At 33.2% G+C, this 98,047-nt stretch carries 94 protein-coding genes and 1 rRNA gene (1 of these 95 running past the window's edge); 46 read left to right on the plus strand and 49 right to left on the minus strand.

Annotation, left to right across the window (positions count from 1 at the left end):
- Together N4A45_11385 and fabG are read right to left on the minus strand one after the other, a co-directional pair.
- Positions 1-61, minus strand: the 5' end (the start) of a protein-coding gene (locus N4A45_11385) for a four helix bundle protein (protein MCT4665824.1). It extends 302 nt beyond the left edge of the window; the window shows 61 of its 363 coding nt (coding positions 1-61); its start codon is at positions 59-61; its stop codon lies beyond the left edge, outside the window.
- A 71-nt stretch (positions 62-132) separates the two neighbouring features.
- On the minus strand, positions 133-876 hold the full coding sequence (gene fabG, locus N4A45_11390) for a 3-oxoacyl-[acyl-carrier-protein] reductase (protein MCT4665825.1): 744 nt from the start codon (positions 874-876) through the stop codon (positions 133-135).
- Between the two features lie 152 nt (positions 877-1,028).
- Between fabG and N4A45_11395 the strand changes: the two genes are divergently transcribed.
- The 8 genes from N4A45_11395 to recJ all read left to right on the plus strand — a co-directional run bounded on the left by N4A45_11395 (position 1,029) and on the right by recJ (position 9,266).
- Entirely contained in the window at positions 1,029-2,627 is a 1,599-nt protein-coding gene (locus tag N4A45_11395; protein ID MCT4665826.1) for an ABC transporter substrate-binding protein, read from the plus strand.
- 59 nt (positions 2,628-2,686) lie between these two features.
- Positions 2,687-3,154: a MarR family transcriptional regulator gene (locus tag N4A45_11400; GenBank protein MCT4665827.1), complete on the plus strand. Its 468-nt coding sequence runs from the start codon at positions 2,687-2,689 to the stop codon at positions 3,152-3,154.
- Positions 3,151-3,723 carry a hypothetical protein gene (locus N4A45_11405; protein ID MCT4665828.1) on the plus strand — a complete coding sequence of 191 codons (573 nt, stop codon included), beginning with the start codon at positions 3,151-3,153 and terminating at the stop codon, positions 3,721-3,723. The genes N4A45_11400 and N4A45_11405 overlap by 4 nt, the downstream gene beginning before the upstream one ends.
- An 87-nt stretch (positions 3,724-3,810) precedes the next feature.
- Positions 3,811-4,530 (plus strand): glycosyltransferase, encoded by a 720-nt coding sequence (locus N4A45_11410; protein ID MCT4665829.1) that lies wholly within the window; start codon positions 3,811-3,813, stop codon positions 4,528-4,530.
- Between the two features lie 12 nt (positions 4,531-4,542).
- On the plus strand, positions 4,543-6,045 hold the full coding sequence (locus N4A45_11415) for a glycosyltransferase family 39 protein (GenBank protein ID MCT4665830.1): 1,503 nt from the start codon (positions 4,543-4,545) through the stop codon (positions 6,043-6,045).
- Positions 6,046-6,137: 92 nt separating this feature from the next.
- Positions 6,138-6,425, plus strand: a complete 288-nt coding sequence (gatC, locus tag N4A45_11420) for an Asp-tRNA(Asn)/Glu-tRNA(Gln) amidotransferase subunit GatC (GenBank protein ID MCT4665831.1) — start codon at positions 6,138-6,140, stop codon at positions 6,423-6,425.
- Positions 6,426-7,499 carry a bifunctional 3-deoxy-7-phosphoheptulonate synthase/chorismate mutase type II gene (locus N4A45_11425; protein ID MCT4665832.1) on the plus strand — a complete coding sequence of 358 codons (1,074 nt, stop codon included), beginning with the start codon at positions 6,426-6,428 and terminating at the stop codon, positions 7,497-7,499.
- A 78-nt stretch (positions 7,500-7,577) separates the two neighbouring features.
- Positions 7,578-9,266, plus strand: a complete 1,689-nt coding sequence (gene recJ, locus N4A45_11430) for a single-stranded-DNA-specific exonuclease RecJ (protein MCT4665833.1) — start codon at positions 7,578-7,580, stop codon at positions 9,264-9,266.
- Positions 9,267-9,389: 123 nt separating this feature from the next.
- Here the strand turns inward: recJ and cdd are convergent, their stop codons facing one another.
- Both cdd and pruA read right to left on the minus strand, forming a co-directional pair.
- Positions 9,390-9,878 carry a cytidine deaminase gene (cdd, locus tag N4A45_11435; protein MCT4665834.1) on the minus strand — a complete coding sequence of 163 codons (489 nt, stop codon included), beginning with the start codon at positions 9,876-9,878 and terminating at the stop codon, positions 9,390-9,392.
- Positions 9,879-9,994: 116 nt separating this feature from the next.
- Complete coding sequence (pruA, locus tag N4A45_11440; protein ID MCT4665835.1) at positions 9,995-11,614, minus strand: L-glutamate gamma-semialdehyde dehydrogenase; 1,620 nt, start codon at positions 11,612-11,614, stop codon at positions 9,995-9,997.
- A 236-nt stretch (positions 11,615-11,850) separates the two neighbouring features.
- Here pruA and N4A45_11445 point away from each other — a divergent pair, with 236 nt between their 5' ends.
- The 7 genes from N4A45_11445 (at position 11,851) to N4A45_11475 (ending at position 18,725) form a co-directional block, all read left to right on the plus strand.
- On the plus strand, positions 11,851-12,303 hold the full coding sequence (locus N4A45_11445; GenBank protein MCT4665836.1) for a DUF1569 domain-containing protein: 453 nt from the start codon (positions 11,851-11,853) through the stop codon (positions 12,301-12,303).
- Entirely contained in the window at positions 12,300-12,746 is a 447-nt protein-coding gene (gene msrB, locus N4A45_11450) for a peptide-methionine (R)-S-oxide reductase MsrB (GenBank protein MCT4665837.1), read from the plus strand. Before N4A45_11445 ends, msrB begins: the two co-directional genes overlap by 4 nt.
- A gap of 4 nt (positions 12,747-12,750) precedes the next feature.
- Positions 12,751-14,010, plus strand: a complete 1,260-nt coding sequence (locus tag N4A45_11455; protein ID MCT4665838.1) for a PrsW family intramembrane metalloprotease — start codon at positions 12,751-12,753, stop codon at positions 14,008-14,010.
- Positions 14,011-14,046: 36 nt separating this feature from the next.
- Complete coding sequence (locus tag N4A45_11460) at positions 14,047-14,265, plus strand: YgjV family protein (protein ID MCT4665839.1); 219 nt, start codon at positions 14,047-14,049, stop codon at positions 14,263-14,265.
- A gap of 186 nt (positions 14,266-14,451) precedes the next feature.
- The gene (locus N4A45_11465) at positions 14,452-14,748 is read left to right on the plus strand and encodes a hypothetical protein (protein ID MCT4665840.1); all 297 of its coding nucleotides are present in this window, start codon (positions 14,452-14,454) and stop codon (positions 14,746-14,748) included.
- A 40-nt stretch (positions 14,749-14,788) separates the two neighbouring features.
- Entirely contained in the window at positions 14,789-17,332 is a 2,544-nt protein-coding gene (locus N4A45_11470) for an ATP-dependent Clp protease ATP-binding subunit (GenBank protein ID MCT4665841.1), read from the plus strand.
- Between the two features lie 223 nt (positions 17,333-17,555).
- Positions 17,556-18,725, plus strand: a complete 1,170-nt coding sequence (locus N4A45_11475; GenBank protein MCT4665842.1) for a T9SS type A sorting domain-containing protein — start codon at positions 17,556-17,558, stop codon at positions 18,723-18,725.
- A gap of 82 nt (positions 18,726-18,807) precedes the next feature.
- Here N4A45_11475 and N4A45_11480 read toward each other — a convergent pair whose 3' ends face one another.
- The gene (locus N4A45_11480; protein MCT4665843.1) at positions 18,808-19,242 is read right to left on the minus strand and encodes a hypothetical protein; all 435 of its coding nucleotides are present in this window, start codon (positions 19,240-19,242) and stop codon (positions 18,808-18,810) included.
- A gap of 66 nt (positions 19,243-19,308) precedes the next feature.
- Between N4A45_11480 and rfbC the strand changes: the two genes are divergently transcribed.
- Genes rfbC through cdaA form a run of 3 tightly spaced genes read left to right on the plus strand, consistent with a single transcriptional unit; the run spans position 19,309 to position 21,471 of the window.
- The gene (gene rfbC, locus N4A45_11485; protein ID MCT4665844.1) at positions 19,309-19,851 is read left to right on the plus strand and encodes a dTDP-4-dehydrorhamnose 3,5-epimerase; all 543 of its coding nucleotides are present in this window, start codon (positions 19,309-19,311) and stop codon (positions 19,849-19,851) included.
- 7 nt (positions 19,852-19,858) lie between these two features.
- On the plus strand, positions 19,859-20,704 hold the full coding sequence (folP, locus tag N4A45_11490; GenBank protein MCT4665845.1) for a dihydropteroate synthase: 846 nt from the start codon (positions 19,859-19,861) through the stop codon (positions 20,702-20,704).
- Positions 20,701-21,471 carry a diadenylate cyclase CdaA gene (gene cdaA / locus N4A45_11495; protein MCT4665846.1) on the plus strand — a complete coding sequence of 257 codons (771 nt, stop codon included), beginning with the start codon at positions 20,701-20,703 and terminating at the stop codon, positions 21,469-21,471. The genes folP and cdaA overlap by 4 nt, the downstream gene beginning before the upstream one ends.
- A 434-nt stretch (positions 21,472-21,905) precedes the next feature.
- Here the strand turns inward: cdaA and N4A45_11500 are convergent, their stop codons facing one another.
- Positions 21,906-24,635: a response regulator gene (locus N4A45_11500; GenBank protein MCT4665847.1), complete on the minus strand. Its 2,730-nt coding sequence runs from the start codon at positions 24,633-24,635 to the stop codon at positions 21,906-21,908.
- Positions 24,636-24,913: 278 nt separating this feature from the next.
- On the opposite strand from N4A45_11500, the gene N4A45_11505 reads away from it, so the two are divergent.
- Positions 24,914-26,533 (plus strand): hypothetical protein, encoded by a 1,620-nt coding sequence (locus N4A45_11505; protein MCT4665848.1) that lies wholly within the window; start codon positions 24,914-24,916, stop codon positions 26,531-26,533.
- Positions 26,534-26,648: 115 nt separating this feature from the next.
- On the opposite strand, the gene N4A45_11510 is transcribed toward N4A45_11505, so the two are convergent.
- The 18 genes from N4A45_11510 to N4A45_11595 all read right to left on the minus strand — a co-directional run bounded on the left by N4A45_11510 (position 26,649) and on the right by N4A45_11595 (position 45,866).
- Positions 26,649-27,338: a TIGR00730 family Rossman fold protein gene (locus tag N4A45_11510; GenBank protein ID MCT4665849.1), complete on the minus strand. Its 690-nt coding sequence runs from the start codon at positions 27,336-27,338 to the stop codon at positions 26,649-26,651.
- Positions 27,335-29,251: a polysaccharide biosynthesis protein gene (locus tag N4A45_11515; protein ID MCT4665850.1), complete on the minus strand. Its 1,917-nt coding sequence runs from the start codon at positions 29,249-29,251 to the stop codon at positions 27,335-27,337. The genes N4A45_11510 and N4A45_11515 overlap by 4 nt, the downstream gene beginning before the upstream one ends.
- A gap of 167 nt (positions 29,252-29,418) precedes the next feature.
- A complete protein-coding gene (locus N4A45_11520; GenBank protein MCT4665851.1) occupies positions 29,419-30,240 on the minus strand; it encodes an HpcH/HpaI aldolase/citrate lyase family protein in 822 nt (273 codons plus the stop codon).
- Between the two features lie 4 nt (positions 30,241-30,244).
- Positions 30,245-31,162, minus strand: a complete 918-nt coding sequence (locus N4A45_11525) for a branched-chain amino acid transaminase (protein ID MCT4665852.1) — start codon at positions 31,160-31,162, stop codon at positions 30,245-30,247.
- Between the two features lie 4 nt (positions 31,163-31,166).
- Positions 31,167-32,402, minus strand: a complete 1,236-nt coding sequence (locus N4A45_11530) for an alanine racemase (protein MCT4665853.1) — start codon at positions 32,400-32,402, stop codon at positions 31,167-31,169.
- On the minus strand, positions 32,392-33,039 hold the full coding sequence (locus N4A45_11535; GenBank protein MCT4665854.1) for a sugar transferase: 648 nt from the start codon (positions 33,037-33,039) through the stop codon (positions 32,392-32,394). Before N4A45_11535 ends, N4A45_11530 begins: the two co-directional genes overlap by 11 nt.
- 2 nt (positions 33,040-33,041) lie before the next feature.
- On the minus strand, positions 33,042-34,286 hold the full coding sequence (locus N4A45_11540; protein MCT4665855.1) for a glycosyltransferase family 4 protein: 1,245 nt from the start codon (positions 34,284-34,286) through the stop codon (positions 33,042-33,044).
- 7 nt (positions 34,287-34,293) lie between these two features.
- A complete protein-coding gene (locus N4A45_11545) occupies positions 34,294-35,418 on the minus strand; it encodes a glycosyltransferase (protein ID MCT4665856.1) in 1,125 nt (374 codons plus the stop codon).
- Entirely contained in the window at positions 35,411-36,190 is a 780-nt protein-coding gene (locus N4A45_11550) for an AglZ/HisF2 family acetamidino modification protein (protein ID MCT4665857.1), read from the minus strand. The genes N4A45_11545 and N4A45_11550 overlap by 8 nt, the downstream gene beginning before the upstream one ends.
- Before the next feature lie 3 nt (positions 36,191-36,193).
- Positions 36,194-36,826, minus strand: a complete 633-nt coding sequence (gene hisH, locus N4A45_11555) for an imidazole glycerol phosphate synthase subunit HisH (GenBank protein ID MCT4665858.1) — start codon at positions 36,824-36,826, stop codon at positions 36,194-36,196.
- Between the two features lie 4 nt (positions 36,827-36,830).
- The gene (locus N4A45_11560; protein MCT4665859.1) at positions 36,831-37,961 is read right to left on the minus strand and encodes an N-acetyl sugar amidotransferase; all 1,131 of its coding nucleotides are present in this window, start codon (positions 37,959-37,961) and stop codon (positions 36,831-36,833) included.
- Positions 37,962-37,963: 2 nt separating this feature from the next.
- Positions 37,964-39,046, minus strand: a complete 1,083-nt coding sequence (locus N4A45_11565) for an oligosaccharide repeat unit polymerase (protein MCT4665860.1) — start codon at positions 39,044-39,046, stop codon at positions 37,964-37,966.
- Between the two features lie 173 nt (positions 39,047-39,219).
- Positions 39,220-40,473, minus strand: a complete 1,254-nt coding sequence (locus tag N4A45_11570) for an oligosaccharide flippase family protein (protein ID MCT4665861.1) — start codon at positions 40,471-40,473, stop codon at positions 39,220-39,222.
- A gap of 61 nt (positions 40,474-40,534) precedes the next feature.
- Positions 40,535-41,473, minus strand: coding sequence for a Gfo/Idh/MocA family oxidoreductase (locus N4A45_11575; GenBank protein ID MCT4665862.1), 939 nt, complete (start codon positions 41,471-41,473; stop codon positions 40,535-40,537).
- 2 nt (positions 41,474-41,475) lie between these two features.
- Positions 41,476-42,573, minus strand: coding sequence for a DegT/DnrJ/EryC1/StrS family aminotransferase (locus tag N4A45_11580; GenBank protein MCT4665863.1), 1,098 nt, complete (start codon positions 42,571-42,573; stop codon positions 41,476-41,478).
- Positions 42,574-42,577: 4 nt separating this feature from the next.
- Positions 42,578-43,153: an acetyltransferase gene (locus N4A45_11585; GenBank protein ID MCT4665864.1), complete on the minus strand. Its 576-nt coding sequence runs from the start codon at positions 43,151-43,153 to the stop codon at positions 42,578-42,580.
- 94 nt (positions 43,154-43,247) lie between these two features.
- The gene (locus N4A45_11590; protein MCT4665865.1) at positions 43,248-44,570 is read right to left on the minus strand and encodes a UDP-glucose/GDP-mannose dehydrogenase family protein; all 1,323 of its coding nucleotides are present in this window, start codon (positions 44,568-44,570) and stop codon (positions 43,248-43,250) included.
- A 6-nt stretch (positions 44,571-44,576) separates the two neighbouring features.
- Positions 44,577-45,866, minus strand: a complete 1,290-nt coding sequence (locus tag N4A45_11595) for a nucleotide sugar dehydrogenase (protein MCT4665866.1) — start codon at positions 45,864-45,866, stop codon at positions 44,577-44,579.
- 230 nt (positions 45,867-46,096) lie between these two features.
- On the opposite strand from N4A45_11595, the gene N4A45_11600 reads away from it, so the two are divergent.
- The 3 genes from N4A45_11600 (at position 46,097) to N4A45_11610 (ending at position 50,248) form a co-directional block, all read left to right on the plus strand.
- Entirely contained in the window at positions 46,097-47,182 is a 1,086-nt protein-coding gene (locus tag N4A45_11600; protein ID MCT4665867.1) for a cytochrome-c peroxidase, read from the plus strand.
- Positions 47,183-47,384: 202 nt separating this feature from the next.
- Positions 47,385-48,203 (plus strand): alpha/beta hydrolase, encoded by an 819-nt coding sequence (locus N4A45_11605; protein ID MCT4665868.1) that lies wholly within the window; start codon positions 47,385-47,387, stop codon positions 48,201-48,203.
- A gap of 11 nt (positions 48,204-48,214) precedes the next feature.
- Positions 48,215-50,248, plus strand: a complete 2,034-nt coding sequence (locus tag N4A45_11610) for a hypothetical protein (GenBank protein ID MCT4665869.1) — start codon at positions 48,215-48,217, stop codon at positions 50,246-50,248.
- Here the strand turns inward: N4A45_11610 and gap are convergent.
- Positions 50,243-51,235: a type I glyceraldehyde-3-phosphate dehydrogenase gene (gene gap, locus N4A45_11615; protein ID MCT4665870.1), complete on the minus strand. Its 993-nt coding sequence runs from the start codon at positions 51,233-51,235 to the stop codon at positions 50,243-50,245. The genes N4A45_11610 and gap overlap by 6 nt on opposite strands.
- A 3-nt stretch (positions 51,236-51,238) precedes the next feature.
- Positions 51,239-52,126 carry a lipoyl synthase gene (gene lipA, locus N4A45_11620; GenBank protein ID MCT4665871.1) on the minus strand — a complete coding sequence of 296 codons (888 nt, stop codon included), beginning with the start codon at positions 52,124-52,126 and terminating at the stop codon, positions 51,239-51,241.
- Positions 52,127-52,465: 339 nt separating this feature from the next.
- Between lipA and N4A45_11625 the strand changes: the two genes are divergently transcribed.
- From N4A45_11625 to N4A45_11715, 19 genes are all read left to right on the plus strand, one after another.
- Positions 52,466-53,536 carry a cytochrome-c peroxidase gene (locus tag N4A45_11625; GenBank protein MCT4665872.1) on the plus strand — a complete coding sequence of 357 codons (1,071 nt, stop codon included), beginning with the start codon at positions 52,466-52,468 and terminating at the stop codon, positions 53,534-53,536.
- Between the two features lie 150 nt (positions 53,537-53,686).
- A complete protein-coding gene (gene gatB / locus N4A45_11630; protein MCT4665873.1) occupies positions 53,687-55,141 on the plus strand; it encodes an Asp-tRNA(Asn)/Glu-tRNA(Gln) amidotransferase subunit GatB in 1,455 nt (484 codons plus the stop codon).
- 3 nt (positions 55,142-55,144) lie between these two features.
- On the plus strand, positions 55,145-56,260 hold the full coding sequence (locus tag N4A45_11635; protein MCT4665874.1) for an AhpC/TSA family protein: 1,116 nt from the start codon (positions 55,145-55,147) through the stop codon (positions 56,258-56,260).
- A 9-nt stretch (positions 56,261-56,269) separates the two neighbouring features.
- Complete coding sequence (locus tag N4A45_11640) at positions 56,270-57,049, plus strand: UDP-2,3-diacylglucosamine diphosphatase (GenBank protein MCT4665875.1); 780 nt, start codon at positions 56,270-56,272, stop codon at positions 57,047-57,049.
- A 428-nt stretch (positions 57,050-57,477) separates the two neighbouring features.
- Positions 57,478-58,227, plus strand: a complete 750-nt coding sequence (locus N4A45_11645) for an alpha/beta hydrolase (GenBank protein ID MCT4665876.1) — start codon at positions 57,478-57,480, stop codon at positions 58,225-58,227.
- Between the two features lie 10 nt (positions 58,228-58,237).
- Positions 58,238-58,933, plus strand: coding sequence for a helix-turn-helix transcriptional regulator (locus N4A45_11650; protein MCT4665877.1), 696 nt, complete (start codon positions 58,238-58,240; stop codon positions 58,931-58,933).
- 149 nt (positions 58,934-59,082) lie between these two features.
- Positions 59,083-61,929, plus strand: a complete 2,847-nt coding sequence (gene uvrA / locus N4A45_11655) for an excinuclease ABC subunit UvrA (protein MCT4665878.1) — start codon at positions 59,083-59,085, stop codon at positions 61,927-61,929.
- A gap of 4 nt (positions 61,930-61,933) precedes the next feature.
- Positions 61,934-62,929, plus strand: a complete 996-nt coding sequence (locus N4A45_11660; protein MCT4665879.1) for a bifunctional oligoribonuclease/PAP phosphatase NrnA — start codon at positions 61,934-61,936, stop codon at positions 62,927-62,929.
- Positions 62,922-63,401 carry an RNA methyltransferase gene (locus tag N4A45_11665; GenBank protein MCT4665880.1) on the plus strand — a complete coding sequence of 160 codons (480 nt, stop codon included), beginning with the start codon at positions 62,922-62,924 and terminating at the stop codon, positions 63,399-63,401. Before N4A45_11660 ends, N4A45_11665 begins: the two co-directional genes overlap by 8 nt.
- A 91-nt stretch (positions 63,402-63,492) precedes the next feature.
- The gene (locus N4A45_11670) at positions 63,493-64,194 is read left to right on the plus strand and encodes a DUF547 domain-containing protein (GenBank protein ID MCT4665881.1); all 702 of its coding nucleotides are present in this window, start codon (positions 63,493-63,495) and stop codon (positions 64,192-64,194) included.
- Positions 64,195-64,701 carry a rhodanese-like domain-containing protein gene (locus N4A45_11675; protein MCT4665882.1) on the plus strand — a complete coding sequence of 169 codons (507 nt, stop codon included), beginning with the start codon at positions 64,195-64,197 and terminating at the stop codon, positions 64,699-64,701. It begins immediately after the preceding gene.
- Positions 64,694-65,356 (plus strand): TIGR04282 family arsenosugar biosynthesis glycosyltransferase, encoded by a 663-nt coding sequence (locus N4A45_11680; GenBank protein ID MCT4665883.1) that lies wholly within the window; start codon positions 64,694-64,696, stop codon positions 65,354-65,356. Before N4A45_11675 ends, N4A45_11680 begins: the two co-directional genes overlap by 8 nt.
- Positions 65,292-66,107 carry a purine-nucleoside phosphorylase gene (locus tag N4A45_11685; protein ID MCT4665884.1) on the plus strand — a complete coding sequence of 272 codons (816 nt, stop codon included), beginning with the start codon at positions 65,292-65,294 and terminating at the stop codon, positions 66,105-66,107. Before N4A45_11680 ends, N4A45_11685 begins: the two co-directional genes overlap by 65 nt.
- A 456-nt stretch (positions 66,108-66,563) precedes the next feature.
- Positions 66,564-67,079 (plus strand): hypothetical protein, encoded by a 516-nt coding sequence (locus tag N4A45_11690; GenBank protein MCT4665885.1) that lies wholly within the window; start codon positions 66,564-66,566, stop codon positions 67,077-67,079.
- 100 nt (positions 67,080-67,179) lie between these two features.
- Complete coding sequence (locus N4A45_11695) at positions 67,180-67,575, plus strand: hypothetical protein (GenBank protein MCT4665886.1); 396 nt, start codon at positions 67,180-67,182, stop codon at positions 67,573-67,575.
- A 282-nt stretch (positions 67,576-67,857) separates the two neighbouring features.
- Positions 67,858-68,085 (plus strand): hypothetical protein, encoded by a 228-nt coding sequence (locus tag N4A45_11700; protein MCT4665887.1) that lies wholly within the window; start codon positions 67,858-67,860, stop codon positions 68,083-68,085.
- Positions 68,086-68,127: 42 nt separating this feature from the next.
- On the plus strand, positions 68,128-68,418 hold the full coding sequence (locus tag N4A45_11705) for a hypothetical protein (GenBank protein ID MCT4665888.1): 291 nt from the start codon (positions 68,128-68,130) through the stop codon (positions 68,416-68,418).
- A gap of 23 nt (positions 68,419-68,441) precedes the next feature.
- Entirely contained in the window at positions 68,442-68,642 is a 201-nt protein-coding gene (locus tag N4A45_11710; protein ID MCT4665889.1) for a hypothetical protein, read from the plus strand.
- A 236-nt stretch (positions 68,643-68,878) separates the two neighbouring features.
- Complete coding sequence (locus tag N4A45_11715) at positions 68,879-69,307, plus strand: hypothetical protein (GenBank protein MCT4665890.1); 429 nt, start codon at positions 68,879-68,881, stop codon at positions 69,305-69,307.
- Between the two features lie 213 nt (positions 69,308-69,520).
- Here the strand turns inward: N4A45_11715 and N4A45_11720 are convergent, their stop codons facing one another.
- The 15 genes from N4A45_11720 to N4A45_11790 form a co-directional block, all read right to left on the minus strand.
- A complete protein-coding gene (locus tag N4A45_11720) occupies positions 69,521-70,555 on the minus strand; it encodes a hypothetical protein (protein ID MCT4665891.1) in 1,035 nt (344 codons plus the stop codon).
- Positions 70,556-70,633: 78 nt separating this feature from the next.
- On the minus strand, positions 70,634-71,074 hold the full coding sequence (locus tag N4A45_11725; GenBank protein ID MCT4665892.1) for a hypothetical protein: 441 nt from the start codon (positions 71,072-71,074) through the stop codon (positions 70,634-70,636).
- A 26-nt stretch (positions 71,075-71,100) separates the two neighbouring features.
- Positions 71,101-72,294 carry an N-acetyl-alpha-D-glucosaminyl L-malate synthase BshA gene (bshA, locus tag N4A45_11730; GenBank protein ID MCT4665893.1) on the minus strand — a complete coding sequence of 398 codons (1,194 nt, stop codon included), beginning with the start codon at positions 72,292-72,294 and terminating at the stop codon, positions 71,101-71,103.
- The gene (locus N4A45_11735; protein ID MCT4665894.1) at positions 72,287-72,862 is read right to left on the minus strand and encodes a hypothetical protein; all 576 of its coding nucleotides are present in this window, start codon (positions 72,860-72,862) and stop codon (positions 72,287-72,289) included. Before N4A45_11735 ends, bshA begins: the two co-directional genes overlap by 8 nt.
- Positions 72,859-75,825 (minus strand): serine hydrolase, encoded by a 2,967-nt coding sequence (locus tag N4A45_11740; protein MCT4665895.1) that lies wholly within the window; start codon positions 75,823-75,825, stop codon positions 72,859-72,861. Before N4A45_11740 ends, N4A45_11735 begins: the two co-directional genes overlap by 4 nt.
- 3 nt (positions 75,826-75,828) lie before the next feature.
- On the minus strand, positions 75,829-76,401 hold the full coding sequence (locus N4A45_11745; protein ID MCT4665896.1) for a non-canonical purine NTP diphosphatase: 573 nt from the start codon (positions 76,399-76,401) through the stop codon (positions 75,829-75,831).
- Between the two features lie 734 nt (positions 76,402-77,135).
- Positions 77,136-77,774 (minus strand): hypothetical protein, encoded by a 639-nt coding sequence (locus N4A45_11750; protein MCT4665897.1) that lies wholly within the window; start codon positions 77,772-77,774, stop codon positions 77,136-77,138.
- A 39-nt stretch (positions 77,775-77,813) separates the two neighbouring features.
- Positions 77,814-78,845 (minus strand): beta-lactamase family protein, encoded by a 1,032-nt coding sequence (locus N4A45_11755; GenBank protein MCT4665898.1) that lies wholly within the window; start codon positions 78,843-78,845, stop codon positions 77,814-77,816.
- A 318-nt stretch (positions 78,846-79,163) separates the two neighbouring features.
- Positions 79,164-80,036 (minus strand): tetratricopeptide repeat protein, encoded by an 873-nt coding sequence (locus N4A45_11760; GenBank protein ID MCT4665899.1) that lies wholly within the window; start codon positions 80,034-80,036, stop codon positions 79,164-79,166.
- 44 nt (positions 80,037-80,080) lie between these two features.
- Complete coding sequence (locus N4A45_11765; protein ID MCT4665900.1) at positions 80,081-80,452, minus strand: hypothetical protein; 372 nt, start codon at positions 80,450-80,452, stop codon at positions 80,081-80,083.
- Between the two features lie 148 nt (positions 80,453-80,600).
- On the minus strand, positions 80,601-82,286 hold the full coding sequence (locus N4A45_11770) for a CotH kinase family protein (protein ID MCT4665901.1): 1,686 nt from the start codon (positions 82,284-82,286) through the stop codon (positions 80,601-80,603).
- 273 nt (positions 82,287-82,559) lie between these two features.
- Positions 82,560-82,820: a 50S ribosomal protein L27 gene (rpmA, locus tag N4A45_11775; GenBank protein MCT4665902.1), complete on the minus strand. Its 261-nt coding sequence runs from the start codon at positions 82,818-82,820 to the stop codon at positions 82,560-82,562.
- 26 nt (positions 82,821-82,846) lie between these two features.
- A complete protein-coding gene (gene rplU, locus N4A45_11780) occupies positions 82,847-83,155 on the minus strand; it encodes a 50S ribosomal protein L21 (protein ID MCT4665903.1) in 309 nt (102 codons plus the stop codon).
- 76 nt (positions 83,156-83,231) lie between these two features.
- Positions 83,232-84,110, minus strand: coding sequence for a hypothetical protein (locus N4A45_11785; GenBank protein MCT4665904.1), 879 nt, complete (start codon positions 84,108-84,110; stop codon positions 83,232-83,234).
- A 13-nt stretch (positions 84,111-84,123) separates the two neighbouring features.
- Positions 84,124-84,735: a PorT family protein gene (locus tag N4A45_11790; protein MCT4665905.1), complete on the minus strand. Its 612-nt coding sequence runs from the start codon at positions 84,733-84,735 to the stop codon at positions 84,124-84,126.
- 133 nt (positions 84,736-84,868) lie between these two features.
- Between N4A45_11790 and N4A45_11795 the strand changes: the two genes are divergently transcribed.
- Positions 84,869-85,258, plus strand: coding sequence for a MaoC/PaaZ C-terminal domain-containing protein (locus tag N4A45_11795; GenBank protein ID MCT4665906.1), 390 nt, complete (start codon positions 84,869-84,871; stop codon positions 85,256-85,258).
- Entirely contained in the window at positions 85,255-85,971 is a 717-nt protein-coding gene (locus N4A45_11800) for an SDR family oxidoreductase (GenBank protein ID MCT4665907.1), read from the plus strand. Before N4A45_11795 ends, N4A45_11800 begins: the two co-directional genes overlap by 4 nt.
- Here N4A45_11800 and N4A45_11805 read toward each other — a convergent pair.
- Genes N4A45_11805 through N4A45_11820 form a run of 4 tightly spaced genes read right to left on the minus strand, consistent with a single transcriptional unit; the run spans position 85,968 to position 91,604 of the window.
- Complete coding sequence (locus tag N4A45_11805) at positions 85,968-86,894, minus strand: hypothetical protein (protein MCT4665908.1); 927 nt, start codon at positions 86,892-86,894, stop codon at positions 85,968-85,970. The two genes, N4A45_11800 and N4A45_11805, sit on opposite strands and share 4 nt — an antisense overlap.
- A 12-nt stretch (positions 86,895-86,906) precedes the next feature.
- Positions 86,907-88,334, minus strand: coding sequence for an MBOAT family protein (locus N4A45_11810; protein MCT4665909.1), 1,428 nt, complete (start codon positions 88,332-88,334; stop codon positions 86,907-86,909).
- Positions 88,335-88,356: 22 nt separating this feature from the next.
- Positions 88,357-89,484, minus strand: coding sequence for a PorP/SprF family type IX secretion system membrane protein (locus tag N4A45_11815; GenBank protein MCT4665910.1), 1,128 nt, complete (start codon positions 89,482-89,484; stop codon positions 88,357-88,359).
- Positions 89,485-89,486: 2 nt separating this feature from the next.
- Positions 89,487-91,604, minus strand: coding sequence for a gliding motility-associated C-terminal domain-containing protein (locus N4A45_11820; GenBank protein MCT4665911.1), 2,118 nt, complete (start codon positions 91,602-91,604; stop codon positions 89,487-89,489).
- Between the two features lie 151 nt (positions 91,605-91,755).
- On the opposite strand from N4A45_11820, the gene N4A45_11825 reads away from it, so the two are divergent.
- A complete protein-coding gene (locus N4A45_11825; protein MCT4665912.1) occupies positions 91,756-92,382 on the plus strand; it encodes a hypothetical protein in 627 nt (208 codons plus the stop codon).
- 101 nt (positions 92,383-92,483) lie between these two features.
- Here N4A45_11825 and dnaA read toward each other — a convergent pair whose 3' ends face one another.
- From dnaA to N4A45_11845, 4 genes are all read right to left on the minus strand, one after another.
- Entirely contained in the window at positions 92,484-93,884 is a 1,401-nt protein-coding gene (gene dnaA / locus N4A45_11830; protein ID MCT4665913.1) for a chromosomal replication initiator protein DnaA, read from the minus strand.
- A 249-nt stretch (positions 93,885-94,133) separates the two neighbouring features.
- On the minus strand, positions 94,134-95,054 hold the full coding sequence (locus N4A45_11835; GenBank protein MCT4665914.1) for a metallophosphoesterase: 921 nt from the start codon (positions 95,052-95,054) through the stop codon (positions 94,134-94,136).
- Positions 95,044-95,799 (minus strand): 5'-nucleotidase C-terminal domain-containing protein, encoded by a 756-nt coding sequence (locus N4A45_11840; protein ID MCT4665915.1) that lies wholly within the window; start codon positions 95,797-95,799, stop codon positions 95,044-95,046. Before N4A45_11840 ends, N4A45_11835 begins: the two co-directional genes overlap by 11 nt.
- A 272-nt stretch (positions 95,800-96,071) precedes the next feature.
- Positions 96,072-96,575 carry a hypothetical protein gene (locus N4A45_11845; GenBank protein MCT4665916.1) on the minus strand — a complete coding sequence of 168 codons (504 nt, stop codon included), beginning with the start codon at positions 96,573-96,575 and terminating at the stop codon, positions 96,072-96,074.
- Positions 96,576-97,037: 462 nt separating this feature from the next.
- Here N4A45_11845 and N4A45_11850 point away from each other — a divergent pair, with 462 nt between their 5' ends.
- Positions 97,038-97,475, plus strand: a complete 438-nt coding sequence (locus N4A45_11850) for a 6-carboxytetrahydropterin synthase (GenBank protein ID MCT4665917.1) — start codon at positions 97,038-97,040, stop codon at positions 97,473-97,475.
- 445 nt (positions 97,476-97,920) lie between these two features.
- Positions 97,921-98,047: ribosomal RNA gene (locus N4A45_11855) — 16S ribosomal RNA — on the plus strand; the annotation flags it as partial.

Consider the following 98,047-nt stretch of genomic DNA (forward strand, 5'->3'; position numbering starts at 1 on the left):
CTGTTATTTGTAAGGCATAACGATAGGTCCTGTCTTTTAAATCTCCATTTCTATTATCCATAATTTTTAAATCCGTTTAATTTGAGAGAAAGGTTTTATCCAATAATAAAGCCAAAAGCTCAAGATTACTTTTTAGGTAAGCATTCCACCACAAGTATTGATTACTTGTCCTGTAACATAAGCAGACATATCTGAAGCTAAAAAGACGGCAACATTTGCAACATCTTCAGGTTGTCCAGCTCTTTTTAAAGGAATAGAATTTGTCCATCCTTTTACTACATCTTCAGGGAGTTTATCGGTCATTTCTGTGGCAATAAATCCTGGAGCAATTACATTACAACGGATATTTCTTGCTCCTAGCTCAAGTGCGATAGATTTTGAGAAACCTATAGCTCCAGCTTTTGAAGCGGCATAGTTTGCTTGTCCTGCATTTCCTTTTACACCTACTACCGAGGAAATATTAACAATAGAACCTTTTCTTTGTTTAAGCATGGTTCTTTGAACGGCTTTTGTAAGGTTGAATAAAGATTTCAAATTCACTTCCATGACTTTATCATAATCTTCTTCGCTCATACGCATCAAAAGGTTATCTTTTGTAATTCCTGCGTTATTCACAAGGATATCAATAGAACCACCTAATTTTTCTAGAGCAACTTCTACTAGGTCATGTGCTTGTTGAAAATCAGAAGCATCTGATTTGATAGCATAGGCATCTACTCCCATACCTCTTAATTCTTGCTCAAGAGCTTTGGCAGAATCTTCTGATGAAACATAAGTGAAAACTATATTGGCACCGTTTTCGGCGAACTTTTGTGCAATACCTTTACCAATACCACGAGTGGCTCCAGTAATAATTGCTGTTTTTCCGTTTAGCATTTTATTTTTCTTTTAGCGAATTTATAAAGTTGCAAAATTAAATTAAAAAAACAAAGTATTGGCTTTAGAAATCTCAAAATAAGGATAAGAAAGCTTTGTTGCATAAATTTCTTTTAGGAGCTTTATATTTGTTTTTTTATAATTTTAAGTAGATGATTATCAAGAAGTATTTTTCTAAACTAATGATTTTATTGGTTCTACTCCTAGTTTTGTCTTGTCAAAATAGTGGAGAACAAAAGGATAAAATGATTTTTCGGTACAATGAAGTATCAAATATTCTCACACTAGATCCTGCTTTTGCTAAAAATCAAGCGCATATTTGGGTATGCAATATGCTTTATAGTAATTTGGTAGAACTTGATGATTCCTTGAGGGTCGTTCCATCCGTTGCTAAAAAATGGGAAATAGATTCCAGTGGCTTATATTATACATTTTACCTTAGAGAAGACGTGCAATTTTACCATCCCGAAATAGGGAAAATAGAACTTGAAGCAGAAGATTTTGAGTTTTCGATAAAGCGTTTGATGGACAAAAAGACTGCTGCTCCTGGGAAATGGATAACTAAGGATATTGAATCAGTTGTGGCACTGGCAAAAAATGAATTACAGATTAAACTAAAGAGTCCTAATTCAGTATTTTTATCTTTAATGACCATGAAATATGCTGCAGCAATTTCAAAACAACATTATAAAAAAGTTGGAGAGACTTATTGGGAAAAACCTTTAGGCTCTGGTCCGTTTCATTATCAACTTTGGGAAGACAAAGTAAAGATGGTGTTGAGAAAAAACCCAATATATTTCGAAAAAGACAAACAAGGAAATTCTTTACCCTATTTAGATGCTGTATCTATTTCTTTTATCCCAGATAAATTAACCGCATTTTTAGAATTTATAAAAGGAAATATCGATTTCATTTCGGGGATCGATGCTTCTTATAAGGATGAAATTCTTGATAAAGATGGGGAACTTCAAGAAAAGTATAGAAAAAAAATACGACTTCAAAAAAACAGTTATCTGAATACAGAATATTTAGGAATCTTAGTCGATTCCAATGCTGTTTATCCATACAATAATCGAGCTTTTAGGAAAGCCCTAAACTTTGCATTTGATAGAAGATTAATGATGAAGTTTATCAGAAATGACATTGGGTATCCCGCAGAAAATGGTTTTATTCCAAAGGGATTGTTGGGTTTTTCTGATGAAAAAGTCTTTTTTTACAACAAAGATAGTGTCGAGCATTTTTTGAGCCAAGCAGAATATGCTAAAAAAGGAAGTCCTGTGATCGAAATTCATACCAATAACTCCTATTTAGATCTTTGTGAATACATACAAAATAGCTGGGGAAATCATGGTATAAGAACTGAAATTAAGGTACATCCGCCATCTACTCTAAGACAGAAGATTTCTAAACAGCAAGCACCTATATTTAGAGCCAGTTGGATTGCCGATTATCCCGACGCAGAAAATTATCTCTCGTTATTTTTTAGCGAAAACTGGGCTCCAAACGGACCGAACTATACGCACTTCTATAACAAAAAATTTGATTATATTTACAAAAAATTAGTAAAAACTTCAAATACTCTTAAAAAAATAGATAATTATAGGGAATCACAAGCTGTGGTTTTAGAGCATGCACCATTAATTCCGCTGTATTATGACGAGGTATATTTGTTTACCAATCGGAACACTAAAGGCCTTTCAATTAACCCAATGAATAATACTTCCCTAAAATTAGTTATTAAATCACGGTGATATCATATACTGAAAAGTTTATTACCTTTGAAAGTAAATACATCTAAAACTATACTGATATGAAAGGAGAAATTAACACAATTGAGAACATTTTGGGTTCAAAAGATCCCTATGCACTTGATATCTCTACGGCACTAAATGTGGTGTACACGGCGGAGTCTATTAAGTATTCTGAGGAATATTTTTTTAAACAATTCAAATTGTCTGCTCAGCAATATAATGTTTTAAGAATACTGAAAGGATCTTTGGGTACTCCACTAAGTCTTTTGGAGCTCCAAAGCCGTATGATTCGAAAAATGAGTAATACCACAAGACTTGTTGATAAACTTATCGAAAAAGGATATGTTCATCGAAAACTTTGTGAAGATAACAGAAGAAAGGTGGAAATTACCATCACAAAAAAAGGAATGGATATTTTGGAGAATGTTACACCAGGGCATTTGTCTCTTATTGAAGAAAGTTTGCGTAACTTGAGCGAACAAGAAAAACAAAGTTTAATCCAACTTCTAGAAAAAATACGTCAATGATAAAAAAAATACTTCTCGTTTTAGCCGTAATTTTTGGGCTCAATCCTCTATTTGCACAAAATGAATCTCAAGAATTTTTAGTAGATACAAAAAAAAGTAGCACATTCTGGTCTGCCACAAAAGGCAAAAAGAAAGTCCATGGAGAAATAGCGATTAAAGACGGAAGTATTCTGAGTCTAAAGGATGAAAAAATACAAAGGGCTCATATTATTATTGATGTTACAAAACTGACGATCTCAAACCTAAAGGGAGAGGAGTTAGATGCGTATAATGCTTTTGTCCATAGTAATTTCTTTTTATTCACAGAAAAATTTTCTGAAATCCAAGTTTTTGTTGAAAAGTCAACACCAAAGACAGAAGATTTAATTGCAATAATTGCGTTTCAAGGAGCAAAAGCACAATACCCTTTGAAAATCAAAAATAAAAAAGTAAAAGACGAAAATTATTGGGTACTTGATTTTAAGATCAAGCACCCTTTTTTAAAGGATGATCTAGCGCCTGAAATAAAGGAAATAATGCTAGATGAAGACCTCTTATTTACTTTGAAAATTTTTCCAAAGAAGCAATAGCTATTTTTTTTGAGAATTCTCATCTTATTTTATAAGAGATTATAAAAGGTATATTGTATATTTGACGACGCTTAAGTCTATTGAAATATGTCAAATTTGTATATAATTATTCCTTGTTATAATGAGGAGAAGAGACTTCATCAAAATGAAGTAGAAAAACTACTTAATTTAATTCCAGAAAGTAAAATCATTTTTGCTAATGATGGGAGTACAGACCAAACCGTTTCTGTACTTCAAAGTATCCAAAAAATAGCACCTGATAGAATTGAGATTTACGATTTTACACAAAATGAAGGAAAAGCAAAAGTTGTGTATAAATCGATCCATAAAGCATTAGAAAATCCAGAAGTAGATTATATTGCTTATCTAGATGCTGATTTTTCTACCAATGCTAAGAATTTCAAATTGATATACGATGGACTTATGAGTTCTCGCAAAAAATTTGCTTTGGGTTCTAGAGTAAAACTACTAGGAAGACGTATTGATAGAAAAGTATCAAGGCATTATATTGGACGTTTTATTGTTACTTTTTTAGGATTCAAACACGCTTTGCCTGTTTATGATACCCAATGCGGAGCAAAAATATTTCATAGATCCATTTTTGAACAAGCTTTAACAGCACCTTTCAAATGCTCGTGGCTTTTCGACTATGAATTTCTCATAAGACTAAAAAAACAGGATTTACTTAAAGAAGGAATAGAAATTCCTATCCATGAGTGGATTGATGTAGCTGGTTCTAAACTAGGTTATAAATCAGCAATAAAAATTCTAAGGGAAATTTTGACTATTTATTCAATTCCAAAATAACAATCATATCTGATGATTTCGGTATTCAACTCTACGATATCCAAAATGGGACTGAAGCCTATTTTGACCCTATTATTCATTGTTTTTTTCTTGCATTTATGGCTATTTGAAGTGTATATGCCTTGTTGGTATGACATGTCTTTGTTCCATAGTGTGACAGACTCTTTACTCAACGGAAATGGTTTTGATGTTTGGATAAATCCACTATTTAATAGTGAACGAGACATGCTTATGCATGGTCCCGTCTTCTATTTGATACAGGCTTTTATCTTGACCATTTTTGGAAATACACATTTTAGTTTTCTTATTTTAGGTTTTGTGGTTTATTTACTAATTGCCCGATTTTTATGGAAATTTAATGAACCAAAAATCGCATTAATAGCACTATTGTTAATCTCCATGGATGCCGTTTTTGGTAAAAGTATTCACAACGGAAGAATGGATATTTTAGCGGGATTATTTGCCTTTATATCTTATATTTTGGCAGTGGACTTTAAGGGAGAAACAAAGAAAATTACCCTAATTGGACTGTCTGCCACACTTGGATTTCTTACTACTCCACGTGTTGCCGTAGTTTTAATACCCATTGTGTTATACGTTGTTTATGTGCAATTTTTTCAAGCAAAAACCACCAATAAAATCCAAAATATTGCTTGGTTAATCTCTATTCCGTTGGTTTTAGTAAGCGTTTGGGTTTTTGCAGGTTTTGGTGGCTTTGAAGGATTTATTAAATACTTTTTTAAAGACAAAACTTATCATCACAATATCGAAGGAAGTTTGATGAGTAAGTTTGTTGGAGGGAATTGGTTGGTTGTAAAATCACAGATTTATATTAGTTATTCTCTACTGTTGATGACACTTTATGCCGTGATTTTTAAAAGGGAATGGTTTAAGGAAATATGGTTTTCACTTGCTGTTGCAGTCTTTTTAGTTTTCCATTTTATGGTAAAAGATGTGGGTGTTTACACCATGTTGTACCTTCCGATAGCTTATAGTTTTGTCATTCGAATTGCCTTTAGATTTAAGCCTGTTTTTAGAAATATATACTTACTTGGATTTATTGCCTTTGGGATGATGTTGTTTTTTACAAAATCATCATTTTTAGTTCTTTCAAAAGATTATAACCATCCCAAGAACCTAAAAGAATTTATCGTTCAACACACACAAGAAGGAGATAAAATATTAGGTTCAAATGTGAGTTATCTTTCTGCTTTTGAGACAAAAAGAGATTTTAGGCTATGGACTTTTATGGAAGTGCCTATGCTCGAAAATATTGAACATATCTTTAAAGATAAAGATGTGGACTATGTTCTTTTTACCACTTTTGATATCCGAAAAACAAAAAAATATACTTTCCCTGTGAAGCTTGAACCCGTTGCTACTTTAGATCTTAGACCAGCAAAGTATATTGAGGTAAAGAAAAAGCTTTCTAAAACGCCTTTGGCTGGTAATTTCCTGAATGACGAATTTGATATCCAAGGGATGACACTTTATAAAGTAGTGTATCCAGAGTAGTTTTTAAAAAATCCTAAAGACAACTTTCAATAGATTATTTTGCTTAGGATAAATATCTATGTGTAACTTTGGACATTATTATCAGATAAAAGATGAAAGTAGATCATAATACCATAGCTCATTTAGAGCGACTTGCAAAGCTCAAATTTTCGGAAGAAGAAAAGGGTAAAATGCTTCAAGATTTTGAGAAAATTGTCGGATTCGTTGATCAGCTCAATGAATTAGATACTACAGGGATTGATCCTCAAGTGTATGTGAATGAGGAGTTTGATCATTACAGGAAAGATGAGGCAGAAATACTAGTATCTAAAGAAGAAGCACTTAAAAATGCTGCAAAAAAAGACTCTTTCTATATTCGTGTACCAAAGGTTTTAAAATAAATGCTTCAATCACTTTTTGATAAAAAAAACAACCACCGTTGTACCGATTTTATTTGGTCTGGACCTTGTAGTGCCGAGAGTTATGAGCAGGTTTTTGAAACGGCTTCGCAGCTCAAACAAAAAGGAATAGAAACCATTAGGGCAGGAATTTGGAAACCCAGAACAAGACCCAATAGTTTTGAAGGAATTGGTTATCCAGCGTTGGATTGGATGGCGGATATCAAAAACAAATTGTCGGTAGAAATAACGACAGAAGTGGCAAGTGCAAAACATGTAGAAGCTTGCTTAAAATCTGGTTTTGATGCTCTTTGGATAGGAGCAAGAACCACCGTAAATCCTTTTTTGGTTCAAGAAATTGCAGAAAGCCTTAGAGGAGTAGATATCCCCGTTTTTATCAAAAATCCAATTCATGCAGAAATAGGACTTTGGATAGGAGCCATAGAGCGTTTTGAGCAAATGAATATTTCTAAAATTGGAAATATTTTTCGTGGTTTCCACACCATGAACTCAGCCCCATATCGTAATCAGCCCGTCTGGAAACTTGCTTTAGAAGTGAAAAGACAATTCCCAGGAATTCCGATGATTTGTGATCCTAGCCATATTGCAGGAAAGAGAAATTTACTTAAAGGAATTTCGCAAACAGCCATCGATCTCAATTTTGATGGACTCATGCTGGAGTCTCATATTAATCCAGATAGTGCATTAAGTGACTCTTTACAACAACTTACCCCAGCCAATCTTTTCACAATGCTCGAAGAATTGGTTCAGAAAAAAGATCATTTCATCAACCCAGAAATTGTTCAAGAATTTCAAAAAGTACGAGTAGATATAGATCAGCTTGATAAAAAACTTTTAGAAATTATTGAAAATAGAGCCGAGCTTATTGATAAAATCGGGGATTGGAAAGACGCTAATCAAGTACAAATTTTTCAGTTAGAACGATACCAACAGATCTTGGAGTCTAGAAAAAAGTACGCAAAGGATCTTCAATATCTTCCTCAAGATTTTGTACAAGAACTCTTTGAGTTAATTCATAAATTTTCTATTGCTCAGCAATTGGGGAAAAACCAATAATTTAATCCTATTTCCATTCATTTTTCCATAAATTAGTAGGAATCAATAGTAGCATATTGAGCAAAAATATTTTATAGAATGAAAAAATGGGTTCTTGACCGAAAAAATCCTGAGAAAATAACAAACCTTTCCAAGGAACTAAATATATCACCAGCAATAGCTCAACTTTTGCTCAATAGAGGTATTGATTCAATTGAAAAAGCTCATGAATTTTTTAAGCCTCAAAAAAAAGGAATTCATAATCCTTGGCTTATGAAGGACATGGATATTGCTGTTGAGCGTGTTTTATACCACAAAGAACAAAATAACCCCATAATGGTTTATGGAGATTATGATGTGGACGGAACAACCTCCGTAGCCTTGATGTATTCATTTTTGAAGAGTATTCAGGTTGATGCTCAGTTCTATATACCCGATAGATATACCGAAGGTTATGGAGTTTCAGAAAAAGGAATTGAGAAAGCAGTTAATGAGGGCGTAAAACTCATTATATCTTTGGATTGTGGAGTGAAAGCCATTCGGTTAATAGAAAAGGCGAGAAATTCTGGTATTGATTTTATTGTTTGTGACCATCACCGTCCAGGGGCAGAATTACCTCCAGCAAATGCTGTTTTAGATCCTAAAAGAGCTGATTGTAATTATCCTTTTAAAGAACTTTCTGGTTGTGGAGTGGGATTCAAATTAGCTCAAGCAATTGTTGATAAACTTCAAATTTCTGAGGAAATTTTAAATCAGTATTTAGATCTTGTTGCTATTTCAATAGGAGCAGACTTAGTTTCAATAACTGGAGAAAACAGAATATTAGCCACTCTTGGACTTCAAGAGATTAATAAGAGAACAAGAGTAGGTATCCAACCCTTAATAGACAAATTAGAAGAAGTTACAATAGAAAATGTCGTTTTTCAGATCGCTCCAAAAATAAACGCAGCAGGTAGAATTCAACATGCTCATTCTGCAGTAAATATGCTCATTGAAAAAGATGTGCAAAATGCCCAAGATTTATGTGAGAAAATCATTCAGTTTAATGAGACAAGAAGAGATTTTGATGAAGAAATTACTGAATATGCTTGGAAAGAAACGCAAGATAATCAAGAAAAATATCATTATACTAATGTCGTTTCTGGTGCAGAATGGCATAAAGGTGTCATCGGAATTGTTGCATCAAGACTCATAGAAAAGCATTACCGCCCTACAATTGTTTTTACAGAAAAGGAGGGAAAACTTACTGGCTCGGCTCGTTCAATTCCTGGTTTTGATCTTTATGAAGCGTTACAGGCTTGTTCTGATAATATCGAACAGTTTGGTGGTCATTATTTTGCTGCAGGACTTACGATTAAAAAAGAGAATCTTGAAGATTTTAAAAATCAGTTTGAAAAATACGCTAGCAGGATACTTTCAGAAGAAGATTTAATAGAGAAAGTGCATTTGGAAAGTGAACTTAACTTCGATGATATTTCTGACAATTTTTTCAATCAATTAGCGATGTTCGAACCTCATGGTCCAGATAATTTACCTCCTATTTTCGGAGCAAAAAATGTAATTGATACAGGCTGGTCTCGAAAAGTAGGGAAAGAATCCCAGCACATTTCTTTTGCCATAAAACAAAGAGAAAGTAAAAATGCTTTTAAAGGCATTGGTTTCGGAATTGGCGAATCTTTTGCCCAAATGGCACGAACAAATCAATTTGCCATTGCATATTCTATCAAGAAAAACAAATGGAGAGACCGAGAAGAAATTCAGCTAAATATTAAGGATATTAAGTTTTAGAGAATAGTCTTTTGAGGCTATCTGGTCTTATTATGTAAAGAAAATCGCATTTTCTTTACATAGTTGATTTCTTATGTAAAGATTTTTCATTTTTGTATACATAGACTATTGGAAAGTTGGATGCTATTCCTTCAATCCCTTTTCATAAAATCCAAAAGGAAGGATATCGGCTATGGAATTCATAACATATACTTCAGAACTATCAGATTGAAGAATGATTTGGATGTCTGATTCTTGTTTCTGTTCATATTCAAACATTACTTGTCTGCAAGCACCGCAAGGAGATAGAATTCCGAGTGTTTCGAATTTATTGGAACCACCTACAATGGCAACTGAAACAATTTTTGAATCAGAAAATGTAGCTCCATAATGAAAAAAGGCCACTCTTTCTGCACAAAGCCCAGATGGATAGGCGGCGTTCTCTTGGTTAGATCCCAGAACTATTTCCCCATTTTCAAGAAGTAAAGCTGCACCAACTTTAAAATTAGAATAAGGAGCATACGCTTTTGCTTGGGCTTCACGAGCTTTAGCAAGAAGTTTTTGTTTTGCAGTGTCTAATGCTTCTTTATTAGGAAATTCAGAATATTCGAGTTGGAACTGATGTTTTTTCATATTGATTGAAGTAGATGTTTATAATATTTTTAGGTAAAATTCAGAAGATAAATCGATAGAAAAGCCCCCTTTTTTCTATAAAAGGAGGCTTTACAATAAAATACACTTATAATTTTTTATCCTAAGAATGGATATTTAAAATCTGTAGGCGGTACAAATGTTTCCTTGATAGTTCTTGGAGAAACCCATCTAAGAAGATTTAAGATAGATCCCGCTTTATCATTTGTTCCAGATGCACGAGCACCTCCAAATGGTTGTTGAGATACAACAGCTCCTGTTGGTTTATCATTAATATAGAAATTACCAGCAGAGTTTTGAAGCCTTTTACTAGCAGATTCTATGATATAACGATCATTTGAATAGATGGCTCCAGTAAGTGCGTACTCTGAAGTGCTGTCAACAAGATCTAAAGCTGCATCAAAATCATCATAAAGATAAATAGTCATTACAGGTCCAAAAAGCTCTGTAGACATGGTTTCAAACTGAGGGTTGGTAGTTAGTACAACTGTAGGTTCTATAAAGTAACCTTCAGATTTATCATAGTTTCCACCTAAGATAATTTCCGCATCATCAGCAGCCTTTACTTTATCTATATAAGAAGCTAATTTATTGAAAGAACCCTCGTGAATTACTGCATTAATGAAGTTTGAGAAATCTCTTGGCGTTCCCATTTTCATTTCAGCATGTTGTTTACTCATAATTGCTTGAACATCGTTCCAAAGACTCTTAGGAATATAAGAACGTGAAGCAGCAGAACATTTTTGACCTTGGAACTCAAAAGCACCTCTCATGATTGCTGTGGCAACTTCTGCTGCATCAGCAGATTCATGAGCAATAATAAAGTCTTTTCCTCCTGTTTCTCCCACAATTCTTGGGTAGGTATCATAGTTATGGATATTGTTTCCAATTTGTTTCCACAATTCTTTAAATACAAAAGTAGAACCTGTAAAGTGAAGTCCTGATAGTGATTTATGTGCAAAAACTTCATTTGAAATTTCCACAGGATCACCATAAACTACATTGATTACTCCATCTGGTACTCCAGCAGCTTTGAAAAGCTCTACAATCACTTGTGCAGAATATACCTGACTATCTGAAGGTTTCCATACTACAACATTCCCCATCATGGCAGGTGCAGCACATAGGTTTGCAGCAATAGAGGTGAAGTTAAATGGAGTAATTGCATAAATAAACCCTTCTAAAGCACGGTGTTCAAGACGATTCCATATTCCTGGTGCAGATTCTGGCTGTTCTTGATACACTTGCATCATATAGTAAGCATTGAATCTAAAGAAATCAATCATTTCACAAGCAGCATCAATTTCGGCTTGGTGTGCATTTTTAGATTGAGCGAGCATCGTTGCAGCATTCATCTTCATACGGAAAGGACCCGCAAGAAGTTCAGCAGCCTTCAAGAAAATAGAAGCACGGTGCTCCCATGAAGTATTCGCCCATTTTTCTCTAGCCTCTAGAGCATTTTCTATGGCTTTTTTGGTGTGGTCAGCTCCTCCAATGTGATAATGACCCAAGACATGTTTATGCTCATGTGGAGGGTTCATTTCGGCAAGATTTCCTGTGCGGATCTCCTCACCACCAATATACATAGGAATATCGGCTTTTTGATTGTACATTCTATCGTACTCAGCCATTAAGGCTTCTCTTTCCGGAGTTCCCGGAGCATATGATTTCACAGGTTCACAACTAGGATGTGGTACCTTAAAAAAAGCGTTTGACATAGTATTATTTTTTAAAAATAAATGAGTAAGCTAAGGTACAAAATCTGTTTTGATTTTAATGTGTGAAAATTTAGATTAAAAACAAGTGTGGAAAGCCTTTATTTCTTTGTGTTTTTTTGTTTAGAAAGATTTGATTAATAGAATTTATTCTGTTTTTAAGCTCAAAAATGATTATTTCAATACATTTTTTTTTGCTTTGGAGTATATTAGTAAATTGTAACACAAAAATATAGGGGATGAAAAATGTTTTTAAGAAAAATGACGTAGCACTTTTTTTCGAAAGAATTGATAAAATTACACCAGAAAGTCAACCAAAATGGGGAAAGATGTCTGCTGATCAAATGTTGGCTCACTGTAATGTAACTTATGAATACATTTTTGAAGATAAATATAAAAAGCCAAGAGGGTTCAAAAGGTTTTTGTTAAAAGCCTTTGTGAAAAATGCGGTGGTAAATGAAAAAAAATATCCAAAAAATAGTAGAACAGCACCAGATTTTATTATTTCTGATGAAAGAAACTTTCAGCTAGAAAAAGACCGACTTAAAAATTATATGAATCGTGTTTTGGAACTAGGAGAAGATCATTTTGAAGGAAAAGAATCTCATTCTTTTGGGGTGCTCAGTAAAAATGAATGGAATAATATGTTAGCAAAACATTTAGAGCATCATTTAGAACAATTCGGAGTATGATTTTTTGGAAAAACATCATGCATTGGGTGAAGGAAGGAAATCCAAAACCAGACACCGTTGTAGAAAAAACCGAAGAGCAATGGCAATCATTACTCACACCTGAAGTATTTGCTATCACTAGAAAAAAAGGAACAGAAAGAGCCTTTTCTTCTGATGTTTGCCACAGATTTGATCCAGGGGTTTATCAGTGTGTTTGTTGTAAAACACCACTTTTTGATGCCCAAGAAAAATACGATAGCGGATCAGGTTGGCCAGCCTTTTCTCAACCACTAAAAGAAAATTTGGTTGCCTATTCTGGAGACTATACTTACGGAATGGTACGAGTAGAGATTTTATGTAATACTTGCCAAGCTCATTTAGGGCATGTATTTCCAGATGGACCACCACCTTCTGAGTTGAGATATTGTGTAAATGCAATATCATTAGAAAAAATAGAAAAATAACTTTGTGAACATCTTACTAGGTTTTATTGCCTTTTTTATCGCTTGGATATGGGTAGATTACTATCGTTTGATAGATATCTACGAAAAGGACAAACTCAAATATTTCATTATCGTTTTTGTGTTGGGAGCATTATCTGTTCCACTCACGTTTTTTATTGGAGATTTTGTGGAACTTTTCTGGGAAATAGAACTCAATCAAACAGATTTTGTAAATGTATTTCTCTATAGTTTCTTCAACGTGAGTTTGATAGAAGAAATAGCTAAACTCTTACCAATAATTGTTTTTTATTGGGTTTTTAGGAAGCAAGTAAACGAGCCCATAGATATTATAGCATATAGTTGTACTGGGGCTTTGGGATTTGCAACACTCGAGAATTTTTTCTATTATCTGCAATATGGAGAAAGTATTGTGTTGCTTAGAGCCATCATGAGTACTTTAGGGCATATGATGTTTACGGGTTTTATTGCTTACGGATGGGTTCTTTGGCAGTTCAAAATGAGTAGGAAACCAATTCAAGATTGGCTCAAGTTTTTTGTTTTTGCTATTGCGTCTCATGGAGTTTATGATCTCTTTTTGTTTTATCAGCTTGATGAATTTTCATTGACAATCATAACCAATATCTACTATCTTTTTGCAATTAATTGGTTCGCTAAAATAATTAACAACTCCCTAAATAACTCACCATTTTTTGAAGAAAATATTTCTTTTGATTCTCAAAAAGTCTTCAAGAGATTATTACAATATTATGCGTTTGTTTTGGCGTTTCAATTTGCTTTATCTGCTCATCAAAATGGAATAGAAAAGGCCGTAGTGATCACTTTTTCCACACTGTTCTATTCTGTTTTTTATATTCTTGTGGCTTCCTATCGTTTGTCGAGGTTTTTCTTAGTGAAAGGAAAAACTTTAGCACTCAAATGGGAACTACCTTTTAAACCAAAAACAGATAAATCATCGGGCAAATTGTATTTAGAAATGAACACCATAAAGAATAGAGAACTGATACTTCAAAATTATATAAAAGAGCATATAAGAGTGAAGAATTTGCATTTTAGTTCCTCGGTGAATCCCGATTTTTCTCAATGGATTTCTATTAAGATTTCGCATCGTTTTCATAATGATGAACAAAGCTTTTTTTATAAAATAGAAGGAGCGGATGAAGAATTAGCTCTAGATTATTATATACAAATAAAACAAGAAGGAGAGTATTTATTAGAAAACGGATTGCTTGTCGTAGGTTTGTTTCATAAAACAGAGAACAAATGAAATTTAAAACTTTTCTAAAGCTTAAAAAATAAAATAATGACTGATTATTTAGGGTATTTTGCCATGACCATTTTAGTGCTATCATTCACTTTTAAAGATATGAATAAACTACGCCTTTGGAATGCAGTAGCTTGTTTTTTGTTTTTAATTTATGCTATTTTGATAGACTCAATTCCTATTTTGCTATCCAATCTTTTTATTTTCTTGCTAAATGTTTTTCATTTAATAAAAAACAGAAAGAAAAAACTTCACTAAGTTAAAAAGAACACAATGGTGATTTAGACTATTCAAACAATTTAACAAAATAAAAAGGGAGAAATTACCATTGAAACAATAGATTGCTTAATTTGGTAACGTATTACAGTTGTTAGTGCTATTTTAAGTTATAGTAAAACAAAGTTTTGTAATATTAAACTAACAAATAATTGAAAATTACCCCTTATGTTCTCTATTTTCAAATCTCGAAAAATCAGGCAATTTAATCTTCCTACTCAGCATTATGACGAAAGGAAAGAGCGTTTGGATCGACTAAAAGAAAAGTATGACCATGAAGATGCTCCAGAAATTTCGGAAGAAAGAAGTAGAAAAAAGGACTTCCGAAGAGAATGGGAGAATAGAAGCTATAGAGAGCATGCAGCGGAAAACTTTAAGGAACTCGGAAACAGTAGGTCGAATATTCGCCTAGGTGTCATCTTGGCAATTTTAATGTTTTTGGCATGGTTTTTCTTGATTAGATGATAGTTATTTATTGGTTTTGTAATTTTAAAATATTCTCGTTATGCAAGACAATTTTTCACAGACACTCAAAAAAGTTATTGCTTACTCAAAAGAAGAAGCAATGCGACTCGGACATAATTATATTGGAACTGAACACTTTATTTTAGGGATATTTAAAGAAGGAACTTCAGATTTTATTTCCCTTTTATACGATAGAGATATCCAAATCCACGAAGTATTGGAAAGAATGGAAAATCTCAATGAACTAGGAAGTAGCGAAAAAAATCCTATAACCTCCATTCCATTAACAAAAATGGCAGAAAAGGCATTGAAAATGACTTTTCTAGAAGCCAAAGATTTGCGAATGACTCAGGTACATCCGATACACCTTTTTCTTTCTATTTTAAGAAACTCTGACGACCCTGTAGGGCTTATTTTTAATAAGAACTTTCAAGTAGGTTATGATGAATTTAAGGAAGAATATTACGAAGCTTTTGTAAACGATGTACAAGGAAACGACCCTCAGGGGAGTTTTGGAGAAGGGGGACAAGCAGGTGGTGATCCTTTTAGCGGAAATAATAAAAAAAATCCGAAACAAAAGGAAAGTAAAACACCCGTTCTCAATAGTTTTGGACGCGATTTAACCCTCATGGCAGAAGAAGGGAAACTTGACCCTGTTGTAGGGCGAACGAAAGAAATTGAACGTGTTTCTCAAATTTTAAGTCGTAGAAAGAAAAACAATCCACTTCTTATTGGAGAACCAGGAGTTGGAAAATCGGCAATTGCTGAAGGTTTAGCCATTCGCATTGTGCAGAAAAAAGTTTCACGTGTACTTTTTGGAAAACGAGTAGTAAGCCTTGATTTAGCCTCATTAGTGGCAGGTACAAAATACAGAGGTCAGTTTGAAGAGCGAATGAAAGCGCTGATGACAGAGCTGGAAAGAAACGACGATGTGATTCTTTTTATTGACGAAATACACACCATTGTGGGAGCAGGTGGAGCCACAGGATCTTTGGATGCTTCAAATATGTTTAAACCCGCACTCGCAAGAGGTGAAATACAATGTATTGGTGCAACAACTTTGGATGAATACCGCCAGCATATCGAGAAAGATGGAGCTTTAGAGCGTAGATTTCAGAAAGTTATTGTGAATCCTACAACAAAAGAAGAAACCATCCAGATTTTAAATAATATCAAAGATAGATACCAAGATCATCATAAAGTAAAATATACCGATGAAGCTTTGGAAGCCTGTGTGAACCTTACAGATCGTTATATCTCTGATAGACATTTACCAGATAAAGCAATTGATGCACTTGATGAAGTGGGATCTAGAGTGCATATTTCTAACCTCAATATTCCAAAGGATATTTTGGATCTTGAAAAGGATTTAGAAACGCTCGAAGAACAAAAACAAGCCTATATAGATAATCAAAACTTTGAAGAAGCTGCGTCTGTTAGAGATATCATCAGATTAAAAACAGAAGAAGTTCAGCAAAAGCAAGAAGCTTGGGAAAAAGATCTGGAAGAAAACTACCGAGAAGTAGATGCAGAAGCTGTAGCTGAAGTAGTTTCTATGATGAGCGGAATTCCTGTACAACGTGTGGCTACCAAAGAAAATGAAAAGCTTAGAGGTTTAACCACACAAATACAAGATCAAATTATTGGTCAAAATGAAGCCGTTGAAAAAGTGGTAAAAGCGATTCAAAGAAATCGTGTAGGTCTTAAAGATCCTAATAAACCAATCGGCTCTTTTATCTTCTTAGGAAATACGGGAGTAGGAAAAACTCAATTGGCAAAGATTATTTCTAAAATGATTTTTGACTCTGAAGAAGCCTTAATCCGAATAGATATGAGTGAGTATATGGAAAAATTTGCCGTATCTCGTTTAGTAGGAGCACCTCCAGGTTATGTAGGTTATGAAGAAGGAGGACAGCTGACCGAAAAAGTTAGAAGAAAACCTTATTCTGTAGTGCTTCTTGATGAAATAGAAAAAGCACATCCAGATGTGTTTAATCTGTTATTACAGGCTCTAGATGACGGTCACATGACTGACAGTCTTGGAAGAAAAATAGATTTTAAGAACACCATTATCATCATGACTTCAAATGTGGGAACACGTAGACTCAAAGAGTTTGGAAAAGGAGTTGGATTTGGAAAAGATGGAGGGAAAAATGCTGATTTCGGAGACTATGAGAAAAGCATTATTCAAGGTGCTTTAAAGAAAGCATTTGCTCCAGAATTTCTTAATCGTATAGATGATGTCATCCTTTTTAATAACCTAGAGAAAGAAGATATTAAAAAGATCATAAAGATAGAACTAGAAAAGCTTCAAGTACGTACCAAAAACATAGGAATTACTCTAGATTTTAGTGAAGAAGCATTAGATTATATCACAGAGAAGGGATTTGATCCTGCTTATGGAGCGCGGCCATTAAAAAGAGCCATACAGAAATATGTAGAAGATCCGTTGGCTGAGGAGCTTTTGAATCACCCTCTAGGTGAAGGTCAAGAAATTGTGATGAAAGTAGATTTAGAAAATGATGAATTAGCTTTTAAAAACACCAACGAAACCCCATCAGATAAGGTAGATGAAAATGCCTAAAACTGTAATTATTAAACTGATAAATGCTATTTTGATTCATTTCGAAATAGCATTTTTTATATCAACTTTTGTCTTTTAAAAACTAGCTAAGGAGAAAAATATGAGAGTATTTAAATGGTAATCAGTTATAAGTATTATATTTGGTTGAAAATTATGTATAATTAAATATCAATGTCTATTATTTTTAATAAGTAAGACTTTGATAATTCTAACACAAAAAACAATGAAAAAATTTTTATGTTCTGCATCATTATTGATTGCAGCATCAGCTTCCGCTCAGTTTACCCACACTTTGGATAGTGTCCGAACAAATATAACGGTGGATATTAATGGATCACAAACAAACGTTATTAATGTAAATCATTTTACTTATCAAGGTAACCAAGTAGAAGATATGCAACTATTAGTTACGCAAGGACAAGCACAGGTGCGAGAAATAGAAGGTGTTTTTGTATATGCCAATAATGAAACCACAGTTTATTATATGGAAAATATTCCAAATTCTACGGTTAAGGATACCACAGCTTCTTTTAGAAATGTCTATGATCAAAACAATCGATTAACGGAGCATCATCTTCAAGTAGGACAAGCAGGAGCGGACCTTATAAACACCCAAAAATTTGTTTATGATTACAATGCACAAGGTTTAGTAAGTAAGATAACAACATATACTACTTATTTTAATCCTCCACAGGCATTACAAACGACCAATTTTCACTACGGAAGTGGGGGAAGGATAGATTCTATAATTGAAGAAAATAGTATTTTACAGAATGCAGAGAAAAAAATAGAATACGACTATGATAATGCAGGAGCTTTAACTACTCAAAGGTTTTATAATATAGGCTCACTCAGTACTTGGGATTTATCTGAAGAAATTAGTTACACATATCAAGGGAATGAAATTAATAGACTGTTTAAGATTTTTACGAATGGTGTTCAAACCCAGTCAAAAAAAGAAAAATATCAAACAAATAATTTTCTTATGAGCAATGTGCTTTCAGCAATTAACTTGTTCGATCCGTATAACTATAGACTGTTTTTACCTGAAAAGGCAATTTCAACTTTAGAAACGAAAGTTGATAAAAATAATAATGGAAATTGGACAGATGAGGGACAAGCATTTTATTATTATAATCAAAATTTCTCAGTTGATAAAAATGCCATAAAAATTGCGGATATTTATTTTCAAACGAATTCAAAAACTCTGCAAATTGAGAATTTAGAAAATTCCAGTAATCTTTCAATCCACAATATCGCAGGTCAAACTCTAGCTATTTATGGTAGTATTAATAATCATAAGGAAATAGATCTTTCCATGATGCCAGCGGGAGTTTATATGGTACACTTACAAAATAAAAATGGTCAACAGATTTTAAAGATAAAAATTTAATCTTTGTAATTCTGAAATCAAAAAAAAGCCTCAAATTCTAATGAATTTGAGGCTTTTTTTTGATCTAAAAGTATATGGGTTTCTAAAATCCCAGTTTTCTATTAGTTTCTTTGTCATCTGTAGTCATGATGTTGATTCCAAGATTTTTACCAATCAAATCATGAAGTTGTTTTTCGCTATCAGAAAAACGACCATCTGTAACAGCTATATCTCTAAGGTCTGATAAAATATCTTTACGAGTATTGAGATCCAAATCTTGAACTTTTCCCAATCCTTCTGATACTTGCATCAATAGTTGGTATTTTTCTTCATCTGTTTTAAGCGAGTTATACCAGTTGGTACTTTCCATCATGATTTTATTAAAAACATGAATATTATTAAAATCAACTTTAAACCATTTTGCTGCCTTTTTTTGTATTTCTGCACCTTCTTCTTCGGTTACTTTTCGGTCAGTAAGATGTGCATAACCTAAATAAAGCACAAATAAATAATGGTAAACTGATACTTCTTGTTGCATAATTCTTATTTTTGGTTGTCCAAATATACTATTTCGTCTTGGATAAAACGAAAGACTTACAAACGTATGACAATCAAGAATTGCACCATAGCTGGCTTAAAGATTATAGAACCCAAAGTATTTGAGGATTCTAGAGGATATTTCTTTGAATCTTTTAGTAAGCACAAACTAGCAGAGGCTGGAATAAAAGAAGAATTTTTACAAGATAATCAGTCGCTTTCACAAAAAGGAGTTTTGAGAGGTTTACATTTTCAGAAGCCTCCATTTGCTCAAAGTAAACTAGTGAGAGTAATAAAAGGAAGTGTCTTGGATGTAGCAGTAGATTTGCGAAAAAAATCGCCAACTTATGGAGCTCATTTTAAGATTGTACTATCCGAGGAGAATAAGACACAGCTCTATATACCCAAAGGTTTTGCTCATGGTTTTCTTACCTTAGAACCTGATACTATATTTTCTTATAAATGTGGAGATTATTACCACAAAGAATCAGAAGATGCACTTTTTTGGAATGATCCTATACTCGGAATAGACTGGGGAATAGAAGATCCTTTAGTTTCTGAAAAAGACCAAATAGTCTCCTCTTTTAAAGATTTTGTTTCACCATTTTAGGTCACTTATGATAGAGAAAATATCCGACTTGAGTATCAATTGTCAAGGACAATTATTGAGTTTTGAACAAGCCAAAGTAATGGGGATTTTAAATATTACCCCAGATTCTTTCTATGAAGCAAGTAGAGCAACACAAATAAAGGATATTCTTTGTCATATAGAAAAAATGGTAAACGAAGGGGTGGATATTGTAGATATCGGAGCCATGTCCTCTCGTCCAGGAGCAAAAATTATTTCGGCACAGGAAGAAATATCGAGAATTCAAGAACCTTTAGAGGCTATCTTTAAAGAATTTCCGAAGCTTATTTGCAGTATTGATACCGTGTATCCAGAAACGGCAACTTTTGCCGTAGAAAATGGAGTTTCGATCATTAATGATATTTCGGGAGATCAATGGAACCAAGGGATGTTTGACGTGATTGCTAAACTGCAAGTGCCATATATCCTTATGCACAGTAAGGGGAGGCCACAGGATATGCAGAATCAAACAGATTATGCTCATTTAATGGATGAGCTGATTTATTTTTTCTCAGAAAAAATCAATAAATTACAGGCTCTTGGAGTCAATGATATTTTGATTGATCCTGGTTTTGGGTTTGCCAAAACTTTAGATCAAAACTTTGAATTACTCAAGAAATTAGAAGTTTTTTCGATGTTTGATTTGCCAATTTTAGTAGGACTTTCAAGAAAATCTATGTTGTATAATTTTCTTGATATTGAGGCTAAAGAAGCCTTGAATGCTACCAGTGTAGCACATTTTCAAGCATTGATAAACGGAGCGAATATTCTAAGGGCTCATGATGTGAAAGAGGCCAAAGAATGTATTTTACTTTATGATAAAATGAACAAGTGAATTTTTTAGATTTCGACATATTAGATATCATAGATATATTTTTGGTAAGCTTACTCATTTATCAGCTTTATAAATTAGTAAGAAATACTGTTGCTATAAAAATTCTGATAGGAATAGGCGCCATTTATATCCTATGGAAAGTCGTCGAAATTCTTAAAATGGATTTGTTGTCTGAGATTTTAGGCCAATTTATTGGAGTAGGAGTTATTGCTATCATTATTGTGTTCCAACAAGAAATACGACGGTTTCTACTCATTTTAGGAAACAAATCCTTTAGTGGTAGAAGACGTTTTTTTAATAAAATTCAAAACCTTCAAAAGGAAAATCAAAAGCAAAATATTAATAAAATTGTAGATGCTTCATTCAATATGTCTAGAACCAAAACAGGAGGGCTTATTGTACTTCAAGGGGGTTCCGATTTATCGGATATTATTGAAAGCGGAAAAAAAATAGATGCAGTGATTTCTAGGGAACTTATTGAAACCATTTTCTATAAAAACAATCCGCTACATGATGGTGCCATGATCATTCATAACGGGAAAATAGTGGCAGCTTCCTGTATTCTTCCCATGAGTGAAAGGCTTGATATAAAATCTAGCTACGGAACACGCCACCGTGCAGCATTGGGAATTAGCGAAACTACGGATGCCATCACTCTTGTGATTTCTGAAGAAACAGGACTTATTAGTCTTACCGAAAAGGGACAGTTTATTACAGATTTATCAGAGATTGAGATTAAGCAAAGATTGTTGGCTAGTTTAGAGTAGTCTTTTGAATTAGGTTGAGGTTTTCAAAATATTGATATTTAATGTTTAAATTTATTGTTATAAATGAATCATTATGAGGTTTTGTAAGAAATTATAGATCAAAATGTAATTTTTCTACAATCTCATCACTCAATGCTTGTAGAAGGTTCTATTTTTATAAAACAAAGCTGAAATTTATTTATTAGCACTACTTGCTTCATTTTGAATCCTCAATCTTGTGAAAAGGGAAGTATTAAAGGAAACAAGAAATTCAATATGAAAAAGTATGCTTTGACCATGATGGAAATCAGGAAGGATCAGATAATGATTAAATGATTTTAAATTCCCTTAACAACCAATTTTATAAAATGTAGGTTGTTAAGGGTTTGTTTATTAGTTCTATAAGCTTGTAAAGTAATTGTTGGAAATTCATAAACTTAACTAGGGAGTGTCTTTCAATCAATAATGTCATTTTCTTTATCAAAACGATCTTTATCTGATGGGTAAAAACCGAATTTCGATTTGAAAACCTTCGCAAAATAATGAGAACTAGGGATTCCGACTTTATTACGCACTTCATAAATTTTGAAATTTCCGCTTTTCAATAATGCGTATGCATTTCTCATTCTAATCTCTTGAATAAGCTTATTAGGAGTTAATCCACTTTCTTTTTTGATGAGTCTTCTTAGTTGACTTTCACTATAGAACATTTCAACAGCTAAATCTTTTACCGTGAATTCATGATTGCTGATGTTTTTTTGAATGATTCTGATGGTTCTGTCGAGAATGGAATCATCATTTGAAGGTTCCAAATTTGAAAGGTTAAAACTTAAGCTTTTTGCTCTTGAATTCGTGAAATTTTTAATAACATTTTCTATTCGGATTAACAATTCCCGTTTATCAAAAGGTTTAGTCATATAGTCTTGAACTCCAAATTTGTATGCTTGTATCCTTAACTCCATATTTGTAGAACCAGAAACAATAATAAGTGGAGTTTGAATTCTATTTGACACCACATATTTTTGTACCTCCATTCCTGAATTGTCAGGTAATTTTAGATCACAAAGAATACAATCAAATTCATTTTTCTGAATTTGGAGTATTGCCTCTTCTACTGTGGTACAGATGTTTAATTGATAATTATACATAATTAATTGATAAAATTCAATCAGATCAATATTGTCTTCAATAATTAGAATTTTATTCTTTGTAGCTTTATTCACTATTTTTGGAGTATCATTCTGTAGATTATTAAAGATCATATTGTGATTCTCGTTTTTGTGTTGGCTTGTTTCTAGAGGTAGTTCAATGATACATTCAACACCTTCTTGTGTGTTATAAATATCTATTTTCCCATCAATCTCAAGAATTATTTTTCTAGTCAAATATAGACCCAACCCTTGTGAGGTATCACTTGTTTTAGCACCTTTAAAATTCTTTTGGAATACTTTTTTTAAGTCTTCTTTAGCTATATTTTTTCCATGATTTTTAACAATAAACTGAGTTTTTTCCTTAGAGACATTGATGTTTACTAAAATTTGATTTTCATTAAAACTATGCTTAATTGCATTGGAAATAATATTAGAAAGTACAATGTTTAATTTTTGCGGAGTGAAATTTATTTGAGTGAAATCTGAGCAATTACTGGTGAAAATTATTTCAATATTTTTTGAGGATAAAGCAGTTTGGTAGCCATTAATAATTCTCTTGAAAAAATCATTGATTGGTATGAATTCAAATTTTTCTGAATGCTCCTTAAATCCGTCTTTGGAATAGGAAATTAAGTTATCAATATTTTCTTTTAGTCTTTCTACTGATTTTTTTGTTATTTGATTACTGCTTTTTGAATTTTGATTATTGAAAGAATTTGTTATTAATGTAATCGGTGTTTTTATTTCATGTGTTAGAACTTCCAAAAACTCATTTTTTAATACATTTTTCTTCGTTTCTTTTGCAAGTTTGACCTGTATTTCTTCAAATTCCTTCTTTTGAACTTTGTGCCATCGGACGATAATTACAACAAGTGAAATAAGTATTAATGTTGCGATAAGTAATGTATATTTATTGGTTTTCGATTGAGCTTTCTTATTATTTATTTTTTCTTTTTCATAATTGATGATTTTATTACTTAAGGCATCTTCTTTATTTTTTTCTAAGAGTTTCGTGTACTTGGAAAGATAGTATAAGGCAGAATCGGAATTTAAATCTAAATGAATATAATACTGAAGTCTATAACTGTAGATTGGATTTTCAAATAAAGGTAATTTATTATAAACTTCACGATATTTTGAGTATAAGTTGAGGGCTTCTTTATCAGCACCTGTGTCAAAATAATACGTTAAAAGTAGTAGGAAAAATTGCTCTTTAAATTTGGGGTGTATTTTTTGATTTTCAAGAATAAATTTTATTTCTGTTGGAGCATGATGTTTTAATGAATCATTAGAGAGTAAGTGATTCATTTTTATTAAATTACTTTTATGAAAGAAATAGGCTCCAGATGGGAGATCGACATAGAACAAAGAAGAATCTAATGAACTTATTTTCTCTATTAGATCATTAGCTAGCATGCTTTTATTGACAAAAAAATGGTAATGATGAAGTTTTTTTAACTGAGTTTTGTGCGCGGCTCTTAATTGTTCTTGCTTAAGAAAATTTTCTTTGGCTGAAACAGTATCTTGTTGTGAAATAAAATACATTGTTAAGTTATTGATTGCCACATATTCCTTAATTGGACTGTTTAATTCTTGAGCATATTTTATTACTTTTTGAAAGTACATTTTCGCCACAGCAGGTTCACTGACAAAACTGATGGCAAGTAAGTTACTGAAACCATACTTATAATACTTGTGCTCCAAACTGTCTGCAAGTTTTAAACCTTTGAATAATGTTTCACGTTGTACTTCTAGGGGTTTGCTGTGAACTTTGGAAGCTTTTCCTTTTAAATAATAATAGCAAATTTTTGATTCTATAGCTATTTTAGTGTTGTCAATTAATTCTTTGCTGAGATTTATATAGTAATAGGTAGAATCATTGTTTGAATATAAATGCTTTTCAATATTGGAGAGGTAATAGTCAATTTCCTTCTTTTTTGAATACTTATAAGATGTATTATATTCTTGTGCATTGAGGTTGAGAAAAAGTGCTGCCGTAAGAATAATTGCGAGTATGTATTTAGAGTTTTTCATAATGCAATAATAGGTAATAAACTCAATAAGAATACAATCTGATAGAACATAAAACAGTCTTTAATGAACAAAAAATGAGCTATTGTTAAAAAAATAATACTGTTATACATGTATTAAGGGTTGTATTTAGAACAAAATATAAGCATAAAGGAAAATAAAAATGCCATTTTTAAATTTGTTTCAGTTTTTCACTGATTCTTATTTCATATTTGTAATGTTTTATTTTTAAGCCAGAAAGGCACTATTTACTCATCAAACTATAAAATCGCGTTATCAAAATGAAACTAAGCACAAAAACTGTATCATTAGCTCTAGTATTTTATCTATCTGGGTTATTGATGGCAATAGGACAGGTTGGAATAGGAACAATAACACCAGATGTTTCCTCTAAATTAGATATTACTGCCACAGATAAAGGATTACTTATACCAAGAGTGTCTTTAACGGGTAGTAATGATGTTACTACTATTGCAAATCCTTCAACAAGTTTATTGGTATTCAACACTGCTACGGTAGGAGATATATCACCTGGCTTCTATTTTTATGATGGAAGTAAATGGCAACCTTTTGCTACAGGAGCAGGTGGAGCTTCTAAATGGACAAATGACAATGCAAATTCTTTAGTTAAATTGACTAATTTATCTGATGGATCTACTTCAAGGCCTGTTAATAATGGTATTTATATTCATGATAATGGATATTTTGGGATTAATAATATTCCAGAATCTATGTTTCATTTAGAAAGTAATAGTCATCCTTTAACAAATGGAAAACCATTAGCACAAATAATTAATTCTAGTTCAAGTACAGCAAGAGCAGGAGGTTTATTGGTTCAGGGGGGGAATAATAATCAAAATAGTTATGAATTTCAAACACTTGATAAACATGGTAATATCGATTTTATTATTGACGGTCTAGGTAATGTGGGTATTGGAAATGAAACACCCTTAGCTTCTTTGGATATTGTTGGAGGTTTAAACGCAGGAAGATCACTAAGAGTGAAGCATAATTCAGTTTCGAAATCGAATGGGGTTTATACCTTTGAAATTGATAATTCAAATCATACATCTAATCTAAGTGAATCAGGGGCATTTAAAGTAGATGTTAATTCGGGTAGAGCATTTACGATAAATGGAAATGGTAACGTAGGTGTTGGAACCTCTACACCCACCTTTGGTAAAATGCAGATAGAAGGTAATGCTGCAGGTGTATTCTATAGTAATCTTTCCTTGTCAAAAGTTGACGGTTCTAAAACTTCTTTTTTGAATTTTGCAATAGGTAGATCTTATGCCTCAGGTTTTCCTGGCGTGGATACTTTTGCTTACTCTACTATCCATGTTGCAGGTTCTGGTGGAGCTGCAAATGTGGGTGTACTAGGCTTTGCATATAATTTGGTTGAAGTATACCGATTCAGTGAGTCCTCTGCAGTTTTTAATGGCAAATTGGGTTTAGGTGGAGTTGAGCCAATGGAAACACTGCACATTGATGCACATGGTGACAGTCTTCAAATTGACAATCTTGCAGGTAGTGGTAATTTATTGGGTATTGATGATAATGGGAAAGTAACCAAAACCACAGCAACTAGTGTTTTAAAAGTAATTAGTACATCGGGTAGTCATTCTTGTGCTCCTACAGATGAGGTGGTTATATTAAATATTGATCCTGTAACTAATGGAGGAATAACAACAGGAACAGTTAACCTAAATCCTAATCCAAAAACGGGGCAATTTATTACAATAAAAAAGCGTGATGCTACAGCTAACCCACTCACAATTAATCTGACTAACGGTTATACATTAGAAGATGATGTAACTACAGTTATTACGATGTCCGTAGCCTATCAATACATCAAATTGGTTTTTGATGGAGACGATTGGGTAGTTATTGGAAAAGGTTAATAAATTTTGTCTAACGTTCCGATCTAAAAAGGGTTGCACTATAAATGCAACTCTTTTTTTTAGAACCAGATACTAGATGTCAATTAATGAATAAAAAAACAAAACCCAATTTATTTTAAAAATTGGGTCTCATTCTATGTTCGTTATAGTATTTATCGATGATATCAACTACTTCATCAGGATCATCGGTAATATGTACTAGGTCAAGATCGCTTTCGCTGATATTCTTTTCTTTGAGCATCACATTTTTAATCCATTCCCAAAGTCCTTTCCAGTATTCTGTTCCCACTAATACAATTGGGTAGGTACGGATTTTATCGGTTTGAATTAAAGTGATTGCTTCAAATAATTCATCCAAAGTACCAAAACCTCCAGGCATTACAACGAATGCTTGAGAATATTTCATAAACACTACTTTTCTTACGAAGAAGTAATCAAACTTAATGTCTTTGTCGATATCGATATATGGGTTGCTGTGTTGTTCAAAAGGCAAATCGATATTTAAACCTACTGAAGGTCCTTCTCCTATAGAAGCCCCTTTGTTTCCTGCTTCCATGATTCCTGGACCACCACCTGTAATAACACCATATCCTTTTTGGGTAATCTTGTAGGCGATATCTGTGGTAAGTTTATAATAGGGATGTTCTGGTTTTGTTCTTGCTGAACCAAATATAGAAACACAAGGTCCTATTTGAGCCATTTTTTCGAATCCATTGACGAATTCCCCCATGACTTTAAAAATCTGCCATGAATCTTGTGTTTTTATTTCGTTCCAGTCTTTTCTTGCTGATTGTTCGTTTGTCATAATTCTGTTCTTTGATTGTCTAGTGACTGATAAACGGAATTTTTGGATTTAAATTCTGGAATAAGCAATTTTAATTGCTCTACCAAAGCCATATCTTCCTGTTTAAGAATCAAGTCTTTTAATATAGTAATATTTTCATGAAGCCAAATATCATTTACCTGAAGTACTTTAGCAATCATGATTTTTTTATGATAAGTAGGAATGGTGTTTTCCTTATCATTTAAGAGTTCTTCGTAGAGTTTTTCTCCTGGTCTGAGTCCTATTTCTTTGATGTCAATTTCATCGGGATAACTATACCCTGAGAGTTGGATCATTCTAATGGCAAGGTCGTAAATTTTTACAGATTTTCCCATATCGAAAATCAAAATCTGACCATCTTCACCCATGCAACCTGCCTCAAGGACGAGTTGACAAGCTTCGGGAATGGTCATAAAGAACCTAGTGACATCTTTATGAGTTACAGTTAGTGGGCCTCCTTTTTCTAATTGTTTTTTAAATAAAGGAATGACTGATCCGTTAGATCCAAGAACATTTCCAAAACGTGTGGTAACAAAAGAGGTGGTTCCGTTGTCTTTTAGGGAAGTCACATATTTTTCTGCCAATCTTTTTGTGGCACCCATTACATTGGTAGGATTTACCGCTTTGTCTGTAGAAATCATTACAAATTTCTTTACATTATTCAGGATCGATAAATCGGCAAGTATTTTAGTTCCAAAAACATTTACTTTTATAGCCTCATAAGGGTTTGCTTCCATTAATGGAACGTGTTTGTATGCGGCTGCATGAAACACAATGTCTGGTTTGTATCTGGAGAATATATTTTGAATTCTTAGTTTATCACGGATATCGGCAACTAAAGTTTCAAAAGCCTCAAATCCTCCTTGAACAAGATCTTGTTGAATTTCATATAAAGGAGATTCTCCGATGTCTAGAAGAATGACTTTTTTGGGCTTATAAAGTAATAATTGTCTTGCTATTTCACTTCCAATTGATCCAGCACCACCAGAGACGATAATTACTTTATCTTGATACTCTTTTTGAACTTTTGGATTGTCAATTTGTATCGGTGGTCTATTGAGTAAATCTTCAATTTTTAGTTTTTGAATCTGTTTTGACTCAAATTGATTGTTTGTCCATGTACTTACAGAAGGCACCTTGGTGATTTTGATTCCAAATTCTACCACTTCATCAACAATTTCTCTCATTCTGGGAGCCGGAAGATTAGAAATTGCAATAACTATTTCATCAATATCATGATCTATAATGTATTGTTTGTCAATAGTTGGTGAATGTAAGACTTTGATTCCATGTAATACTTTTCCTGCGATTTTAGGATCATCATCCACAAATGCTACAATTTTTACTTGTTGAGCAGTATCATTTGTTAATACTTGATGTGTTAAACAACCTGTATAACCCGCACCAAAAATCAAAACATTTTTTGCTGTAATATCTCCCTTTTTTACTCGATAATAGATGACCTTATAGAGGAATCTAAAAGCAGAAAGAAGGATGATATTTAATATGATATGGATGGAAACTACTGAGGTTGGGATTATTAATCCTGTCCAAAATTCTGTTCTTCTTTTGAAAAAAACAAAAGCGAAAAGGATGATTGCGGTAAGCAATTGAGCTTGTACAATTCTGAGTAAATCCCGCTCACTTGTGTGGCGAATAACTCCTCTGTGAGCTCCTGCTAAAATAATACTTAAAGCACTTGCTAATATCGCGACTGGAATCCCTTGTAGAAGCTCTAAGTAATTAATTTCTAATGAGAAGTTGAATCTTAGGAAATAAGCGAAAACAAAAGATTGAAATACAATAAACAAATCCACCAATAGTATTATCCAATGAGAGATATAACTATTCGTGTTTCTAAGAACAAAAGATTTCAACTTTTGGTAACTATACATGAAGTAAATGTTAAGCTTTATTTATTTAAAAGTGATAGAATTTTAAGGTAAAATCTTGTAAAATTCTATTTAACCAAAGCAAAGTTAGGCAAAAATTAACGATTAATCGTTTCTGGTAAACCTTGGGTATTCAATTTTTTTATTCGATTTAATAATGTTCTTTTTATTTATAACTCATGTTTTGTCTTAATAATTTTGAGGACATTTTCTTTAAGTTTTTGTTTTCTTTCTATTAATTTTTCAAGATTGTGGTTTTTTAAATCTTGCCAGAAAAGATGTATTTTCTCTACTTCCTCAGGCAAATTCACATTGTCTAACAATTCTTCATAAGAGCTGGAGTATCCATGAAAATCTCGTGAAAGAATAACAGCAGAAGAATGTAGCCTTATATGTTCTGAGAGGATAAGTTCTGAGGGAAGCATTCCTTTGCCCAGCCGTGCGATTCCTCCAAAACCGAAAGGTATTTGAGCTTGATGAATTTTCTGACTAAGATATTCTACGATACCACCACTGAGGAGTTCAAACATAAAGTCAAGTTCCATGGCCAAATGCAAGTCATTTAGTCCAATATGTATTTCGTCAATGCCTTCAATTTTTAGAATATCATCTATGCGGGCAAGAGCCTGTGTTGTTTCTAGTAAGAGAATTGTTTTTACTCTTTTGTTTACAATTTTAAGGAAAGTAGCTACCTCATGGGGTGTCTTAAACATGGGTAACATAATAATATCTGCTCCTGCTTGAATTACTTGGTCGATTTCTTTTTCACTGTCCTCGTGTATCGGATTGATTCTTACAAGTAATTCTGAGGTAGATATCGTCTGCCTAATAACTTTTACATCTTCTAAGCTGTGTTTGGATATTACAGTATTAAGATGACCTTGACGTTCATTTTTTCCCAAAATTTCAAGATCTACCATGATCCTATCTATTTGAGATTTTTCTGCTAATTGTGCCGTTTTTGGGCAATTAGTAATGAAAATTGTTTTCATAATTCTAGTAAACAGGGGTTAACCAATCAATTCTATCTAAGATTTTTCCACGAGCAATATCAAAATAATGATTTTTGATTTTTTCGGTTAATTTCCCTTCGAGCTGTTGGTTTATTTCATAACGATCAATAGAAAGAATAGGGACAATTTCAACAGCAGTTCCACATAAGAACAGCTCGTCGGCAGTGTATAATTCTGTTCTATTTACTTCTCGTTCTTCTACATGTAGATTAAGGTCCTCTTTCGCAATCTGTAATATTGTTTTACGAGTAATACTATCAAGTATAGAGGAGGTGGTAGAAGGAGTGATAAGTACATCGTCTTTTACCATAAAGAGGCAAGAACCTGGACCTTCTGATACAAAACCTTGATTATTGAGAAAAATAGCAAAATCGTAATTATTTCTTTTAGCTTCTAGTTGTCCTGCACGGCTATTGATATAATTTGCTCCAACTTTTATTCTTGGCGAAACGGAATTATCATTAATTCTCTCCCAAGAGGAAACACAACAATGAACACCTGTTTTATTTTGATTGAGTAATCGGCCTTTTGGAATAGGTGCAATAAACATTTCAACAGGATCTGTACTAAACCAACTTCCAAAACCGTCTAGAAAAACAGTCTGTCTAATTGCTATATCTTCTTGATAATCATTTGCGATAATAATGTCCTTACAACTTTGTTTTAAGAATTCGGTTGAGTATTTATCTTCAAATTTTATAAGCTTGATAGACTCTTTGAGTCTTTTTATATGTTCATCTAACCTGAATATATAAAGTTGTTCTTGCTCTTCATTCCAGTAAGCTCTATGACCTTCAAATACATTTGCTCCAAATTGACTGGTAGGTGCAAGTACATTAATCGTAGCTTGACTTAGTGGTACAATTTGGTTTTTAAACCATATTTTTCTTTCTTCTTTCATGTATTTAAAAATTGAATGTCGTAAAAATATCTTCCATAGTCTCCTTCCTTTTGATTTCTGAGTAACCATGTTCATTTATGTCTATAATTGAAACATTAGGAAGGATAAACGGAGGCTTGAAAACTACTGAGTAAGAGCCTACATTTGAGAAAGCCAAATAATCTCCAATGGTCATTGGTCCGCTATATCCTCTAAAAAGGTAATCAGATTCTATACAGGTGTATCCAGAAATATTTAGGTTTTCAAATGATGGAGTATCAGAATCATCAGATAAAACTTTCATTGGCATATTAACGGTTGAGCTAATAACTCCAATATTAAATCTACTTCCAGAAGTCATGGCAATATCCTGTCCTCTCACTTGTTTGATATCAATAACCTTTGCAACAAATTGCATGGTATTAGCAACTAAAGCACTTCCTGGCTCTAAAAACAGTTTGGGTTTTTTATCGTCTTCAATATGAGTAAAGTGTTCGCCAATTCTTGTGGCAATTTCCTTAGCATATTCTTGATAGCTTGGTACATTAGCATTGAATTGTTTTTTAAGATCTTCATGCATTTTTCCAAAATACCCACCACCTATATCGATAAACTCTGGAGGATTTGTTGGGAACACCTTTTGAACTAGGTCTAACATACTTTCAACTCTTGGGATATAGGAGGCTAAATCTCTGTTTGGGAAATGACAGTGTAAACCTTTAAGTTTAATGTTTTGATGATTTTTTAATTCTTCAAATATTTGAAAAAATTTAGCTTGAGTAATATCAAAACCAAAACGAGAAATTAGATCACTATTAATTTCAAAATTACAACGAAGACCTATATTGAGAGTGCTTTTAGGTTGTTCTTGAGCAATCATAAAGAGGTTTTCAAGCTCTTTATAGGAATCAATATTTACTAAACTTCCAGAAAGAAGGAATTTTTCTAAGGCTTCTTTATTTTTATAAGGTCCATTTACGATAATACGATTTTTTTGTACGCCTACCTTGAGGGCTAAATCGTATTCCATTTCAGAGACAACTTCAGCATATCCGCCTCTTTGATCTACAATTTTGCAAATTTTGGGGGTATAATTCGTTTTATAGGAGTAACCAATATGGGTATTTGGATAATATTTCCTGAATGCTCCTAAGAAATCATCATAATTTTTTTTAAAAACATCGGAATGGAACAAATAGAAGGAATCCCCAAATTTTTGTTCTAATTCCTTGGCAAGTTGAAAATCGAAATTATTGGTCATTTTTTAATCTTTTTCTGTCTTTTTCAGCATTTTCAGCGGTTTCGTATCCGCCGTCGTTTTTAATTACTTTAATAATGGTAATTAAAATAATTTTGATATCTAAAAGAACTCCCCACTTGTAGAAGTCTTCTATATATTCATTATCAAAGATAATCTTTTCATCCCAAGAAATCTCATTTCTACCATTAACTTGGGCATATCCTGTAACACCTGGTTTTACACGAAATCGAGCTTTTAAGTCTCCTGTAAAATCCTTATAATCTCCAAGTTCATAATTGACAGGTGGTCTAGGTCCTACAAATGACATATCGCCTTTTAGAATATTGAATAGTTGAGGAATTTCATCTAAACTGGTATTTCTGATAAAATTCCCCACTTTTGTTACCCTTGGGTCATTTTCAAAGTTAAAAAGCCCTGTACCTTTTTTTTCAGCTCCCACTACCATAGAGCGAAATTTATAGATATAGTATTCTTTTCCGTTTCTCCCTATTCTGAGTTGTTTAAAGATAATAGGACCTTTGGAATCAACCTTTACGGCAATGGCTACCAAAATAAGTACTGGTAGGAAAACAATGATACCAAAAATGGAACAGATGATATCAAAAACCCTTTTGGAAAAGTCATATAATTTTTTCATATTTAGCCTTTATAGTTTTTTGCAATTTTTTCTAGGTATTGAATCATTTCTCCATAGACTTTTTCTGCGGAAAACTGCTTTTTAAAAAGGGAATAAGCATTTTTAGACATTTCTTGTTGTAAATCAAAATTGTTGTACAATCTAGAGACGTATTCAGTGAGCTTTTCACTAGAATTGTCGTAAACGAATCCACAGTTATTTTGATTAAATAAAGAGCCTGAAACTCCGCCTATACTTGTCAGAATAGGTAGCTTTCCTGCTAAATACTCAATGTTTTTATTGGTTAAATTATGCAGGAAATTATTTTTTTCAACGTAGCAAGAAAGTCCAATTTTAGCATTTTCCATGAGTAGAATAATTTCTTCCTCTGTTAACCAACCAGGGAAAATAATATTATCGATGTTTTTAGTTCTTTCCTCAAGATTTTCTAAGTTGTCTCCTTTTCCGCAAAGAACAAATTGTAGGTCCAAAGCTGTTAACTTTTTAGCAGCTTCGATAACAGGTTCAAAATCAAATTGTGCACCAATAGTTCCGAAAAAACAAACAATGAACTGATTAAAATGGATTCCTCTTTTTTTAAGTGCATCCTTTATTTGGATTTTCTTTTCGTTTCCAATGTTTTTTTGAGGGTATCCAAAAGCAAATGCTTGATCAAATTCTTTTTGTTTCCTCCCCGATTTTTTAACTCCAAATTTCACAAATTCATCCGTGACACCTGATATGGCAAAAGTGTTTTTAAATATTTTTTTTGCTTTTTGTTGAAGTGGATAAAAGGCAAGTTTGGAAATTTTTGTAAGTGCATTTGGGAGAACTTCCTCAAAAATATCGGGCCACATATCACGAACATCTATAACAACGGGAACTTGGTTGTTTTGTCCATATTTTACTGCTTGATGAGCAAGGTCTAAAGTTGGATACGCACAGAGAATGACATCAGGTTTTTCTTTATTTTGAGAAATTTTGGTAAATTTTCCTCCTACCTGAACATGATTAATAATCCTTTTGACAGAAATATTCTTGTTGTACCCAGTTTTGGGATGTAGGAATATCATATTTACTCCCCATTCATTCTGTATTTCAGTATCTTGATTAAATAAATACTTTTTGTGCTGATGATCATAAGCTGTAGTCCACCAAGTAACTTGATGATTAGCTTGTACCAACATTTTTGAGAGAATACCAATTCTGTGAGGTCTTTCTCCAAATTGTTCTAAGGGCTCTCCAGACATGATTAACCAGATATTCATGTTATGACTATTTAGATTGTAAGGTTTGGTAAATATTTACTAGTTTTTTCTCTTCTTGAGTCCAGTTATATTTGTTTTTTACAGCTTGTTGCCCTCTTTTACCCATTTCTCGAGCAATTTCATCATTTTCAATTAAGTAGTTTATTGCTTCGGCAATGGCATTTGAATTGTAAGGATCAACAGCTAACCCACAGTTGTTTTCTTCAACAACAATTTGCTTCCAAAGTGGAATATCTGAAGTAATAACAGGTATTCCACTAGCCATATATTCAAACATTTTAACCGGTAAAGCATCTAAATAGTTAATGATAGGGTGTAGAGTTACTAGGCCAGCTTTTGAATTTTTAAAAACGACATTTATTTGTTCTCTATTCAAAAAGCCTAACTCATTCACATTTTGCCAGCCTTTATAACCTTTTACTTCAAGATGAACATCTTTTTGATCAGCAATGAACTTACCACCGAGGTTTAATTTTGTATTTGGTGTGTATTCCATCGCTTTAACGATTTCTCTAATTCCACGAATAACCTCAATGGCACCTACATAACAAACTTCATTTTTTTTGTGTTCCCATGGTGTAGAGTTGGTTAGTTCTTTAATAATGGGAAAGTTGTTGATATCTAGGCTGTTTGTGTTTATTTTTTGAAATTTATTTTTAATATAGGGTGTGGCAGTAATCACAAAATCTAACTTAGAACAAACACGATTTTCGTAGAGCGATAAGCTCTTCGCTATAAGGGTTCTTACTGGTTTGTTGAGGTAAGGTTTGTATAAAAACTGTTTAGGAACATCTTCATGAGAGTCAAATATTACCTTTTTCCCTTTCTTTTTTAGTTTAAGGGCATACGGAAGTAGCTCTGGATCATGAATATGATAAATTTCACAATCGAGCTCAAGTGCTTTTTTGTAAACTGCTTTTGTTGTTTTAAAAATTCTATTTACTCTTCCTTCTAGTTTTCCTACATCCACAAAAGAAACTCCTTCTTTTACTTCATCACCTAGACCATCAGCGACTATTAAGCTCACATCAAATCCATTTTTTGCTAGTGATTGACATTCTTTGATGAAAATTCTTGTGTCATATCTTGGGTGTACGGAGGTCAAATGGCATACTTTTGTCTTCTTATCCATGTGAATGAGCAATTTTGTTTAGTTTGTTAATTTCCATTCGTGATGGATAATTGATTAAAACCCCATTGAGTTGTCCTTTATAAACAAAAAGACTCCCACAGGAAACGGCTTTTATAGTAGTTTGGCGAAAAAGTTCTTCGATATGCTCGATCTTTCCAACTCCTCCGGATGCTATAAGAGGTAAATTTGTAGATGATGCCATTTTATTTAAAAAATCGATATCCATACTATTCATCATACCTTCATGATCTATGGATTGAATAACAATTTCTCCAGCACCATGGTCTTCGGCCATTTTGAGCGCTTCTTCTGGGCTCATGTTTATTTTTTCTTTCCCGTTCTTGATATAGACTTTTCTTCTCCCAAGCAAGTCTTTTTTATAATCAATGGTAACCAAAACACTTTGTGACCCAAAAGTATCAGCAGCATCGGTTATAAGTTGTTTGTTGTTGAAAAAATTTGTACTCAATGATATTTTTTCTACACCAGAATAAAAGATTCGTTTCATTTGGTCTACAGAGCTGACACCGCCAGCATAACAAAGCGGCATAAAGCATTCACTGGCAACATCCTCAATCAAATCGAAATTTGGTGGACGATTATCTCGAGAGGCATCAATATCTACCAAAATAAGCTCATCAACTTCTTTTTCATTAAAGATTTTAATGGCATTTATTGGGTCACCAATATAATTGGGCTTTTTGAATTTTTTGGTTTTATAAAGTCCGCCCTTGTGTACTAACAAAGTGGGAATTAATCTAATTTCAACCATGGTCTATAGTTCGCAGTAATTTTTTAATAATTGAAACCCGTATTTATGACTCTTTTCAGGATGAAATTGAACACCAAATACATTTTCTTTGTGAATTGACGAATCAAAAGTGATTCCATATTTTGTTTTTGCCAAAGAGTTTTGTCTATTTTTTACATGTACATAAAAGGAGTGAACATAATAGTATCTGAAATCAGTTTGAATATCTTTAAAAAGTGGATTACTACCTTCCACTTCTCCAAAAGTATTCCACCCCATGTGAGGAATTCTTAGGTTTTTGTCTTGCATTTCTTTACTTGGGAATTTTAGCACCTCTGCATCAATCCAGCCCAAGCCGGGTAAAGAGCCTTCGTCACTTCTATTGGTAAGCATTTGCATTCCAAGACAAATTCCTAAGATCGGTTTTTTATTTTCTAAAACTTGGTATTCCAATTCTTTAAAAAAATCTTGATTTTTGAGATTGCTAATCCCTTTATCAAAAGCACCTACACCAGCAAGAATAAACCTAGTGGCTGTTTTGATATCTTCTATTTCTTTTGATATTATGGCTTGATAACCAATTTTTTTTATCATATTCCGAATAGAATTCATATTTCCTATTCCAATATCTAGAATGACTATTTTGTTGGACTCCATGAATTTAGTATTTCGAAAGATTTAATTTGAATGTTTTGGAAATAAAATTTTGCAACTTTTTTAAACGTTGGTATCTACTTTGAAAATTCTTAAAATCTGAATAATTATGTTTAGGCATATTCATGATTTCTTCAAATTCAGCCTTGGAAACACCTAATTTTTTCGCAATGTATTCTTTGTCTTCTTCAAGCTCTTTTGGGTTGTATAACTCATTGTTCATTTCTTTTAGAGCATCTTCTCTCGTCAATTGACCAGAGAGAATTAAACTTGAAAGATGAGGTTTTCGTTTATCGTATCCATAGTACTCCACTAACCAATGATTTTGGAAAAATTTCGTAAAAATAGATTCACCATGTTTACGTGCATATTTTTTATATCCAATTTTTTCTTCCAGTTCTTTAAGTGCTTCTTCTTTATCATAAGGCATAAAGTTTAGCGGCCTTAAAACTTTCATCTTTTTGATAAAAGGGTAGTAGAAATAAAGTTTAAAGAAACTTATTGTTTTGTACTTTTTAAGTTTTAATGTTCCAAATCTTTTATGAATATCTTTTAGATTAATAGCATCCATTGCAGACCAATGCCAAGCACTTGGGAATACGCATTCTGTGGCTAAATTTCCACCACTCATAATGTATTGCACATTGTGTTTTATGGCAAAGTGATAAAGCGAGGCAAAAAAAGCATGATCTTGTGGGACATCTTGATTCGCTATTCCTGATTTTAAATAGGCAAGTTGGAGATCTTTCATTTCTTCCCAATCTATCACGATAGTGTGTAAATCCCAGCCACAATAATCTACAATTCGCTCAATGTTTTGAACAGCTAGCTCACTGTTCCAGCCTCCATCAACATGTACTACTAATGGACGTAGTCCATATTCTTTTATTTTTAATGCCAAATAGGAGCTATCAATTCCTCCACTAAGACCAAGAATACAGTCATAGCTTTTGGAAGCTTTAAGTGCTTTGATTTCGTTAAACTGCTTTTCCAGTTTCTGTTCTCCTTCTTTATTAGGATACCAATCTTTTTTTTGTACATTTTCAAATAATTGACAATGGCTACAAATTCCTTCACTATTAAAAGAAATAGCGGGGTCTGTGGTATCCATTAGGCATTTTTTACAAGTTTGAGACATATTTAAATGGGTTTAGCCTTTTTGAAGTTGGTAAATATTGTAAGGGCAAATATAAATCCAATGCCCGAACTTAACAATACTGTAGTGTAAAATTGTTCTAATAAAAGAACACCAAATATGGTTGATAAGAATATTAGTTCAGGTGTTTTAAAACGAATATAAAGTTTATCTATATAGAAGAAATATAGACTGATTAAAAATATAGATATAATATATCCAACAATTCCGTTTTTGAGAAGTGCATAAATAAATGTATTTGAGTTAGCATTCATTTTAGAATCTGGAAAGTACTTTTCACCTATATAAAATGCAATATCTCTTGAATCTTTAATATCTACACCAAAAAGTAATTCTAAGTAGTCACTAGAAGTAAATGTATCATAATAAAACATTTGTAATTGACTTCCTCCAGCAAAAAGTCTGCGAATAATTAGCTGATTGATAAAATGATTGTCAAAAATTAAATATTCTAAAAAGCTGAACACAAATATTCCAAGAATAAGGATACTAAAATAAAACGGCATTTTTATAATCTTTTTATTTACAACCCAAAAGGCAAGGAGATAAAAGAAAATCATTTGAAAAAAAGTGTGTTTATACCCAAATACCCAGTAGGAAAAAACAACAATAATGAAACCTAATAATAATAAATACTTTTGCTTTCGAACGTAACCAACAAAAATCAGTAGAGGCATTATTCCGTTAATCATAATATTCGTGAAATAACTAACTAACGAACCTGCTGTGAAAACACTTCTGGCTTCAAGACGTCTTGCATAGATGTCTGTAAATGAAAAGCTACCGAATGATGCAGATAAAAGTGTGCCAATAGTCAAAGTAAATAAAGAAAACAGAATTAAATATTTGTATGTTTGACTTAGCTTGAAGTAAGTTTTATTGAAAATACGTAAAGGAAAATGTTTAATAGATTTAATAGATAGAATTGGCAATATTAAGATAAATGAAAGCTGAAGAGATTCTATTGAATTAAAAAGTAGTGTGTCAAACATCGAATTAAAAATCGTATGAGATAAAAAGACGATGAATAGATAAAGTGTTATAAAGATATCTGAGGGATATTTCATTTTTTGCGGAACCAAAAATACAATAAGCAACAGGTTTATGATTCGATACATTATAGTGACGTTCATTTCATCATAACCCTCGTTGGCATTTAGTTCTATAAGTGTATCTGCAATATAATAATCACTAATTAGAAGTATGATTATGAGTGCTAGGAAAATTTTTATCTTAAACATCATGCCTTAGAAAATTTATAAGCAAGAGAAAATTCGAAGATATATTTGATAATATAGACAGAAATATAGCCAACGACAATATGTGTATAGGATAGATTATTTTGATGAATAAAATAGAAAACAGTGTATAGTGAAATACAAAGTACGATTTGTATGATAAGATCATATTTCTGTTTTTCGGCAAAAATAATGGTGGAACTGATAGGGGATGTTGCAATTTGAAAAATAAACATCAAAGAAAGTAATTGAACCATTTCTCCTGCAATCACCCATTCTTTACCAAAGAAGAAACTAAAAATAAATGGCGAAAAAAAGAATAGTATCAAGATAGGTATAATACTGAACAATAAAAGTTTTTTAGAGGTTTGAACCAAAAGATCTCTACAGCTACCAGTTTCTAACAACATTTTAGATGCTTTTTCTCTATAAACATCTCCAAAGGCTACTGTAATTACACCAATGGGAGCGGCAATAATTTTGAAAGCCGCAGAAAATTGACCTGAAATATCCAAAGAATAATAGGCTGTTAAGAAAAAAACGGGAGCAAAAACAGAGAGTTTTTCGACTACTCCAGCAAATGCCTGAAATTTTGGGAAATCAATATATCTTGAAGCAACAGCCTTTAGGGAATAAGGGTTTACTTTAAAGTTAGATAATTTAACATACTTTGATGCCCAAATAATTAATGCAGAGAATCCAATGATTTCAGCAAGAGCTAATCCAAAAAGCCAGTCGGTTAAATAACCAATTATAAATGAAAAAAGCACAAAAGAAATTGCTCGAAAGAAACGAGCCATAGAAATTGCCTTGTAGTGTTGGTAGTAATTTAAATATAATCTAAATATGCTTTCATAAGCTAAGATAATCCCTCCAAATGGTACCAAGAATAGAATTCCTTTTGAATAGCCGTAGGATTCGGCAAACCAATCACCAAAAACGATTATCAAAATAAAGGTTATTAGGAAAGAAAAGGCTGACAAAATAAAAGACAATTTAAAAATGTCTTGTCTTTTTTCTTCTTCTTTCTCTACAAAAAAGGCATATTCATACTTGAAGGAGTAGATTACTCCTAAAATATTAGCAATTCCTAAAAACGAATTATAAAACCCAAATTGCTCAGGAGAAAAGACTCTGAGCAAAATTGGAGAAAATATCAGTAAAACTAGTTGAGAAATTACGGTTCCTATGGAAAGCGTTAATGCATTCCTAATATAACTAGAATTTTGTATTGTTTCTTTTATTTTTTGTATCATTTCTCAATGAGTTTAACTGATATTTTTTATTCAGTATTGAATACTATGAATCTGTTGGTTCTTATTTCAATAATTCGTGATATTCACCTTTAAGTCCAATTGGTGTTGTGTTTCGAATATCATGAACAATTTGAATGGCAGTTCTGGCTGCGTCAAGACCATAGCCTTTTCCATCAAGAATATCTTTATAAACCATTGTGTGAAGATCTGTAAACCCCCCACTAAATTCGAGTTCTTCTCCATCTATAGTGATGGATCTGAAAGTGGTTTGATTCTTTGCTTTTACCTCATTGGGGAGATAATCTGCGTTTACAGAAAGAAACCAACGAACACGTGCGTTGGCAAATTCTAAATATCCAGCCGCTCGATCTTCTTCGTGAATATGAACAATGTTTTCTTGGATATCTCCAAAAATCCATGAAAGCATATCATAAAAATGTACTCCAATATTGGTCGCAATTCCTCCAGATTTACTATGGTCACCTTTCCAAGAAGTAAAATACCAGTTTCCTCTTGAAGTTAAGTAAGTTAAGTCAACTTCAAATTTGCTATCTTTTTTGGTGTTTCTTACCTTTTCTTTTAAAGCGATAATAGAAGGGTGTACTCTAAGTTGAAGAATATTATAGACTTTTTTTCCTGTATTTTCTTCTACTTTTTGTAACTTATCGATATTCCAAGGGTTGAGCACTAGTGGTTTCTCACAGATTGCATCAGCTCCGCTACGAAGAGCAAAACGAATGTGTGCATCGTGTAAGTAATTAGGAGAACAGATGCTTACATAGTCTAAGAATTGACTTTTTTCGTATTTCAGTTTTTCAATATGTCTATCAAAACGCTCGAATTCTACAAAAAAATCAGCTTTAGGGAAATGAGAATCAATAATTCCTACGCTATCGTTTTTATCATAAGCAGCCAAGAGATTGTTTCCTGTGTCTTTAATAGCTCTCATGTGTCTTGGAGCAATATATCCTGCAGCTCCAATTAAGGCGAAGTTTTTCATATTTATTTAGCAAGTTTTAAAACAGTAGAAGTAATATATTCTATTTCTGCTTGTGTTAGATATGGGTTCATGGGAAGACTCACAATTTCTTGTGAAATTTTTTCTGAGATTGGGAAATCACCAGTTTGATAATTTAGGTACTGAAAGCACTCTTGCTGATGAAGTGGTCGAGGATAATGAACGGCTGTTGGAATCCCAGCTTCTTTCATTGCTGCTTGAAATTCCTCTCTGTTTTTGACTCTTATTGAATATTGAGCCCAAACACTGCTATTGTGTTCTTCAACGAATGGAGTAGGTACGTGGCTTTTTAAAAGTTCAGTATAAGCTTTTGCAACTCTTTGACGGTTTGCAATATCGCTATCATAATACTTCATTTTCACATTGAGAACTGCTGCTTGCAAATTATCCAAGCGACCTCCCATTCCGATATATTTGTGGTAGTAGCGTGTTGTTTGTCCATGGATTCTCATGCTGATGATCTTCTCGGCTAATTCATCATCATTGGTGAATAATGCTCCTCCATCTCCAAAACAACCAAGAGGTTTTGCTGGGAAAAAAGAAGTACAGCCGATGGTAGAGGCATTACAGCTTTTCTTTCCTTTATAGGTTGCTCCAAAACTTTGTGCTGCGTCTTCAATAACGATGAGATTATGATCTACCGCAATCTTATTGATCACATCCATATCAGCCATTTGTCCGTATAGAGAAACGGGCATGATTGCTTTGGTTTTGTTCGTGATTTTCTCTTCTATAAGTTCTGGGTTGATATTATAAGTTTTTTCATCAATATCAACAAAGACAGGTATCGCACCTAAAAAAGCAATAGTTTCTGCAGTGGCAATAAAAGTGAATGGAGTGGTGATTATTTCATCTCCAGGTTTTATCCCTGCTGCCATCATCGCTAGCAATAGAGCATCAGTACCAGAAGAGCAACTAATTGCGTGTTTACTTCCTGTAAATTTTGCAAGTTTTTCTTCTAGAATGGTTACCTCCTTTCCCATGATAAATTGGGAGTTGGAAACTACATTTTGAATGGCTGTATCAAATTCTTCTTTGTGTTCTTGATAAGCAATATTTAGGTTTGCAAAGTCTATTTTCATCGTTTTATTTTATTCTTGTTACAGTTTGATCCTTCAGTTGGTATTGTTGACCGCTTTCTGGGCAAATTGCCTGCTGGTTGTCATCAAATTCTAAGCGATGTCCGTATTCGCTTACCCATCCTATGTGTTTTGCAGGGTTTCCAACCACTAGGGCATAGGGTGGAATATTTTTGGTAACCACTGCTCCTGCACCTATTAATGCAAATCTCCCAATAGTGTTTCCGCAGATAATAGTTGCATTTGCCCCAATTGAAGCTCCTTTTTCTACAAGAGTAGTTGCATAATTACCTCTTCTGTTTACAGCACTTCTTGGGTTTATGATATTGGTAAAAACCATTGAAGGACCTAAAAAAACATCGTCTTCACAGATAACTCCAGAATATACCGAAACATTGTTTTGAATTTTAACATTTCGTCCAAGCTTTACGTCTGGCGAAACGACAACATTTTGCCCGATATTACATTTTTCACCAATATCACAATTGGGCATTATATGAGAAAAATGCCATATTTTGGTATCTTTCCCTATCGTACAGCCTTCGTCTATTACGGCTGTTTCGTGAGCAAAATAGTTTTTCATATAGTAACAAAATTAGTTTAACAAATATCTTTTTAAAAGATATTTTTTGTTAAGTGAAAAAAGAAAGTAATGAGAATTGAAAAACAAAAAAAATCTATTTTCCAATTCTGATATATTCAATCTCTTTTTCATGAAGTCTTTGTGCAAGGTATTGATTTCTTCCGTCAAAAATAATGGCATGATTTAAACATTTCTTGATTCGATCGAAATCGGGTGAACGGAATTCTTTCCACTCGGTAAGTAAGATCATTGCATCACATTTTTCCAATGCATCGTATTTGTCTTGACAATAGCTGATGTTTTGAATGCCTTTTAAATAGTGATTTTGAGCTTCTTCCATCGCTTTTGGGTCATAAGCTCGAATTTTCGCACCTCTGCTTACCAGTTCTTTTACGGTATATATAGCTGGAGCTTCTCTCATATCATCCGTTCCAGGTTTAAATGCCAGCCCCCATAATCCAAAAGTTTTACCACTTAAATCATCTCCAAACTTTTCAATGATTTTTTGAGCGATAACCATTTTTTGACGGTTGTTTACAGCTTCAACAGATGAAATAAGCTCTGGTGAATAGTGGTGTTGATCTGCAATCCTGATTAATGCTTTTACATCTTTTGGAAAACAAGATCCTCCATATCCACACCCAGGATATATAAAACTATATCCAATTCTACTATCCGAGCCTATCCCTATCCTTACCTGATTTACGTCTGCTCCAACACGCTCGCAGATATTGGCAATCTCATTCATAAACGAAATTTTTGTTGCTAACATCGCATTTGCAGCATATTTTGTCATTTCAGCAGATCGTATATCCATTTCGATAAAACGATCATGGGTTCTAAAGAAAGGACTGTACAGTTCTTTCATTTTTCCAAAAGCAAAATCTGAGTCGGCACCTATCACCACTCTGTCAGGTTTCATAAAGTCGTTTATGGCATCTCCTTCTTTTAGAAATTCAGGATTGGATACCATCCAAAACTGGTGATGGGCATTTCGAGCAGTTAATTCTTTTTGAATGGTGTTTTTCACCAAGTCTGCTGTTCCTACAGGAACGGTGGATTTATCTACAATGATTAAATCACGATTCATGGTTTTTCCGATAGATTCGGCAACACTCAAAACGTATTGTAAATCAGCCGAACCATCTTCTCCAGTAGGGGTTCCCACTGCAATAAAAACGATTTCTGCGTCGTTAAGAGCTTCAGAAAGCTTCGTTGTGAAGTGAAGATTTTGGTTTTCAAAATTTTTAAGAACTAAGGACTTTAGCCCTGGTTCATAAATGGGAATAATTCCATTTTTTAAGCCATTAATTTTATCTTCGGATATATCCATGCAGGTAACTGTGTTTCCCATTTCGGCAAAACATGTTCCTGAAACTAAACCTACATACCCTGAACCTACAACTACTACTCTCATGCTTTATTACAATCGTTTGTCAATCATTTTTTTATCTAGAACTCCTTTTACATCATACAGTACTCCTGAATCTGATTTAAGGAATTTGTGTAAATCAATTTCTTGGAATTCTTGGTGAGAAACGGCATGAATGACTACATCATAATCATTAGTGTTTGGTTTTTCAGTTAAGTCAATTCCGTATTCGTGTTTTACTTCTTCGTTGTTTGCCCAAGGGTCATAAACGTCTACATTTATTTGGTAGTCTCTTAGTTCTTGATAAACATCAATCACACGAGTGTTTCTAATGTCTGGACAGTTTTCTTTGAAGGTGATTCCTAGAAGTAAGGCTTTAGAGCCTTTTACTTTAAGGTCTTTTTCAAGCATGAGTTTTACAATTTCTGAAGAAACATAAGCGCCCATACTATCATTCAACCTTCTTCCTGCAAGAATAATTTCAGGATGATATCCCACTTCTTGAGCTTTTTGAGCTAAGTAGAATGGATCAACACCAATACAATGTCCACCAACAAGACCGGGTTTGAATTTTAGGAAATTCCATTTGGTTCCAGCAGCCTCTAAAACATCATGCGTGTCAATGTCTAATTTATTAAAAATTTTAGCCAATTCATTAACAAAGGCAATATTGATATCTCTTTGAGAGTTTTCAATAACTTTTGCTGCCTCGGCTACTTTAATGGTAGGGGCTAAATGTGTTCCTGCGGTAATTACTGAACGATAAAGTTGATCAACTTTTTGACCTATTTCTGGGGTTGAGCCCGATGTTACTTTTAATATTTTTGTAACTGTGTGTTCTTTGTCTCCAGGATTTATTCTCTCGGGTGAGTATCCCGCAAAAAAATCTTGATTGAACACCATACCACTATGTTTTTCCAAAATAGGCACGCATTCATCTTCTGTTACTCCTGGGTAAACCGTAGATTCATAGATCACAATATCTCCTTTGGAAAGTACTTTTCCTATCATTTCCGAAGCCTTTATTAAAGGAGTAAGAATAGGACGATTATTTTTGTCAACGGGAGTAGGTACTGTTACGATATAGTAATTGCAGTGAGAAATATCTTCAACCTGATGAGATAAATATAATCCATTTGAGTTACTTTTATCTTTTGTTAATACAGACTGTAAGTTTTTCGAATCAACTTCCAATGTTGAATCTACTCCTGTATTGAGTTCAGAGACGCGTTCTTGGTTAATATCAAACCCTACTACTTGGTACAATTTTGCAAATTCTACAGCAAGTGGTAACCCTACATAACCCAATCCTATGATGGCAATAGTTGGCTTTTCGTTCATTTTATCAATTTAAATTCTTAATAAGAGTCAAAAGTAGCAAATTTTTACTGTTTTCGAGGGTTTTCGACTGCATATATTGTGCCATGGATTTGATTAAAAAGTCATGAAGAATATCATTTTGATGTTCTTGTGATCGTATTTTTTCTTTGATCATTTGTCTCAATTTTCGTTTTTGATTTAGGTCAAATTTGTTCGAGAGGTGTTTTTTTATATTTGATAAAAATTTCGTGATGCAAAAAACAATATTTTCACTGTTATTCTCTATATCTTTCCTCTTAATATCTTGTGAAAAAGATTCAGAGCCCATTAAGAATTCAAATGATAAAACTTCTTATATTCTTCAACTAGGGCACATACCAGCGCCGAAGCTTCCAGAGGACAATCCTCTAACAAAGGAAGGTGTTGCACTGGGGAGAAAACTGTTTTATGAAAAAGCACTGAGTTTAGATAATTCTATTTCTTGTGCTTCTTGTCATACGCAGGCATTTGCATTTAGCGATACCAATAAATTTTCTATTGGAGTTGGAGGATTAAAAGGAAAAAGACAAGCAATGGCGATTGTTAATTTGGCTTGGAATGACAATGATTTTTTTTGGGACGGAAGAGCTCATTTACTAAGAGATCAAGCATTAATGCCTATAGAAGATCCGCTTGAGATGCAAGAAACATTAGAAAGGGTTATTCAAAAATTAAAAGACAAACCAGAGTATTTAAAGGATTTTAAGAAAGCATTCGATTCAGAAGATATCACAGAGGAAAAGATTTCATTAGCACTTGAGCAGTTTATGTTTACATTGGTTTCTTACCAAAGTAAATATGATCAAGTACAAAACAAACAAGCTCAATTTACCCCATCTGAAGAAAGAGGTAGGAAGTTGTTCTTTAATCCAATAGATCATGATAAACCCAATGAGTCTGGAGCTTTTTGTGTAAAGTGTCATGGAGGTCCAAACTTTACCAACAACCAATATATGAATAATGGACTGGATGATATAAGTCAAATGACCGATGTTGGACGGTTTAAAGTAACGGATAATCAGTTTGATTTTGGGAGTTTTAGAGTTCCAACTTTAAGGAATATTGCCGTTACAGAACCTTATATGCACGACGGCCGTTTTCAAACTTTGGAAGAAGTAATTGATCACTATGATCATGGAGTCCAAAAATCTCCAAGTTTAGATTTAGGTTTGTTGTTTGTTCAAAATAGTGGAGGTTTAAAGCTTAGTGTTCAACAGAAAAAGGATTTAATTGCATTTCTTAATACATTGACTGATACACAGTTTCTGAAAGATAAAAAATTCTCAGATCCTTTTTAAGAGAGGAAGTTGGTTCATTATTTTTTTGAACGTTTTCAAGGATAAATACTAATTTAGAATTAATGTGATATTTAGTTTTGAGTAACCATTTAGGCTCTTTTGTTTCTGATGAAAGAGCCTAAATATGTTTGAGTTTTGAATTTTAAGAGAGAAGAGTATTCTTTAAAAGCTTCAAATTCTTATTTTTGAGAAAAATGTATCAATGAAACTCAAGAGTCAAATTCTTCCAGCTACTTTTCAGGGGCAAAAACCAATTTTATTTGATTTGTACCATGGCAATTCTCAGAATTTGGTAATTTTTTGCCATGGCTATAAGGGGTATAAAGACTGGGGAGCTTGGCACTTGGTCGCCGATTATTTTTATGAGCATGGAATAAGTTTCTTGAAATTCAATTTCTCTCACAATGGAGGAACTGTCAATCAGCCAATAGATTTTCCAGATTTAGACGCTTTTGCCGAGAATAATTATTCTATTGAAATGGAGGATTTGAGCAGAGTGATAGAGTATTCAAATGAAAATGGATATCAAAATATTCATTTGATTGGGCATAGTAGAGGAGGAGCGATCGTTCTTCAAGCGGCTTTGGAACAGAAAATCCAGTCGGTTACCACATGGAATGCCGTTCATAGTTTTGATAGATTTCCTAAAGGTGAAAAGTTTGAAAAATGGAAGAAAAATGGTGTATTCACTGTTCTTAATGGTAGAACGAAGCAAGAAATGCCTCATAATTTTCAATTTTTTGAAGATTATCAAAGGAATTTAAAAAGATTCTCTTTGCACAATAATTTATCTCTGTTACAATGTCCTTTGTTAATATGTCATGCTGAATTAGATCCTGCTGTTTCTGTTCAATCTGCATATAAAATTGAGCGTTTTGTGAATAATTCAATATTAGTGGAGAAATTTATTCTTTCAGGATCAGACCATGTTTTTGGATCTAAACATCCTTGGGAGCAATCTAGTTTACCTTCAGATTTGGAGATTATTTGTAGAAAAACTATTGAGTTTATTAATCAATAAAAAGAAATTAGATGTCAAGGTTCTTAGCAAAAAGAAAACATTTTTTAATCTTGACTTTGGGGATTTTGTTGATTATTTTTCCCTTAAGTTTTTTTCTCAATGTGCCCAAATGGGATAATATAGATTGTTTTTTGCCTTATCGATACTTTATTAGTGATTATGCATGGAATGGGCATTGGCCATGGTGGAATCCCTTTCAAAATTTGGGCTACCCAGGATATTCCGATTTACAATCTGGTGCATGGTATCCTATTGTGTGGATCTCATTACTGTTAGGAAAATACACGATAACAAGCTTGATGATAGAATTGGTTTTTCATTTCCTTTTAGCTGGTTGGGGAATGTTCTATTTGTCAAGACTGTTTTTTAATGATTCAAGAATTGGACTTTTACTTGGTTTATCCTATGGATTGTCAGGTTTTATGGTTGGTTCAACACAGCTGATGATCTTTTTAATCCCTACAGCTTGGTTACCTTGGATTTTATATTTTTTGTTTTCTTGGTTTAAGAATTTTAAAAATAAATACCTCATATTATCTGCATTAAGTATTTCCATGCATATTACGGGTTCCAGTCCTGCTTACACGATTGTGTTGATTTATATTCTTTTAGGGATTTTTATATATCAATTTTTGAAACAGTCTCAAAGAAAGATATTTGTTCTACGGAGTACTTGGTTATTGTTATTGGTTGCGGGATTGATTTTACCTTATATTACTTCTTTTTTAGATTTCGCACCCTACTTCAATCGTTTATCTCCTTTACAGAGTGATAGGTTGTTAGGACTCAATCCTTGGACTTTACCCTCCTATATTTCATTTATTCTTCCTTATGGAGTTTTAGCAGATTCCTCGCTTTTTTCTATCACAGATTTATCTTGTAGAAATAGCTATTTGGGATTGTTAAGTATCGGAGTTGCTATATTCTTTCTATTGAAGATGAAATTCCAAAAAAAACATTGGATACTCATCTCTCTTTTGGTTTTAAGCATGGTTTTGGCCGCAGGGAAAGAAACGCTATTTTATGATTGGATACTTCACCTTCCTGGTTTTGGTAGATTTAAGCACCCATCCATGTACAGAACGTATATTATTCTCTTATTACTTTTGTTAGCGGGTTTTGGGTATCAAGAAGTTTTAAAAAAGGAGCAAAATTATCAAGTAAGGAATGTCTTAATTGGTATAGGACTGCTGATTCTAGGGATTGTGATTTTTTCTTGGCAGACTACAAATGGGAGTAATCTAATAGAAGCATTTGGAGATTTATTTTCTTCAAAAGAAAGACCGAAGCAAACATTAGCAAGTCTTTTAATTGTGAATGGTGTTTTTTCCTTTATGGTAATTTGTATTGGTTTTGTTTTAATGAGCTCAAAACGAATAACCGTATTTACCGTATTAGTTGTCATCACTCTTTTAGATCTGGGTATTCATGCTCGAATGACATCTAAAACTACTATGGTATATTCTGGTGTTTCCTATGGAGAATCACAAAATTTTTTCAATGAATTACCTAATGAAATGAATCAAAGTGTAGCTCATGAAAATTTTAAAAAATTGGACGGGAAAAGTGGTCTAAAACATTGTTGTGGAATTTGGAGAAATGTGTCCACCTTTCATAAAACATTATCTTATCAAGGTCATAATCCAACAGCATTCTCTCGTTATGATAAAGCCACAAATAGTGATTTCAGCTTACAGTCTCATTTAGAACACCCTCTTTTTTATTCTCCAAATAAAGAATTGGTTCTCAATCATCCTAAAATCGGCTACAATAAATTTGAAATTTTTGTTAAAAACCCTTCAGAAAAGTCTCAAGTATTGATTCTTAATCAAAATTACCATCATCTTTGGGAAGTTAGGGCAAAAGAAGTAAAGCTCCAGCCTTTAGTTCATCAAGATTTGACAATAAGGGTAGATGTTCCTAGTAGTTTTATAGGTAAAATAAGTTTTGAATATGATTCAAAAAAGACAAAATTTGCTTTTATTCTCAGTTTGGCTTTGTATATTGGGTTGGCTTTTATTGTTATAAGAAATAGATTCCTATAATTTTTCTTGATCCAAATACTCTATCAAATCTTTTAATCTATGAGAATATCCCATTTCGTTGTCATACCATCCTACTACTTTTATCATTCGACCTATCACGGAAGTCAATAAACTATCAAAAACACAAGAGTAGGAATTCCCAATGATATCATTGGAAACCACGGGATCATCGATATAGCTCAGTATTCCTTTCCATTTTCCTTCTGAAGCTTTTTGGAAAGCCTGATTGATTTCATCAATAGAAATATCGTTTTTTACAACAAAACTAATATCTGTAAGCGAACCATCGGGAACAGGAACACGAATACCGCATCCTCCTAATTGTAAATGCGGAAAAAGATGACTTAAAGCCTTAGCCGCACCAGTGGTTGTGGGTACGATAGAAACGGCACCAGCTCTAGCTCTTCTAAAGTCTTTGTGAGGTCTGTCATGCAGTGCTTGATCTCCTGTATAGGAATGAACGGTAGTGATATAGGCTGATTCTATTTCTGCAATTTCATTCACAATTTCTATCAGTGGGGCAGCACTGTTTGTAGTACAGCTGGCATTAGAAATAATTTTATCAGATGGTTGAATGCCATCTTCATTCAGTCCCATGACAATCATAGGAATACGATTATCCTTTGGAGGTGCAGAAAGAATTACTTTTTTCGCTCCAGCTTCAAGGTGTTTATTTGCCAATTCTTGAGTCAGAAACTGACCAGTTGATTCCACTACGAGATCAATATTGAGTTCTTTCCAAGGGAGTTTTTCAGGGTTTCTTTCTTGAATAAAAAGAGATTTTTGTTTTCCTGCTACAAGGTAATCGTCTTCAATAGAAACCTCTGTAGGAAAACCTCTATGAACAGAATCATATTTCAATAAATGCGTCAAAACTTTGGGGTCTCCAAGGTCATTTATGGCAATTATTTCAATTTTTGGATGATTCACTAACACTCGAAAAAGGACTCTTCCGATTCTACCAAAACCATTAATTGCTATTCTCATAAACTACAAAATGTGTTTTTCTGCATGATAAGATGAGCGAACGAGTGGAGAACTTTCAAAATGTCGGAATCCCATTTTATCACCTATTTCTTTATATTTTGCAAACTGTTCTGGTGTGACAAAGTTCTCAACAGCTAAGTGTTTTGGTGTCGGTTGAAGATATTGTCCAAGGGTGATAATATCTACTTTTGCATTTTTGAGATCTTCTAAGGATTGAATAACTTCCTCTTCGGTTTCTCCAAGGCCAAGCATAATTCCCGATTTTGTTCTCTTAATACCTCCGTCTTTCAGGTTACGAAGAACTTCAAGAGATCGTTGATAACGTGCTTGAATCCTTACTTCTCTTGTGAGTCTTTCCACCGTTTCCATATTATGGGAAACTACTTCAGGATTTGCATCTATAATTCTTTGTATTTGCTCTTTTTTACCTTGGAAATCTGGGATTAAAGTCTCCATAGTAGTTTGCGGACTTACTCTTCTAATGGCTTTTACGGTTTCTGCCCAGATAATAGATCCACCATCTTTGAGGTCATCTCTATCTACAGAAGTAATAACGGCATGCTTTACTTTCATGAGCTTTACAGACCTTGCTACTTTTTCGGGTTCTTTCCACTCCACAGGTTTCGGTCTTCCTGTAGCTACGGCACAAAACCCACAAGAGCGTGTGCAAATATTTCCCAAAATCATAAAAGTAGCAGTTCCTGCTCCCCAGCATTCTCCCATATTGGGGCAGTTTCCGCTTTCGCAAATGGTATGTAGATTATGCTTGCTTACTAGCCCTCGCACATTTTTATAGCTCTTCCCAGTAGGGAGTTTTACTCTTAACCATTTTGGCTTACGCTTCATTAGGTTATCTTTCTGTGCTTGTTGTTCTTCGGTTGCTCTAGACATTTTCGTATCTTTGAATCTGAAGGCAAAGGTATATAAAAAGCCTATGCTTTTTGGTTATTATGATACACAAAATAGGGTTCTCAATAAGAATCGTATCGTTGGGTACGAAATGAAGGTCATATTTCCTTCTTTGAAGAAATCGGATTTTTGAAATTGAGTAATAAAAAAGGCTCAAGTAATCTTGAGCCTAAAAGACAATGTCCCCAACCAAAAGGACAACAACCATAAGAAAATGAATATCAGTTTTAAAACTAATACTTTCCAAATATCAACGTTTCAAACTGATCAAACAATGACAATTATCATTTTGCCCATTTTTTATCTGAAAAAAAGAACTTTATGAAAAAGTATAGATTTATTTTACTCATTTTTCCATTGCTCATTGCCTGCAACTGTGAAGAAGATCCGAAAGCCGATGAATTTAAGACAACGCCTTATGCATTAGATATTTCTAGTAGCTTGCCAAAATATAATAAAAACCTACTTTCCCTCAATAGAGAAACGGTTACCCTAGGAAAGAAGTTGTTTTATGATAAAAAGCTCAGTGGAGACAATACTATGTCATGTAATGATTGTCATAAACAAGAATTTGCCTTTGGAACAAACCTCAAGGTAGAAAAAGGTATTGATGGAATTGCTGGGAAAAGAAATTCCATGCCTTTATTCAATTTTGTATGGAATAATAAAGATCTCTTTTGGGACGGAAGAGCAAAAAATCTTGAAACACAAGTAACCATGCCCGTGGAAGATCCAATCGAGATGCACGAAACATGGGAAAACGCTATTACAGAACTCAAGGCAGATGCAGAATACCCGATTCTTTTTAAAAAAGCATTTAATATCGAACAATCAGAAATAAGTAAAAAATATGCCGCAAAAGCCTTATCTCAGTTTCTTTTCACTCTTATTTCAGGAGATAGTAAATACGATAAGTTTATACGGGGAGAAGTTGATTTTACCGATGATGAAATAGCCGGTTTAAATTTGTTTAGAATAGAAGGACCAGAAAATGGTTTGCCTGGCGGAGGAGATTGCTTTCACTGTCATGTAGAACCACTTTTTACTGACTATGTTTTTAGAAATAATGGATTGGATCCAGAAAGTCAATGGACAGATCTAGGGAAATATAAAGTATCTAAGGATCCAGATGATAAAGCAGTTTTTAGAACACCCACGCTCAGAAATATAGCCTTAACGGCACCCTATATGCACGATGGTAGGTTTCAAACCTTGGAAGAGGTTATTGAACATTATAACTCAGGAGGACATGGTTCTTCTACCACAAGTGTGTTGATGGAGCACCAAGAAAATGGATTGCAGTTAACTGCAGAAAAGAAAAAACAATTAATTGCCTTTTTGCACACGCTTACTGATGAAAAATTTATTACAAACCCTGAATACAAACCTTAAAAAGTTTTTTTAAGATAAAAAAGGTTTTAACAAAAAGCTAAAAACAAATTGAGCACCCTAAGCCGTTTATTTATTAAATTTGTAGTTTGCTAAAAAGTAGAATCAAAAATCTGTGTAAAAACACAGACGAGATAAATATAAAAAGACGCTTTGGAAAAACTAAAAAATTCTGATTACGAACTTATTGTAGGTCTTGAAATACACTTACAATTAAAGACAAAATCTAAAGCCTATTGTAGTGATGGTTATGAATATGGAGGAGACCCTAATACTCAAGTTTCACCAATAAGTTTGGGGCATCCAGGGACTTTGCCTGTTCCCAATATTGAAGTAATTCATCATGCAATCCGATTGGGAATTGCTACAAATTCCCAGATCCGAAAGGTAAATGAATACGCCAGAAAAAACTATTTCTATGCCGATTTACCTAAAGGATACCAAATTACCCAAGACAAAACACCCATCTGCATAGATGGACACCTGATGGTTAATGATGCAGAAGGAAAAGAAATAAAAATCGGGATTACCAGAATTCACATGGAAGAAGATTCTGGAAAATCTATTCACGACATAGATCCATTTGATTCTTTAATAGATTTGAACCGTGCAGGAGTTCCTTTATTAGAAGTAGTATCGGAGCCTGATATACGTTCTGTAGAAGAAGCATATAATTACCTTTCAGAAATTAGAAAAATTGTAAAATATCTAGATGTTTGCGATGGTAATATGGAAGAAGGTAGTATGCGTTGTGATGCAAATATTTCTGTAAGAAAAAAAGGTGAAGACACACTTCGGAATCGTGTTGAGGTAAAAAACATGAACTCTTTTAGAAATGTGCAAAAAGCCATTCTTCACGAGGCAAATAGACAGATAGATTGTTACGAAAACGGGCAAGAAGTGGATCAAGAAACAAGAAATTTTGATACCAATAGTGGAACCACGTCTGTAATGAGAAGTAAAGAAGATGCTCACGATTATCGCTATTTTCCAGAGCCAGATATCTTGCCAATTATTGTAACTGAAGAACGTATTGATGAAGTAAAGAAATCAATGCCAACACTTCCAAAAGTTCTTTTTGAAAAATACACTACAGAATATCAACTGTCTGATTATGATGCAAATCTTCTTACGGAGGAAAGAGATATGGCTTTGTATTTTGAAAAAATCATTAGTTATACAGAGAATTATAAATCAGCATGTAATTATTTGATGGGATCTGTAAAGTCCTATTTGAATGAAAAAGCTATAGATATTTTAGAGTTTCCACTCGAAGCTTCTAAAATTGCTGAGCTCATCAAGTTGATTGATGAAGGGAAAGTTTCTCATACAGCCGTTCAACAAAAGCTTTTTCCAGCCATGGTAAACGCTCCCCTAAAAGGAGTACAAGAACTTGCAGAAGAACTTAATATTATCCAAGATAGTGATGAAGATTCGCTTAAAAAGATCATTGAAGGTGTAATAGAAAATATGCCAAATGAAGTCGAAAGATTTAAAAATGGCGAGAAAAAACTTCAAGGACTCTTCATGGGGCAAATAATGAAAGCATCCAAAGGAAAAGCAGATCCAAGATTAACAAGTAAATTATTAAACCAATTATTAAACTAGAAAATGAAAAAAGTTAGCATCATATTTTCACTCATTCTTTTATCCATTATAGCTTCTTGTGGAGGAGGAAAAACAGAGTCAAAATTCAATACAAATATTGCGGTGGAATACGCAGAGGCAGATACGGCAATCTTGATTCAAATAAATCCAAAATCAGCGATGCCAATAGATACCCTCTATTTTACGGATAACCGAGCAAATTATGGATTTGATATTGATACTCCAGGGTTTTACTCTTTGATTTTTAATAATAAAAAAGCCACAACGCTTTTCTTGGAGAAGGGAGATGATATTTCAATAAAATCTTCGGAAAACGAAAAGGAAAATTTTGTAATCAAAGGTTCAGAAACCTCTCAAAGAATAGAACAATTATTCTACTACCAAGAAGAATATCAAAAGAAGCTTAAAGAAATGACCGAAGCGAGTCAAGCAGATATGATGAATCTAAATAGAGATTCATTTATGCTGGCTGTTGGAAGTGTGGATAGAGGTTTTAAAAAGCAATTGCGTTCTTTTATTGAGGAAAAACCAAATTCTCCTGCAGCTCTTTTGGCTATTTACCAAGGAAATCGTGAAGGATTAGTTTTTGATTTATTTCAAGATGTTGAATTGTTTGAATCTGTGCATAAAAATATTTCTGAGGCAAAACCAGCCTTAAAAAGTCATTTAGATTTTTTAAAGAAAAATATAGACAAAACGATTGCTCCAAATTTCACCTTGCCTGATACAAAAGGGAAACAAGTTTCTTTAAAAGAGTATGAAGGAAATTGGATCTTTGTAGATTTTTGGGCATCTTGGTGTAAGCCATGTAGAGCTCAAAATCCTGAATTGGTAAAAATCCATAAGGAATTCCCGGATCTTAAAATGGTTTCGGTATCATTAGATGGTTTGCCAAATCAAAAAGATCCTAAAAAAGAATGGCTTAAGGCGATTAAAAAAGATAAACTTTCTTGGGTAAATCTTTCGGATCTAAAAGGAGGAAATACAGAAGTAGTAAGACTTTATGAATTCCAAAGTATTCCTATGAAAGTACTGATAAATCCTCAAGGGAAAATCGTTCTAAGAAACGGATCTTTAGAGACATTTCGTAGTAAGCTAAACGAGGCTTTTAATAAATAAGCATTCTTTTTGGCAAATAGCAAGCAAAATATTTATCTCGCTTCCGATTTTCATTTTGGGGTTCCCAATTATCAAGAAAGTCTTACAAGAGAGAAAAAGGTCATTCGTTGGTTAGAATTTATTGAAGATAAAGCCAAAGAGATTCATCTTGTAGGAGATATTTGGGATTTTTGGTTCGAATATAAATACACTGTACCTAAAGGGAATGTAAGACTTTTGGGTACATTGTCAAGACTGATTGATCAAGGAATAGAAATTCATTTCTATACAGGTAATCATGATATGTGGACTTTTGGTTATCTCGAAAAAGAGATTGGAATGAAAGTCTATAAAAAACCTCAAGAATTCACCTATTTTGGCAAAAAATACCTCATCGGTCATGGTGATGGATTAGGTCCTGGTGATCGGTCTTACAAAATGCTTAAAAAACTGTTTGCAAATAAGTTTCTGCAGTGGTGTTTGGCAAGGCTTCATCCTAACTTTGTTCTGTGGATTGCTTCTTATTTCTCCAAGAGAAGTAGAGTAGCAAATGTGGAAAAAGATAAAATTTTTCATAAAGAAGAGGAATGGTTGTATCAGTATTGCATAGAAAAAAACCATAAAGATTTTCATGATTTTTATATTTTCGGACACAGACATTTACCGATAAATATAGATCTTGAGAACCAAAGTAAATACATAAATCTAGGCGAGTGGATTAATTACTGCTCTTATGTGCAAATTACACCTGAGAATACCTCACTTTTATTTTTCGAATCTGAAAACGAAATGGTTTTTGGCTTAAATTGATTTAAAAGTTCCTTTCTTTTGAAATTCAGTTGTAATAGAACTAGAAAAAAAATACAAAAACTCAACAAGAAAATGTTGAGTTTTTTTTGCATAAAAAAAGGATGTCTCGCACCAAACATCCTTTTAAAACCAAATTACATTTTTAATTTGAATATTTTATTTAAACGTAATATCTAATTATACTCGTAATTCATCTAATAAAAAATTGCAAAATTCAATTCTCAAAGTTAATCCCTACTTGATCACGTTGTTTTAGTGAATTCAAAATCCTAAATATTACAGTGCAAATATATTAGGAGAAAAACATTAGAGGAATACCCTTTTTGGGGTATTTTTGTTTAGCATCCTTGTATCATTTAGTTAAAATATTGATATATAGGTTTTTGTATTTCATCGCGCATCTTTTAAATTTATTTATACCAAGAATTATGAAAGTAAAAGACAGATTAACAGTCATTTTTCTACATGGGAACTCATCTTCGGCAAAAATTTTCGAAGATGTAGTTAAGAGTCCTGTTTTGAAAATGGAGAAAATTGCTATGAGCTTTTCTGGACATGATCAAATAGATTTTATCGAAAAAAGACCTCATGGTTTATTGGAACAATATTGCCAAGAAGTACTAGATGTGACCGATAATATTTTAAATGATGTCGTTTTAGTGGGGAATTCAATGGGTGGTTATGTTGCTCTTGAAGTTGCAGAAAGAATAAAGAATTTAAAAGGCTTAGTGATTATGGGAACTGCTCCTATTACGGGCCCACAGGATATGGAAAAGGCATTTTTGCCCTCAGAGTCTTTAGCTATTTTTTTAAAGCCAGAATCTACCGAAGACGAAGTAGGACAAGCGATAGAATCTGCTGTTTATGACAAAAAAACAATTCCGTTTCATACTGAGTCTTATTTTCAAACAGACCCAAGAGTAAGAACATCTATGGGAATTGAATTAACGCAAGGGCAGATGAAAAATCAATTTGAAATCTATACCACATTGCCCATCAAAAAAATGATTATTCATGGAGCAATGGATCCTACACTGTCTATAGAATACCTTAAGGAAGTGGATGAAATTGCAGGAGAAAAAAGCCGCTTATCAATTTTAGAAAAATGTGGTCATTATCCTAGTATAGATGCACCATTGGACTTTATAAATAAATTGAATTCATTCCTAAGTGAGTAATATCTGGTAAATGAGCGAAGTAATTAAAAATCAACATATAGGAAATCAAATGCTCGCCATGAAAATGCGAAATTTGTATAAGGAAGATATCGATAAATTTAAAGATTTAGCCGATTATTTCTCCTTGTCCTATTATGTAAATGGAAGAAATGTTAAAGAATATTATGACTTTTCAAAACACTTGTACACCAAAGGACACAATGTAGAAAAATTGTTTGAAAAAGGATTTTCGTACCTCAAAGAAATATCAGACCAAAAAAGCTTAGAATGGACCTTAATAAAAACGGAACAGTTAAATAGATCAGAAGACTTCTTGTCTATTTGTAGTTACCCACAATTAATGGCTTTAGATAGAGAGCCCGAGGTAATTCTCACCAATAAGCTTATTTTGGACTCCGAAAAAAATATTAGTTTTTTGAATTTTATGTCGGAACTTGGTGTAATCGGAGAAATTATAAAAGAATTGGTGCCTAATCTTTATAAAGATAGAGAAAGATGGATGCTTCTTCAATCTCTTACAAAAAGAGAAAAAGATATCATTCAAGAATTAGCAACAGGAAAAAAACTCTATGATATTTCTGATGCTATGTGTGTAACAGAAAGTACGCTAAGAACACACAAAAAAAATGTCTATAGAAAGTTGGGAATTCACAACAGTAGAGAACTTGTTCGCTATGCTTTAATTATGGATTTGATTTTAGATTAGCTAAAATTCGTTTTAATTTTCAGAACTTTATTAAATAAAATTACGAACAGTTGTTCACATCTCAATTGGCATAACTATCTTTGTGGTTTGGTGAATTTAAAGATCTTCAAAGGATCATTCACTTCAAAAACAGAACCTTTCAATAGAAGATGACATTGGATAATAAAGAACAATACCTCGAAGTCTTTGGTGCTCAAGAGCACAACCTCAAAAATATAGATGTATCCATTCCTATGGATAAACTGGTAGTAATTACTGGGCTTAGTGGAAGTGGAAAATCTTCTCTTGCTTTTGATACGATTTATGCAGAAGGGCAAAGGCGATATATCGAAACATTTTCTTCCTATCTCAAGAATTTTTTGGGAAATATGGAAAGACCCAAAGTAGATAAAATCAATGGTTTGAGTCCTGTGATTTCTATAGAGCAAAAATCTACGAATAAAAATCCTAGATCTACTGTGGGAACCATTACGGAAATCTATGATTTTCTTCGTTTAATGTATGCCCGTCTTTCCGACGCTTATTCCTATAACACAGGAGAAAAGATGGTGCAATTTTCTGATGAAGAAATTTTAAAGAGAATCAATGATCGTTTTCAAGGTCAAAAAGTAGCGATTCTTGCACCAGTAGTCAAAAACAGAAAAGGACATTATAGAGAGCTCTTAGAAAGTATTCGTAAAAAAGGATTCATTTTCGCATGGATCGATGGAGAAATGCGAGAACTGGAACTTGGAATGAAGCTCGATCGATATAAAAATCACGATATTGATATTGTGATAGATCGTTTGAGTATAAAAGCAGGAAATGAGGAACGCTTGAAAAGCTCAGTGGAATTGGCTCTCAAAAATGGGAATAATGTTTTAAGGATTTATAATTATGACAGCCAAGAACTAACCTATTTTAGTAGAGAACTGATGTGTTCTTCAACAGGATTGGCGTATCCAAGTCCAGAACCCAATAGTTTTTCTTTCAATTCTCCTAAAGGGGCTTGTCCTGCGTGTAGAGGAATTGGGGAAAAACATGTATCGGATATTTCTAAAATAGTTCCCGACGAAGAATTGAGTATTAAGCAAGGAGTAATTCAGCCACTTAAAAACAAGAAAAGTCTTTGGGTAAAACAACAAATAGAGGCTATTTGTAAACGTTTTGCATTCAAAGATACTACCCCTTGGAAGGAGATTCCCGAAGAGGGGAAAAATGCGTTACTTTATGGTTTCAAAGGTTCTGTAAAGTCTATAAATGAAGCCGTGGGTGTTCGCCAAGAAGTGAAAATTGATTTTGGTGGTTTTGTAAATTATATTCAAGAGCAATTTGAGCAAGAGGATTCTCAAAAAATTAAAAGAGAAGCATCGGAATATATTTCCAAAATAGCTTGTCCAGACTGTGGAGGTCAAAAACTGAAAATAGAATCATTACATTTTAAGATAAACGAAAAAAATATTGCCGAAGTATCTTCCTTAGATATTTTGACTTTAAAAAACTTTATAAAAGAAACAGAAGGAAATTTTTCTTCAAAAAAACAAAAAATTGCCGAGCAAATCCTTTTAGAAATCAATAAAAGAATAGACTTTTTACTTGATGTAGGGCTGGGTTATTTGTCTTTGGGTCGCCAAGTAAAAACATTATCAGGTGGAGAATCTCAAAGAATAAGATTAGCTACACAAATAGGATCGCAGTTAGAAGGCGTACTCTATATTTTGGATGAACCAAGTATTGGACTTCACCAAAGAGATAATACACGATTGATAAACTCTTTGAAATCACTAAGAGATATAGGGAATTCTGTGATGGTCGTAGAGCACGATAGAGAAATCATGGAAGAGGCTGATTATATCCTAGATTTAGGACCTGGGGCAGGTAAAAATGGAGGATCTATCATCGCTCAAGGAAAGCTAGAAGACATCATGAGAGATTCCCCAAGTACGGGAGCGTATCTCAATTTTGAAAAATACACACCACTTTCTCAAAAAAGAGAAGGAAATGGAGAAATCATAGAACTGATAGGAGCTACAGGGAATAACCTCCAAGATGTGCATCTCAAATTACCACTAGGAAAATTAGTGGCAGTTACTGGAGTTTCAGGCTCTGGAAAATCTACCTTAATCAATGAAACCTTATATCCTATTCTAAATCATCATTTTTATCGAGCGGTTAAAAAACCGATGCCTTACAAAGAAATAAAAGGGATAGAAAACATCGATAAAATAGTGGATATAGATCAAGCACCTATTGGGCGTTCGCCAAGATCAAATCCTGCAACTTATACAGGAGTTTGGACACCCATAAGAAAATTATTTGCAGAGGTTCCTGAGGCAAAAATTAGAGGTTATAAAATAGGACGTTTTTCTTTTAATGTAAAAGGAGGACGCTGTGAAGAATGCCAAGGAGGTGGGCAAAAACTCATCGAAATGAATTTTTTACCAGATGTATATGTTCCTTGTGAAACCTGTAGAGGAAAACGCTTTAATAAAGAAACGTTAGAGATTCGATACAAAGGAAAAAACATCAACGATATTTTGGAAATGAGTATCAAAGAAGCTGCTCAATTTTTCGATCAAATTCCTTCTATCTACCGTCATTTAAAAACCTTAGTTGATGTGGGGCTAGGTTATATCCATCTAGGACAATCTTCCACAACGCTTTCTGGAGGGGAAGCACAGAGGGTGAAACTGGCATCAGAACTGAGTAAAAGAGATACAGGTAAAACACTCTTTATTCTTGATGAACCTACAACAGGACTCCATTTTCAAGATGTTCATGTTTTAATGGAAGTTCTTAATGCTATTGTGGACAAAGGAAATACCGTAGTGGTGATAGAGCATAATATGGACGTGATTAAAAATGCTGATCATATTATTGATTTAGGACCAGAAGGAGGAGATAGAGGAGGAGAAATCATGGCAGAAGGAGACCCTTATGAATTGATGGAAAAAGACACGCTAACTGCCAAATACCTCAAAGAAGAAATAGAAAAACACTTAAAATTTGCCAAATAAGCTTATGCTAAAAATATCATTAGATCAAGTAGAAAATATTGTTTGTATTGCTCATAAAGGACCCGATGGAGATGCTGTAGGAAGCACGGTTGCACTAGCCTCTTTTTTAAACAAAATGGGAAAGAATGCACAGGTCGTTTTGCCTAATCCAGCACCACCATATTTGCAATTTATGCCAAAAACTGATAAGATTATTAATCATGATAATCATCCTGAGCAAGCTAAAAAACTCCTTGCAGAAGCTGATCTTATTTTTTGTTTAGATTTTAATACTCCAGCTAGAGTAGGAACTCTAGAAAAGGCTTTGGTAGAAAGTAAAGCATATAAAGTGATGATAGACCATCATCTTTATCCTGCGGATTTTTGCAATGAAATAATTTCCAAACCCGAAATTTCTTCAACTTGCCAGTTGGTTTTTGATTTTATGGCAACTATTGATGAAACATTGATCTATGATCAAGAGATTATGACTTCCATTTATACAGGGATTCTGACAGATACAGGTTCTTTTAGATTTAGTTCTGTAGATGGAAGAACTCATGAAATAGCACAAAAATTTATTGACAGAGGCTTTGATCATGAACGTATTCATCGGGAAATATTTGATCAAAACAAGATTGAAAGAATGAAGTTGATGGGATATTGTATCCATCAAAAAATGGAAATATTGGAAAAAGAGTCATTGGGAATTCTGACAATTACTCAAGAAGAATTAAATGAGTTTTCTTGTGAAAAATCGGATACTGAAGGATTTGTAAATATGCTTCTTTCTCTAGAAGGAGTGGAGGTTGCAGGATTTTTTATCCAACAAGGAGAAATGACAAAACTCTCTTTTAGAGCAGTAGGAAACTGGAATGTAAACGAAATAATGAGTGAATATTTTGAGGGAGGCGGACATAAAAGTGCCGCTGGAGGTCAGTTTAAAGGCAATCCTGAGGAAACAGTGCATTTTTTCTATGAAAATGTTCTTCCTACACTTTCAAAATACCATCATGAGTAAAAAAGAAGAGCGTACCCAAGCTTTTGGAGAGAATGGCTATTTCGGAATCGGAATTGTGACACCAAAGAACGAGTATAATATTGGCTCTCTTTGGAGAACAGCTTATTTAATGGGAGCAAGCTTTATCTTTACAATAAAAAAAAGGTATAAAAAGCAAAGCTCCGACACTACGAAATCTTGGACTAAAATACCTCTTTTTCATTTTGAAGATATTCATGATCTCAAAAAACATTTACCTTACCAATGCCAGCTTATCGGAGTAGAAATGGCAGACAATGCTCATTGGTTACAGGATTTTGAACATCCAAAACGTGCCATTTACCTTCTGGGAGCTGAGGATACAGGTTTGCCCAAATATATTGCCCAAGAATGTCATGAGCTCATCAAAATCCCATCAGTTTTAGATCGTTCATTAAATGTTGCAAACGCAGGCTCGGTAATTCTTTATGATAGATTAGTAAAAACAAAGTGATATTTATCAAATGGTTTTATGTCATTTTTTAAAAAGAATGTAAGGCATTGTATTTTGAAAGGACTAAACGATAGTTTTAAACAACAAGAAAATGAAAAAATTAGTATTAGCCCTTTTGCTACTTGTGTCTCAACTTGGAATGAGTCAAACAAGTATTTTTAATGAATTATTGAATAAACATGTTAGTTCTCAGGGAAAAGTAGATTATGCAGGACTTCAAAAAAATGAAGCAAAGCTTGATAAGTATCTAGATTACTTATCAAACCTTAATATGGATGGATGGAATAAGAAGAAAAAAATGGCAACACTAATGAATGCCTACAATGCTTATACCATCAAATTGATTCTAAAAAATTACCCAACAAAAAGCATTATGAACATCAAAGAAGGGGGTAAAAATGCTTGGGCGATTCGGATTGCCAAAATAGGAAATAAAACCTATACTTTGGATGAACTAGAAAATAAAGTACTCAGAGTAAAATATTTTGATCCTAGAATTCATGTAGGGGTAAATTGTGCGGCAAAATCATGTCCGAAATTGCATAATAAAGCCTTTACAGCCGCCAATATGGACAGAGAGTTAGATCAATTGATGCGTCAGTTTATTAATGACTCATCTAGAAATATGATCTCTAAGAATGAAGTAAAACTGTCGAAGATTTTTGAATGGTACCGTGTAGATTTTGAGAAAAAAACGAGCCTTATTGAATATATTAATAAATATTCTCGTACTGCCGTGAACACAAATGCCCAGACAAAGTTTATGGAGTATAATTGGCAACTAAACAAATAGATGAAACAGTTTTTTCTACTTATTTTTTTAGGATTTTTTTCTGTAAATCTCAGCTTTGGTCAAAGCAAAGAGTTTTGTGCAACAATAGATAACTTGTTGAGTTTTTCTGTGGACACCATAATGCCCCAGACATTGGCAAATAAAAACCTGAAAGATTTTATCATATTAGATACCCGTCAAGAGAAAGAATATCTCACAAGCCATCTAGCAAATGCTCAATTTGTAGATTATGATCGTTTTGATATTGCAGATTTCAAGAAGAAAAACCCCAATACTTTTAAACCCGTTTTGGTGTATTGTACAGTGGGTTACCGAAGCGAAAAAATAGGAGAAAAACTCAAAAAAGAAGGTTATCGTTTTGTCTATAATCTATATGGAGGAATTGTAGAATGGAAGAATCAAGAAAATCGTATCTTGAACCTACAAAACAAAACCACAGAAGAAGTACATACGTATTCCAAGGAATGGAGTAAATGGCTATTGAAAGGAATTAAAATTTATGACTAAAAATCTCATCATAGTATTTGTGAAAAACCTCTCTAAAGGAAAGGTGAAAACTCGGTTAGCCAAAACAATTGGAGACGAGAATGCCTTGAAAGTTTATAAAGCTTTACTAGAAAAAACACAAACTGTTGTAGAAAATTTATTGATCGATTCACAAGTGCATTTTTCAGAAAAAATAGCGGATGAAAATTGGGATTTGTCTCAGAAATTTGTACAAGTTGGAGATGATTTAGGAGCACGAATGCAAAAAGCTTTTCAAGAAGCCTTTCAAAATGGGTATGAAAAAATTGTATTAATTGGTTCTGATCTTCCCAGTATTTCATCAGATTTTATTCAGGAAGCCTTTCAAGTTTTAGAACAAAAAGAACTGGTATTTGGTCCTGCAGAAGATGGAGGATATTATTTGATTGGAATGAAAAATATGTACAAATATCCGTTTGAAAATAAAGCTTGGAGTACGCCCAGCTTGTTAGATCAAACTAGGAAGGAATTAGCACATAAAAAGATTTCTTACGGTTTACTTTCCACCTTAAACGATATTGATACCTTTGAAGACTTAAAACAGTATCCAGAATTTTTAAACATAATCACAGATGTTAATAAAACAGTTGGAAGAAACCAAAAAGTTTCTACTCTCACAAGAAATTTCGGCACCTGAAATAGGAATTATCCTTGGAACAGGGCTCGGGAAATTGATCGACCATATCCAAATAGAAAAAACAATCCCTTATGAAAAAATTCCACATTTTCCACTTTCTACAGTGGAGAGTCATAGTGGAAACCTTGTTTATGGAACATTAGAAGGGAAAAAAGTGATGGTAATGCAAGGGCGTTTCCATTTATATGAAGGATATTCTTTTCAAGAAATTACTTATCCAGTACGAGTGATGAAATCATTGGGAGTAAATACCTTATTGCTTTCTAATGCAGCTGGAGCCTTAAATACCGATTTTAAGAAGGCAGAAATCATGCTTTTGGATGATCATATTAACCTTCAAGGCGGAAGCCCGTTAATAGGAAAAAATCACGATGAACTCGGACCTAGATTTCCAGATATGGCAGAGCCTTATACTTTGGAACTCAATAAAAAAATGAAAAGAATAGCCCAAGAAAAGGGAATTCAACTTCATGAAGGTGTTTATGTGGCTGTAGCAGGGCCACAATTGGAAACCCGTGCAGAGTATCGTTTTCTACACAGAATAGGAGCAGATGCCGTGGGAATGAGTACTGCCCCAGAAGCCACCGTAGCAGTGCATGCAGGAATGCAATGCTGTGCCGTTTCTGTTCTCACAGACGAATGTGATCCCGATCATCTTGAAAAAGTAAACATCGCAGATATCCTTGCCGCAGCTGCTCAAGCAGAGCCCAATATGATAGAGTTGTTTAAAGGATTGGTAAAAGAAATTTAGCAAAGTCTAAAAATATCGATAGCATTGAAAAGCTCAGTTCCTAGAATTGAGCTTTTTTTTTGAGATCATTTTATGATTAGGAACTATATTAAGACCGTTGCAAGCTAAGTTAAAGATATTGCAGAATATATGCCAGATTCACATGATTTTATAACAATAGGCGGTAAGGGAGAAGCATTTTATTACGTAGTTCAAACCATTGATATTTGGGAAGAACATTTGGAGAAATTGATATTTTTGAAATAGTACCCTAGATTGAGCCAGTTGAACAATACTTCAACTGGCTTTTTAGTTTTTAGAATATTCTTTAAATGAAATAGATTTCGATAATTCATGTAAATTTGGTTTGATTCTCAGTGTTTTTATGTTTTTTTTATAGTTTGGGAAATTGAAAATTGGCGGTGGCTAAGGAGAGAAATTTGGTAGACTAATTCAGAAAATTTTATTGTTACAATTATGAGATTATTTGTACTAATATTTTTGGTTTATTTCAATTTAGGATGTAAATCTGAAAAAAGAGGAAGTTATGAATTACTTGCAGAATACATTGCTAAAAATGAATTTTGCATAGATTTTTATGGTGGAGCACGTGAATGTATTAGTTTCACACAGGAACCAATGTATATTCCTATCGATTTTTCAATTAATAAAACGGATAGTAGTATCCTATTAAGAGAAATATTCAATAATAATTTTGGTGGTCAAAATCTAAGTATTCAAAGCAGTTTAGAATTAATAGAATTTCTTAACAGCCGAATCAAGCTATATAAAATGTTGAGTCGTCATTCAGTAAAGGTTGTCAAAACGGCATCTGAAGCTACTCGGGAAATTAGGTTAAGTCCTGTTTTTTATCGTAATAGAAATAAATTTGTGTTTATGACAGTTACTCGACAGGAGTTTGCAGAGAAGTGGTTTATTCTATTTAAATTTTCAGAAAATGGGATAAACACTCATGACATGTGTTTGTCATGAGTGATCACTAATAAAGAACACAAGCAAAGTAAATGTATATTGCTCATGCCAAACGACGTTTAATTATGCATTAACAGAAAAATAAATTAATTCATCAATTATGGATATAAACTTTTTAAGTGCTAGATTCTTAGTACTAAATGTTTCAGGTTTGCAATTTGACTTTTCTAGAAACAACAATGGTTCAATTTTATTGCAAGTTTTTAAAGGTTCTGATATTAAAAGATGGAATTGGAAATTAGATTGTTTTCCAACAGATATTGTTTTTATGTTGCATTTTCATAAAGATAAGGATGATAACGAAGCGAGCTTCAATCGTTTTGTTTCAAATAAAATTTTTGAAAACTATCAACTAGGAAAAGTAGATTCAATTCCTGTTTTCTTTCGTGTTATAAGAAATGTGATTAGTGCTAACGAACTTACTCAAGAGATTAAGAAAACTATTAAGGTTATTTACGAAATAGACCAATTCTCTTACGAATTGAATGCTTGGTGAGATAACGGAGAACTAAGTACAAGTCATTCATAATGATAAATTTTCGATATTTTATTTAAATTTGGTTTGACTCTCAGTGTTTTTATGTTTTTTTTATAGTTTGGGAAATTGAAAATTGGCGGTGCGGGAACTCTTAAAAATAAAAATCGATGATAAGAAAACGATGTCATATTTGATACCGATAACTTGTTCTATGCTCATTTATTTCACTTCATTCATAAGGGAGTTTTCAAATGTGTCGGCATTATACAAAAGAGTAAATAACATCATAAATGGTCTTTTATGGAATTTTTAGATGATTCATACGAATATGATTTTTTAGGTATAGAAGATGGTGCTTATGTTTATAGCTTCGTTAGTGTTGGTGCAACGGACATAATAAAAAGAGTGTCTTTAAATCCATTGTATGAAAGCGATATATATAATTTAGGATTTGGCAATTTAGAATTTATTGATAATGAGTATGTATTTAATGATAGATCACTTGATAACAACAAAGACTTTCATTAGGTATTATGTACAGTTTTCAATTGTTTAGTTCACTTTTTGAGATTGAATAATTCAGCACAGGTTGTTTTCTTTGGTAATACAAAACATAAGCATTTGTTGTATTTAAGGAAAATTACCGCCAATTATGAAAGCTTGAGTAGGATATTTACCGTTAGAGGTGGGATTTTACGTAATCATATATCTCTTATTGAAAGACTTGATGAGTCAAATAGAACTATTATTGAAAAAGGGATTGGCGAAAGTATTTTAGACGAGTTAGATATAGGAAAAATTGAGCGTTTCGATGTTTTAAATAGTCGGGACTATCACTTTGTAATTATTGGTTTTGAGTAAATTATTAGTAAATTTGTATTATCATGACAAAGAACGAGCAGTACGACATATTAATTAAAAAGTTCAATAGTAATGAAGACTATCGAGTAGGGAGTAATGTTTCTAAGTCAGATGATATTAAGGCAACTGTGCAATATGGTAAAAAGAAATCAGAACCTTTTAGAAGGTATTTTTCAAAGCCTGAAAATGTTGAAAAGTTCAAAAAGATGTTATCTGAGTCTTAGATAAAGAAAACATAAACGATAATTTAGAAGCAGTGATTTTGATAATCATTGCTTTTTAGTTTCTATCTGTTGAGTATAGTAAGGTTTGTTCTCAGAGTATCCACACCTTGTCTTGAATATCGGGAAATTGAAAATTGGCGGTGGCGGAGTAGTGGGAGAAATCAAAAATAAATCTCATTTTTTATCATTATTAATTTTTTAGATCAATGAAAAAATCATTTAATAAAGTTTTTGCGATGATGCTGATTTTGGTTAGCTGTTGCTCTTCGAATGATTTGTATTTTTTAGAATCAGGGCGTTGTATTTCCGTAATAAAAAAGAATGATATATGTTATTTAGTTCCTTATGAATATCATGAGAAGGAAGTGCCTAAGCTTAATTATATTAAATGCTCCTGTCATCATTCATTTACATTTTATTTTGATAAGTCAAAGGAAAACGAGGTAATATTGAGAGACGAAGGAAGTATTTATGATAAAGTTCCATACGAAATTAGCACTTCAAATAATCAAATATTAAAATACGATGAAAGTATTAGAAACCGTATTTATCCTAAAAAAACAGTAAGATTCAAAGATGTTAATTCCAATATAGAGTTTATCTCAATTGATTTACATGAAAGATATGCCAGTAGTTTATATAAAAACAGAATAGCGCCTAGATAGTGGTGTAAACCAGTATGGTCTGATTGAATGACAAATAATCCTAAAAAACGACCACGCTACAGCAAGGAATAACACACCGCAAATCGCTCTACCAATTTTTAATTGGTGCTGTTATAAATGTCAAAACAATGAAAAGGTTCTAAGAAAACTCCCAAAAAAGAAAGCAAACAAAAAAATAGATAACAAGAAATTCGACTTTTCTTGAAAATTTATTCACGGATAATATTCTTCTTCTAAAATTTGGGCGACAAGCTCAAAAATCTCATCATGAAATTCGTGAACTCCTTTATTTTTCATTTCATTTTGAATGATTTCAAGGGGAGTAGCTTTTCCTAAATGAAAGAAAATAAAATTTAAAATGGGAGCAGGTATGATTTCAATAAGGTGTTTTTTTCTTTTTTGAAATAAAGCAAAAAAACCTAGGAAGATATGAATTAGAACTCCTAAAATAAGACCTATCAAAAGAAGAATCCAGCGTTGAGGTTCTATACTAAGGTCTTTTAAAAAGATCTCTTGTTGAAGGAATTCTTCGAAATTCAAGTTGTTAATCTCTTGTTTGGTAAAGAAGAAATAACTCATGATCCAGCCAATGTGCGTTCCAATAATTTGAAAAGAAAAAAGACGGATAAGCTCTTTATGTTTAACGATGTGGCAAAATTTTATAAGGAAATGAAATACGGCAAGAATTATAAGGAGTGTTATTATCTCAAAAACAATTGGAATATAAAATCCATTGTGAAAACTAAAACCTACAAGAGTAGATAATGATACAATAGAGATGATAACAAGTGCGTAGGCAAGAATACTTTTACTTTTTTTTATTTTTTGAGGTGTAGGGAGCGTGTCGGGTACTTCATAAGTAAACCAAAAATCTTGTTCTTTTCTTAATTGAATTAGGGAACTCTCTGTTTTGTGTTTTTTTTCTAAAGCTTTAAATGTTTCAATAAACTCATTAACTCGGAGAGAATTCCGACCTCTATCCCACAGAAAAGACTCAAGAGATTTACTGGTAATGTGTAATTCTTGATTGATAATTTTAATAGAAATTTCTTCTAAATCTTTATTTCTTCTTTTCCTAATTGCCAGGAAATTTTCTTGATTACACGCTGTGATGATCCAACCAAGATCTTCAATTGATTTTTTTATTAGGGAGAAAATGTATTTTTTAGGCGATTGATAAAGAGTGCGGTCTGTGTGTTTTAGACTAAAGCCAAAATGATGAATTCTTTTATTATTGTTTATCTCCATGGCATAAAATTAAATAAAAAAAACTCACTTTGAAATGATATTCTAAGTGAGTTATTCTATGGGTAGAGCAAACTGAGGCTATTGAAAGATCAAAGTAGAGTCTCCTCGATTAATTCTAATATTGTTTCCATTACCATTTTCAAGCGTATCACCATCACTAAAGATTGCATCGAATTTGAAATTAGAATAAAAGTTGATGTATTCAAGATCAAATCCACCTTGAAGTGCTTTTCTTTTGTTTCCGTCTTTTTTAATTTCCAAGTAATGCGGGCTATTCGAACCTAAAGGATAATATCCTGCCATTCCTTTGTTTCCTCCTCTTGAGATAAAGAAGTGAAGTGAATCATTTCCTGCTGCACCATAGATCTCAAAAGTAGAGTCGGTGTAGAATGAGGTATAAGTTGTGACAGTTTTCATGTCATCATTCCATTTATATGAAAAAGATTCTTGTCTAAGATCTTCTTTTACACAAGAAATCGCCGCAATTAAAAGGGCAGAGAATAGTACAATTTTTTTCATCGAATAGTATTTTGCTCCCAATTTACTTATTTTTTATCTTTTGTTCTTCCTTTTTGATATTTTTCGCATTCTTCCATGCTCTTTTGTATCAGATTATAATAGACTTCTTCATAATCTGGAACAATATTTTGGATATCAAAAGTTTGGGCATGAGCCAATGCATTCTCTTTAAAATGCTGTAGTTTTTCAGGGCATCCGAGAATATGTTTGGCCGCTTTTGCCATTCCTTCAATGTCTCCTACAGGTAGGGTAAAACCTGTTTTTTCGTGGATATTTACTTCGGGTAATCCTCCTGTGTTTGTAGATACTACAGGAACAGAACATGCCATAGCTTCTAGTGCTACGAGTCCAAAACTTTCTGTTTTGGAAGGCAAAAGCATGAGATCACAAACCGAAAGAATTTTAGGAACTTCAAGGCTTTTACCCATAAATCGAACTTTATCGGCAATATTGAGTTCTCTACAAAGTTTTTCTGCTCCTTCTCTGCAAGGTCCATCACCCACCATGATGAGTTTTGAAGGGACTTCTTTTTGAACCTCGTAGAATACTTTCACAACATCTTCAATGTTTTTTACGGGGCGGAAATTTGAAATATGCACCAATAATTTTTCACCATTGGGTGCAATCGCTTTCTTGATTCTTTGTAGTTTTTTAATCACACGATACTCCTCTAAGTCAATAAAGTTAGGGATCACATGTATTTTATCGGGCTTTACATCAAAATAGGAACAAGTTTCTTTTTTAAGATCATCAGAAACGGCGGTAACATAGTCTGATTGATTAATGGCAAAAGAAATAGCGGGTTTTAATAATTCAGATTTACCCACTAGTGTAATGTCTGTTCCGTGTAAGGTAGTAAAAAGAGGAATTCGGATCTGTTCTTGAAGCAAGATTTGCTTTGCCATAAACGCTACATAGGCATTGGGAATGGCGTAATGAACATGAAGAATATCTAGTTTTTCAAACTTTACAACATCCACCATTTTTGCTGCCAAAGACAATTCATATGGCGGAAATTCAAACAATGGATAATCAATAGAACTTACTTCATGGTAGAATACGTTTTCTTCAAAGACATCAAGGCGTACGGGCATTTTATAGGAAATAAAATGAATTTCATGTCCATGTCTTGCCATGGCTCTACCCAGTTCTGTTGCCACAATTCCAGATCCTCCGTAAGTGGGGAAGCAAACAACTCCTATTTTTAGCTTTCTATTCATTCGCTTTTTTATCTTCAAAATTTTTCCAATCTCCATCTAGCGATCCATTAGTATAATTGGCTTTGGCTTTGATATTTCCACTTGGGTAATATTTTTCAGCTACTCCGTGTAGTTTTCCATTATTATAATGAAAAACCGTACTCAAGGTTTGATCTTTGTCATCAAAGTACCAAAGTGCTTTTCCGTGCTTTTCTCCGTTTTTATAAACACAATGCTCTTGAATTCTTACTCCTCCGTTATAGTATTTGGTATAGTCTCCATCTTTCACTCCATTTTTGTAAGAAACAATCAACTCTCTGCTTCCGTTTCTTGAGAAATGAAATTGTTTCCCATCTAATTCACCATGCTGATAATTGTATTGTTTAATAAGATCTCCACGGTTATTGAGTTCCATATACAATCCATGGGCTTGTCCATTTTTGATATTTGCATAAGATTGCACCATTCCCCAATGATTATACTCTATTTGTGGTTCACTACTAGCTGTGGTTGGTGTTTCTTTTTGGTTACAAGAAATAGTTCCTAATAATAGGCTTACAAAAGCTATTTTGGTAAAGATATTTTTCATTTTTTGAGGCTTAAAAGTTTGTAAAATTCTTCTTGAATTTTGGTTCTAACATCCATTTTGACCAATTTAGTGTTTTTCATGCTAGGAAAAGTTCTATTGGACAAGAAAATGAATACCATTCCATTTTCGGGTTCAGCCCAAACCATGGTACCGGTAAAACCTGTGTGCCCAAAACTACGTTTACTGGCTTGTTCACAAGTAGGACCTCCAGGTCCTTCCTCCACTATGGGTTTGTCAAAACCTATGGCACGTCTATTATTTTCGTCGCAAAATTGACAGGCGGTAAAAGTTTCAATTGTCGATTCTTCAAAATATCTTTTTCCTCCATAATGCCCTTTGTTTAATAGCATTTGCATATACTTTGCAAGATCACGAGCATTGGAAAACATTCCAGCATGTCCTCCAATTCCACCTTGCATAGCAGCTCCCATATCATGAACATCTCCCACAAGTGTTTGGTGACGGAAATAGTCGTCTTTTTCTGTAGGAACAATAGTGTTTTTGGCAAATTTTTCTTTAGGAAGATAAGTTAAATGATCGGCTCCTATTTGAGCAAAAAGCTGATGAGATTCTTTTTTTAATGATTTTTTAAATTGCTTTTTTAGAACCCTTTTCATTAAATAGTATCCTAAATCGCTATAACGATATTTTTTCTCGTCTAAAAGTTCAGATTCTGCAATCCAATAATCCATAGAATCTAGATAGTTTTTATTCATAAACCATCCTTTTGCAACAGGAATAGTAAAGAGTCCACTTTTTTTCTTTTTATAGATTTTAGAAAGTGGTTTCTTTGTTTTGGTATCAAGAGTTTTAGCATAAAAAGGAATCCAAGGGCGAAGTCCAGAGGTATGGGCAAAGATTTCTCGAATGGTTAGGTCTTTTTTATTCGATTTTTTTAAGAAGGCATCAAGCTTCCCTAATCGATCATCTAATTTGAGTTTTCCTGTTTCTTCTAACTTCATAATAATAGGCATCGTACCTGCTATTTTGGTAATAGAAGCAATATCATAAAGGGAAGAAGTTTGTACTTTTTTCTTTTTCTCATAAGTGAAATGCCCGTAGTTTTTCTCAAAAAATACTTTTCCATCTTTAGCCACTAAGAGCTGACAGCCAGGAATAGCTTTTTTCTTTATGGCATCGTTTACGATAGAATCTACTTTTGCAAAATCCTTTTTTCGAAGATTAAAATCTAAGGGTAAACCTTGTTTTAACACATCCAGTTTTTTTGTTTCTATTCCAGCTCCTACTGAGTATTTTTCACTGATTCCCACAGGAAGTTTTCCCTTTAAGGTTCTTCCTCCAAATAGTGCTTCTGGAACTAGTTTTTGTGCTTCTTTATTATTTTGATAAGCAATTAAAATAGACTGATAACCCGATATTTTTTGTTTTCTTAAAGCATAAGGATTTGCAAAAAGCACCAAATGTGTTTTTGGATGTTTTGCTAGTTTTTTTAGGGCTTTTTGCTCCGTAGATGTCGTTTTATAAGGTTTCCAAGGGGAAGCATCAGATTTATGAATACTGAAAATAATTTCTTTGCCTTTATTTTTCTTTAGAAACGCAGGGAGGTTTTTGAAATTTGATGCGTTGAGATAAAATATAGAAGGTTTTTGATAAAAATTAAAAGCATCCAAATATTGTTTCACTCCATGTTCTTTTCCGCTGATTATAAGAGCGAAATTTTGTTTTTCAAGAGTTCTAAAAGGAAGAATATTTACTTTGTTTTCTAGTAAAGTCAAAGCATTTTCCATTATTTTTTCTTTTACCCAAGCAGCTTTTTCAAAATCCACTTTTTTAAATACTAAAGAATCTTTTTGATGATCTAAACCAATAAAGGTTTTCATTAAAAGTACTTTTAAAACACTTCTATCAAGTTTTTTAAGAGAATATTCACCATTTTGGATTCCCATTTTTACGGTGTCTATCACGGCTTTTACATTTTGAGGTAAAAGAAGTACATCGTTTCCTGCTTTCAGGGCTTCAAGTTCTAATCTACCATCCACAAGATGATCTTGTACACCACGCATTGCTAAGCCATCTGTCATGGTGAGTCCTTTAAAAGCAAGTTCGTATTTTAAGAGCGAATCTACAATATGAGGAGAAACAGATGACGGAAGTTGTTCTTTTTTGGTAATATTCGGGATATTCAAATGCGCCACCATAATAGAACTCATTCCTTGCTGAATGAGGTATCTGAATGGAATAAGTTCAATAGAGTCTAGTCTATTTCTTGTAAAGGGAAGTTTAGGTAATGTTTTATGAGAATCCATATCGGTATCACCATGTCCTGGAAAGTGTTTTGCTACGGTAAGAATTTTTTCTTTATCATGCCCTTTCATGTAGGCTGTTCCCTTTTTTGCTACATTCCAAGGGTCTTCACCAAAAGATCTTACATTTATAATTGGGTTGTTGGGATTGTTGTTTACATCAATATCTGGAGCTAAATTCATGTGAATTCCAATATTTTTGAACTCTTTTGCCATTTGCTCAGACGCCATCTCTACGAGTTTGTTATCCTGAACAGCTCCCATGGTCATCATCCATGGATACACAGGCATATTTTCTAGTCGCATAGAAGCGCCCCATTCTCCATCAATAGAAAAAAGTAAAGGAACTTTAGATAGTTTTTGATATTTTTTCATCAAATATTGCATATCTGGAGTGTTTCCTTTAAAAAAGGTAATTCCACCAATGCCATATTTTTTGATCAGATTACTGATTTTTTTTTCTTGCTTCTTGTTTTTTACAGACTCAGAGCGTACAAAACAAAGTTGGGCGATTTTTTCTTCCAGGCTCATACGATCTATTTGTCCAAGAATAAAATAAGATTCTTGTTGAATAAAGTCGGGTCCATAAGCTGATGCCCAGTCACTTTCAGGAATTTCTGAAGCAATGGTATGGGGCTTTTGAACCGCATGGATAAAAAGTATCCCAAGGATTAGGATGAATAATATTCTAAATTTCAATGTTTATTTTTTTAAGAAGTCAATGAGTTTTTGAACAGCCAAACCTCGATGACTGATTTTGTTTTTTTCTTCCAAAGTGATTTCAGCAAAGGTCTTTTGATACCCTTCTGGTTGAAAAATAGGGTCATAACCAAAACCATCTTCTCCGCATTTTTCATCCCTGATACTTCCTAGGACTTTACCTTCAAAAAGATACTCTTTACCTTCATGAATATAAGCTATTACTGTTCTAAATTGGGCATTTCTATTGTTGTGGTCTTTCAATTTCTCCAAAACCAAAGCCATGTTTTTCTCCGCATTTTTGTCTTCACCTGCGTACCGAGCCGACAAAACTCCTGGAGCTCCACCTAGGGCTTCAATCTCTAAACCTGTATCATCTGCAAATACTGGAAGTTTAAATTTTTCGGCAAGAAATTGAGCTTTTAAAAGTGCATTTCCCTCGAGGGTAGGGGAGGTTTCGGGAATATCGTCATTAAAACCAAGATCTTTTAATCCCATCAAATTGATATGATTGGGTAGAATTTTGGCTATTTCTTTTATTTTATTTTCGTTTTGAGTAGCAAAAAGGAGTTTCATAAATATTTTTTGGTAGTTCAAAATTAATTATTATTCATTAAAGAGCATGGAATATTTATTTGGCTTTGCAATATTTAATATTGTTGAAAAACTATTTAAACAAAATCACTTGGCTATTAATCGATACTCAGGCGATCTTAATTGATTGTGATTTGCGAGTATAAATTGAAATCCAGCTTCCATTGTTGAAATATTAAACTTTAGATTTTCCCTCTAAGAAGTTCCGAAATGGGTAGATGTCTTTTTGGTCAGTATAATATTTGATTTTCGTTAAGAATTTCCGACCCGAGGCGGGTAGCCGAACAGATGAACACCAAAATCTATAAACAATTGGTGAATAAGCCTTGGAGGAAATTTAGAAAATCAAATATGGTTTTTGATTTTTAATCAAAAAATACCTTCCAAAAAGTGCCCTTTTCGAATCACAATGATAATCAATCATTACTCTTTTCGTTTCTTTTGGGCAAGCAAAAGACCCGAGCGAAGCGAACAGATGAATTCCTTTAAAACAAACAATCATGAATAAATGAAAGTCCAAGCGACAGCGTCGAAGTTTGGGTTAGAAATTATTTAGGGAAAACATGCTGATAAGCATTAATTTTTTCTGTATGACTTGAATACAATTTTTCTGAGAATTCTGTTTTCTTTTAAGTTTTTCTAGTGTTTTATCTTGTGAATCATTTAGTTTAAAATGGATCAATTTTTCAGGGAAAAGTTTCATGAAATATGTTTTTTTAAGCCACAGGTGGCCAAATATTATTTTGATCAACATTCTCAGGATTAAAAACAATCCAATGATGTTCTCCTTCGGGTCTTTTTAAATTGGTTTCGTCCCAACTGAGTGTTGCTCCATGAAATTCCCCTTTTGGTGTACTAAAAGTGTATTCTATTTTAATGGGATGAACATGGTTGATATGTTGAGAATAATCTGTATAAACTTTGGTGATAATCCCTCTAGTAGGTACACCTTTTTGGAGGGAGAAAATTTTAGCATGAGCTCTTTTTAGTCCATTTCTTAGGAGGAAAAATCCAATGATTGGAAAAATTATTGTGGGAATAAATAATAAGAAAATTGCTCCGATAATGAAATGAGTATTTTTCCAATATTTCACTTTAGATTCATAAGCAAAGGGTAATTTTCTTGGAGTTTGAGGAGGCTCTGGAAGCCTTGTGGCTCCAGGAATAGAAGGAAGTTCCCCGCCGCACTTTGAACAGTGTGTATTGAGGTCTCGTCTATTTGAGCTTGTGCACCATCCGCATTGTAAGACCCAAGGCTCTAGTATTGCAACTGATCCTCCACATTGTTTACAGTACATATCTTCATTATCACATTCGCTTAAACACCATTCACATTTTGTAATTCCTTGTTTCATGTTTTTTGTACTTCTTGATGATCAGTTTAATGCTTGTATCTACCATTTTATACGACAAACTTTTTCTATAAGTAGATCTATAATAGGATCATTCGCATTATTGCAAAGTAGAACAAAACTCGTATGTGTTTTTTGATCAACAAAAGCATAAGAGATATAACTAATGGTTCTCCCTGTGTGCCCATATACTGTGCGTTGCCCATATTTTTCTTTAAAGATACTTAATCCAATTTCTGTTTTGCCTATTTTTTGAAAATCTAGCATCTTTTTTAGAACATCGGTAGAAAGGATTTTCTTTTGAAAAAATAATCCTCTTAAAAAAACATTAACATCAAAAACATCACTAACAATATTTCCAATACCTAAAGAAACTTGATTGATATTTCTTTTAGGAAGATTGTGTAAATCCTGTTTACCTATGATGGGGTGGGCTAAATTCTTGATGTTTTTTGAGTGATAAGGAAGGGTGTTTTCTAGGTTCAAAGGATTAAAAATCATCTCTTGAAGAACCGAGCTATAGGGTTTATCTGTAATTTGCTCTATTATTTTTCTTAACAAAAAGAAATTTGAATTGGAATACTGGTATTGCTTCCCTTTTGGGAAATCTACAGTATCGATCAGGCTCAATAAATAGGTATCTGAAAAATCTTCATTCACTTCAATTAAAGCTTTATTTGCCAGTGAAGCATTTACAATGTCTTTAATACCACTGGTGTGATTGAGTAAATGTTTTATTTGGATTGTTGGGTCAATAAATTTATGAGGTTGAATATATTTTCCGATCGAGTCTTGGATGTTTAGCCGTTTTTCTTCATGTAGTTTCAAAATAATGGTAGCGGTAAACATTTTTGTAACACTTCCAATACAAAAACGATTTTCAATAGACATTGGCGATTTTTCAAATTCCCAACCTATTTTAGCTGTTTGGATGTTTTTTCCGTTATCAACTAAAGCAACAATTCCATAGTGTGAAAGTGAGTCCTGATATTCATTAAGGACTTCTTGTAGGTTTTGGGCGAATAAAAGATTTCCTAGACTCAAGGAAAAAATATAAAGTAGCCAGTTTTTCATGAAAAAAGTGAGTTTAACGAGAATTTTTGATGGTTGCTAATATAGGTTATTTTAGATCTAGGGCAAAACCCATTTACCAGAATATTCTTTTACGCTATTTACCGATTACTTGATACAAATACTTATGTTACTGTATTTATAGTTGATTTTTAATAATATACCATTAACACCGTTAATGGTTTTGTTTCTGTTTTTCTATTATTTCTTTTCCGAAATCTTGGCTTAGTTCAACAATTAAACCAGAATAATTACAGAAATATATTTGACTGGTGTATTCACCCTCTTTTACTTTTTTTGGAATATCTTTTAATAACTAGATCATATCCCATTGTAGTCCATTTTTATTTTTTTCATTAATAGCTCAATTTCGTCATCAAATTTTTCTTTATAACCCAATTCAGAAGCTAATTCAAAATGCTCTATTGCTTTTTTAAAATCTCCCATTTCCATGAATATAATTCCTCTATTTTTATAAGCATACGAATTCGAAGGGTCAATATTCAGTGCCTTATCTATATCTTCTTGCCCTCTTTCAGTTTCTCCTAATTTGTATAAACAAAATCCCCTATTGTTATATGAATATGCAAATTCGGGTTGTAATTCAATAGCATGATTAAAATAGGAAATTGCTTCTTGATAATTTCCGCTTTTTGATAATGCGTACCCTATATTATTGTACAAATATCCATTCTGAGTGTCTTGTTTTACTAATCTATTAAAAAATTTGATGGCTTCTTTGTATTCTCCCAATTCTAAGTATGCAGTTGCAATATATTCTAAACCATAAGGATCTTCTGCATCAAAATCAAGAATCTTTATTGCATATTTTATTACATCATCATAATTTTTAATCATCAAGTTTACATAAGCATAATTTGAAATGTACTCGATATTTTCGCCATGGATCTCAATAGCTTTTCGAATATTGATTTTAGCCTTCTCAAATTCATTTTTTTCAAGATAGATTAATCCTCTATTATGAAAAGCACTATGATTATTGGGGTCGTTTTCAACTGCTTTATCAAAATCAGAAATAGCATTCTCAATATTTAGCATCGAAAAATAACATAATCCTCGACCTTCAAATGCTTCTGAGTTTAAAGGGTCTTTTTCAATAGTTTTATTGAAATATTTAATTGCCTTCTCAAACTCTCCGTTTATATAAAAGCTATTTGCGATTTCTAACTCCATCCTCTTTTTAAAAGTAATGCTTGTGCATATAGTGCCACCCTTTTTTATCTAATTTTGATTAGTTCTCCATCATTAAATCCAGTTGTGATGGCTTGTGCGTTTTTTAATAAGGTTTTGTTAAAAACACCCTCTTGCTCCATCTCAACGAATACACCTTTACACAGGTTTAATATCGTTTTAGGTGAAGCATTTTGAATATTTTTTGGTAATTCTAAGTATCTATAAGACTTTGTAGGAGGTTCTAAACAAGCCCAATCATCATTGTCTTCTGAATATTCAAAGGCACCTACAAGGTATAGGGTGAAGTTGTCTTCATCATTCTTAAAGAGCCCTAAATTAAAAGCCAATACAGAAGCGGGAGGAACTCCATCATTTTTTTCAATAAAAAAAAGCCAGTTTAGTATTTCTTCTTTCATATTCTCTCAGAGTTTCCACAAAACTACGTTTTTCAAATTTTATACCGATGCATTACTAAATGACCTCGTTACTTCATTTGTATAGTTGCTTTTTAGTATGCATCGGTATTTAAGCATAGAAAACTTATATTAGTGCTGTAGTAAGGTGTTATTTTTTAATGAGTTTAAAAGATGCGCCATCAATAGCGATATAATAGATTCCTTTGTCTAGCTTGTCTATTTTTATTTGCTCATTTTTAATAGTTCCTTTACTCACTAATTGTCCTAGATTACTAAATATTTTATAGTTTTTATCATAGAGTTGTCCATCTGAATTTATGTAAATTTTACTTGTTGCAGGATTAGGATAGATGCTTAACTTATTTGGTGTCGTAACCTGCTTAACAGAAAGTACATTTCCAAAATAAAGATCTAAATATGCCAACCTATTTTCTAACCAATTCAGGGTGTATGTATAGCTTTGATTGTCGAATGGATAATTTGAATAAACCAATGATTCTCTTTCATAAATTTTATGGTCTCGCAAGAAATTGTATTGTTTTGTAATAGAATTAGATAAAGAGTCTAGAGCGAAGATGTTATTTCTGTATTCAAACCATTTTGTGGCTGTGTTAACAAATGAATTATTTGGGTTTTCATCAATGATTCTATCCATAAATCCATTGGCTAAAATATCGTTAGTAATATTTTTGTATGTACCATCCCAAATTGTTCCAAAACAACCATCTAAATCCCAAGGTGTAAAGAAGTAAGGGCTACTGGATTTGTATTTTCCTACATAAATATTTTTTCCAATATTATCTGTTGCTCGAATTAAGTTGAGGAATAGAAAATAGTCGATAAAGTTATCTTTATCAAATTTTGACCAAATGCTATTTGCAAAGTCAGATTCTGATGAATTCATCACAAAATCAGTAAATTGATACAGATTGTTCCAGTCAGTTATTTCATCGCTATCAGGATATTTAAAGCTATAACCACCCCAGGTTCTATTGTTGTTATCGAAAGAAGGCAAACTAGAAAAAGTGGTTGCACCTCCCCAATCAATCCCTTTATATAACTCTCCTCTCATACTCCCATTAAATTTTTTAAGCTTCAGTTGTTTTCTATCAACTTGTTCAGAAAGGTTATAAAGTCCATTATATTGCCCATTTAGAAACATTTCAACATACATTGCATCTGCTCCAGATTTGGCATCTTCTTCGTCTTCAGTATAGTGGGGAGTGTGAAGTTGTTTCCATAGTTTACTAGCAGTATAATTTCTTAGCCTTAGCGGCTCGTTGTATAGTGCATCTAAAATCCAATCATCATCTTTTCGTAATTCTCCAAATTTCATATTCTTATTGTCATCACCTGTCTGGTCTTCCCAAAATTCTATATCATAAGTTTTTTTAGGGAAAGCTTGAGAACTACCACCTCTTAATTCAATTCCGATACTTGAGCTAACTGTTTGCTCATCATTTGTGTATGTTAAAGTAGCTAACACCTTGGGTTCATCTACTATTGGTACATCTGCATTTATTAAAACAATAGGAAGCTGCGTAAAATAGAGCGTGTACTGATTTGAAGAGTTTATAGGTTTAATGATATAGGAATTTGAATAGGTCAGACTATCTGGGTTTGTAATGAATTTATAATTATTGTCTCCAAAAGTAATTAGGACTTCATTGTAATTTACCAGATTTTGATAATCCTCAATGTCTTGAATTCGTGATATAATTAAAAAATGTGTTTCATCTATCCCAAATTCATCTTCTGGTACAGAAATGCTTAATGTTTGCGAGAAACAAGTGATTGAATGGATGATTCCTAATAAGAGTAAGTATATTTTCATTTTTTATTGTTTTATAATGAAAGCTCAATGCACAGTTTATTTTTTGTGCTTCGCAGTTTCATTTGGTTATGTATTAATTATAAAAGTACTCCCTTTTTGTGAATAAATTATCTAAATATCTCCAAAAGTGGTGTTTATGAGTTTTTAGATTTGATCAAGAGCATTGACGATGATAAATTCATCATTAAATGAAATAGAGTCAAAATTTCAACAAAAAAAAACGGAACCCAAAAAATGAGTTCCGTTCTATGATCACAACAATCTTTCTATGGATTATGCCTCAGCATTTACGATAGATACATAAGATTTATTGTTTCTTTTCTTTTGGAATTTTACTACTCCGTCTGTCAATGCAAACAAAGTGTGGTCTTTACCCATTCCAACGTTTTCACCTGGATAGTGCTTTGTTCCACGCTGTCTTACGATGATATTTCCCGCTATGGCAGCTTGTCCTCCAAAGATTTTTACTCCAAGTCGTTTACTTTCTGATTCACGTCCGTTTTTCGAACTACCAACTCCTTTCTTATGAGCCATGATGTTTTCTTTTTTGAGTTAAACAATTAGCCAATTGAGTCAATTACGATTTCCGTAAGTGATTGACGGTGACCATTCTTCTTCTTGTAACCTTTTCTTCTTTTCTTCTTGAAAACGATTACTTTATCTCCCTTCAGGTGACTTTTTACAGTAGCTTTTACTGAAACACCTTCTATAGCTGGGGCGCCAATAGTTACCGTACCGTCGTTGTCAGTTAGAAGAACTTTATCGAAAACTACTTCCGATCCTTCTTCTGCTGCCAAACGGTGTACGAAAACCTTTTGGTCTTTGGCAACTTTAAATTGCTGCCCTGCTATCTCTACAATTGCGTACATAGTTAACAGTTTTTTGTTAATGAGTTTGCAAAGCTATGAAAATTATCTAAATTATTTTCAGTTTTCACAGAGAATATTAAAATCGCATCCCAACTAATAAACCAAAGTTAAGCGTATTGTTTTTAGAATCTACTGAAGTCTCTACATCAGGTAAGTTTGGAAGTGCACCTCCAAGGTCTATTCCTGGAATCCCAGAAAGTAAATCACCAATATTACCCCCTACAAGTTGTGTTTCATAAACAGGATTTACCGATGAGTAATCTGCATTTACTCCTATATAAAGTTGCTTGGTTAAATCATAATTGATATTGAGCCCAGTTCTCCACCCAAAATTTGTTTGGTCTGCACTTTCAAGTTTAATAATATCTTTTGCAGCAGAGTTGAATATCAAAAGTGACAATGCTAGGTCTGTGCTTATCTCTGGCGAAGAAGTCATCCATACATCTGCCCCTACAAAAGGTTCTATACTGAGTTTGTTAGTGACATTATAAGAATATTTGATACCGATACCTCCAGTAAAATACGTCCAGTCTGATTCTCTATAATTGACATCCAACCGAGCACTTCCAAGAAAGGGTTTTGCGGCATCGGGAATATTAGGAATTAGATCAATAAAATCGCCAATATTTATGCTTTCATTTTCTAAATTATCAAAGCCCCATTTTCCGAAACTCATTCTAGCGTAAGCCTTCAAATTATATGGTAAAGAATAATTCACTCTAATTTCTGGGCTAATACTCGCTTTGAGCCTTTCATCATATTTATAATTATCAAAATTCACGAAAGACTGAAGAATCGCAGGAAGTTGTGCCGTAATAACAGAAGTGGCAGAGGTGTTGGAATAATTTCCTAAAATTTCTACACTGAGTGATCCTTTATTGCTCTCTAAAGTTGTTTCTTGAGCAAAAACAGAGAATGTCGATAAAGTAAATAAACCTAAAATAATTTTTTTCATAATATTTTTCTGATTAATCGAACAAAATCACAATTCCAAAAGTAAGGATACTGTGACGAAGTCCTTTTGAGTTGAACAAGTTAGTCTCTTTTTGGATATTAGCAAAGGGAAGGAGAGAAGTTTGTCCTTCAATTTGAAGAAAAAAGTTCTTTTGTATCTTAATTCCCACCCCTAGATTTAAGTCTGTGGAGATTCTGTCAAATTTATCTTCTTGCATTTCAAAAGCAAAACCACCTAGTTTAAGGTCGCCTTTTAAGAGATAAGAAATAACGACTCCTCCTTTTACATAAAAGTTCTTGTTGAATTTATATTTATAATAAGGAAGAAAATCGGCATAGTATAGTCTAATTTTTTGTTCAGCTTCCACGGGAACATCAATAGCGGTATTAGATCCTTTTCCTTGGATGTTGATTTCGAGTCCAAAAGTTCCTTTTTTTCTTCTGCTACGCCTTTTGTATTCCAAGAGTCCACCTGCTTTAAAAGTAGGTCTGTTATAGCCTCCTAATTTATCTCCATCTACTTGTGTTGCAGAAAAACCTAAGGTAATTCCTCCACGGAAGGATTGAGACATTCCTTCTTGGATAAAGAAAAATAAGAATGCCAAGAGAAAAATATGTTTATTCATTCTATTTTGAGTTTGATTTTTTTCAAATTTGAGAAAAAATGGATGTTTTGATACCATCAAAGCTACAAAATATGATTACTTTAGAACATTCATTTAAGAAAACAGAACATTTCATTTATAAATTTAAAGAACAATGGAAATAGGAGATAAGTTTCAAATGACTTATGAGGTGACTGAAGCCGTTTATCAAGGTTTTTTAGGGGCATTTAAGGATCAGAACCCTTTGCATACTCAGCTAGCGTTTGCTAAAGAAAAAGGATTCCCTAAAGTGGTCATGCATGGGAATATTCTCAATGGTTTTTTATCGCATTTTATTGGGGAAGGATTACCGACAAAGGATGTCATTATTCATGCTCAAGAAATTAATTTTTTAAAACCTGTTTTTTTAGAAGATACGGTGGTGTTGGAAGCTCAAGTAAAAGAAAAAATAGAAGCTGTTCAAGCCATTGTATTTAAGTTTACATTTAGAAACCAAGAAGGGGTAAAAGTTGCCCGAGGAAGAATCCAAATAGGAATAATATGAACATTTTAGTTACAGGAGGTGCATCAGGTTTGGGAGCATCAATAAGCAAGATCTTGGCAAAAAACCCAGAAAACAAAATTTATTTTACTTATGCCAGTTCTCAAGTAAAAGCGTTTGAAATTTGCAAACAGTTTGACAATATGGAAGCTTTGTTTTGCGATTTCTCGGAAGCACAAAGTCTTCATGATTTTTTAACGAAATTGGGTGAAATGGATATTGATATCCTTATCAATAACGCACTTACAGGATATGAAATGAAACATTTTCATAAACTCCCAAGTCATACTTTTGTCAATTCTTTTGTGCAAAATGTGCAATCCACAGTGATGATTACTCAAGAGCTTCTCAAGCATTTTAAGAAGAAAAAAAATGGAAGAATTATTACGGTTCTTACCTCATATTTGATTAATAAACCACCTGTTGGACTATCAGAATATGTGGCAAACAAGGCTTATCTTCATTCTATGGTGAAATCTTGGGCTACAGAGTTTGCTAAATATGGAATAGCTTCCAATGCTATTTCTCCTTCGTTTATGCAGACGAATCTTACATCAGATACTGATGAAAGAATTATTGAAGGAATGGAAATGAATCATCCACTAAAAACACTTTTAACTACCGATGAAGTAGCCGAAGCTGTGGAGTTTCTTACTCGTGTTACCCCGCATTACAATGGGCAAAATTTGGTCATAAACGGAAGCGAGAATATCTAGTAATTCTGTAATACTTGGTTTAATAATTTAGAGAACTTTTCGGCACCTAAATCATTTGTATGATCGGTGTCGTTAAAGTCCTTCCAAGTGAAAATATTGGAGTTTTCGAAATCAAAGTAGGGAATATTGTATTTATTGCTCAGTAAATTTGTTATAGAATCGTTAGTCACTGAGTATTCTTTTGCTTGAAACTTTCGGTAATGGGCTGTAGTGGGTGTTGTGTATAGATATACCTTAATGTCTTTTTCTTGTAGAAATTCTATCATCTTTTCTACAGTAGAAATATTGGTGTTTACCCACTTTCTTTTCATTATTTCATGGTGATACTCAATTCTTTTTTCACCCACAGAATCATTTACCTTGGAACTATCCAGAAGGGGTTTGTTATTTTCATATCCGTTTTTATTAATTCTTTTTGCAAGATCGTATTGAAAACCACTTGTTATTATTTTAAGGGTTGCCTTTAAACCATATATGGTGAAATACGAATTTTGTTGAACAAAAGACCTTTTTGCACTTGCTGGTATTTTATACTCCAGTGTGTATAAGTCTTCTCTCCAGGCTTCTTCTGAGTCAGATAATTGTGTGAAAAAACTGTGATAACTCACAGCGAGAAAAACCTTTTTTAATTTGGGCATTTCTGAGGCATATTTTTTCAATAACTCAAAATCCAAATAAAAACTTTGGCTCACATTTGCAAAATTGAAAGAAGGGGCAGAAATAAACTTGGGGTTGATACCTTTTAAAGATTGTGAGGACCCCATAAATAATATCTCAACAGAATCTTGATGAGCTTTTATGGCGTTTTTCTTTTTTCTATTGGAGTTTAATACACCTTCAGATCCTAATGAAAGTTCTAAAACCAATATAAAAAGGATAACAGGGATAAGAAATAGGCCAATTCTTCTTAATAATTTTATCATAGTAAGATCCTATTAAAATTGGAAATAAATAAAAGATTGATTTTGATGATTTCCTAAGAAAATCACACTCAAAATGAGGAAATAATAAATTCCATAGCGAATCCAAATAGGTAAATGATCAATGCTTAATACATGATTTTTATTTCTTTGTAATCGTTCTATCCACACAAAAACCACTACTAGGGCAAGATAAGCCAAAAATAAAACTCTAAATAAGCTAAAATCTTGGAAACTAAACATCCTAGAAATATACCCCCAAGCTTGCGTCATGGAATTGGCTCTAAAAAGGATTAGGGAAAACGTCCAGTAGGCAAATGTGAGTAGAACACTGGTGTGTAGATAAAGTTTAGGATTTATTTTCTTTTTAATTTTTTTACGACGTTTTTTTGTCAAGCTTTCAAAACTCAAAACTGCACCATGGAGAATACCCCAAACCAAAAATGTCCAAGCGGCACCATGCCAAAAACCATTGATTGTAAAGGCTAATGCAAGAGCTAATGCGATTCCTTTTTTCTCATAGTTTCTAAAATAAATGGCTAATGGAGTAAAGAGATAATCTTTTATCCAGTTTGATAAGGACATATGCCAACGCCTCCAAAATTCCGTCATATTTGCTGAATAGAGCGGGAAATTGAAATTCATTCTAAGTTCAAAACCAAATAATTTTGCGGTACCTATGGCAATATCAGAATATCCTGAAAAGTCACAATAAATTTGGATGGTGAAAAAAATAGCGCCCAAGCCTAAGTCTAAGGAACTCATGGTTTCATAATTGGCATAAATATAATCTACTTGGGTAGCGATATTATCTGCGATTACTACTTTTTTGAAAAAACCATAGAGAATTTGTCTAAGTCCATCAACAGATTTTTGATAAGAGAATTGTCTCGGGACAGTGAATTGTGGCAATAAATCTGAGGCTCTTTCTATGGGCCCTGCCACCAGCTGTGGAAAGAAGCTAACAAATGCGAAGAATTCAATAATGTTTTTGTTGGCTTTAAGCTCTCTTCTATAAATATCAATGGTATAACTCATTGTTTGGAATGTATAGAAACTGATTCCAACAGGAAGAATGATTTTTGCTAAACTCCAGTTGAGATTTAAGCCAAGGAGATCCATAGACTCAATAAAGGAATCTACAAAGAAATTAAAATATTTGAAGTACAGAAGTAGCCCCAAATTAATGGTCATGGAAAGGAGTAACCAAGATTTTCTTTTAGATTCTTTTTCTTGTTTTTCTATTTGTTGCCCTATAAGGAAATCGGCAATCGAGCTGATGATTATTAAGCTAAGGAATCGCCAATCCCACCAACCGTAGAAAACATAGCTAGCAACCAAAACTAATGTGTTTTGGGCTTGTAAATTCTTTTTAAAAACAAACCAATACAGTAAAAAAACTATTGGGAAGAATATTAAAAAATCAAGTGAGTTAAATAGCATTACTAAAATTTATTTGTGTCTTTTATAGCGTTCTCAAACGTTTTTTGGGCTTGTATTTTCGGCTATTACTTTTGGCTCTATTTTTAGCTTTGCTTTTTGGTTTTTTCCCACCTTTTTTAGCTTTGCTTTTTGGTTTGTCTTCCTTTTCTTTTACCTTTTTGTCTTTTTGAATTTTCCCTTTCTTTTTAAACAAAATAGCTTTGGATAACCAACTTTCTTTTTTATGACGATCATACCATCTGTTATTCTGGCTCGATTTGTCATTAAAAATTCTCGCTCCAATAAAGAATTCGTGATTTCCTTTGTAGTAATCTGCAAGATCTGAAGTTCCAAATTCATATTGATAACCAATGATCAATTCTTTTGCTCGTATTCCTGCTCTAAATCCAAAGGCATCTTGAACTCGTAGCATACCTCCAACATAAATCAAATCTTGATAAACAATATCAAGACCAATGGTTGCTTTATAATGTCCAAAATCTGTGGAGCTCAATAGAAATGACGGTTCAAAAGCTAAGTTTTCGTTGGTTTTGGGTTGTAGCCTAAAGTGTCCGTAGAGGTTAATAACTCTTTCAGATTTGTTACGCCCTTTGTCTTTGTTGTTGATATTGAGTTTATTTTCTATCGCGTCATCTACAGAAAGAGAAAGTAAGGTATTATCGCTGTATAAAGAAACTCCTAAACGCGCATCCAACACCATGGAAGTTTGCTCGGTATTGCTAAATGTAGGGTCATTTGGGTCAATAGTGATGATTTTACTGTCATCATAGCTGAGGAATTTCACTTTTGGTCCCATCCCGAAAGATAGGTTGTAGTCTATATTTATTGGTAATCTATAGGCGTAAGCGAGTTCAAAACTGGTTTGTTTAAGAACACCAAAACTACTGTTGTTTACAAAAATACCAAGACCACCATTGTCGCTTATTGCTGTATTAATGGATGCTGTAATTCCTTGTGGTTTGTCTATCTCTAAACCTGCCCATTGACTTCTATAGGAAATTCCTATCTGCATATGATCATAGATTCCCGCATTTGATGGGCTAATAATCGTTTGGTCGTTGTTATAGGACTCAAATACTGAGCTTTGTTGTGCTTCTATTTTCCAAAAGATAGAGAATAGAATAAGAAGGGTTGTACTAAACTTTTTCATGTCTATCTTTTGATGCTTATTGTTCCTTTAAAAATATCGTTTTTTTGATTGTTGGTTTCATAAATATAGATATAACTCCCAGCTTCTGCAGGTGATCCATCTATTGTACCATCCCAATCTCCTTGGTAGTTATATTTCTCATAAATCAGTTTTCCCCATCGATCAAAGATTCTTAAAGTTGATTCTTGGAAAAGGTGATTTCCTACGATCTCAAATTGATCATTAATTCCATCTCCATTGGGAGAGAAGCCTGTAGGGATTTTAAAACAGGTATTTCCTCCAATTTCATTCCCCTCGGCATAAAAATTAAAGGTTCCGCTACATCCATTAGAGTCTGTTATCATTACTTCGTAATAACCCGTTTCTGTAATGGTTAATTGCTGTTCTGTTTCTTCATCTTGCCATTTAAAATCATAAGGAGGTGTTCCACCACTTGGGAAAACTTTTATATATCCTTCATCATCTACACAAGGGTCAAAGAAAATGGTAGAACTGGCGAGTATTTGAGTCCCTTTTTCAACAATAAAAATAGAATCCCAGGTACATCCATACTCATCGGTTACAGTGAGTTCATAAGCCCCACCTGCTAAGTTCTTCAAAGAGCTTGTAGAGTCTCCATTAGACCATTTGAAAGAGATATCAGAGTCGCTATAGAATTTTGTACTGATGCTCCCTTTTGAGTCTGAAGCACAAGTATTATGGGTCATTTCGTGAGTGATAAGATACACACCACCATTGTTTTCATAGGTAATTATTGTGTCAAAAGAACATCCTCCAGGTTCTGTTACTTCAAATTTATAGATTCCTGAATCCACATTAATATAGTTGTTTCCAAAAACCTCTGTTTCATTGATTTTTACTGTGTAGTTATTTGTGGTTCCTCCGCTTATTTGATATCCAATAGCACCATTGGCATCACCACAAGTTGGTTCAACTAAGTTAAAAGCAATTTGAATATTTTCTACGGGGATAATTTCGATAGGAACTGTTTTCTCACAGTTTCTAGAGTCAATTACGGTTACACTATTGTTTTCACTTAGTTGGACTTCATTGGTGAAGGTGTTTTTGGTGCTATCAGACCAGATGATTTGATAAGGGGCGTTTCCTCCAGCTATGGAAATAGTAACATTTGTGGTAGTACTAGAGCAGTTGATAGGCGTGTAGTTGTATTGAATATTTATTGCAGATCCTGTATCAATTACAAATGGAACAATTTTTTGACAAGAAGAAGCATCCGTAATGCTTAATTCATAATTTCCGGCTGTGGCTGCATTCGTATCACTCAAAGTCCAGTTAAAAGTATAGGGCGGATTTCCACCAGATACATTAGCTGTTACAGCATAAAGATTGGTGTCGCAATCAATAATTTGTGTATTCACTGAGGCAATTATTTCTGGCTGACTGTTAATGGTGTAATTAATTTGTTTTTCACATCCACTATTGTCAGTAACTTTTACAGTATGATTTCCAGGAGGCACTGCTGTGGAATCAATACCATCCCAGTCTATTTGATAATTACCTGTTCCTCCTGTGATAAAAAGATTGATTTTACCAGAGTCTGAATGGCAGAGTGCATGGGTAGGAATGGGGTACACCTGAAGAGCAGGGTTATTGGTTATCGAAATACTCAAAGAGTCTTTGCATCCTGTGGCATCGGTTACCCAAACTTTGTAATTTCCAATGGCAAGATTTTCAGCGGTGCTATCTAAGTCTCCATTGGACCATTGAAATGTATAAGGAGGATTTCCTCCAGAAACACTTACTACACCTTCTCCTAGTTGTCCTGCACAGCTAGGGTAAACACTTTGATCTGTAAGGCTCATTCCTGGGACATCAACTACTTGAAAACCTAAGACTCCTGTTGCACCATTTTGATCGGTAACATTAACACCATAGAATCCAGCAGATAAACTGTCAATGTCTTCGGTGCTTTTACCGTTGGACCATACATAGGTATAGGGGCTTACTCCACCAGAAACCGTAATGTCTATTTTTCCAGTTGGCCCATTTCCACAGTTGTTATTGTTGAGTACTGTTCCAGATATATTTATCTGAGCCTGAATATTTGTATATGAAAAGAAGAAAAAGATAAAGCTAAAAGCCAGTATTTTATTCGTCATATTTTTGTTGATTTGAAACAAAAATAAGGAAATGTTTAGTTCTATATCTAAAAAAGCATAAATTCGATGAGATAAATCCAAATAAAGTCGTTGAAGGATGATAGAAAATTTCAAAAAAACAACTCGTAGCCTTTTCGTCGGACTAGTTATAATGGGCTTTTTTCAAGCTCAAGCTCAGTCTGGTTTCCTTGATAAAACGTGGGAGCATCGTGATTCTGAAGTAAAGATGTGGATCAGTAGTGAAAAAGGAAACACTTTTACTATAGATGGAAAAAATGGACAGCAAAAAGTGCATATTTCTGGAGATCTGACCCTTGTGGAGTTGAATCAATACCAGTTTGTGGATTCACGTACCAGTTGTAAAATCGATGTGAAATTTTATGACCAATATACTTTAGATTTTCAATCAGAACAGTGTGAAGCTTATTTTGGAAACGAAAAAGTTGCTGGAATTTTTCAGTCTGAAGATCATCGTGATTTGTCGGAACTTATTACTGGGGTTCAAAACGACTCTCTCAATATGCTTTTTGAGTCTTATTTACCAGCGGACTATCAACATATTTTAAAAGAGGATTGTTTAGCAAAAGTAATTACTACAGATAGTCTTGGAAACAACATGTTTTTGGGAGGAGAAAGTATTGAAAGAGTTTTTGATGCACCTTTATTTGTAGCTATAGAACTTAATAAAAATTGGCAGTTTTATATCAAAACTCAGCAAGGTTATCATATCTTAAATGAGAAGAAAAAATATTCGTTTCCTTGGTTGAATGTTGAGTAATCGTTTCGCTATTAATTCAACGTAGGTTAAAGAATAGATTAAAGCATAAAAAAGCCCAGAATTTCTGGGCTTTTTTATAATCATTGTAAACTAAAAATCAACTAATCCTTTTTTAGTTTTCTTTCTAAGCTTCCGATATCGTTATTGAACGATTTATCAATATCCATAAGGTTTTTTACGGTTTTCAATGCATGGAGTACCGTTGCGTGGTCTCGTCCGCCTATTTCTTTCCCGATTTTTACCAATGAATTCTTAGTATATTTTTTTGCTAAAAACATAGCAACTTGTCTTGCTTGTACTATTGGACGTTTTCTGGTTTTACTTTGTAATGCATCCATACTCACATTGTAGTGTTCACACACAATTAATTGGATTGTATGAATGGTAACTTCGTGTACTCGTTGTGAAACAAATCTTCTTACAACTTGTTCTGCTAAGCTAATAGTGATTTCTTCTCTGAGTAATGAAGCTTGAGCAACAAGAGAGATTAATACACCTTCTAGTTCACGGATATTTGTGTTGATAGAAGAGGCTAAATAATCTACAACCTCAGCGTCCATTTCGATATTCTCTTGAGCCAATTTTCTTTGCAGTACTTCAAAGCGCATTTCATAGCTTGGTTTGTCAATTTCAGCAGAGAGTCCCCACTTAAAACGAGAAAGAAGCCTTTGTTCTACACCTTGAATTTCTACAGGAGCACGGTCTGATGTAAGAATCAGTTGCTTTCCATGTTGGTGAAGATGGTTGAAAATATGGAAGAAGATATCTTGGGTCTTTTCTTTTCCTGCAAAAAATTGAACGTCGTCAATAATCAGTACGTCAATCATTTGATAGAAATGAAGGAAGTCGTTTTTGGTATTTTTTCTGATAGAATCTATATACTGCTGCGTAAATTTTTCGGCAGAAACATACAGGACTCTTTTATCTGGAAAACTCATCAATGTTTCATTCCCAATTGCATGGGCCAAATGAGTTTTACCAAGACCTACACCCCCATAAAATAATAGTGGGTTGAAGGAAGTTCCTCCAGGTCTTTGAGCAACAGCAAATCCAGCAGAACGAGCTAGTTTATTTGAATTTCCCTCTACAAATGAATCAAATCGATAATTGACATTCAATTGCGAATCAAAGTCAATTTGCATAGGAGCTTTAAAAGGATTGCTCATCACCAATTCTTTTGATTGATTAATGATTGATTTTCCTTTTTTGTTCTGTGGTGTGTTTTCTAAGTTGTTGGATTTTAATTTTTTATCCGACGATATTGAATATACCAATTTCCCTTCCGGACCTAACTGTAAGGTAATTGCTTCTTTCAAAATACCCACATAATGCTCCTCTAACCATTCGTAGAAGAATTTACTGGGTACCGAAATATGCAATACATTTCCCTTAAGTTTAAGCGGATGTATCGGGCCAAACCATGTTTTAAAACTTTGAGTGCTTACGTTTTGACGTATGAACTCAAGGCAGCTTTGCCAGATATTTTCAGGAGTTTTTTGCATTAAATTTTATTAAAAAACGGTGTTTATTGTTAAACCTGATTTAGTCTTTAAATCGGTACAAAATTGGGACAAATATTTTTCTTAAAAAAATGATTTAGGACTTGACTATTAATTATTTTTTTCGGATTATTAGAATAGGCGAAAAAAAGCACGTAGTGACACAAAATGTCACTACGCATGCTAAAGCCTTTATATAGGCGTAGTTGCGTTTTTCAACACAACAATAGATATTGTTAATGGTATTTTTACTTAATTAATATGTTGATTATTAGATGAATGAATCATTTTTTCAGAGATCGATTTTGGCACAAAAAATTCCACTTTACCTAATTGTAATCCGCCCCAACCTGCTTGATTTACTAGTACTTTCTTACCATTTTTGTTATTCACTTCCGTTGCTTTTTCGAGGAAAGTATGTGTGTGTCCTCCGATAATTAAATCAGTGTATTTTACCTCTTCCGCTAAGGCTAAATCAGATACCTTATTGGACTTGTATTTGTAGCCCAAATGTGATAAACAAATGATGAGTTTACAGCCTTCTTCTTTGAGTTGTTTTTCGGTCTCTTTCATTTGTTGAATAGGATCAAGGTATTTAACTCCTTTACATAAGTTGTCAGGAACTAAACCTTTTATTTCTATTCCCAATCCGTACACTCCAATTTTAATTCCTGATCGATTAAAAATACGATAAGGTTTAATGAATTCTTGCAAATCGGTATTTTCCACATCATAGTTGGCAACAAGTGTAGAAAACTTGGCTCGCTTTAATTGATTTTTTAATCCATCAATACCAATATCAAAATCATGATTACCAATTGTAGCGGCATCATATTTCATATAATTCATTACATCATACTCAAGTTTCCCTTTATAAAGGTTGAAATAGGGCGTTCCTTGAAAAATGTCTCCAGCATCGAATAGTAAGACATTTTTTTCTTCTTTTCTGATGGTGGAAATTAAATGCGCTCTTGCAGCAGCTCCACCTTGGAGTGCAAATTTTGAATGATTCTTTGGGAATGGGTCAATATGAGAGTGAACATCATTGGTATGAAGAATGGTTATTTTTTCTAGCTCTTCTTCTTTTCCAAAAGCTGGAAGCCATGAATACGTTAATCCTGCTCCCGCTAGAAGGCTTGTTCGTTTTATAAAAAGTCGTCTATTAGTTTTCATAGATAATTCTTTCCTCTTCGTTAGCAATAATTTTTGGATTCTTTTTAAAATAGTCTATAATGAGATCTCTAATTTTTATCTCAGAATTTTTTCTTTCTATAGGATTTGACAAAAAGGACATTCTATCTCCTCCATTTGCCAAATAGTCTGATGTGGCAACCCAATATTCCTTATGTGAATCAAATTCTTCTCCATTAATAGAAATATGGCTTGTTCCATCTTTTGTGAATTTAAGTTCCATTCCACTTATCGGTTCTCCATTTCTCTTTTTAAGATATTTCACCATTGGGATGATGGAGTCTCCATTTAGTCTTAATAGAACAACGGTGTTGTCAAAAGGCATGAGTTCATATACATTTCCCAAAGTAATATCACCCTTTGGAAGACTATTTCTTATACCACCATAATTTACAAGACAGAAATCCACTTCCTGTTTAAATATATGTTCCGATTCAAAATGTACCATATCCGCCATCAGATTTGTCATGGCAGATTGTGGTCTCTTTTTCACCATACCTTTATTTGTCTGGGTGAGCACAGAACTCATCCTTTTTTGCATATCCTTTCTGTAAAAGGTAAGTTGCCTGTCTAGCGTGGTGTCTATTTGCTTATTTTCAACCGGAGTGTTCTCTTGTGCGTATTGATAATTGTTTGCCGATTCTTTTTGATTGTTCGTTTTTTGAGCTTCTTTACATGAGCTTAATGAAAATCCTATAATAAGAACGGTTAAAATTGTTTGCTTCATATAGAAATGAATAATGTTTAGTGTTCAATGAAATCCTTACCTACAATTTTGTGTTCAGAACATTTTTATGATACCGTAAATAAGAAATGAAGGTAGGGTGTATTCGTACAAATGTACATACTTTAGCTCTCAGTAGGTAAATGAAAAATCAAAGTTCACTTTAAGATAATATATGTTTTCTCTAAGTACCGAAGAAAATTTAGGGATTTATGAACTAAACGATAAGGTGAATTATTTCAATGGTTAATATGTTTCTTCTGTTATTTTGATTATTACTTTAATGCTTTTGGTGATTGATTAGGAAGAAGCCATTCAAAAATAAAGATATTTTTTACGATTTTTCGCTTATGATTTTTGTCAGAGATCGTTAGTTTCAGATTGCAAAATTCTTTAATTACAAAATAGGCTTTTATTGTTGATGCTGCTAGAGCAATTAATAGAGAAATTTCTTTCTGAATTTTGAGCATCTCCGCTAAAAGGATAATTATACCTATGTAATAAATAAAAAAAGAGAAAAGGAATTTAATTTGCCATGTCCTAATAAACACATTATCAGATATTTTTTTGTTTGATAGCTTAATTAATTTACGATTTTTGTAATTAATCCACTGATTCAGAATAAATGAACAGAATAAATAGACTAAAGCTCCGAATAGTTTGAAGTCTGCAAAATCAACCATGTTGATATAGGCGGATTTTATGATAATGATAAGAAGTCCTGTGAAGAATAATATCATAGATATGTACTGGATTAGTATTGTCGCTTTTTCTTTCATATTTCTATACTAATTTGTACGATGATGATTTTTTTCTGATCTAACTAATATATGCAATATCTATTAGTTTCGGAATGTTTATGCTGTAATGATATAGATGATGTTTAATTGAGAAGAAGTGAAATCTATATTTTACTATTCAATTCTTTTTATTAGCAAGCTCACGTAACTTATCATAAAGAGTAAAGTAAACACAATATTGGTAATCGTCAAATCTGTTTCTGTATTCTGTAATAGATACAGAACAGTATTGAGTGTTTTTTCCAGTATGTTTTGGGTGGGAAGTAGATTTCGATTTTATGTGGCAGTATATATATAAGCATAGGGGATATTCATGTTCGCTCTCTTATGTATTATATATAGTGTATAAAGTGGGTGCTTGTGTAGAAAATATAATATGGCTGTTTTATCACCATACACATAAGATGAAATATTATCTTTGCTCTCAAATTTAGAAATAAGATGAACAATATACGACTGACAAAAGTTTTTGATTTCGAAACAGCGCATGCTTTAGATGGCTATGATGGGAAATGTGTAAACATCCATGGACATTCTTATGTTTTAAAAGTAACCGTTATTGGTAAGCCGATATCAGATTCTCAAAATGTCAAACGAGGAATGGTGATTGATTTTGGAGATTTAAAAGATATCGTGAAGAAGCATATTATTAATATATATGATCACGGGCTTGTTTTAAGGGAGGATTCTCGATTTGCAGGAATAGAGGAGAAGCATCAAAAGGTTATATATAAGAAATACCAACCAACCTGTGAGAATATGATTATTGATTTTGCGGAGATATTAAAACCACTATTGCCTCATGGAGTAAGATTACATTCTTTATATCTTCAAGAAACAGGTAATAGTTATGCGGAATGGTTTGCCTCGGATAATTAGATTGAAGTTTGAATGATTTTTTTTGAGGTAATAAATATGGTAGGAAAATAAGCTTGAGCCTATAGAAATCTACGTTTATATCCCGCTAAGTTCATTTGTTGAAAAAAATAATCAAAAACATTTCATGGTAAAATGTTCAAAGTCTTTACTTTGTGATAAAGTGGGTAAAAAAACTTCAAAAAAAACTCTGAAAGTGCTTTGTTCTTTGAAAAAATCATATACATTTGCACTCGCTATTACCAACGGGTAACACGGCAAACAAAGCCGATGAATTGACAAGTTGAGATTGAGGAAAAACAAATCAAAAACTTTTTTCGAAAAAAGTTTTGCTAATTCAAAAATAGTTTTTACATTTGCACTCGCAATCACAAAATGATAGCACACGATCTTTGATATTTTAGGAAAGGAAGAAAGAAATTTTGAGCCAAAAAACACAAACAATTTTACAACGAAGAGTTTGATCCTGGCTCAGGATGAACGCTAGCGGCAGGCCTAACACATGCAAGTCGAGGGGTAACAGGAGAGCTTGCTCTCGCTGACGACCGGCGCACGGGTGCGTAACGCGTATGCAA

Source organism: Flavobacteriales bacterium (assembly GCA_025210805.1).
Classification (GTDB): domain Bacteria; phylum Bacteroidota; class Bacteroidia; order Flavobacteriales; family CAJXXR01; genus JAOAQX01.

Bases quoted from the DNA above. Each gene is read 5' to 3' on its own strand.
- fabG (MCT4665825.1), bottom strand. From the start codon at position 876: ATGCTAAACGGAAAAACAGCAATTATTACTGGAGCCACTCGTGGTATT.
- N4A45_11395 (MCT4665826.1), top strand. From the start codon at position 1,029: ATGATTATCAAGAAGTATTTTTCTAAACTAATGATTTTATTGGTTCTA.
- N4A45_11400 (MCT4665827.1), top strand. From the start codon at position 2,687: ATGAAAGGAGAAATTAACACAATTGAGAACATTTTGGGTTCAAAAGAT.
- N4A45_11405 (MCT4665828.1), top strand. From the start codon at position 3,151: ATGATAAAAAAAATACTTCTCGTTTTAGCCGTAATTTTTGGGCTCAAT.
- N4A45_11410 (MCT4665829.1), top strand. From the start codon at position 3,811: ATGTCAAATTTGTATATAATTATTCCTTGTTATAATGAGGAGAAGAGA.
- N4A45_11415 (MCT4665830.1), top strand. From the start codon at position 4,543: ATGATTTCGGTATTCAACTCTACGATATCCAAAATGGGACTGAAGCCT.
- gatC (MCT4665831.1), top strand. From the start codon at position 6,138: ATGAAAGTAGATCATAATACCATAGCTCATTTAGAGCGACTTGCAAAG.
- N4A45_11425 (MCT4665832.1), top strand. From the start codon at position 6,426: ATGCTTCAATCACTTTTTGATAAAAAAAACAACCACCGTTGTACCGAT.
- recJ (MCT4665833.1), top strand. From the start codon at position 7,578: ATGAAAAAATGGGTTCTTGACCGAAAAAATCCTGAGAAAATAACAAAC.
- cdd (MCT4665834.1), bottom strand. From the start codon at position 9,878: ATGAAAAAACATCAGTTCCAACTCGAATATTCTGAATTTCCTAATAAA.
- pruA (MCT4665835.1), bottom strand. From the start codon at position 11,614: ATGTCAAACGCTTTTTTTAAGGTACCACATCCTAGTTGTGAACCTGTG.
- N4A45_11445 (MCT4665836.1), top strand. From the start codon at position 11,851: ATGAAAAATGTTTTTAAGAAAAATGACGTAGCACTTTTTTTCGAAAGA.
- msrB (MCT4665837.1), top strand. From the start codon at position 12,300: ATGATTTTTTGGAAAAACATCATGCATTGGGTGAAGGAAGGAAATCCA.
- N4A45_11460 (MCT4665839.1), top strand. From the start codon at position 14,047: ATGACTGATTATTTAGGGTATTTTGCCATGACCATTTTAGTGCTATCA.
- N4A45_11465 (MCT4665840.1), top strand. From the start codon at position 14,452: ATGTTCTCTATTTTCAAATCTCGAAAAATCAGGCAATTTAATCTTCCT.
- N4A45_11470 (MCT4665841.1), top strand. From the start codon at position 14,789: ATGCAAGACAATTTTTCACAGACACTCAAAAAAGTTATTGCTTACTCA.
- N4A45_11475 (MCT4665842.1), top strand. From the start codon at position 17,556: ATGAAAAAATTTTTATGTTCTGCATCATTATTGATTGCAGCATCAGCT.
- N4A45_11480 (MCT4665843.1), bottom strand. From the start codon at position 19,242: ATGCAACAAGAAGTATCAGTTTACCATTATTTATTTGTGCTTTATTTA.
- rfbC (MCT4665844.1), top strand. From the start codon at position 19,309: ATGACAATCAAGAATTGCACCATAGCTGGCTTAAAGATTATAGAACCC.
- folP (MCT4665845.1), top strand. From the start codon at position 19,859: ATGATAGAGAAAATATCCGACTTGAGTATCAATTGTCAAGGACAATTA.
- N4A45_11500 (MCT4665847.1), bottom strand. From the start codon at position 24,635: ATGAAAAACTCTAAATACATACTCGCAATTATTCTTACGGCAGCACTT.
- N4A45_11505 (MCT4665848.1), top strand. From the start codon at position 24,914: ATGAAACTAAGCACAAAAACTGTATCATTAGCTCTAGTATTTTATCTA.
- N4A45_11510 (MCT4665849.1), bottom strand. From the start codon at position 27,338: ATGACAAACGAACAATCAGCAAGAAAAGACTGGAACGAAATAAAAACA.
- N4A45_11515 (MCT4665850.1), bottom strand. From the start codon at position 29,251: ATGTATAGTTACCAAAAGTTGAAATCTTTTGTTCTTAGAAACACGAAT.
- N4A45_11520 (MCT4665851.1), bottom strand. From the start codon at position 30,240: ATGAAAACAATTTTCATTACTAATTGCCCAAAAACGGCACAATTAGCA.
- N4A45_11525 (MCT4665852.1), bottom strand. From the start codon at position 31,162: ATGAAAGAAGAAAGAAAAATATGGTTTAAAAACCAAATTGTACCACTA.
- N4A45_11530 (MCT4665853.1), bottom strand. From the start codon at position 32,402: ATGACCAATAATTTCGATTTTCAACTTGCCAAGGAATTAGAACAAAAA.
- N4A45_11535 (MCT4665854.1), bottom strand. From the start codon at position 33,039: ATGAAAAAATTATATGACTTTTCCAAAAGGGTTTTTGATATCATCTGT.
- N4A45_11540 (MCT4665855.1), bottom strand. From the start codon at position 34,286: ATGAATATCTGGTTAATCATGTCTGGAGAGCCCTTAGAACAATTTGGA.
- N4A45_11545 (MCT4665856.1), bottom strand. From the start codon at position 35,418: ATGGATAAGAAGACAAAAGTATGCCATTTGACCTCCGTACACCCAAGA.
- N4A45_11550 (MCT4665857.1), bottom strand. From the start codon at position 36,190: ATGGTTGAAATTAGATTAATTCCCACTTTGTTAGTACACAAGGGCGGA.
- hisH (MCT4665858.1), bottom strand. From the start codon at position 36,826: ATGGAGTCCAACAAAATAGTCATTCTAGATATTGGAATAGGAAATATG.
- N4A45_11560 (MCT4665859.1), bottom strand. From the start codon at position 37,961: ATGTCTCAAACTTGTAAAAAATGCCTAATGGATACCACAGACCCCGCT.
- N4A45_11565 (MCT4665860.1), bottom strand. From the start codon at position 39,046: ATGAAATATCCCTCAGATATCTTTATAACACTTTATCTATTCATCGTC.
- N4A45_11570 (MCT4665861.1), bottom strand. From the start codon at position 40,473: ATGATACAAAAAATAAAAGAAACAATACAAAATTCTAGTTATATTAGG.
- N4A45_11575 (MCT4665862.1), bottom strand. From the start codon at position 41,473: ATGAAAAACTTCGCCTTAATTGGAGCTGCAGGATATATTGCTCCAAGA.
- N4A45_11580 (MCT4665863.1), bottom strand. From the start codon at position 42,573: ATGAAAATAGACTTTGCAAACCTAAATATTGCTTATCAAGAACACAAA.
- N4A45_11585 (MCT4665864.1), bottom strand. From the start codon at position 43,153: ATGAAAAACTATTTTGCTCACGAAACAGCCGTAATAGACGAAGGCTGT.
- N4A45_11590 (MCT4665865.1), bottom strand. From the start codon at position 44,570: ATGAGAGTAGTAGTTGTAGGTTCAGGGTATGTAGGTTTAGTTTCAGGA.
- N4A45_11595 (MCT4665866.1), bottom strand. From the start codon at position 45,866: ATGAACGAAAAGCCAACTATTGCCATCATAGGATTGGGTTATGTAGGG.
- N4A45_11600 (MCT4665867.1), top strand. From the start codon at position 46,097: ATGCAAAAAACAATATTTTCACTGTTATTCTCTATATCTTTCCTCTTA.
- N4A45_11605 (MCT4665868.1), top strand. From the start codon at position 47,385: ATGAAACTCAAGAGTCAAATTCTTCCAGCTACTTTTCAGGGGCAAAAA.
- N4A45_11610 (MCT4665869.1), top strand. From the start codon at position 48,215: ATGTCAAGGTTCTTAGCAAAAAGAAAACATTTTTTAATCTTGACTTTG.
- gap (MCT4665870.1), bottom strand. From the start codon at position 51,235: ATGAGAATAGCAATTAATGGTTTTGGTAGAATCGGAAGAGTCCTTTTT.
- lipA (MCT4665871.1), bottom strand. From the start codon at position 52,126: ATGTCTAGAGCAACCGAAGAACAACAAGCACAGAAAGATAACCTAATG.
- N4A45_11625 (MCT4665872.1), top strand. From the start codon at position 52,466: ATGAAAAAGTATAGATTTATTTTACTCATTTTTCCATTGCTCATTGCC.
- N4A45_11635 (MCT4665874.1), top strand. From the start codon at position 55,145: ATGAAAAAAGTTAGCATCATATTTTCACTCATTCTTTTATCCATTATA.
- N4A45_11645 (MCT4665876.1), top strand. From the start codon at position 57,478: ATGAAAGTAAAAGACAGATTAACAGTCATTTTTCTACATGGGAACTCA.
- N4A45_11650 (MCT4665877.1), top strand. From the start codon at position 58,238: ATGAGCGAAGTAATTAAAAATCAACATATAGGAAATCAAATGCTCGCC.
- uvrA (MCT4665878.1), top strand. From the start codon at position 59,083: ATGACATTGGATAATAAAGAACAATACCTCGAAGTCTTTGGTGCTCAA.
- N4A45_11660 (MCT4665879.1), top strand. From the start codon at position 61,934: ATGCTAAAAATATCATTAGATCAAGTAGAAAATATTGTTTGTATTGCT.
- N4A45_11665 (MCT4665880.1), top strand. From the start codon at position 62,922: ATGAGTAAAAAAGAAGAGCGTACCCAAGCTTTTGGAGAGAATGGCTAT.
- N4A45_11670 (MCT4665881.1), top strand. From the start codon at position 63,493: ATGAAAAAATTAGTATTAGCCCTTTTGCTACTTGTGTCTCAACTTGGA.
- N4A45_11675 (MCT4665882.1), top strand. From the start codon at position 64,195: ATGAAACAGTTTTTTCTACTTATTTTTTTAGGATTTTTTTCTGTAAAT.
- N4A45_11680 (MCT4665883.1), top strand. From the start codon at position 64,694: ATGACTAAAAATCTCATCATAGTATTTGTGAAAAACCTCTCTAAAGGA.
- N4A45_11685 (MCT4665884.1), top strand. From the start codon at position 65,292: ATGTTAATAAAACAGTTGGAAGAAACCAAAAAGTTTCTACTCTCACAA.
- N4A45_11690 (MCT4665885.1), top strand. From the start codon at position 66,564: ATGAGATTATTTGTACTAATATTTTTGGTTTATTTCAATTTAGGATGT.
- N4A45_11695 (MCT4665886.1), top strand. From the start codon at position 67,180: ATGGATATAAACTTTTTAAGTGCTAGATTCTTAGTACTAAATGTTTCA.
- N4A45_11700 (MCT4665887.1), top strand. From the start codon at position 67,858: ATGGAATTTTTAGATGATTCATACGAATATGATTTTTTAGGTATAGAA.
- N4A45_11710 (MCT4665889.1), top strand. From the start codon at position 68,442: ATGACAAAGAACGAGCAGTACGACATATTAATTAAAAAGTTCAATAGT.
- N4A45_11715 (MCT4665890.1), top strand. From the start codon at position 68,879: ATGATGCTGATTTTGGTTAGCTGTTGCTCTTCGAATGATTTGTATTTT.
- N4A45_11720 (MCT4665891.1), bottom strand. From the start codon at position 70,555: ATGGAGATAAACAATAATAAAAGAATTCATCATTTTGGCTTTAGTCTA.
- N4A45_11725 (MCT4665892.1), bottom strand. From the start codon at position 71,074: ATGAAAAAAATTGTACTATTCTCTGCCCTTTTAATTGCGGCGATTTCT.
- bshA (MCT4665893.1), bottom strand. From the start codon at position 72,294: ATGAATAGAAAGCTAAAAATAGGAGTTGTTTGCTTCCCCACTTACGGA.
- N4A45_11735 (MCT4665894.1), bottom strand. From the start codon at position 72,862: ATGAAAAATATCTTTACCAAAATAGCTTTTGTAAGCCTATTATTAGGA.
- N4A45_11745 (MCT4665896.1), bottom strand. From the start codon at position 76,401: ATGAAACTCCTTTTTGCTACTCAAAACGAAAATAAAATAAAAGAAATA.
- N4A45_11750 (MCT4665897.1), bottom strand. From the start codon at position 77,774: ATGAAACAAGGAATTACAAAATGTGAATGGTGTTTAAGCGAATGTGAT.
- N4A45_11755 (MCT4665898.1), bottom strand. From the start codon at position 78,845: ATGAAAAACTGGCTACTTTATATTTTTTCCTTGAGTCTAGGAAATCTT.
- N4A45_11760 (MCT4665899.1), bottom strand. From the start codon at position 80,036: ATGGAGTTAGAAATCGCAAATAGCTTTTATATAAACGGAGAGTTTGAG.
- N4A45_11765 (MCT4665900.1), bottom strand. From the start codon at position 80,452: ATGAAAGAAGAAATACTAAACTGGCTTTTTTTTATTGAAAAAAATGAT.
- N4A45_11770 (MCT4665901.1), bottom strand. From the start codon at position 82,286: ATGAAAATATACTTACTCTTATTAGGAATCATCCATTCAATCACTTGT.
- rpmA (MCT4665902.1), bottom strand. From the start codon at position 82,820: ATGGCTCATAAGAAAGGAGTTGGTAGTTCGAAAAACGGACGTGAATCA.
- rplU (MCT4665903.1), bottom strand. From the start codon at position 83,155: ATGTACGCAATTGTAGAGATAGCAGGGCAGCAATTTAAAGTTGCCAAA.
- N4A45_11785 (MCT4665904.1), bottom strand. From the start codon at position 84,110: ATGAAAAAAATTATTTTAGGTTTATTTACTTTATCGACATTCTCTGTT.
- N4A45_11790 (MCT4665905.1), bottom strand. From the start codon at position 84,735: ATGAATAAACATATTTTTCTCTTGGCATTCTTATTTTTCTTTATCCAA.
- N4A45_11795 (MCT4665906.1), top strand. From the start codon at position 84,869: ATGGAAATAGGAGATAAGTTTCAAATGACTTATGAGGTGACTGAAGCC.
- N4A45_11800 (MCT4665907.1), top strand. From the start codon at position 85,255: ATGAACATTTTAGTTACAGGAGGTGCATCAGGTTTGGGAGCATCAATA.
- N4A45_11805 (MCT4665908.1), bottom strand. From the start codon at position 86,894: ATGATAAAATTATTAAGAAGAATTGGCCTATTTCTTATCCCTGTTATC.
- N4A45_11810 (MCT4665909.1), bottom strand. From the start codon at position 88,334: ATGCTATTTAACTCACTTGATTTTTTAATATTCTTCCCAATAGTTTTT.
- N4A45_11815 (MCT4665910.1), bottom strand. From the start codon at position 89,484: ATGAAAAAGTTTAGTACAACCCTTCTTATTCTATTCTCTATCTTTTGG.
- N4A45_11820 (MCT4665911.1), bottom strand. From the start codon at position 91,604: ATGACGAATAAAATACTGGCTTTTAGCTTTATCTTTTTCTTCTTTTCA.
- N4A45_11825 (MCT4665912.1), top strand. From the start codon at position 91,756: ATGGGCTTTTTTCAAGCTCAAGCTCAGTCTGGTTTCCTTGATAAAACG.
- dnaA (MCT4665913.1), bottom strand. From the start codon at position 93,884: ATGCAAAAAACTCCTGAAAATATCTGGCAAAGCTGCCTTGAGTTCATA.
- N4A45_11835 (MCT4665914.1), bottom strand. From the start codon at position 95,054: ATGAAAACTAATAGACGACTTTTTATAAAACGAACAAGCCTTCTAGCG.
- N4A45_11840 (MCT4665915.1), bottom strand. From the start codon at position 95,799: ATGAAGCAAACAATTTTAACCGTTCTTATTATAGGATTTTCATTAAGC.
- N4A45_11845 (MCT4665916.1), bottom strand. From the start codon at position 96,575: ATGAAAGAAAAAGCGACAATACTAATCCAGTACATATCTATGATATTA.
- N4A45_11850 (MCT4665917.1), top strand. From the start codon at position 97,038: ATGAACAATATACGACTGACAAAAGTTTTTGATTTCGAAACAGCGCAT.